At 57.2% G+C, this 115,343-nt stretch carries 101 protein-coding genes, 1 pseudogene and 1 other annotated feature (1 of these 103 running past the window's edge); of the genes and pseudogenes, 66 read left to right on the top strand and 36 right to left on the bottom strand.

What is annotated here, in order from left to right:
- Window positions 1–588: the end of an ATPase RavA gene (ravA, locus tag USG84_RS21335; RefSeq protein WP_253540104.1), read on the top strand. Its footprint begins 909 nt before the window's first position; only the last 588 of its 1,497 coding nucleotides appear in the window; its start codon lies beyond the left edge, outside the window; it ends in the stop codon at window positions 586–588.
- Window positions 582–2,033 carry an ATPase RavA stimulator ViaA gene (viaA, locus tag USG84_RS21330; RefSeq protein WP_253540107.1) on the top strand — a complete coding sequence of 484 codons (1,452 nt, stop codon included), beginning with the start codon at window positions 582–584 and terminating at the stop codon, window positions 2,031–2,033. Before ravA ends, viaA begins: the two co-directional genes overlap by 7 nt.
- Here the strand turns inward: viaA and asnA are convergent, their stop codons facing one another.
- Complete coding sequence (gene asnA / locus USG84_RS21325) at window positions 2,034–3,026, bottom strand: aspartate--ammonia ligase (RefSeq protein ID WP_320738451.1); 993 nt, start codon at window positions 3,024–3,026, stop codon at window positions 2,034–2,036.
- 151 nt (window positions 3,027–3,177) lie between these two features.
- Between asnA and asnC the strand changes: the two genes are divergently transcribed.
- The 20 genes from asnC (at window position 3,178) to phoU (ending at window position 23,072) form a co-directional block, all read left to right on the top strand.
- Window positions 3,178–3,636, top strand: coding sequence for a transcriptional regulator AsnC (gene asnC, locus USG84_RS21320; protein ID WP_008500198.1), 459 nt, complete (start codon window positions 3,178–3,180; stop codon window positions 3,634–3,636).
- Between the two features lie 90 nt (window positions 3,637–3,726).
- Window positions 3,727–4,176 (top strand): FMN-binding protein MioC, encoded by a 450-nt coding sequence (gene mioC, locus USG84_RS21315; protein ID WP_061096730.1) that lies wholly within the window; start codon window positions 3,727–3,729, stop codon window positions 4,174–4,176.
- A 374-nt stretch (window positions 4,177–4,550) separates the two neighbouring features.
- Complete coding sequence (gene mnmG / locus USG84_RS21310) at window positions 4,551–6,440, top strand: tRNA uridine-5-carboxymethylaminomethyl(34) synthesis enzyme MnmG (protein WP_032644275.1); 1,890 nt, start codon at window positions 4,551–4,553, stop codon at window positions 6,438–6,440.
- Window positions 6,441–6,547: 107 nt separating this feature from the next.
- Window positions 6,548–7,171: a 16S rRNA (guanine(527)-N(7))-methyltransferase RsmG gene (gene rsmG, locus USG84_RS21305; protein WP_061096729.1), complete on the top strand. Its 624-nt coding sequence runs from the start codon at window positions 6,548–6,550 to the stop codon at window positions 7,169–7,171.
- A gap of 616 nt (window positions 7,172–7,787) precedes the next feature.
- Window positions 7,788–8,168, top strand: coding sequence for a F0F1 ATP synthase subunit I (gene atpI, locus USG84_RS21300; RefSeq protein ID WP_151412341.1), 381 nt, complete (start codon window positions 7,788–7,790; stop codon window positions 8,166–8,168).
- Window positions 8,169–8,176: 8 nt separating this feature from the next.
- On the top strand, window positions 8,177–8,992 hold the full coding sequence (atpB, locus tag USG84_RS21295) for a F0F1 ATP synthase subunit A (RefSeq protein WP_028014916.1): 816 nt from the start codon (window positions 8,177–8,179) through the stop codon (window positions 8,990–8,992).
- A gap of 49 nt (window positions 8,993–9,041) precedes the next feature.
- A complete protein-coding gene (gene atpE / locus USG84_RS21290) occupies window positions 9,042–9,281 on the top strand; it encodes a F0F1 ATP synthase subunit C (RefSeq protein WP_000429386.1) in 240 nt (79 codons plus the stop codon).
- Window positions 9,282–9,329: 48 nt separating this feature from the next.
- Window positions 9,330–9,800, top strand: a complete 471-nt coding sequence (gene atpF, locus USG84_RS21285) for a F0F1 ATP synthase subunit B (protein ID WP_003862370.1) — start codon at window positions 9,330–9,332, stop codon at window positions 9,798–9,800.
- A 14-nt stretch (window positions 9,801–9,814) separates the two neighbouring features.
- Entirely contained in the window at window positions 9,815–10,348 is a 534-nt protein-coding gene (gene atpH / locus USG84_RS21280; RefSeq protein WP_003862369.1) for a F0F1 ATP synthase subunit delta, read from the top strand.
- A gap of 12 nt (window positions 10,349–10,360) precedes the next feature.
- A complete protein-coding gene (gene atpA / locus USG84_RS21275) occupies window positions 10,361–11,902 on the top strand; it encodes a F0F1 ATP synthase subunit alpha (RefSeq protein WP_006808751.1) in 1,542 nt (513 codons plus the stop codon).
- 51 nt (window positions 11,903–11,953) lie between these two features.
- Window positions 11,954–12,817 carry a F0F1 ATP synthase subunit gamma gene (gene atpG / locus USG84_RS21270; RefSeq protein ID WP_320738450.1) on the top strand — a complete coding sequence of 288 codons (864 nt, stop codon included), beginning with the start codon at window positions 11,954–11,956 and terminating at the stop codon, window positions 12,815–12,817.
- A 31-nt stretch (window positions 12,818–12,848) separates the two neighbouring features.
- Complete coding sequence (atpD, locus tag USG84_RS21265) at window positions 12,849–14,231, top strand: F0F1 ATP synthase subunit beta (RefSeq protein ID WP_003862362.1); 1,383 nt, start codon at window positions 12,849–12,851, stop codon at window positions 14,229–14,231.
- A gap of 20 nt (window positions 14,232–14,251) precedes the next feature.
- Window positions 14,252–14,671 carry a F0F1 ATP synthase subunit epsilon gene (locus tag USG84_RS21260; RefSeq protein ID WP_006177560.1) on the top strand — a complete coding sequence of 140 codons (420 nt, stop codon included), beginning with the start codon at window positions 14,252–14,254 and terminating at the stop codon, window positions 14,669–14,671.
- A 138-nt stretch (window positions 14,672–14,809) separates the two neighbouring features.
- The gene (gene glmU / locus USG84_RS21255; protein ID WP_151412282.1) at window positions 14,810–16,180 is read left to right on the top strand and encodes a bifunctional UDP-N-acetylglucosamine diphosphorylase/glucosamine-1-phosphate N-acetyltransferase GlmU; all 1,371 of its coding nucleotides are present in this window, start codon (window positions 14,810–14,812) and stop codon (window positions 16,178–16,180) included.
- 240 nt (window positions 16,181–16,420) lie between these two features.
- Window positions 16,421–18,250, top strand: coding sequence for a glutamine--fructose-6-phosphate transaminase (isomerizing) (glmS, locus tag USG84_RS21250; RefSeq protein WP_028014918.1), 1,830 nt, complete (start codon window positions 16,421–16,423; stop codon window positions 18,248–18,250).
- A 277-nt stretch (window positions 18,251–18,527) separates the two neighbouring features.
- Entirely contained in the window at window positions 18,528–19,568 is a 1,041-nt protein-coding gene (gene pstS, locus USG84_RS21245; protein ID WP_061096726.1) for a phosphate ABC transporter substrate-binding protein PstS, read from the top strand.
- Between the two features lie 81 nt (window positions 19,569–19,649).
- Window positions 19,650–20,609, top strand: coding sequence for a phosphate ABC transporter permease PstC (pstC, locus tag USG84_RS21240; protein ID WP_028014924.1), 960 nt, complete (start codon window positions 19,650–19,652; stop codon window positions 20,607–20,609).
- Window positions 20,609–21,499, top strand: a complete 891-nt coding sequence (pstA, locus tag USG84_RS21235; protein ID WP_061096725.1) for a phosphate ABC transporter permease PstA — start codon at window positions 20,609–20,611, stop codon at window positions 21,497–21,499. Before pstC ends, pstA begins: the two co-directional genes overlap by 1 nt.
- Window positions 21,500–21,546: 47 nt before the next feature.
- Entirely contained in the window at window positions 21,547–22,320 is a 774-nt protein-coding gene (gene pstB, locus USG84_RS21230; RefSeq protein ID WP_010426574.1) for a phosphate ABC transporter ATP-binding protein PstB, read from the top strand.
- Window positions 22,321–22,346: 26 nt separating this feature from the next.
- A complete protein-coding gene (gene phoU / locus USG84_RS21225; RefSeq protein ID WP_003861153.1) occupies window positions 22,347–23,072 on the top strand; it encodes a phosphate signaling complex protein PhoU in 726 nt (241 codons plus the stop codon).
- A 58-nt stretch (window positions 23,073–23,130) separates the two neighbouring features.
- On the opposite strand, the gene yieH is transcribed toward phoU, so the two are convergent.
- On the bottom strand, window positions 23,131–23,796 hold the full coding sequence (yieH, locus tag USG84_RS21220) for a 6-phosphogluconate phosphatase (RefSeq protein WP_151412284.1): 666 nt from the start codon (window positions 23,794–23,796) through the stop codon (window positions 23,131–23,133).
- A 165-nt stretch (window positions 23,797–23,961) separates the two neighbouring features.
- On the opposite strand from yieH, the gene adeP reads away from it, so the two are divergent.
- Entirely contained in the window at window positions 23,962–25,299 is a 1,338-nt protein-coding gene (gene adeP / locus USG84_RS21215) for an adenine permease AdeP (RefSeq protein ID WP_154643335.1), read from the top strand.
- Window positions 25,300–25,391: 92 nt separating this feature from the next.
- Here the strand turns inward: adeP and USG84_RS21210 are convergent, their stop codons facing one another.
- The 9 genes from USG84_RS21210 to rpmH all read right to left on the bottom strand — a co-directional run bounded on the left by USG84_RS21210 (window position 25,392) and on the right by rpmH (window position 32,911).
- Window positions 25,392–25,958, bottom strand: coding sequence for an NADPH-dependent FMN reductase (locus tag USG84_RS21210; RefSeq protein ID WP_253540115.1), 567 nt, complete (start codon window positions 25,956–25,958; stop codon window positions 25,392–25,394).
- Window positions 25,959–25,994: 36 nt separating this feature from the next.
- Window positions 25,995–26,741, bottom strand: coding sequence for a 4'-phosphopantetheinyl transferase family protein (locus USG84_RS21205; protein ID WP_151412285.1), 747 nt, complete (start codon window positions 26,739–26,741; stop codon window positions 25,995–25,997).
- Between the two features lie 122 nt (window positions 26,742–26,863).
- Window positions 26,864–27,835, bottom strand: a complete 972-nt coding sequence (gene yidZ / locus USG84_RS21200) for an HTH-type transcriptional regulator YidZ (protein WP_061096720.1) — start codon at window positions 27,833–27,835, stop codon at window positions 26,864–26,866.
- Entirely contained in the window at window positions 27,804–28,979 is a 1,176-nt protein-coding gene (locus USG84_RS21195) for an MFS transporter (RefSeq protein WP_253540117.1), read from the bottom strand. Before USG84_RS21195 ends, yidZ begins: the two co-directional genes overlap by 32 nt.
- Window positions 28,980–29,090: 111 nt before the next feature.
- Window positions 29,091–30,455 carry a tRNA uridine-5-carboxymethylaminomethyl(34) synthesis GTPase MnmE gene (gene mnmE / locus USG84_RS21190; RefSeq protein ID WP_048961460.1) on the bottom strand — a complete coding sequence of 455 codons (1,365 nt, stop codon included), beginning with the start codon at window positions 30,453–30,455 and terminating at the stop codon, window positions 29,091–29,093.
- A gap of 72 nt (window positions 30,456–30,527) precedes the next feature.
- Window positions 30,528–32,171: a membrane protein insertase YidC gene (yidC, locus tag USG84_RS21185; protein WP_061096718.1), complete on the bottom strand. Its 1,644-nt coding sequence runs from the start codon at window positions 32,169–32,171 to the stop codon at window positions 30,528–30,530.
- Window positions 32,172–32,173: 2 nt separating this feature from the next.
- A complete protein-coding gene (yidD, locus tag USG84_RS21180) occupies window positions 32,174–32,431 on the bottom strand; it encodes a membrane protein insertion efficiency factor YidD (RefSeq protein ID WP_001307474.1) in 258 nt (85 codons plus the stop codon).
- Window positions 32,395–32,754, bottom strand: coding sequence for a ribonuclease P protein component (gene rnpA, locus USG84_RS21175; protein WP_014072458.1), 360 nt, complete (start codon window positions 32,752–32,754; stop codon window positions 32,395–32,397). Before rnpA ends, yidD begins: the two co-directional genes overlap by 37 nt.
- 16 nt (window positions 32,755–32,770) lie before the next feature.
- Complete coding sequence (gene rpmH / locus USG84_RS21170) at window positions 32,771–32,911, bottom strand: 50S ribosomal protein L34 (protein WP_000831330.1); 141 nt, start codon at window positions 32,909–32,911, stop codon at window positions 32,771–32,773.
- A gap of 599 nt (window positions 32,912–33,510) precedes the next feature.
- Here rpmH and dnaA point away from each other — a divergent pair.
- The 4 genes from dnaA to gyrB are packed head-to-tail and all read left to right on the top strand — an operon-like array spanning window position 33,511 to window position 39,523.
- Window positions 33,511–34,905 (top strand): chromosomal replication initiator protein DnaA, encoded by a 1,395-nt coding sequence (gene dnaA / locus USG84_RS21165; RefSeq protein WP_032644944.1) that lies wholly within the window; start codon window positions 33,511–33,513, stop codon window positions 34,903–34,905.
- 4 nt (window positions 34,906–34,909) lie between these two features.
- Complete coding sequence (gene dnaN, locus USG84_RS21160; protein WP_008500170.1) at window positions 34,910–36,010, top strand: DNA polymerase III subunit beta; 1,101 nt, start codon at window positions 34,910–34,912, stop codon at window positions 36,008–36,010.
- On the top strand, window positions 36,010–37,083 hold the full coding sequence (recF, locus tag USG84_RS21155) for a DNA replication/repair protein RecF (protein ID WP_045260850.1): 1,074 nt from the start codon (window positions 36,010–36,012) through the stop codon (window positions 37,081–37,083). The genes dnaN and recF overlap by 1 nt, the downstream gene beginning before the upstream one ends.
- 28 nt (window positions 37,084–37,111) lie before the next feature.
- Window positions 37,112–39,523 carry a DNA topoisomerase (ATP-hydrolyzing) subunit B gene (gene gyrB, locus USG84_RS21150; RefSeq protein ID WP_061096717.1) on the top strand — a complete coding sequence of 804 codons (2,412 nt, stop codon included), beginning with the start codon at window positions 37,112–37,114 and terminating at the stop codon, window positions 39,521–39,523.
- Between the two features lie 29 nt (window positions 39,524–39,552).
- On the opposite strand, the gene USG84_RS21145 is transcribed toward gyrB, so the two are convergent.
- On the bottom strand, window positions 39,553–40,488 hold the full coding sequence (locus tag USG84_RS21145) for a LysR substrate-binding domain-containing protein (RefSeq protein ID WP_151412286.1): 936 nt from the start codon (window positions 40,486–40,488) through the stop codon (window positions 39,553–39,555).
- Between the two features lie 110 nt (window positions 40,489–40,598).
- Between USG84_RS21145 and USG84_RS21140 the strand changes: the two genes are divergently transcribed.
- The 8 genes from USG84_RS21140 (at window position 40,599) to USG84_RS21105 (ending at window position 48,787) form a co-directional block, all read left to right on the top strand.
- On the top strand, window positions 40,599–41,624 hold the full coding sequence (locus USG84_RS21140; RefSeq protein WP_320738449.1) for an NAD(P)-dependent alcohol dehydrogenase: 1,026 nt from the start codon (window positions 40,599–40,601) through the stop codon (window positions 41,622–41,624).
- Window positions 41,625–41,739: 115 nt separating this feature from the next.
- Complete coding sequence (gene yidA / locus USG84_RS21135) at window positions 41,740–42,552, top strand: sugar-phosphatase (RefSeq protein WP_028014937.1); 813 nt, start codon at window positions 41,740–41,742, stop codon at window positions 42,550–42,552.
- Between the two features lie 227 nt (window positions 42,553–42,779).
- A complete protein-coding gene (gene dgoR, locus USG84_RS21130; RefSeq protein ID WP_003861109.1) occupies window positions 42,780–43,469 on the top strand; it encodes a D-galactonate utilization transcriptional regulator DgoR in 690 nt (229 codons plus the stop codon).
- Window positions 43,466–44,344, top strand: a complete 879-nt coding sequence (locus tag USG84_RS21125; RefSeq protein ID WP_253540132.1) for a 2-dehydro-3-deoxygalactonokinase — start codon at window positions 43,466–43,468, stop codon at window positions 44,342–44,344. Before dgoR ends, USG84_RS21125 begins: the two co-directional genes overlap by 4 nt.
- Window positions 44,328–44,945, top strand: coding sequence for a 2-dehydro-3-deoxy-6-phosphogalactonate aldolase (locus USG84_RS21120; protein WP_151412287.1), 618 nt, complete (start codon window positions 44,328–44,330; stop codon window positions 44,943–44,945). Before USG84_RS21125 ends, USG84_RS21120 begins: the two co-directional genes overlap by 17 nt.
- Window positions 44,942–46,090 (top strand): galactonate dehydratase, encoded by a 1,149-nt coding sequence (gene dgoD / locus USG84_RS21115; protein WP_151412288.1) that lies wholly within the window; start codon window positions 44,942–44,944, stop codon window positions 46,088–46,090. Before USG84_RS21120 ends, dgoD begins: the two co-directional genes overlap by 4 nt.
- Window positions 46,091–46,168: 78 nt before the next feature.
- Window positions 46,169–47,506, top strand: a complete 1,338-nt coding sequence (locus tag USG84_RS21110; RefSeq protein ID WP_080441979.1) for an MFS transporter — start codon at window positions 46,169–46,171, stop codon at window positions 47,504–47,506.
- Between the two features lie 51 nt (window positions 47,507–47,557).
- Window positions 47,558–48,787 (top strand): DUF3748 domain-containing protein, encoded by a 1,230-nt coding sequence (locus tag USG84_RS21105; protein WP_320738448.1) that lies wholly within the window; start codon window positions 47,558–47,560, stop codon window positions 48,785–48,787.
- Here the strand turns inward: USG84_RS21105 and USG84_RS21100 are convergent.
- The gene (locus USG84_RS21100) at window positions 48,784–49,116 is read right to left on the bottom strand and encodes a YceK/YidQ family lipoprotein (RefSeq protein WP_014881914.1); all 333 of its coding nucleotides are present in this window, start codon (window positions 49,114–49,116) and stop codon (window positions 48,784–48,786) included. The two genes, USG84_RS21105 and USG84_RS21100, sit on opposite strands and share 4 nt — an antisense overlap.
- A gap of 249 nt (window positions 49,117–49,365) precedes the next feature.
- Window positions 49,366–49,437: a sequence feature (ROSE (Repression Of Heat Shock gene Expression) occurs in the 5'-region of heat shock genes and acts as an RNA thermometer to modulate expression.), on the top strand.
- Between USG84_RS21100 and ibpA the strand changes: the two genes are divergently transcribed.
- The 3 genes from ibpA (at window position 49,431) to USG84_RS21085 (ending at window position 52,233) form a co-directional block, all read left to right on the top strand.
- A complete protein-coding gene (gene ibpA, locus USG84_RS21095; protein WP_008500162.1) occupies window positions 49,431–49,841 on the top strand; it encodes a small heat shock chaperone IbpA in 411 nt (136 codons plus the stop codon). It overlaps the preceding feature by 7 nt.
- Window positions 49,842–49,977: 136 nt before the next feature.
- Window positions 49,978–50,406, top strand: a complete 429-nt coding sequence (ibpB, locus tag USG84_RS21090; protein ID WP_061096708.1) for a small heat shock chaperone IbpB — start codon at window positions 49,978–49,980, stop codon at window positions 50,404–50,406.
- Window positions 50,407–50,571: 165 nt separating this feature from the next.
- Entirely contained in the window at window positions 50,572–52,233 is a 1,662-nt protein-coding gene (locus tag USG84_RS21085; RefSeq protein ID WP_253540143.1) for a putative transporter, read from the top strand.
- On the opposite strand, the gene USG84_RS21080 is transcribed toward USG84_RS21085, so the two are convergent.
- Window positions 52,201–52,947, bottom strand: a complete 747-nt coding sequence (locus USG84_RS21080; protein ID WP_151412289.1) for a GntR family transcriptional regulator — start codon at window positions 52,945–52,947, stop codon at window positions 52,201–52,203. The genes USG84_RS21085 and USG84_RS21080 overlap by 33 nt on opposite strands.
- 221 nt (window positions 52,948–53,168) lie before the next feature.
- Here USG84_RS21080 and USG84_RS21075 point away from each other — a divergent pair, with 221 nt between their 5' ends.
- From USG84_RS21075 to USG84_RS21060, 4 genes are all read left to right on the top strand, one after another.
- A complete protein-coding gene (locus USG84_RS21075; RefSeq protein ID WP_253540147.1) occupies window positions 53,169–54,791 on the top strand; it encodes an alpha-glucoside-specific PTS transporter subunit IIBC in 1,623 nt (540 codons plus the stop codon).
- A complete protein-coding gene (locus tag USG84_RS21070) occupies window positions 54,788–56,110 on the top strand; it encodes a 6-phospho-alpha-glucosidase (RefSeq protein WP_045260840.1) in 1,323 nt (440 codons plus the stop codon). Before USG84_RS21075 ends, USG84_RS21070 begins: the two co-directional genes overlap by 4 nt.
- Window positions 56,111–56,202: 92 nt before the next feature.
- Complete coding sequence (locus USG84_RS21065) at window positions 56,203–56,550, top strand: YidH family protein (RefSeq protein ID WP_014068263.1); 348 nt, start codon at window positions 56,203–56,205, stop codon at window positions 56,548–56,550.
- Window positions 56,540–56,887, top strand: a complete 348-nt coding sequence (locus USG84_RS21060; RefSeq protein ID WP_151412290.1) for a DUF202 domain-containing protein — start codon at window positions 56,540–56,542, stop codon at window positions 56,885–56,887. The genes USG84_RS21065 and USG84_RS21060 overlap by 11 nt, the downstream gene beginning before the upstream one ends.
- Window positions 56,888–56,904: 17 nt before the next feature.
- Here USG84_RS21060 and dsdA read toward each other — a convergent pair whose 3' ends face one another.
- Together dsdA and dsdX are read right to left on the bottom strand one after the other, a co-directional pair.
- A complete protein-coding gene (gene dsdA / locus USG84_RS21055; protein WP_151412291.1) occupies window positions 56,905–58,191 on the bottom strand; it encodes a D-serine ammonia-lyase in 1,287 nt (428 codons plus the stop codon).
- 17 nt (window positions 58,192–58,208) lie between these two features.
- Window positions 58,209–59,546, bottom strand: coding sequence for a D-serine transporter DsdX (dsdX, locus tag USG84_RS21050; RefSeq protein ID WP_151412292.1), 1,338 nt, complete (start codon window positions 59,544–59,546; stop codon window positions 58,209–58,211).
- A gap of 204 nt (window positions 59,547–59,750) precedes the next feature.
- Here dsdX and dsdC point away from each other — a divergent pair, with 204 nt between their 5' ends.
- Entirely contained in the window at window positions 59,751–60,677 is a 927-nt protein-coding gene (dsdC, locus tag USG84_RS21045) for a DNA-binding transcriptional regulator DsdC (RefSeq protein ID WP_151412343.1), read from the top strand.
- 84 nt (window positions 60,678–60,761) lie between these two features.
- Window positions 60,762–61,850, top strand: a complete 1,089-nt coding sequence (locus tag USG84_RS21040; RefSeq protein ID WP_151412293.1) for a cellulase family glycosylhydrolase — start codon at window positions 60,762–60,764, stop codon at window positions 61,848–61,850.
- Here the strand turns inward: USG84_RS21040 and emrD are convergent.
- The 8 genes and pseudogenes from emrD to USG84_RS20995 all read right to left on the bottom strand — a co-directional run bounded on the left by emrD (window position 61,753) and on the right by USG84_RS20995 (window position 69,200).
- On the bottom strand, window positions 61,753–62,937 hold the full coding sequence (gene emrD, locus USG84_RS21035) for a multidrug efflux MFS transporter EmrD (RefSeq protein WP_061099605.1): 1,185 nt from the start codon (window positions 62,935–62,937) through the stop codon (window positions 61,753–61,755). The genes USG84_RS21040 and emrD overlap by 98 nt on opposite strands.
- Window positions 62,938–63,112: 175 nt before the next feature.
- The gene (locus USG84_RS21030) at window positions 63,113–63,946 is read right to left on the bottom strand and encodes an EamA family transporter (RefSeq protein ID WP_151412294.1); all 834 of its coding nucleotides are present in this window, start codon (window positions 63,944–63,946) and stop codon (window positions 63,113–63,115) included.
- A gap of 62 nt (window positions 63,947–64,008) precedes the next feature.
- Entirely contained in the window at window positions 64,009–64,455 is a 447-nt protein-coding gene (locus USG84_RS21025) for a GNAT family N-acetyltransferase (protein WP_064673032.1), read from the bottom strand.
- A 64-nt stretch (window positions 64,456–64,519) separates the two neighbouring features.
- The gene (gene tisB, locus USG84_RS21020; protein WP_045260836.1) at window positions 64,520–64,609 is read right to left on the bottom strand and encodes a type I toxin-antitoxin system toxin TisB; all 90 of its coding nucleotides are present in this window, start codon (window positions 64,607–64,609) and stop codon (window positions 64,520–64,522) included.
- A 400-nt stretch (window positions 64,610–65,009) separates the two neighbouring features.
- Window positions 65,010–66,848, bottom strand: a pseudogene (locus USG84_RS24105) (T6SS phospholipase effector Tle1-like catalytic domain-containing protein).
- A 557-nt stretch (window positions 66,849–67,405) separates the two neighbouring features.
- Window positions 67,406–68,017, bottom strand: coding sequence for a DUF3304 domain-containing protein (locus USG84_RS21005; RefSeq protein WP_151412295.1), 612 nt, complete (start codon window positions 68,015–68,017; stop codon window positions 67,406–67,408).
- The gene (locus USG84_RS21000; protein WP_151412296.1) at window positions 68,005–68,616 is read right to left on the bottom strand and encodes a DUF3304 domain-containing protein; all 612 of its coding nucleotides are present in this window, start codon (window positions 68,614–68,616) and stop codon (window positions 68,005–68,007) included. The genes USG84_RS21005 and USG84_RS21000 overlap by 13 nt, the downstream gene beginning before the upstream one ends.
- Window positions 68,604–69,200: a DUF3304 domain-containing protein gene (locus USG84_RS20995; protein ID WP_151412297.1), complete on the bottom strand. Its 597-nt coding sequence runs from the start codon at window positions 69,198–69,200 to the stop codon at window positions 68,604–68,606. Before USG84_RS20995 ends, USG84_RS21000 begins: the two co-directional genes overlap by 13 nt.
- A gap of 320 nt (window positions 69,201–69,520) precedes the next feature.
- On the opposite strand from USG84_RS20995, the gene ivbL reads away from it, so the two are divergent.
- From ivbL to USG84_RS20955, 8 genes are all read left to right on the top strand, one after another.
- Complete coding sequence (gene ivbL / locus USG84_RS20990; RefSeq protein WP_057979964.1) at window positions 69,521–69,619, top strand: ilvB operon leader peptide IvbL; 99 nt, start codon at window positions 69,521–69,523, stop codon at window positions 69,617–69,619.
- 106 nt (window positions 69,620–69,725) lie between these two features.
- The gene (ilvB, locus tag USG84_RS20985; RefSeq protein WP_151412298.1) at window positions 69,726–71,414 is read left to right on the top strand and encodes an acetolactate synthase large subunit; all 1,689 of its coding nucleotides are present in this window, start codon (window positions 69,726–69,728) and stop codon (window positions 71,412–71,414) included.
- Between the two features lie 3 nt (window positions 71,415–71,417).
- Window positions 71,418–71,705 (top strand): acetolactate synthase small subunit, encoded by a 288-nt coding sequence (gene ilvN / locus USG84_RS20980; protein WP_010426528.1) that lies wholly within the window; start codon window positions 71,418–71,420, stop codon window positions 71,703–71,705.
- A gap of 82 nt (window positions 71,706–71,787) precedes the next feature.
- A complete protein-coding gene (uhpA, locus tag USG84_RS20975) occupies window positions 71,788–72,381 on the top strand; it encodes a transcriptional regulator UhpA (protein ID WP_032626676.1) in 594 nt (197 codons plus the stop codon).
- Complete coding sequence (uhpB, locus tag USG84_RS20970) at window positions 72,378–73,883, top strand: signal transduction histidine-protein kinase/phosphatase UhpB (RefSeq protein ID WP_253540151.1); 1,506 nt, start codon at window positions 72,378–72,380, stop codon at window positions 73,881–73,883. The genes uhpA and uhpB overlap by 4 nt, the downstream gene beginning before the upstream one ends.
- Window positions 73,876–75,195, top strand: a complete 1,320-nt coding sequence (locus USG84_RS20965; RefSeq protein WP_253540153.1) for an MFS transporter — start codon at window positions 73,876–73,878, stop codon at window positions 75,193–75,195. The genes uhpB and USG84_RS20965 overlap by 8 nt, the downstream gene beginning before the upstream one ends.
- A gap of 132 nt (window positions 75,196–75,327) precedes the next feature.
- Window positions 75,328–76,725 carry a hexose-6-phosphate:phosphate antiporter gene (uhpT, locus tag USG84_RS20960; protein ID WP_061096685.1) on the top strand — a complete coding sequence of 466 codons (1,398 nt, stop codon included), beginning with the start codon at window positions 75,328–75,330 and terminating at the stop codon, window positions 76,723–76,725.
- A 149-nt stretch (window positions 76,726–76,874) separates the two neighbouring features.
- A complete protein-coding gene (locus USG84_RS20955; RefSeq protein ID WP_151412299.1) occupies window positions 76,875–77,879 on the top strand; it encodes an alpha/beta fold hydrolase in 1,005 nt (334 codons plus the stop codon).
- Here the strand turns inward: USG84_RS20955 and USG84_RS20950 are convergent.
- Window positions 77,867–78,769, bottom strand: a complete 903-nt coding sequence (locus USG84_RS20950; RefSeq protein WP_221552135.1) for a LysR family transcriptional regulator — start codon at window positions 78,767–78,769, stop codon at window positions 77,867–77,869. The genes USG84_RS20955 and USG84_RS20950 overlap by 13 nt on opposite strands.
- Before the next feature lie 99 nt (window positions 78,770–78,868).
- On the opposite strand from USG84_RS20950, the gene USG84_RS20945 reads away from it, so the two are divergent.
- The 3 genes from USG84_RS20945 to nepI all read left to right on the top strand — a co-directional run bounded on the left by USG84_RS20945 (window position 78,869) and on the right by nepI (window position 81,202).
- Window positions 78,869–79,321, top strand: coding sequence for a DUF1198 domain-containing protein (locus USG84_RS20945; RefSeq protein WP_014830062.1), 453 nt, complete (start codon window positions 78,869–78,871; stop codon window positions 79,319–79,321).
- 97 nt (window positions 79,322–79,418) lie between these two features.
- Window positions 79,419–79,946: an SRPBCC domain-containing protein gene (locus USG84_RS20940; protein ID WP_061096682.1), complete on the top strand. Its 528-nt coding sequence runs from the start codon at window positions 79,419–79,421 to the stop codon at window positions 79,944–79,946.
- A gap of 65 nt (window positions 79,947–80,011) precedes the next feature.
- Window positions 80,012–81,202 (top strand): purine ribonucleoside efflux pump NepI, encoded by a 1,191-nt coding sequence (gene nepI, locus USG84_RS20935; RefSeq protein WP_320738445.1) that lies wholly within the window; start codon window positions 80,012–80,014, stop codon window positions 81,200–81,202.
- A gap of 117 nt (window positions 81,203–81,319) precedes the next feature.
- Here nepI and USG84_RS20930 read toward each other — a convergent pair whose 3' ends face one another.
- From USG84_RS20930 to USG84_RS20905, 6 genes are all read right to left on the bottom strand, one after another.
- Window positions 81,320–82,225: an EamA family transporter gene (locus tag USG84_RS20930; protein WP_151412300.1), complete on the bottom strand. Its 906-nt coding sequence runs from the start codon at window positions 82,223–82,225 to the stop codon at window positions 81,320–81,322.
- Window positions 82,226–82,370: 145 nt separating this feature from the next.
- Window positions 82,371–83,750: a carbohydrate porin gene (locus tag USG84_RS20925; RefSeq protein WP_151412301.1), complete on the bottom strand. Its 1,380-nt coding sequence runs from the start codon at window positions 83,748–83,750 to the stop codon at window positions 82,371–82,373.
- Between the two features lie 138 nt (window positions 83,751–83,888).
- The gene (locus tag USG84_RS20920) at window positions 83,889–84,191 is read right to left on the bottom strand and encodes a PTS lactose/cellobiose transporter subunit IIA (RefSeq protein WP_192845932.1); all 303 of its coding nucleotides are present in this window, start codon (window positions 84,189–84,191) and stop codon (window positions 83,889–83,891) included.
- Between the two features lie 5 nt (window positions 84,192–84,196).
- Entirely contained in the window at window positions 84,197–85,573 is a 1,377-nt protein-coding gene (locus USG84_RS20915; RefSeq protein WP_320738444.1) for a glycoside hydrolase family 1 protein, read from the bottom strand.
- A gap of 17 nt (window positions 85,574–85,590) precedes the next feature.
- Entirely contained in the window at window positions 85,591–86,916 is a 1,326-nt protein-coding gene (locus USG84_RS20910; protein ID WP_151412302.1) for a PTS sugar transporter subunit IIC, read from the bottom strand.
- Window positions 86,917–86,927: 11 nt separating this feature from the next.
- Window positions 86,928–87,242, bottom strand: a complete 315-nt coding sequence (locus USG84_RS20905) for a PTS sugar transporter subunit IIB (protein WP_151412303.1) — start codon at window positions 87,240–87,242, stop codon at window positions 86,928–86,930.
- A gap of 293 nt (window positions 87,243–87,535) precedes the next feature.
- Here USG84_RS20905 and USG84_RS20900 point away from each other — a divergent pair, with 293 nt between their 5' ends.
- Window positions 87,536–88,486, top strand: a complete 951-nt coding sequence (locus tag USG84_RS20900; protein ID WP_061096675.1) for a LacI family DNA-binding transcriptional regulator — start codon at window positions 87,536–87,538, stop codon at window positions 88,484–88,486.
- A gap of 45 nt (window positions 88,487–88,531) precedes the next feature.
- Here USG84_RS20900 and USG84_RS20895 read toward each other — a convergent pair whose 3' ends face one another.
- The 5 genes from USG84_RS20895 to USG84_RS20875 all read right to left on the bottom strand — a co-directional run bounded on the left by USG84_RS20895 (window position 88,532) and on the right by USG84_RS20875 (window position 95,260).
- Complete coding sequence (locus USG84_RS20895; RefSeq protein ID WP_151412304.1) at window positions 88,532–88,828, bottom strand: YicS family protein; 297 nt, start codon at window positions 88,826–88,828, stop codon at window positions 88,532–88,534.
- 118 nt (window positions 88,829–88,946) lie between these two features.
- Entirely contained in the window at window positions 88,947–90,311 is a 1,365-nt protein-coding gene (locus USG84_RS20890; RefSeq protein WP_320738443.1) for an efflux transporter outer membrane subunit, read from the bottom strand.
- Window positions 90,311–93,421: an efflux RND transporter permease subunit gene (locus USG84_RS20885; RefSeq protein ID WP_320738442.1), complete on the bottom strand. Its 3,111-nt coding sequence runs from the start codon at window positions 93,419–93,421 to the stop codon at window positions 90,311–90,313. The genes USG84_RS20890 and USG84_RS20885 overlap by 1 nt, the downstream gene beginning before the upstream one ends.
- Window positions 93,421–94,542, bottom strand: a complete 1,122-nt coding sequence (locus USG84_RS20880) for an efflux RND transporter periplasmic adaptor subunit (protein ID WP_151412305.1) — start codon at window positions 94,540–94,542, stop codon at window positions 93,421–93,423. Before USG84_RS20880 ends, USG84_RS20885 begins: the two co-directional genes overlap by 1 nt.
- 148 nt (window positions 94,543–94,690) lie before the next feature.
- On the bottom strand, window positions 94,691–95,260 hold the full coding sequence (locus USG84_RS20875) for a TetR/AcrR family transcriptional regulator (protein WP_151412306.1): 570 nt from the start codon (window positions 95,258–95,260) through the stop codon (window positions 94,691–94,693).
- 186 nt (window positions 95,261–95,446) lie between these two features.
- On the opposite strand from USG84_RS20875, the gene USG84_RS20870 reads away from it, so the two are divergent.
- The 10 genes from USG84_RS20870 to USG84_RS20825 all read left to right on the top strand — a co-directional run bounded on the left by USG84_RS20870 (window position 95,447) and on the right by USG84_RS20825 (window position 114,999).
- A complete protein-coding gene (locus USG84_RS20870; RefSeq protein ID WP_151412307.1) occupies window positions 95,447–95,866 on the top strand; it encodes a GNAT family N-acetyltransferase in 420 nt (139 codons plus the stop codon).
- Window positions 95,867–95,995: 129 nt separating this feature from the next.
- Window positions 95,996–96,256: an antitoxin gene (locus USG84_RS20865; protein ID WP_061096672.1), complete on the top strand. Its 261-nt coding sequence runs from the start codon at window positions 95,996–95,998 to the stop codon at window positions 96,254–96,256.
- A 3-nt stretch (window positions 96,257–96,259) separates the two neighbouring features.
- A complete protein-coding gene (locus USG84_RS20860; RefSeq protein ID WP_253540185.1) occupies window positions 96,260–96,658 on the top strand; it encodes a type II toxin-antitoxin system VapC family toxin in 399 nt (132 codons plus the stop codon).
- Window positions 96,659–96,797: 139 nt separating this feature from the next.
- Entirely contained in the window at window positions 96,798–97,598 is an 801-nt protein-coding gene (gene nlpA / locus USG84_RS20855) for a lipoprotein NlpA (protein ID WP_151412308.1), read from the top strand.
- 122 nt (window positions 97,599–97,720) lie between these two features.
- Complete coding sequence (locus USG84_RS20850; RefSeq protein WP_151412309.1) at window positions 97,721–98,500, top strand: MBL fold metallo-hydrolase; 780 nt, start codon at window positions 97,721–97,723, stop codon at window positions 98,498–98,500.
- A gap of 26 nt (window positions 98,501–98,526) precedes the next feature.
- Window positions 98,527–99,480, top strand: coding sequence for a GlxA family transcriptional regulator (locus tag USG84_RS20845; protein ID WP_151412310.1), 954 nt, complete (start codon window positions 98,527–98,529; stop codon window positions 99,478–99,480).
- Window positions 99,481–99,662: 182 nt separating this feature from the next.
- The gene (locus USG84_RS20840; protein WP_320738441.1) at window positions 99,663–101,360 is read left to right on the top strand and encodes a ShlB/FhaC/HecB family hemolysin secretion/activation protein; all 1,698 of its coding nucleotides are present in this window, start codon (window positions 99,663–99,665) and stop codon (window positions 101,358–101,360) included.
- A 14-nt stretch (window positions 101,361–101,374) separates the two neighbouring features.
- Window positions 101,375–114,316 carry a hemagglutinin repeat-containing protein gene (locus USG84_RS20835; RefSeq protein ID WP_320738440.1) on the top strand — a complete coding sequence of 4,314 codons (12,942 nt, stop codon included), beginning with the start codon at window positions 101,375–101,377 and terminating at the stop codon, window positions 114,314–114,316.
- Complete coding sequence (locus tag USG84_RS20830; RefSeq protein WP_151412314.1) at window positions 114,313–114,615, top strand: hypothetical protein; 303 nt, start codon at window positions 114,313–114,315, stop codon at window positions 114,613–114,615. The genes USG84_RS20835 and USG84_RS20830 overlap by 4 nt, the downstream gene beginning before the upstream one ends.
- Before the next feature lie 180 nt (window positions 114,616–114,795).
- Entirely contained in the window at window positions 114,796–114,999 is a 204-nt protein-coding gene (locus USG84_RS20825) for a DNA/RNA non-specific endonuclease (protein ID WP_320738452.1), read from the top strand.
- Window positions 115,000–115,343 lie beyond the last annotated feature (344 nt).

Below are 115,343 nucleotides of genomic sequence, written 5' to 3'. Positions count from 1 at the left end.
GGGCACGCCTGGGGGCAGCAGGCGATGCTCAACCATCTGGGGGCGATTGCCCAACGGCGCATACAGCTCCAGCAGCAGCAAAGCGATAAAACCGCGCTAAAAGTGAATCGACTGGGCGGCATGTTCGCCCGCAAACCGCATTACGAGCTACCCGCCGATCTGACCGGCACGACGCTGACGCTGCTGCTCCAGCAGCCGCTCAAGCTGCATGATATGCAGGTGGTGCACATTACGATTGAGCGCGAGCCGCTGGCGCAGTGGCTGGATAAGGGCGGGGAGATCCGCGGCAAGCTCAACGGCATCGGTTTCGCGCAGCCGCTGAATATGGAAGTGGACAGCAGTCAGCATCTGGTGATCCGCGACGTCAGCCTTCAGGGATCGCGTCTTGCGCTACCCGGCACCGCCTCGGACAGCGTGCCGGAAGAGATTAAACAGCAGCTGGAAGCGCTGGATACCGAATGGCATCAGCAGCATACCCGCTTCAGCGAGCAGCAAAAATGCCTCTTTATTCATAGCGACTGGCTAGGCCGTATTGAAGCCAGCCTGCAGGACGTCAGCGCGCAGATCAAACAGGCGCGTCAATGCTAACGCTGGACACGCTCAATGTCATGCTGGCGGTTAGCGAGGAAGGGCTGATCGAAGAGGTCGTTATTACCCTGCTTGCCACGCCGCAGCTGGCGGCTTTTTTTGAAAAATTCCCAAAGCTCAAAAAGGCGATGACGGACGATCTCCCGCGCTGGCGCGACAACCTGCGGCAGCGGTTTAAGGAGACGGAAGTCCCGCCCGAACTGACGGAGGAAGTCGCAGCCTATCAGCAGTGTCAGCGGCTATCGACGCCGCAGTTTATCGTCCAGATCCCGCAAACCCTGACGCTGCTCGATAAAGTCCATTCTCCGTTTGCCAGCCAGGCCAGAACGCTGGTCACGGAAAATGCCACCTTTACCCCGGCGCTGCATACCCTCTTCCTGCAGCGCTGGCGCCTGAGTCTGGTCGTCCAGGCCACCACGCTGAACCAGCAGCTGCTGGATGAAGAGCGCGAGCAGCTGCTCAGCGAAGTCCAGGAACGCATGACGCTGAGCGGCCAGCTCGAAGAGGTGCTGGTAGAAAATGAAAACGCCGCCGGCCGCCTCTGGGACATGAGCGCCGGGCAGCTGCGGCGCGGGGATTATCAGCTGATCGTGAAGTACGGCGACTTTCTGACCCAGCAGCCGGAGCTGATGAAGCTTGCGGAACAGCTGGGTCGGTCCAGGGAGGCCAAATCGGTCCCAAAGAAGGATGCACCGATGGAAACCTTCCGCACCCTGGTACGCGAACCGGCCACCGTGCCGGAACAGGTCGACGGACTCCAGCAAAGCGACGACATCCTGCGCCTGCTGCCCACGGAGCTAAGCACGCTGGGAATGACCGAACTGGAGTATGAGTTTTACCGTCGGCTGGTGGAAAAGCAGTTACTCACCTACCGGCTGCACGGCGAAGCCTGGCGCGAGAAGCTCAGCCAGCGCCCGGTCGTTCATCAGGATTTTGATGAACAGCCGCGCGGGCCGTTTATTGTTTGCGTGGATACGTCCGGCTCAATGGGCGGCTTTAACGAGCAGTGTGCAAAGGCGTTCTGTCTGGCGCTGATGCGCGTGGCGCTCGCCGATCGCCGTCGCTGCTTTATCATGCTCTTCTCCAGCGAAGTCGTGGGCTATGAGCTGACGAACCAGCAGGGCATCGAGCAGGCCATCCGCTTTTTAAGCCAGCGTTTTCGCGGCGGCACCGATCTGGCCAGCTGTTTTCGCAGCATTGTAGAGCGTATGCAGGGCGGCGACTGGTACGACGCTGACGCGGTGGTGATTTCAGATTTCATTGCCCAGCGGCTGCCGGATGATGTGGTAAATAAAGTGAAAGAGCTGCAGCGGGTGCATCAGCACCGTTTCCATGCCGTTGCGATGTCCGCACATGGAAAACCCGGCATCATGCGCATCTTCGATCATATCTGGCGCTTTGATACCGGGTTGCGTAGCCGCCTGCTCAGACGCTGGCGGCGTTAATTAAAGAAGAGAATCGACGCTTTCACGAACCTGCTGCGGCCAGACCCCACACTGCACCTGACCGATATGGGACAGCTGCAGCAGCAGCATGGTCAGACGGGACTGCCCGATACCGCCGCCGATGGTCTGCGGCATTTCACCGCGCAGCAGCGCCTGATGCCACTCCAGCTTCAGACGATCTTCATCACCGGTCAACGCCAGCTGGCGCTTCAGCGCGTCTGCATCCACGCGGATCCCCATAGAAGAGAGTTCAAACGCATCTTCCAGAACCGGGTTCCAGACCAGAATATCGCCGTTCAGACCGGCATATTCGCTTTCGCCCGCGGTGCTCCAGTCATCATAATCCGGCGCACGAACGTCGTGACGTTTGCCATCAGACAGTTTGCCGCCGATGCCGATCAGGAAAACGGCACCTAACTCTTTGGCAATTGCTCGCTCACGGCCTTTGGCATCAAGATCCGGGAAGCGGCTCAGCAGTTCCTGGCTGTGGACAAAGTGGATCGTATCCGGCAGGAACGGTACCAGACCAAACTCTTTGCTCACGGCCGCTTCGGTCGCTTTGATCCCGGCGTAGATCGCCTCAACGGTGGATTTCAGCGTGCCGACGTGGCGCTCGCCATCTCCCATTACGCGCTCCCAGTCCCACTGGTCAACGTAGACAGAGTGAATTGGAGTGAGACGGTCTTCATCGGGGCGAAGGGCTTTCATGTGCGTGTAGAGCCCTTCGCCCGCGCTGAAGTCGTGTTGTCCCAGGGTTTGACGCTTCCACTTCGCCAGGGAATGAACCACTTCGAACTGTGCGTCTGGCAGTGTTTTCACTTTCACCTGTACCGCTTTTTCGCATCCAGACAGGTTATCCTGCGTCCCGTCACCCACGCGGCTAAGGATCGGCGCCTGAACTTCAATAAGACCAAGCTTCTCTTCCAGCTGGCGGGAAAAATGGGATTTTACGAAACTGATCTGGCGTTGTTTTGCGATGTAAGCGGTTTTCATTATTTATACTCCTGCGTCCTGTTGGTAATGATTAAGCAACATAACCGGCACTTAATTCAATAACCCATCAACAAAAAGCCGACTTCACTTTTGATTCGTTAAAATAAGACGCTAGAATAGACATATTCATTAATCTTCATAAGAAAAAGCTATGGAAAATTATCAGATCGACAATCTGGACCGCGGCATTCTGGAGGCCTTAATGGCCAATGCCCGTACAGCCTACGCCGAACTGGCGAAACAGTTTGGCGTCAGCCCGGGAACCATTCACGTTCGCGTAGAGAAGATGAAGCAGGCAGGGATCATTACCGGCGCGCGCATTGACGTCAGCCCGAAGCAACTGGGTTACGACGTCTGCTGCTTCATCGGCATTATTCTTAAAAGCGCAAAAGACTACCCCTCCGCCCTGGCAAAGCTGAACGCGCTCGATGAAGTCACCGAGGCGTACTACACCACCGGGCACTACAGCATCTTTATAAAGGTGATGTGCCGATCCATTGATGCCCTCCAGCAGGTACTTATCAACAAGATCCAAACAATCGATGAAATTCAGTCCACCGAGACGCTGATCTCCCTGCAAAACCCGATCATGCGTACCATCCGCCCGTGATCGGGCAATTTCATTCCCACATTTTCCACAGGTAGATCCCAGCTCGTTCACAGCGTACAATGATCCCCTCTTTATCTGAGCGAGCGATCAATGGCGGACATTACCCTTATCAGCGGCAGCACCCTTGGCGGTGCGGAATACGTAGCGGAACATCTGGCTGAGAAGCTGGAAGATGCAGGCTTTTCGACAGAAACCTTGCACGGGCCGCTGCTTGAAGATCTCCCGGCTGACGGGGTCTGGCTGCTGATCACCTCCACGCACGGCGCGGGCGATCTGCCGGATAACCTGCAACCTTTATATGACGAACTGCTGGAACAACAGCCCGACCTGTCAAACGTCCGTTTTGGCGCGGTGGGGATCGGCAGTCGTGAATATGACACCTTTTGCGGGGCGATAGAGAAAGTCGAAGCCGCTGTTACCGCTTGCGGAGCAAAACAGCTGGGTGAAACGCTCAAGATCAACATCCTCGATCATGACATTCCGGAAGATCCGGCCGAGATCTGGTTGGGTGAATGGAAAAATTTACTCAAAAACGATTAAAGATCGCGCGAACAGATGTGGATAACTCTGGTTAAAAGCTCGTATTAACCCGTAGTTATCCAAAGAACAACCGTAGCGTCGTTTTTGCCCTGTGTATAAAGTCGCGATCTGATCCCAGCTTATACGGTCCAGGATCACCGATCATTCACAGCAAACGATCCTTCCTAACTGCATGATCTTATTCGCGGGTTCGGACTTATCCACACGGGTTTGCGATCCTAATAAGAGATCACAATAGAACAGATCTCTAAATAAAAAGATCTTCTTTTTAATAGCCCAGGATCCCAATGCTTTCTCGAAAGACTAAAGTTGAGTAGAATCCACGGCCCGGGCTTCAATCCATTTTCATACCGCTTTACGCGAGGCAGACCACCATGTTTTATCAGGATCCTTTTGACGTCATCATCATTGGCGGGGGTCACGCAGGCACTGAGGCCGCAATGGCCGCAGCGCGAATGGGTCAGCAGACCCTGCTTTTGACACACAATATCGACACGCTGGGACAAATGTCCTGTAATCCGGCGATTGGCGGCATTGGGAAAGGACACCTGGTAAAAGAAGTGGATGCACTTGGCGGCCTGATGGCGAAAGCGATCGATCGGGCTGGCATCCAGTTTAGGATACTAAACGCAAGTAAAGGCCCCGCTGTTCGTGCCACCCGTGCACAGGCAGACCGCGTGCTTTACCGTCAGGCCGTGCGCACCGCGCTGGAGAACCAGCCGAACCTGATGATCTTCCAGCAGGCGGTAGAAGATCTTATCGTTGAAAACGATCGCGTCGTGGGCGCCGTGACCCAGATGGGCCTCAAGTTCCGCGCCAAAGCCGTGGTGCTGACCGTTGGGACATTCCTGGACGGCAAAATTCATATTGGTCTGGACAACTACAGCGGTGGCCGCGCTGGCGATCCGCCATCCATTCCGCTGTCTCGTCGTCTGCGTGAACTGCCGCTGCGCGTCAGCCGTCTGAAAACCGGCACGCCGCCGCGTATCGATGCGCGCACCATTGATTTCAGCGTACTGGCTCAACAGCACGGTGATAACCCAATGCCGGTCTTCTCGTTTATGGGCAACGCGGCGCAGCATCCGCAGCAGGTGCCGTGCTACATCACGCATACCAACGAAAAAACCCATGACGTGATCCGCAATAACCTCGATCGCAGCCCCATGTACGCTGGCGTGATCGAAGGGATCGGCCCACGTTACTGCCCGTCGATCGAAGACAAAGTGATGCGCTTTGCCGATCGTAACCAGCACCAGATCTTCCTGGAGCCGGAAGGGCTGACCTCGAACGAAATTTACCCGAACGGCATTTCCACCAGCCTGCCGTTCGACGTGCAGATGCAGATTGTTCGCTCAATGCAGGGGATGGAGAATGCGAAAATCGTTCGCCCTGGCTACGCTATTGAGTACGATTTCTTCGACCCGCGTGACCTGAAGCCGACCCTGGAGAGCAAATTCATCCACGGTCTGTTCTTCGCGGGCCAGATTAACGGCACCACCGGCTACGAAGAAGCCGCAGCGCAGGGTCTGCTGGCCGGCCTGAACGCTGCCCGCTTCTCTGCCGAGAAAGAGGGCTGGGCGCCGGCACGTTCTCAGGCCTATCTGGGCGTGCTGGTCGACGATCTCTGCACCCTGGGCACCAAAGAACCGTACCGTATGTTTACCTCTCGCGCGGAATATCGCCTGATGCTGCGCGAGGACAACGCCGACCTGCGTCTGACCGAGATGGGCCGCGAGCTGGGTCTGGTGGATGACGAACGCTGGGCGCGCTTCAACGAGAAGCTGGAGCGCATTGAACAGGAACGTCAGCGCCTGAAAACCACGTGGGTAAACCCACAGGCGGAAACCGCTGCCGAAGTGAACGCTCACTTAACAGCGCCGCTGTCGCGTGAAGCCAGCGGCGAAGATCTGCTTCGTCGCCCTGAGGTGACCTATGAGAATCTGGTGAAACTCACCGCGTTCGCGCCGGGTCTTGAAGACGCGGAAGCCGCTGAACAGGTCGAAATTCAGGTGAAGTACGAAGGCTACATTGCGCGTCAGCAGGATGAGATCGAAAAACAGCAGCGCAACGAAAACACGCTGCTGCCGGAAATGCTGGACTACCGTCAGGTGACGGGCCTGTCCAACGAAGTGATCGCCAAGCTGAACGATCACAAACCGGTGTCGATTGGCCAGGCCTCCCGTATCTCCGGCGTCACGCCTGCCGCGATTTCGATTCTGCTGGTGTGGCTGAAAAAGCAAGGTATGCTGCGCCGCAGCGCCTAATTGCAGTCGTCTTGGCGGGTGGCGCTTTGCTTACCCGCCCTACATCGTTCGTAGGCCCGGTAAGCGTTAGCGCCACCGGGCAAATTGTTTCTAAACAGGTATTCACCGTGCTTAATAAACTCTCTCGTCTGCTGGATCAGGCAGGTATTTCGCTCACCGATCACCAGAAAAACCAGCTGGTGGGGTATGTCGATATGCTGAACAAATGGAATAAAGCGTACAACCTGACGTCTGTGCGCGACCCCAACGAGATGCTGGTACGCCATATTCTCGACAGCATCGTGGTCGCGCCATATCTGAACGGTGAGCGTTTTATCGACGTGGGGACGGGTCCTGGTTTGCCTGGCGTTCCGCTGTCGATTGTCCGACCTGAGAGCCATTTCACGCTGCTGGACAGCCTGGGCAAGCGCGTGCGCTTTTTACGTCAGGTTCAGCATGAACTGAAGCTGGATAACATCACGCCCGTACAGAGCAGGGTAGAGGAGTTTCCGGCAGAGCCGCCGTTTGACGGCGTTATCAGCCGCGCGTTTGCTTCGCTCAATGACATGGTGAGCTGGTGTAAGCATCTGCCGGCAGAGGATGGCCGTTTTTATGCGCTGAAAGGACAGCTGCCCGGTGATGAAATTGAACAGCTTCCGGACGGTTTTAGCGTTGAAACCATCGAGAAATTAAACGTTCCTCAGCTCGACGGTGAACGTCATCTGGTGATAATTAAGCCAAACAATTTTTAAAAAATTAATAAAAAATGTGGAATTTGTGCTGTTCTGAGCATGTTAAAAAACAGCACAACTCACAGGGATTTACCAGAGAGCGTTTAACCGCTTTTTTACCAGGGATTTTCTTGCGGTTAACCTCAAGCCGATTATTCACCGCGAAGATAGTCAACTATGAAAATATCAGCCTGCTAAAAGTGGAAGTCTGTAACCAGAACGCAATGTTAATTATTTATTAAGAATGTCAATAAAAGGTTTTTATTGTGTACGGGGCTGTTTTGAAAATAGTTGCGATATTTTGTGTTTAATTTCAGAAAGATAATCCTGGGTGATTTACGGCTTTGATAAATACAACCTTATCGCAAATGTGTGTTTTGTGATCTCGTGCACGCTTTGTAGTCAACGTTTTCGCGCTGTTTGCAGTTTTGCTCGAAGGTCGATGCTTTCTACGAAAGTTAAAAAATAGCGGTGGGGAAAAATATTTAAACATTTATTCACCTTTTCGCTACTTAATGTTTGAAATCACGGGTACGCACCGTATAATTTGTCCGCTTTTTGATGCTTGACTCTGAGCCTTAAAGGACGTTTTATACGACACGCGGCATACCTCGAAGGGAGCAGGAGTAAAAACGTGATGTCTGTGTCGCTCTTGAGTAGAAACGTTGCTCGTAAGCTTCTGTTCATTCAGTTTCTGGCTGTGATAGCAAGTGGACTGCTGTTTAGCCTCAAAGACCCCTTCTGGGGCATCTCCGCCGTGTGCGGGGGTTTGGCGGTCGTGCTGCCAAACGTGTTGTTTATGATTTTTGCCTGGCGTCATCAGGCGCATACACCCGCCAAAGGCCGCGTGGCCTGGTCCTTCGCCCTTGGCGAAGTGTGTAAGGTGTTGCTGACCTTTGCTCTACTGGTGATGGCGCTGGCGGTTTTGAAAGTGGTATTCATACCGCTGATAGCAACGTGGGTTTTGGTGCTGGTGGTACAAGTTCTGGCTCCAGCTGTAATCAATAACAAAGGGTAAAAGGCATCATGGCTTCAGAAAATATGACGCCGCAGGATTACATAGGTCACCATCTGAATAACCTTCAGCTGGACCTGCGTACATTCTCGCTGGTGGATCCACATAACCCCCCGGCCACCTTCTGGACGATCAACATCGACTCCATGTTCTTCTCGGTGGTTTTGGGTCTTCTGTTCCTGGCCATGTTCCGCAGCGTTGCTAAAAAAGCGACCAGCGGTGTTCCAGGGAAATTCCAGACGTTCGTTGAGATGATCATCGGCTTCGTCCATGGCAGCGTGAAAGACATGTACCATGGTAAGAGCAAGCTGATTGCTCCGCTGGCCCTGACCGTGTTCGTTTGGGTCTTCCTGATGAACCTGATGGACCTGCTGCCAATTGACCTGCTGCCGTTCATCGGCGAGCACATCTTCGGCCTGCCTGCGCTGCGTGTTGTACCGTCTGCGGATGTGAACATCACCCTGTCGATGGCGCTGGGCGTGTTTATCCTGATTCTTTTCTACAGCATCAAAATGAAAGGCGTAAGCGGCTTTGTGAAAGAGCTTACCTTGCAGCCGTTCAACCACTGGGCGTTTATTCCGGTCAACCTGATCCTGGAAGGCGTTAGCCTGCTGTCCAAACCTGTTTCACTGGGTCTGCGACTGTTCGGCAACATGTATGCGGGTGAGCTGATTTTCATTCTGATCGCGGGTCTTCTGCCGTGGTGGTCACAGTGGGTTCTGAATGTGCCGTGGGCCATTTTCCACATCCTGATCATTACGCTGCAAGCCTTTATCTTCATGGTTCTGACGATCGTCTATCTGTCGATGGCGTCTGAAGAGCACTGATTTTTTACCAACACTACTACGTTTTAATTGAAACAAACTGGAGACTGTCATGGAAAACCTGAATATGGATCTGCTGTACATGGCTGCCGCTGTGATGATGGGTCTGGCGGCTATCGGTGCTGCGATCGGTATCGGCATCCTCGGAGGTAAATTCCTGGAAGGCGCAGCGCGTCAACCTGATCTGATTCCTCTGCTGCGTACTCAGTTCTTTATCGTTATGGGTCTGGTGGATGCAATCCCAATGATCGCTGTAGGTCTGGGTCTGTACGTGATGTTTGCTGTCGCGTAGTAGTTGTTTTAAAACCCCAAGCCACAGAAATTTAAGAGGTATTGTGCTGTGAACATGAACGCAACAATCCTCGGCCAGGCCATCGCGTTTATTCTCTTTGTCTGGTTCTGCATGAAGTATGTATGGCCGCCTTTAATGGCTGCCATCGAAAAACGTCAGAAAGAAATTGCTGACGGTCTGGCTTCCGCAGAACGCGCTAAGAAAGATTTGGACCTTGCACAGGCCAACGCGACAGACCAGCTGAAAAAAGCGAAAGCTGAAGCTCAGGTAATCATTGAACAGGCTAACAAGCGCCGTTCTCAGATCCTGGACGAAGCTAAAGCTGAAGCAGAACAGGAACGTACTAAGATCGTGACACAGGCTCAGGCTGAAATTGAAGCTGAGCGTAAACGTGCTCGTGAAGAACTGCGTAAGCAGGTTGCGATTCTGGCTGTTGCTGGCGCCGAGAAGATCATCGAACGTTCCGTGGATGAAGCTGCTAACAGCGACATCGTGGACAAACTTGTCGCTGAACTGTAAGGAGGGAGGGGCTGATGTCTGAATTTGTTACGGTAGCTCGCCCCTACGCCAAAGCAGCTTTTGACTTTGCTGTCGAACACCAAAATGTCGATCGCTGGCAGAACATGCTGGCGTTTGCCGCTGAGGTGACGAAAAACGAACAAATGGCCGAGTTGCTTTCCGGTGCGTTAGCACCTGAAACCCTCGCCGCGTCGTTTATCGCCGTGTGCGGAGAGCAACTGGATGCCAACGGCCAGAACCTGATTAAGGTGATGGCGGAAAATGGTCGTCTCCGTGTGCTCCCGGATGTTCTCGAGCAGTTTGAGCACTTACGTGCCCTTAGTGAAGCAACTGCAGAAGTCGAAGTGACTTCCGCGACTGAACTGAGTGACGAACAGCTTGCGAAAATCACCGCCGCGATGGAAAAACGTCTGTCACGCAAAGTTAAGCTGAATTGCAAAATCGATAAGTCTGTAATGGCAGGCGTAATCATCCGCTCGGGTGATATGGTCATTGATGGCAGCGTACGCGGCCGTCTTGAGCGCCTTGCAGACGTCTTGCAGTCTTAAGGGGACTGGAGCATGCAACTGAATTCCACCGAAATCAGCGAACTGATCAAGCAGCGCATTGCTCAGTTCAGTGTTGTGAGTGAAGCTCACAACGAAGGTACTATTGTTTCTGTAAGTGACGGTGTTATCCGCATCCACGGCCTGGCCGATTGTATGCAGGGTGAGATGATTTCTCTGCCGGGTAACCGTTACGCTATCGCACTGAACCTGGAGCGCGACTCCGTAGGTGCAGTTGTGATGGGTCCATACGCTGACCTCGCCGAAGGCATGAAGGTTAAGTGTACTGGCCGTATTCTGGAAGTGCCGGTTGGCCGTGGCCTGCTGGGTCGCGTTGTTAACACCCTGGGTGCGCCAATCGACGGTAAAGGTCCGGTTGAGCACGATGGCTTCTCCCCAATCGAAGTTATCGCACCAGGCGTTATCGACCGTCAGTCCGTTGATCAGCCAGTGCAGACTGGTTATAAGTCCGTTGATGCCATGATCCCAATCGGTCGTGGTCAGCGTGAACTGATCATCGGTGACCGTCAGACCGGTAAAACCGCGATGGCAATCGACGCCATCATCAACCAGCGTGACTCCGGCATCAAATGTGTGTACGTGGCTATCGGCCAGAAAGCGTCCACCATTTCTAACGTGGTTCGTAAACTGGAAGAGCACGGCGCGCTGTCTAACACCATCGTTGTTGTGGCTACCGCTTCTGAATCTGCTGCACTGCAATACCTGGCGCCATACGCCGGTTGCGCAATGGGCGAATACTTCCGTGACCGCGGTGAAGATGCGCTGATCGTATACGATGACCTGTCTAAACAGGCTGTTGCTTATCGTCAGGTTTCCCTGCTGCTCCGTCGTCCACCTGGACGTGAAGCATTCCCTGGCGACGTATTCTACCTCCACTCTCGTCTGCTGGAGCGTGCTTCCCGCGTTAACGCGGAATACGTCGAGAACTTCACCAAAGGTGAAGTGAAGGGTAAAACAGGTTCTCTGACCGCTCTGCCGATCATTGAAACCCAGGCGGGTGACGTTTCTGCGTTCGTTCCGACCAACGTAATCTCCATTACCGATGGTCAGATCTTCCTGGAAACCAACCTGTTTAACTCCGGTATTCGTCCGGCGGTTAACCCGGGTATCTCCGTATCCCGTGTGGGTGGTGCTGCTCAGACCAAGATCATCAAGAAACTGTCCGGTGGTATCCGTACCGCGCTGGCACAGTATCGTGAACTGGCTGCGTTCTCTCAGTTCGCATCAGATCTGGACGAAGCAACCCGTAAACAGCTGAGCCACGGTCAGAAAGTGACCGAGCTGCTGAAGCAGAAACAGTACGCTCCAATGTCTGTTGCTCAGCAGGGCCTGGTGCTGTTCGCGGCTGAACGCGGTTACCTCGAAGATGTGGAACTGGCGAAAATCGGTAGCTTCGAAGCCGCTCTGCTGGCTTACGTCGACCGTGATCACGCTCCGCTGATGCAAGAGATCAACCAGACCGGTGGCTATAACGACGAAATCGAAGGCAAGCTGAAAGCTATCCTCGATTCCTTCAAAGCAACCCAATCCTGGTAATCGTCCGGCGGCTTGTCTCAGGGCAAGCCGCCTGGCATTGAGGAGAAGCTCATGGCCGGCGCAAAAGAGATACGTAGTAAGATCGCAAGCGTCCAGAACACGCAAAAGATCACTAAAGCGATGGAGATGGTCGCCGCTTCCAAAATGCGTAAATCGCAGGATCGCATGGCGGCCAGCCGTCCTTATGCAGAGACCATGCGCAAAGTGATTGGTCACCTTGCAAACGGTAATCTGGAATATAAGCACCCTTACCTGGAAGAACGCGACGTTAAGCGCGTGGGCTACCTGGTGGTGTCGACTGACCGTGGTCTGTGTGGCGGCTTGAACATTAACCTGTTCAAAAAACTGCTGGCGGATATGAAAGGCTGGTCTGATAAAGGCGTTCAGTGCGATCTGGCACTGATTGGCTCTAAAGGCGTCTCTTTCTTTAACTCCGTTGGTGGCAACATTGTCGCTCAGGTGACTGGTATGGGTGATAACCCGTCCCTGTCCGAACTGATCGGCCCGGTTAAAGTGATGTTGCAGGCCTACGATGAAGGCCGCCTGGACAGACTGTACGTTGTCAGCAACAAATTCATTAACACCATGTCTCAGGTTCCAACGCTCACTCAGATGCTGCCGTTACCGGCATCAGAAGATGACGAGCTGAAGCAGAAAGCCTGGGATTACCTGTATGAACCCGATCCGAAACCGCTGCTGGATACCCTGCTGCGTCGTTACCTTGAATCTCAGGTTTATCAGGGCGTTGTAGAAAACCTGGCCAGCGAGCAGGCCGCACGAATGGTGGCGATGAAAGCCGCGACCGATAATGGCGGCAGCCTGATTAAAGAGCTGCAGTTGGTTTACAACAAAGCTCGTCAGGCCAGCATTACTCAGGAACTCACCGAGATCGTCTCGGGGGCCGCCGCGGTTTAACCAGGTTTACGAATTACGTAGAGGATTCAAGATGGCTACTGGAAAGATTGTCCAGGTAATCGGCGCCGTGGTGGACGTCGAGTTCCCTCAGGACGCCGTACCACGCGTGTACGACGCGCTTGAGGTACAGAATGGTAACGAGAGCCTGGTGCTGGAAGTTCAGCAGCAGCTCGGCGGCGGTATCGTGCGTACCATCGCGATGGGTTCTTCCGACGGTCTGCGTCGTGGTCTGGAAGTTAAAGACCTTGAGCACCCGATCGAAGTCCCGGTAGGTAAAGCAACACTGGGTCGTATCATGAACGTATTGGGTCAGCCAATCGACATGAAAGGCGACATCGGTGAAGAAGAGCGTTGGGCTATCCACCGCGCGGCACCTTCCTACGAAGAGCTGTCCAGCTCTCAGGAACTGCTGGAAACCGGTATCAAAGTTATCGACCTGATGTGTCCGTTTGCGAAGGGCGGTAAAGTTGGTCTGTTCGGTGGTGCGGGTGTAGGTAAAACCGTAAACATGATGGAGCTGATCCGTAACATCGCGATCGAACACTCCGGTTACTCCGTGTTTGCGGGCGTAGGTGAACGTACTCGTGAGGGTAACGACTTCTACCACGAAATGACCGACTCCAACGTTCTGGACAAAGTATCCCTGGTTTACGGCCAGATGAACGAGCCACCAGGAAACCGTCTGCGCGTTGCGCTGACTGGCCTGACTATGGCTGAGAAATTCCGTGACGAAGGCCGTGACGTTCTGCTGTTCGTTGATAACATCTATCGTTACACCCTGGCCGGTACGGAAGTATCTGCACTGCTGGGTCGTATGCCTTCAGCGGTAGGCTACCAGCCGACCCTGGCGGAAGAGATGGGTGTTCTTCAGGAACGTATCACCTCTACCAAAACCGGTTCTATCACCTCCGTTCAGGCGGTATACGTACCTGCGGATGACTTGACTGACCCATCTCCAGCAACCACCTTTGCGCACTTAGACGCAACCGTGGTACTGAGCCGTCAGATCGCGTCTCTGGGTATCTACCCGGCCGTTGACCCGCTGGACTCCACCAGCCGTCAGCTGGATCCACTGGTTGTTGGTCAGGAACACTACGACACCGCGCGTGGCGTACAGTCCCTGCTGCAGCGTTACCAGGAACTGAAAGACATCATCGCCATCCTGGGTATGGATGAACTGTCTGAAGAAGACAAACTGGTGGTAGCACGTGCGCGTAAGATCCAGCGCTTCCTGTCCCAGCCGTTCTTCGTTGCGGAAGTATTCACCGGTTCTCCGGGTAAATACGTTTCCCTGAAAGACACCATCCGTGGCTTTAAAGGCATCATGGAAGGCGAATACGATCACCTGCCAGAGCAGGCGTTCTACATGGTTGGTTCCATCGAAGAAGCCGTGGAAAAAGCCAAAAAACTTTAACGCCTTAATCGGAGGGTGATATGGCAATGACTTACCACCTGGACGTCGTCAGCGCAGAGCAACAAATGTTCTCTGGTCTGGTCGAGAAAATCCAGGTAACGGGCAGTGAAGGTGAACTGGGTATTTTCCCGGGTCACGCACCGCTGCTCACCGCCATTAAGCCTGGTATGATCCGCATCGTTAAACAGTTCGGTCACGAAGAGTTTATCTATCTGTCCGGCGGCATTCTTGAAGTGCAGCCTGGCAGTGTGACCGTTCTGGCCGATACCGCTATTCGTGGCCAGGATCTCGACGAAGCGCGAGCCCTGGAATCGAAGCGTAAGGCTGAAGAGCACATTAGCAGCTCTCATGGTGACGTGGATTACGCTCAGGCGTCTGCGGAGCTGGCCAAAGCGATCGCGAAACTGCGCGTTATCGAGTTGACCAAAAAAGCGATGTAACACCGGCTTGAAAAGCACAAAAGCCAGTCTGGACACCAGGCTGGCTTTTTTTTTCATCCTTAATTCATGATGAAAAAGATGTAGAATTTTAGGCATCAAACGTTTTTACTTCTCACTCAAACTACCGTCAGGATGCGTATGTCAAACAGTGCGATGAGCGTGGTGATCCTTGCCGCAGGCAAAGGTACCCGCATGTATTCCGATCTGCCTAAAGTGCTTCACACGCTGGCAGGAAAGCCAATGGTGCAGCATGTCATTGATGCAGCGAATGAACTGGGTGCCCGTCAGGTTCACCTGGTCTACGGCCACGGTGGCGATCTGCTTAAAAAGACGCTGAGCGATGACGCGCTCAACTGGGTGCTTCAGGCTGAACAGTTGGGTACCGGTCATGCGATGCAGCAGGCGGCGCCGTTCTTTGCCGATGACGAAGACATTCTGATGCTTTACGGCGACGTTCCGCTGATTTCCGTTGAAACGCTGACTCGCCTGCGTGCAGCCAAGCCGCAGGGCGGCATCGGTTTATTAACCGTTGTGCTGGACGATCCAACGGGCTATGGCCGTATCACGCGTGAAAACGGCAACGTAACGGGTATTGTTGAACATAAAGATGCCAGCGATGAGCAGCGCAAGATTCAGGAGATCAACACCGGCATCCTGATTGCCAATGGCGCGGACATGAAGCGCTGGCTCTCTCAGCTCAACAATAACAACGCGCAGGGTGAGTACTACATCACCGACATCATTGCGATGGCGTACCACGAAGGCCGTGAGATCGCCGCCGTTCATCCGGCGCGCATCAGCGAAACGGACGGCGTGAACAACCGCCTGCAGCTTTCCCGTCTTGAGCGTATTTATCAGTCCGAGCAGGCCGAAAAGCTGCTGCTGGCAGGCGTGATGCTGCGCGATCCGGCGCGTTTCGATTTGCGCGGCACCGTGTCTCACGGGCGCGACGTTGAGATCGATACTAACGTTATTCTTGAAGGCAACGTTACGCTGGGCAACCGCGTCAAAATTGGCGCCGGCTGCGTGATTAAAAACAGCGTCATCGGTGACGGCTGCGAAATCAGCCCTTACAGCGTGGTGGAAGATGCTCACCTTGAAGCTGCGTGTACCATCGGCCCGTTTGCGCGTCTGCGCCCGGGCGCTGAGCTGCTGGAAGGCGCGCACGTGGGCAACTTCGTGGAAATGAAAAAAGCGCGTCTGGGTAAAGGCTCGAAAGCCGGTCATTTGACCTATCTGGGCGACGCGGAAATTGGCGACAACGTGAACATTGGTGCAGGGACCATTACCTGTAACTATGACGGCGCCAATAAGTTTAAAACCATCATCGGTGATGACGTGTTTGTTGGTTCGGACACGCAGCTGGTGGCGCCTGTTACCGTGGGTAACGGTGTGACCATCGCCGCCGGCACGACCGTCACGCGCGACGTAGCGGATAACGAGCTGGTGTTAAGCCGCGTTCCGCAGGTACACAAGCAGGGCTGGAAACGCCCGGTGAAGAAGAAGTAACAACAATATACACCCCTCACCCTGACCCTCTCCCCATAGGGGAGAGGGGGACTGAACGGTGCGGTTTTCACCCTCGCCCCTTTGGGAAGAGGGTCGGGATGAGAGGATAATATAATCCTCCCCCCACAGGCAGTACCCATAAAAATAACCCCACTCTCTACAAGGCTCGGGGTGCCCGTAAAGGGCAAATACAGGTCAGCGACAACGCATGGCATAACGCCATAATCAGGAAATCTTACTATGTGTGGAATTGTTGGCGCAGTTGCGCAGCGTGATATTGCTGAAATCCTTCTCGAAGGTTTACGTCGTCTGGAATACCGTGGTTACGACTCTGCCGGTCTGGCTGTCGTGGATGCAGAAGGGCATATGACCCGCCTGCGTCGCCTCGGTAAAGTGCAGATGCTGGCTCAGGCCGCGGAAGAACATCCGCTGCACGGTGGTACCGGTATCGCGCACACCCGCTGGGCGACGCACGGTGAACCGTCTGAAGGTAACGCGCACCCGCATGTGTCTGAACACATCGTGGTGGTGCATAACGGCATTATCGAAAACCACGAACCGCTGCGCGAAGAGCTGAAAGCGCGCGGCTATACCTTCGTCTCTGAAACTGACACCGAAGTGATTGCTCACCTGGTGCACTGGGAGCTGGCACAGGGCGGTACGCTGCGTGATGCGGTGCTGCGCGCTATCCCTCAGCTGCGCGGTGCGTACGGCACGGTGATCATGGACTCCCGCGATCCGTCGACCCTGCTGGCCGCGCGTTCCGGTAGCCCGATGGTTATCGGTCTGGGCATGGGTGAAAACTTTATCGCCTCCGATCAGCTGGCACTCCTGCCGGTCACCCGTCGCTTTATCTTCCTGGAAGAAGGGGATATAGCGGAAGTGACGCGCCGCAGCGTGACCGTCTTCGATACCAAAGGCGAGCAGGTGAAGCGTCAGGAGATCGAATCTAACCTGCAGTACGACGCGGGCGATAAAGGCGCTTACCGTCACTACATGCAGAAAGAGATCTACGAGCAGCCTAACGCCATCAAAAACACCCTGACCGGGCGCATCAGCCACGGCGAGGTGGACCTGAGCGAGCTGGGGGCAAACGCCAACGAGCTGCTCGGCAAGGTTGAGCATATTCAGATCGTGGCCTGCGGCACCTCTTATAACTCCGGTATGGTCTCTCGTTACTGGTTTGAATCCCTGGCGGGCGTGCCATGCGACGTGGAAATCGCGTCTGAATTCCGCTATCGCAAATCTGCGGTGCGTCGTAACAGCCTGATGATTACCCTTTCCCAGTCCGGCGAAACGGCGGATACGCTGGCAGCGCTGCGTCTGTCTAAAGAACTGGGTTACCTGGGCTCGCTGGCCATCTGTAACGTCCCGGGCTCATCCCTGGTGCGTGAATCCGATCTGGCGCTGATGACCAAAGCGGGTACCGAAATCGGCGTGGCCTCCACCAAAGCGTTTACCACTCAGCTGACCGTTCTGCTGATGCTGGTGGCGAAGCTGGCGCGTCTGAAAGGCGAAGATGCTTCCGTTGAGCACGACATCGTTCATGGCCTGCAGGCCCTGCCAAGCCGTATTGAGCAGATGCTCTCCCAGGACAAACGCATTGAAGCGCTGGCGGAAGATTTCTCTGACAAACATCACGCCCTGTTCCTGGGTCGTGGCGATCAGTATCCAATTGCGCTGGAAGGCGCGCTGAAGCTGAAAGAGATCTCCTACATCCACGCGGAAGCCTACGCGGCGGGCGAGCTGAAACATGGCCCGCTGGCGCTGATTGATGCAGATATGCCGGTTATCGTTGTGGCACCTAACAACGAACTGCTGGAAAAACTGAAATCCAACATCGAAGAAGTGCGCGCCCGCGGCGGCGTACTGTACGTCTTCGCCGACAAAGATGCCGGTTTCGCCAGCAGCGACAATATGCACATCATCGAGATGCCGCACGTTGAAGAGGTGATTGCACCGATCTTCTACACCGTTCCGCTGCAGCTTCTGGCGTATCACGTGGCGCTGATCAAAGGCACAGACGTTGACCAGCCGCGTAACCTGGCGAAATCCGTTACCGTAGAATAATCCTTCCAGGCTCCACCATCAGGTGGAGCCTTTTTAATGACAATCTGTCATTTTCAGCTATTTTTTCAGTGTCACATAAAGAAAATATTTCTGAAATCCTGCCGTCATGTTCTGGATTAACTTATTGATAAATATATACAGTTTTGTTTTTCTTTAAGTGAAATTTTCATTGTCATAAAACTGTCATAATTCGTACATTTATCTGTCACCTGTTTGTCCTATTTTGCTCATCGTAGCCACTTAAACAATGATTTACGAAATCCTTGCAGGAGACATTATGAAAGTTATGCGTACCACTGTCGCAACTGTTGTCGCCGCGACCTTATCTCTGAGCGCTTTCTCTGCTTTTGCAGCAGCAAGCCTGACTGGCGCTGGTGCAACCTTCCCTGCGCCGGTGTATGCCAAATGGGCGGATACCTACCAGAAAGAAACCGGCAACAAGGTTAACTATCAGGGTATCGGCTCCTCCGGTGGCGTAAAACAAATTACCGCGAATACCGTTGATTTCGGCGCATCAGACGCTCCGCTGTCTGACGAGAAACTGAATCAGGAAGGCCTGTTCCAGTTCCCGACCGTGATCGGCGGTGTGGTTCTGGCCATCAACCTGCCGGGCGTGAAGTCTGGTGAGCTGGTGCTGGACGGCAAAACCCTGGGCGATATCTACCTGGGTAAAATCAAAAAATGGGATGATGAAGCGATCGCTAAACTCAACCCAGGCCTGAAGCTGCCTTCGCAGAACATCGCCGTGGTTCGCCGCGCGGATGGTTCCGGCACCTCCTTCGTCTTCACCAGCTATCTGGCGAAAGTGAACGAAGAGTGGAAATCTAAAGTCGGCTCCGGCTCTACCGTTAACTGGCCAACCGGTCTGGGCGGTAAAGGTAACGACGGTATCGCCGCGTTCGTACAGCGTCTGCCTGGCTCCATCGGTTACGTAGAATACGCTTACGCTAAGCAGAACAACCTGGCTTACACCAAGCTGGTTTCTGCTGACGGCAAACCGGTTAGCCCAACCGAAGAGAACTTCGCTAATGCCGCGAAAGGCGCTGACTGGAGCAAATCCTTCGCACAGGATCTGACTAACCAGAAAGGCGACAACGCGTGGCCAATCACTTCTACAACGTTCATTCTGATTCACAAAGATCAGAAGAAACCAGAACAAGGTACTGAAGTGCTGAAGTTCTTTGACTGGGCATACAAAAACGGCGGCAAACAGGCTAATGACCTGGATTACGCCAGCCTGCCGGACAGCGTGGTTGAGCAGATTCGTGCTGCATGGAAAACCAACGTGAAAGACAGCAGCGGTAAAGCATTGTATTAATTTAGCATTCTGACGAAAATGGCGGGTGGCGCTTGCGCTTACCCGCCGATTTCGTAAACGCGTTTAACAGAAGAGTGATTTATGGCTGCAACCAAGCCTGCATTTAACCCTCCGGGTAAAAAAGGTGACATGATTTTCGGCGCGCTGGTCAAACTGGCTGCGCTGATTGTGCTATTGCTGCTGGGCGGCATTATCGTGTCTCTGATTTTCTCCTCCTGGCCGAGCATTCAGAAATTCGGTTTCTCCTTCCTGTGGACCAAAGAGTGGGACGCGCCGAACGACATCTACGGTGCGCTGGTGCCAATTTACGGTACGCTGGTGACCTCGTTCATCGCCCTGCTGATTGCGGTTCCGGTAAGCTTCGGTATTGCGCTGTTCCTGACTGAACTGGCACCGGGCTGGCTGCGTCGCCCGCTGGGTATTGCCATCGAACTGCTGGCGGCCATCCCAAGTATCGTATACGGCATGTGGGGCCTGTTTATCTTTGCGCCGCTATTTGCTACGTACTTCCAGGAGCCGGTGGGTAATGTTCTCTCTGCCGTTCCGTTTGTGGGGGCCCTGTTCTCTGGCCCGGCATTCGGTATCGGTATTCTGGCGGCAGGTGTGATCCTCGCCATCATGATTATTCCGTACATTGCGGCGGTGATGCGCGATGTCTTCGAACAAACTCCGGTGATGATGAAAGAGTCGGCCTACGGCATCGGCTGCACCACCTGGGAAGTTATCTGGCGCATTGTCCTTCCGTTCACCAAAAATGGGGTGATCGGCGGCGTGATGCTGGGCTTAGGTCGCGCTCTGGGTGAAACCATGGCGGTTACCTTTATCATCGGTAACACCTACCAGCTCGACAGCGCCTCACTCTATATGCCGGGTAACAGTATTACCTCCGCGCTGGCAAACGAATTTGCCGAAGCGGAATCCGGGCTTCACGTCGCAGCGCTGATGGAACTGGGTCTGATTCTGTTCGTTATCACCTTCATTGTTCTGGCGATTTCCAAGCTGATGATCCTGCGTCTCGCGAAAAATGAGGGGGCACGCTGATGGCAACGCTCGAAATGCAAAGCACCGCTCGGCTTGCGGAATCCCGCCGTAAAATGCAGGCGAAGCGTCGTTTCAAAAACCGCATTGCACTGACGCTTTCCATGGCAACGATGGCGTTCGGCCTGTTCTGGCTGATCTGGATCCTGATGTCCACCATCACCCGCGGTATTGATGGAATGTCTCTGGCACTGTTCACCGAGATGACGCCGCCGCCAAATACGGCGGGTGGTGGTCTGGCGAACGCCCTGGCGGGCAGCGGCCTGCTGATCCTGTGGGCGACCGTTTTCGGTACGCCGCTGGGCATCATGGCGGGCATCTACCTGGCGGAGTACGGGCGTAAGTCCTGGCTGGCAGAGGTGATTCGCTTCATTAACGACATCCTGCTTTCTGCTCCGTCTATTGTCGTGGGCCTGTTTGTTTACACCATCGTGGTCGCGCAAATGGAACACTTCTCCGGCTGGGCGGGCGTGATTGCGCTGGCGCTGCTGCAGGTGCCTATCGTCATTCGTACCACCGAAAACATGCTGAAACTGGTGCCGGACAGCCTGCGTGAAGCGGCTTACGCGCTGGGTACGCCGAAATGGAAAATGATTTCTGCAATCACCCTGAAAGCGTCGGTCTCCGGGATCATGACCGGTATTCTGCTGGCTATCGCCCGTATCGCCGGTGAAACGGCACCGCTGCTGTTTACTGCCCTCTCCAACCAGTTCTGGAGCACGGACATGATGCAGCCGATCGCCAACCTGCCGGTGACGATCTTTAAATTTGCGATGAGCCCATTCGCGGAATGGCAGCAGCTGGCCTGGGCCGGGGTGCTGATCATCACCCTTTGCGTACTGTTGCTGAACATTCTGGCGCGCGTCATTTTCGCGAAGAAGAAACACGGTTAATTTTTTACGGCGCGGCAGCTCGCGGCGCCGAATGAGGAAATGAGTCAATGAGTATGGTTGATACTGCCCCGGGTAAGATTCAGGTTCGTGATTTGAACTTCTACTACGGCAAATTCCATGCCCTGAAGAATATCAACCTGGATATCGCCAAGAACCAGGTCACGGCATTCATCGGTCCGTCCGGCTGTGGTAAATCCACGCTGCTGCGTACCTTTAACAAAATGTATTCGCTCTATCCGGAGCAGCGCGCTGAAGGTGAAATTATCCTGGATGGCGAAAACATTCTGACCCAGGCCCAGGATATCGCCCTGCTGCGTGCCAAAGTGGGCATGGTGTTCCAGAAACCGACGCCGTTCCCGATGTCCATCTATGACAACATTGCGTTTGGCGTTCGCCTGTTTGAGAAGCTCTCCCGTGCCGATATGGACGAGCGCGTGCAGTGGGCATTGACCAAGGCCGCATTATGGAACGAAACCAAAGATAAGTTGCACCAGAGCGGGTACTCTCTCTCCGGTGGTCAGCAGCAGCGTCTGTGCATTGCGCGTGGTATCGCCATTCGTCCGGAAGTATTGCTGCTGGATGAGCCGTGCTCGGCGCTGGACCCGATCTCAACCGGTCGTATTGAAGAGCTGATCACCGAGCTGAAGCAGGATTACACCGTGGTTATCGTGACCCACAACATGCAGCAGGCTGCGCGTTGTTCCGATCATACGGCGTTTATGTACCTGGGCGAGTTGATTGAGTTCAGCGATACGGATGCGCTGTTCACCCGGCCCGCGAAGAAACAAACCGAAGATTATATTACTGGCCGCTACGGTTGATTTGCCTTAGTGCATGTGGAGAAACCATGGACAACCTCAATCTTAATAAACACATTTCAGGCCAGTTCAACGCAGAGCTGGAAAGCATCCGCACCCAGGTGATGACCATGGGCGGCATGGTTGAGCAGCAGCTTTCTGATGCGATTACGGCGATGCACAACCAGGACAGCGAGCTGGCGAAGCGCGTCATTGAAGGCGACCACAACGTCAACATGATGGAAGTCGCCATCGACGAAGCCTGCGTGCGTATCATCGCCAAGCGTCAGCCGACGGCGAGCGACCTGCGTCTGGTCATGGCGATCATTAAAACCATCGCCGAGCTGGAACGTATTGGTGACGTTGCGGATAAAATCTGCCGCACCGCGCTGGAGAAGTTTTCTCAGCAGCACCAGCCGCTGCTGGTGAGCCTGGAGTCGCTGGGCCGCCACACCGTGCAGATGCTGCACGACGTGCTGGACGCCTTCGCGCGCATGGATCTGGACGAAGCGGTCCGTATCTACCGTGAAGACAAGAAAGTGGACCAGGAGTATGAAGGTATCGTGCGCCAGCTGATGACCTACATGATGGAAGATTCCCGTACCATCCCAAGCGTGCTGACGGCCCTGTTCTGCGCGCGCTCTATCGAGCGTATCGGCGACCGCTGCCAGAACATTTGCGAATATATTTTCTACTTCGTGAAGGGTCAGGACTTCCGTCACGTGGGCGGCGACGAGCTGGACAAGCTGCTGGCGGGTAAAGATCCGAAAGAGTAATTTTTACCCTCACCCTAACCCTCTCCCACAGGGAGAGGGGACAATTCGGTTTTCTCCCTCAGCGAGTAATGTCCCACCCGCGCGTCTTCCACAACTCTGGCAACTGCGCCAGATCGGTAAAGGTCGTCACTTTTGGATGATCGATCGGCTTGTTGTGCGGATCGGCGCAGAAGTAAAACACCTCCATCCCCGCATCAATCCCCGACTGCGCGCCCGCAGACGAGTCATCCACCAGAATGCAGTTCTCCACGTTGACGTTCATCGCTTTCGCCGCATGGAACATCAGTGCCGGGTCTGGCTTCCAGCGCTGGATATCGTAGCCGCTGAACAGTTTTTCCGGGAAGTGGTGCAGCATCTCAAGCTTGCCCAGTGAATGCTGCATTTTGCTGACCGGACCGTTGGAGACCACGCAGATTGGCACCGTCATCGCATCCAGCAGCGCGTTAGCCCCGGAGATCACCTCTAGTTCGGAGTCGAACAGGCGTGCGACCTCGGCGCGGTACACCGGTTCCAGATCCGCTTTTGCCAGAGCCACCCCGTGTTCCTGGTTAATGATGTCGATGATCTCGTAGAGCTTCACGCCTTTAAAGCGTTTGAACACCTCTTCGAGCTCCAGCGTAATGCCAAATTCCTGGAACATGGTGACATACGCGCGGGAACAAATGACCTCACTGTCGACCAGCGTACCGTCGCAGTCGAAAAATACCGCTTCAATTCCGGACATGCCTTTCCCTTTTAACAAGTTTAACGTTTTCGTACGGCAGTTCGCCGGGACGCAATCGTTGCCGTATAAGCAAAATCAATGAAAAAAGTATCACGTAACCGCCACTATTGTCGCATTTTGGTATAGGATAGCGACGAATTTTCCCTCCTTGTTCGGAAATTGATGATGAGTCAACAACACACTACCCAGACATCTGGTCAGGGTCTGCTTGAGCGCGTGTTTAAACTGCGCGAGCACGGCACAACGGCACGCACCGAAGTGATCGCCGGTTTCACCACCTTCCTGACGATGGTCTATATCGTTTTTGTGAACCCGCAAATTCTGGGCGTCGCTGGCATGGACACCAGCGCCGTCTTTGTAACCACCTGTCTGATTGCGGCGCTTGGCAGCATCCTGATGGGTGTGTTCGCTAACCTGCCTGTGGCGCTGGCACCCGCTATGGGCCTGAATGCGTTCTTCGCGTTCGTGGTGGTTCAGGCGATGGGTCTGCCGTGGCAGGTCGGTATGGGCGCTATTTTCTGGGGTGCGGTTGGCCTGCTGCTGCTGACCATCTTCCGCGTGCGTTACTGGATGATTGCGAACATTCCGGTGAGCCTGCGAGTGGGCATCACCAGCGGTATCGGTCTGTTTATCGGCATGATGGGGCTGAAAAACGCCGGTGTGATCGTGGCGAACCCGGAAACGCTGGTGAGCATCGGCAATCTGACCTCTCATAACGTGCTGCTAGGCGTGCTGGGCTTCTTTATTATCGCGATCCTGGCCTCCCGCAACATTCATGCCGCGGTGCTGGTGTCCATCGTGGTGACCACCCTGCTGGGCTGGATGCTGGGCGACGTGCACTATAACGGTATCGTCTCCGCGCCTCCGAGCGTCTCTACTGTGATTGGTCACGTTGACCTGGCGGGTTCCCTGAACCTGGGCCTCGCGGGCGTGATCTTCTCCTTCATGCTGGTCAACCTGTTTGACTCCTCCGGTACGCTGATTGGCGTGACCGACAAAGCGGGTCTGGCGGACGAGAAAGGCAAATTCCCGCGCATGAAGCAGGCGCTGTATGTGGATAGCATCTCTTCCGTGGCGGGTTCTTTCATTGGCACCTCGTCTGTTACCGCTTACATTGAATCCTCTTCCGGCGTGTCCGTGGGCGGCCGTACCGGCCTGACGGCGGTGGTGGTGGGTATCCTGTTCCTGCTGGTGATCTTCCTCTCTCCGCTGGCGGGTATGGTTCCACCATATGCGGCTGCCGGCGCGCTGATTTACGTGGGCGTGCTGATGACGTCGAGCCTGGCGCGCGTGAAGTGGGATGATTTAACCGAAGCGGTACCGGCGTTTATTACCGCCGTGATGATGCCGTTCAGCTTCTCGATCACCGAAGGTATCGCGCTGGGCTTTATCTCTTACTGCGTAATGAAGATCGGTACCGGCCGCTTCCGCGAACTCAGCCCGTGCGTGATTATTGTGGCGCTGCTGTTTGTGCTGAAGATTGTGTTTATTGACGCCAAATAAACAGCAAGCCCTTTTCTTCGAAAAGGGCTTTAGTGTTTGTTCCCTCTCCCCGTGGGAGAGGGCCAGGGTGAGGGCATCAGGCCGCAGCGATCTTACGCCTTCACCCGCTTAATATAATCCCCAAACGCCGTCAGCTGGCCAGAGAGATGGTCACGCGTGCTCTGATCCACCACCTCACCCGTCTGCGGGTCGACCTTGTTCTGAATCACACCGCCCATAAATTCCGGCTTGTTCATCACCATCGCATCCAGGAACACCAGGATCTGGCGCAGGTGATACTGGCAGCGCGCGCCGCCAATCGCGCCCATAGAGCTGGTCTGGATCAGCACCGGTTTGCCGGACAGGGGCTGCTCAGGTAAACGGGACAGCCAGTCGATGGCGTTCTTCAGGCCACCCGGAACCGAGTAGTTATACTCCGGCGTGACAATGACCACACCGTCGGCCTGGCGGATCTGCTCGGCTATCGCCTCCACGCTCTGCGGGAACCCCTCTTCCTGCTGGACATCTGCGTCATACAGCGGGATATCGCCAATTGATGGCAGGGCGCTAATTTCCATACCTGCCGGGGCCAGCTGCGGCAGCGTGCGGGCAACCATTCCGTTAAATGAACCTTTGTGCAGGCTTCCCAGTAACGTAACTACTTTCAACGTATCAGACATGATTACTCCTGTTTCATCATGATGACCCTGATTGGATCAGCTATGGGTAAATGCTTTTTCTGCCGGTAAACTGGTTAAACGCATCAGGCGTGCGGCGGGCGCGTTGGCGCGCTCGGGCACATCCGGAAGGCTACTCCATCCCTCTTTACTGTCAAATTCCCAAATCTTTAGCCGTTCGATGGCAGGGCTGACTGCAACAGACCATATCAACACATCTTCTGCATCGCTGAGCGCCTCTACAAGCGTGGCTTTAGCGGCACGCAGGCGTCCGGAGCCTGGCAGCAATTGCAACTGGCTGGCGTCGTCTGAAGCGCATCCGCAGAGCTTGCGAATGCTCTGGCGCAGGGTGATGAGCTGGGCTCTGGCCTCGACGGCGTCGTTCTGGTTGCGTACCCACAGCTTTTCATTGCTGGAGAGCGGGTAGTCATCGTGCGGGCTTGCGCCGTGGAAGCCCCGCGTCGCACGCTGAAGCTCCATATCCAGCCCGCAATCCCCTTCGGTGGTCAGCGCCACGCCAATGATATTGCCCGTATAGGCAATGGAAAAACGGGGGAGTTCCGGGTCAGCAAAGACCGGGCGGCCTTCTGGTTGCGTGACGATCTCCGGCAGTTCGCTGGTGCCGTACAGCATAAACAGCAGTTCTGCGAGAAGTGCTCTGGAGGCTAAAAACCGCGTCCTGCGATGTTCGGGGAGTTTGAGCGCCTCACTGTGACAGGCTGAAGAGAGTCTGGCCGATACGAGACGTCCTTCTGTAAGTATCCCTCTTGCAAAGTGCGTTGCCATTTTTCGCTCCTTGATAATGGTCGTAATCGGTTAAACGGTTACATGATTATCGCTTAACTTGACTCCTGTTTTAATCAGTAAATGAGAGTAAGAGAAGCCTGAGCGCCGAACTTTACATTTTCTTAGGCAAAAATTGGATCGCTGCCACCGTACAACGCCTTGATGGTCTCCCGCAGCCAGAGAATTTTCGGATTATGGCTGTTCCGCTTATGCCAGATCAGCGTGAAGGGAACGGTCAGCTTTTCAGCCTGCGCTTCGTCAATGGGTATAGGAAGCGCGATCAGCTTCCGCTGGTGGAGTTCATTGTAGTGGCGACAGTAGTGGGGAGCCGTGGCGATATAGTTATGGCCGGGCTGCGCCGCCATAAACATCGACTGCTCAAAGCCCGGCAAACACATGGCAATGTTTCTCTCCCGCCCCATCTCTTTTAGCACCTCATCCAGCGCCCAGGTGTCGCTCCGTTCCCAGAAGATACTGATATGGGGATAGCGCAGGAAGGTCTCCAGATTCCACTCCTCCTGCAGAGCGGGGTGATCCTCACGTAAATAGACGTATGGACGGTCGCTAAACAAGATTTCGTAGTCGATAAACCACGGCATCAGCTTCAGCAGTTCACGCGAGCGCGGATGGGTTTCGCGACCGGTGAAACCAACGTCCACTTCCCCGCGCGTAATGGCGTCCAGCGAGTCGTAATCCCAGTGACGCACCTTCACCGTCGCCTGCGGATAGCGCTGATTCACCTGCTCCAGCAGGGCGTTAAAGCGGATGAGCATCAGCGGCGTTTCGGCGGCCAGCACGAACGTTAGCCCGCCAGGCGAATCATGGTGAGATTTATCGAGGATCTGATTACCAATCTGCATCCAGTCGGCCAAATCCTGCTCCAGGCTGACCGTCAGCGGCGTGGGCAGCAGCCCTAACGGCGTTTTGACAAACAGCGGGTCGTCAAACCAGTCGCGCAGCCTGGCCAGCGATTTACTCACCGCCGACGGCGTCACGTTCATCCGCTTCGCGGCTTTGGTGACGCTGCGCTCCTGCAGCAAAAGCTGCAGGCAAAGCAACAGGTTAAGATCGAGACTGCTGATGGGCTTCTTCATACTGTGCCGCGGGCTGGATGACCATAAGTAAGGTGATGCAGACTATGCTACAGCCAATCAGAATCCCGATCAGCATATTGAGCGCGTTAAGTCCGATGACCGCCGCCAGCCATATCCACAGAGACGAGCCGCAGACCTGCGCGATCCCCAGCACCGAGCTTGCCACGCCTGCCCGCAGCGAGAACGGGCCGAGCGCCTGGCTCATCGCCACGCCAAAGCCAACCGAGAACCCGGCACAGATGAGGGTAATACCTGCCAGCATCAGCGCATGCGAGCTGGTGGTTGCCAGAACCACGCCTGCGGCGAGAAACAGCACCTGAGAGGTCAGCATCAGCGTGCGCTGGCGGAAAAGATTCAGCGCAAAGGGAGTGGAAAATGAGACGGCCATACTGACCATGGCGGTTAATGCCATCACCGTTGAATACTCACCGCGATCGAAACCCATGGTCTCCATCAGCAAAACCGGGGAAACGTTTACATACGTCAGGATCACCACCACGCTTAGGGTCGTCACGGCCAGACGGCTGAGGAAAAAGCGGTTGAGAAGCTTCTCGGCCGGGTGAATGGTCGCGGTATGGCTGGGATTCTGCGAGCCCGGGTGAGTCTCTTTCAGCACGGCGATTGACAGGATAAACACCAGCGCGCCCATGGCGGCCATGGTCCAGAACAGGCTCTGCCACGGGAATTTCAGCATAATCAGATAGCCCACGACCGGGGCCAGCACCGGGATGATGCAGGTTATCCCGTTCAGCATGGAGAGCACTTTGGCACGGCGCTGGGCGCTTAAGGTGTCGCGCAAAATGGCAAACGCCACCACGTAACAGCCGCCGGCTCCAATGCCCTGGATGAACCGTCCCGCCAGGAATACGGTGCTGTTCTGCGCCTGTGAGCAGAGAAGAGAGGCCAGGGCAAAGATGATGGCGCCGGTTATTGCGACGGGCTGACGGCCAGCCTTATCCGCGATCTTCCCGGCAAAGACCATCGATGACGCCATCCCCGCGAGGTAGGCCGAAAACGCGATGTGCAGCTGCGCTTCGCTGGCACACAGATCGCGTGCGATGTGCGGTAATCCCACCAGATACATATCAATACCCGACGGATAAAGCAGAACTAATGCGAAACTACAAAACAGAAAACGCGCCATAAACCCCCCATAAATGCAGGCATGCAGAATAGGGGGTGAAAAGGGTTTAGGCGAGTTGCCATTTGGACAATGGTGATTTCCTGAGGGGAAATCACCATGAATTAGCGGAAACTATTTACCAATACAGAAGCTCGAAAAGATCCTTCCCAGCAGATCGTCCGACGTAAACTCTCCGGTGATCTCGCTCAGATTCTGCTGCGCCAGACGCAGCTCTTCCGCCAGCAGTTCACCCGCCCACGCGCCAATCAGCTGTGCTTTGCCCTGGTCAAGATGGCGTGCCGCCTCTTCCAGCGCCTGCAGGTGACGACGACGCGCCAGGAAGCCGCCTTCCATGCTGGTATCAAAGCCCATGCTCTGCTTGAGATGGTTGCGCAGGTCGTCCACGCCTTCACCGGTACGCGCCGACAGGCGAATCAGTGAGTGACCATTCACATCGCTGATACCCAGCGTTTCGCCGGTAACATCTGCTTTGTTACGCACCACGGTGATCGGCAGCTTAGCCGGCAGACGGGCGATAAAGTCCGGCCAGATCTCCGCCGGGTCAACGGCGTCGGTCGTAGTGCCGTCCACCATAAACAGCACGCGGTCGGCTTGTTCGATCTCCTGCCAGGCGCGCTCAATACCGATGCGTTCCACTTCGTCGCTGGCATCGCGCAGACCGGCGGTGTCTATGATGTGCAGCGGCATCCCGTCGATGTGGATATGCTCGCGCAGCACGTCGCGGGTGGTACCGGCAATGTCGGTCACGATCGCCGCTTCACGGCCCGCCAGGGCGTTCAGCAGGCTCGATTTCCCGGCGTTAGGGCGACCAGCAATGACGACCTTCATCCCTTCACGCAGCAGGCTACCCTGGCGCGCTTCGGCGCGTACCGCGTCGAGATCGTTCATCACCTGGTTGAGCTGGGCTTCGATTTTACCGTCTGAGAGGAAGTCTATCTCCTCGTCCGGGAAGTCGATAGCCGCCTCCACGTAGATCCTCAGGTGAGTAAGTGCTTCCACAAGATGATTGACGCGCGCGGAGAATGCCCCCTGCAGCGAGTTAAGCGCGGAGCGGGCCGCCTGTTCGGAGCTGGCGTCGATCAGGTCTGCAATCGCCTCGGCCTGCGCCAGGTCGAGCTTGTCGTTCAGGAAGGCACGCTCGGAGAACTCGCCCGGCTTCGCAATGCGCAGGCCTGGCAGGGTGAGAATACGTTTTAACAGCAGGTCGAGGATAACCGGGCCGCCGTGGCCCTGCAGTTCCAGCACGTCTTCGCCGGTAAAGGAGTTCGGGCCGGGGAACCACAGCGCAATGCCCTGGTCCAGCGGCGTGCCGTCGGCATCTTTAAACGGCAGGTAATCAGCGTAGCGCGGCTTTGGCAATTTACCCAGTACCGCTTCAGCCACCTCGCGCGCCTTCAGGCCGGAGATACGCAGAATGCCTACACCACCGCGTCCCGGTGGGGTTGCCTGGGCGACGATAGTGTCGTTATGGCTCATGGTTGGTCTCGTTCAATACAAATAAAAAAGGCGGTCAATCGACCGCCCTTATTTTAGCGTTAACTTACCGAATCAGGACTTTTTCTTTTCGCGGCTATGCAGGCCACGTTTTTCCAGACCACGGTAAATCAGCTGCTGCTGGATGATGGTCACCAGGTTGCTGACGATATAGTACAGCACCAGACCTGACGGGAACCACAGGAAGAACACGGTGAAGATGACCGGCATAAAGGTCATGATCTTCTGCTGCATCGGGTCGGTCACGGTGGTTGGCGACATCTTCTGGATGAAGAACATCGTCACGCCCATCAGGATCGGCAGGATGTAGTACGGGTCCTGTGCGGAAAGGTCATGGATCCACAGGGCGAACGGCGCGTGGCGCAGCTCAACGGAACCCATCAGCATGTAGTACAGCGCAAGGAAGATTGGCATCTGAATCAGCAGCGGGAAGCAACCACCCAGCGGGTTCACTTTCTCTGCTTTATATAGGGCCATCATCTCCTGGCTCTGACGCTGCTTGTCATCGCCCAGACGCTCACGCATCGCCTGAATCTTCGGCTGCAGCATGCGCATCTTCGCCATGGAGGTGTACTGCGCTTTGGTCAGCGGGTACATGATGCCACGCACGATGAAGGTGATAACGATGATGGAGAAGCCCCAGTTACCCAGGAAGCTGTGGATGAACTTCAGCAGCTTAAACAGCGGCTGAGAGATGAACCACAACCAGCCGTAATCAACAGTCAGATCCAGGTGCGGCGCGACGGCAGCCATTTTGTCCTGGATTTCCGGGCCGACCCACAGGGTGCTTGCCAGCTTACCGGTTTGACCCGGCTGAACCAGAACCGGCTGTGATTTGTAGCCGATGGCTGCAATACCGTTGCCCAGGTTCGCGGTGTAGAAGTTATTCGTACCGTCGTTATTCGGGATCCACGCGGTCGCGAAATACTGCTGCAGCATTGCTACCCAACCGCCTTTGGAGCTGACGTTCAGGTTTTCGTTATCGGCAATGGTGTCGAATTTGTATTTCTCGTACTTCGCGTCAGGCGTGGAGTACGCCGCGCCACGGAAGGTATGCAGCGCAAAGTTGCTGCTTCCGGTGTCACGGTGTGACGGCAGATTGATGGACTGCTTCAGCTGACCGAAGGTAGACAGTTCCAGCGGTTTCGCACCGGCGTTCTGTACGCTGTAGCCCACGTTCACCGCATACTCACCGCGTTTCAGAGTGAAGGTTTTGGTGAAGGTGTTGCCTGCCGCGTCGGTGTAGGTCATCGGGATAACGAGTTCGTTCTGGCCGTCAGCCAGCACAAAGGTGTCGTTCTCGACGTTATACAGTGGACGCGCACCGTTAGCCGGGTTATCCGGGCCATCACGACCGGTCAGGCCGCTCTGCGCCTGATACAGGAACTCCGGTGTGGTTTCCAGTAACTGGAACGGTTCGGTAGACTTCAGCTCTTTCGGGTAGGTCAACAGCAGCGCCTGCTCAACATCACCACCACGGGTGTTGATAGTCAGCTCAAGCACATCGGTCTTAACCGTAATCTGTTTCCCCTGGCCACTGGCCGGTACGCCCTGGTCGGCGGCGCTACCCGCTGCGGTGGTCGTGGTCTGCGTGGTCTGCTGCTGGGGTTGAGGATTTTTATCCTGCTCCCATGCCTGCCAGATCATGAAAGACACGAACAACAAAGCGATGATAAGAAGATTGCGTTGCGAATCCATCGTTAGTGTTCTCTGGTATCAAAAGGTCCTGGGGGGACGGGGTCGTCTCCACCTGGGTGTAAAGGGTGGCATTTTAATACGCGTTTCACCGTCAACCAACTGCCTTTTATCACTCCAAACCTGCGCAATGCCTCAATTCCGTAGCTTGAGCATGTTGGTGTGAAACGGCAGTGTGGCCCGAGTAGCGGACTAATCAGGCGTTGATAGACCCGAATGAGGGCTATCAGGACCCGTGAGCCAGGCGACAGTGGCGGCGCCATAATTTTTCCAACGCTTCCGAGAGAGCACGGTTATCGAGGTCGGCAACCCCCTTTTTAGCCACCACCACGAAGTCCATAGAAGGCAGTTCGTGCTGACGTAAACGGAAGCTTTCACGCGTCAGACGTTTAATCCGGTTGCGTTCATGCGCACGCTTAACGTTTTTCTTAGCGACTGTGAGACCGATGCGGGGATGCCCCAGCGAATTTTGGCGGCCGAGGATGGTGATTTGCGGCGTGCCAGCCCGTTGTGGCTGCTGGAAGACGAAAGTGAAATGAGTGGGAGTTAACAAACGTAACTCCCTGGGAAATGCTAGCTTAACCACTCAGGGGTTAGCTTTATTACTTGGAAACGGTCAGACGAGCGCGGCCTTTAGCACGACGACGTGCCAGAACCTGACGACCATTTTTAGTAGCCATACGAGCACGGAAGCCGTGAGAACGGTTGCGCTTCAGTACAGACGGTTGAAAAGTGCGTTTCATGGCGATTTCTACCTAAACTTGAAAAAATTCATGACTTTTGCGGATGCCCGACCGAGTTTCGAATGACGGACGCCGAAGCCGTGGGTGATTAAAGAGGCCGGATTGTAATAATTGTACACTCCGGAGTCAATTCTCTTTCCTTATTTCCCGCGTATTTCCGCACGATTTCGCGTGGAAAATGAGCAACGGACGACGCAGGAAGATGAGCATCACGCGCCGGGTCGAGGATTATACGGCCTCGCCAACAAAGCGCAAGGATCGTCCCGGATCTTCGTTAGATCATTTAAGCAATAAATTGTCGCTGCTCATTAAATTTTCCAATATGCGGGCTAAATCGCGGGGCACTCGCGCCAGGATCGTTTACACTTACCCGGTTTCGGATCTTCCTGTGGATAAATCGGGAAGAATCTGTGAGAAACAGAAGATCTCTGGCTCAGTTTACGCTATGATCCGCGGTCCCGATCGGGATCCCAGGATCCTGGTCAGGATAAATTGCAGATAGCAATTCGCACGTCCCCCTTTACACAGGGTCATGTCGATGTGCGCCAACAATCATGAATATTCAATAGTTTTCTTTTATTGTTCGAGTGGAGTCCGCCGTGTCACTTTCGCTTTGGCAGCAGTGTCTTGCCCGATTGCAGGATGAGTTACCAGCCACAGAATTCAGTATGTGGATCCGCCCGTTGCAGGCGGAGCTGAGCGATAACACGCTGGCTTTGTATGCGCCAAACCGTTTTGTGCTCGATTGGGTAAGAGACAAGTACCTTAATAACATCAATGGCCTGCTGAACGATTTCTGCGGGTCAGATGTTCCACAGCTGCGTTTTGAAGTGGGCACAAAGCCGGTCACCCAAACCGTTCGTGAAACCGTCAATGTAGCCGCGCCCGCTCAGGCTGTTCCGGCTCCGGCGCCTCGCGTTGCACCCGCTCGTCAGGGCTGGGATAACGTTCCTGCACCCGCAGAGCCAACCTACCGCTCTAACGTTAACGTGAAACACACGTTCGATAACTTCGTTGAAGGTAAGTCGAACCAGCTGGCGCGCGCGGCGGCCCGTCAGGTTGCCGATAACCCCGGTGGTGCTTACAACCCGCTGTTCCTCTATGGCGGCACGGGTCTCGGTAAAACCCACCTGCTGCATGCGGTAGGTAACGGCATCATGGCGCGCAAGCCCAACGCGAAGGTGGTGTATATGCACTCCGAGCGCTTCGTTCAGGACATGGTAAAAGCCCTGCAAAACAATGCGATCGAAGAGTTTAAACGCTACTACCGTTCCGTTGACGCGCTGCTGATCGATGACATCCAGTTCTTTGCCAATAAAGAACGATCGCAGGAAGAATTTTTCCACACCTTCAACGCCCTGCTGGAAGGTAATCAGCAGATCATTTTGACCTCGGATCGTTATCCAAAAGAGATCAACGGCGTTGAAGATCGTCTGAAATCCCGCTTCGGCTGGGGCCTGACCGTGGCGATCGAGCCACCGGAGTTGGAAACCCGCGTCGCGATCCTGATGAAGAAAGCCGATGAGAACGACATTCGCCTGCCGGGTGAAGTGGCGTTCTTCATCGCCAAGCGTCTGCGCTCCAACGTGCGTGAGCTGGAAGGGGCGCTGAACCGCGTTATCGCCAATGCCAACTTTACCGGTCGTGCGATCACCATCGATTTTGTGCGTGAAGCGCTGCGTGATTTGCTGGCATTGCAGGAAAAACTGGTCACTATCGACAATATTCAAAAGACGGTGGCCGAGTACTACAAGATCAAAGTGGCAGATTTACTGTCTAAACGTCGTTCCCGCTCGGTGGCGCGTCCGCGTCAGATGGCGATGGCGCTGGCAAAGGAGTTAACCAACCACAGCCTGCCGGAAATCGGCGATGCGTTTGGTGGCCGTGACCATACGACCGTGCTGCACGCTTGTCGCAAGATTGAGCAGTTACGCGAAGAAAGCCACGACATAAAAGAAGATTTTTCCAATCTAATCAGAACATTATCATCGTGACGCTATGAAATTTACCGTTGAACGTGAACATTTATTAAAACCGCTGCAACAGGTGAGTGGCCCATTAGGCGGCCGCCCAACGCTGCCTATTCTCGGAAACCTGCTGCTTCAGGTCGCGGACGGTACGCTGTCGCTGACCGGTACAGATCTGGAAATGGAAATGATCGCGCGCGTTACGCTGACGCAGCCGCACGACGCGGGCGCGACCACGGTTCCGGCACGTAAATTCTTTGATATCTGCCGCGGGCTGCCGGAAGGCGCTGAAATCGCCGTGCAGCTGGAGGGCGACCGTATGCTGGTGCGCTCTGGCCGCAGCCGTTTCTCGCTCTCCACGCTGCCAGCTGCGGACTTCCCGAACCTGGACGACTGGCAGAGTGAAGTTGAATTTACCCTGCCGCAGGCGACGATGAAGCGTCTGATTGAAGCCACGCAGTTCTCTATGGCGCATCAGGACGTGCGTTATTACTTAAACGGCATGCTGTTCGAAACCGAAGGGGAAGAGCTGCGTACCGTGGCGACCGACGGCCACCGTCTGGCGGTCTGTTCTATGCCGATTGGCGACTCGCTGCCAAACCATTCGGTGATCGTGCCGCGTAAAGGGGTGATTGAGTTGATGCGTATGCTCGACGGCGGCGACACGCCGCTGCGCGTGCAGATCGGCAGCAACAACATCCGCGCGCATGTGGGCGATTTTGTCTTCACATCGAAGCTGGTTGACGGTCGTTTCCCGGATTATCGCCGCGTGTTGCCGAAGAACCCGGACAAAACGCTGGAAGCGGGCTGCGATAGCCTCAAGCAGGCCTTTGCCCGTGCCGCGATCCTCTCCAACGAGAAATTCCGCGGCGTGCGCCTGTACGTGAGTGAAAACCAGATCAAAATTACCGCTAACAACCCGGAACAGGAAGAGGCAGAAGAGATTCTGGACGTCACCTACGCCGGGGCTGAGATGGAAATCGGCTTCAACGTCAGCTACGTGCTGGACGTGCTCAATGCACTGAAATGCGAGAATGTGCGCATTCTGCTGACCGACTCCGTTTCGAGCGTACAGATTGAAGATGCCGCATCACAGTCGGCTGCATATGTTGTCATGCCAATGAGACTGTAATGTCGCTCACCCGTCTGTTGATCCGCGACTTTCGCAATATCGAAAGCGCGGATCTCGCTTTATCCCCCGGCTTTAACTTCCTGGTTGGCGCGAACGGCAGCGGCAAAACCAGCGTGCTGGAAGCCATCTATACGCTCGGCCACGGTCGGGCGTTTCGCAGTTTGCAGATTGGTCGCGTCATTCGCCACGAGCAGGAATCCTTTGTTCTGCACGGGCGTTTGCAGGGGGCGGAGCGGGAAACCGCCATCGGCCTGACCAAAGACAAGCAGGGCGACAGCAAGGTACGCATCGACGGCACCGACGGCCACAAGGTGGCGGAGCTGGCGCTGCTGATGCCGATGCAGCTGATTACGCCGGAGGGGTTTACTTTACTCAACGGCGGCCCCAAATACAGAAGAGCGTTCCTCGACTGGGGATGCTTTCACAACGAAGCCGGATTCTTTAACGCCTGGAGCAACCTGAAGCGCCTGCTCAAGCAGCGTAACGCCGCGTTGCGCCAGGTCACGCGCTACGCCCAGCTGCGTCCGTGGGACATGGAGTTAATCCCCCTCGCGGAACAAATCAGCCGCTGGCGTGCCGAATACAGCGCAGGTATTGCCGAAGATATGGCCGACACCTGCAAACAGTTTTTACCCGAGTTCTCTCTCACCTTCTCCTTCCAGCGCGGCTGGGAGAAAGAGACGGATTATGCCGAGGTGTTAGAGAGAAGCTTCGAGCGCGATCGCATGTTGACCTACACCGCGCACGGCCCGCACAAGGCGGATTTCCGCATTCGTGCCGACGGTGCGCCGGTGGAGGACACGCTGTCGCGCGGGCAGCTCAAGCTCCTGATGTGCGCGCTGCGCCTGGCGCAGGGGGAGTTCCTCACCCGCGAGAGCGGACGGCGCTGCCTGTACCTGATAGATGATTTTGCCTCGGAACTTGACGACGCGCGGCGCGGGCTGCTTGCCAGCCGCTTAAAAGCCACTCAGTCGCAGGTTTTCGTCAGCGCCATTAGCGCTGAACACGTTATGGACATGTCGGACGAAAATTCGAAGATGTTTACCGTGGAAAAGGGTAAAATAACGGATTAACCCAAGTTGAAATGAGCGAGAAACGTTGATGTCGAATTCTTATGACTCCTCCAGTATCAAAGTCCTGAAAGGGCTGGATGCGGTGCGTAAGCGCCCGGGTATGTATATCGGCGACACGGATGACGGCACCGGTCTGCACCACATGGTATTCGAGGTGGTAGATAACGCTATCGACGAAGCGCTCGCGGGTCACTGTAAAGACATCGTGGTTACCATCCATGCGGACAACTCCGTCTCCGTCACCGATGATGGCCGTGGCATTCCGACCGGTATTCACCCGGAAGAGGGCGTTTCCGCTGCGGAAGTGATCATGACCGTTCTGCACGCAGGCGGTAAGTTCGACGATAACTCCTATAAAGTTTCCGGCGGCCTGCACGGCGTAGGCGTTTCCGTAGTAAACGCCCTGTCGCAGAAGCTGGAGCTGGTTATCCAGCGCGAAGGCAAAATTCACCGTCAGATCTACCAGCACGGCGTGCCTGAAGCCCCGCTGGCCGTTACCGGCGATACCGAGAAAACCGGTACCATGGTGCGTTTCTGGCCGAGCCTCGAAACCTTCACTAACGTCACTGAATTCGAGTACGACATCCTGGCGAAGCGCCTGCGTGAACTGTCGTTCCTGAACTCCGGTGTCTCTATTCGCCTGCGCGACAAACGCGACAACAAAGAAGACCACTTCCACTACGAAGGCGGTATCAAGGCGTTCGTTGAGTATCTGAACAAGAACAAAACGCCAATTCACCCGAATATCTTCTACTTCTCCACCGAAAAAGACGGTATCGGCGTGGAAGTGGCGCTGCAGTGGAACGACGGTTTCCAGGAAAACATCTACTGCTTCACCAACAACATTCCACAGCGCGACGGCGGTACTCACCTTGCGGGCTTCCGCGCGGCGATGACCCGTACCCTGAACGCCTACATGGACAAAGAAGGCTACAGCAAAAAAGCGAAAGTCAGCGCCACCGGTGACGATGCCCGTGAAGGCCTGATTGCCGTGGTTTCCGTGAAGGTGCCGGATCCGAAGTTCTCCTCACAGACTAAAGACAAGCTGGTCTCTTCTGAGGTGAAATCGGCGGTTGAGCAGCAGATGAACGAACTGCTGAGCGAGTACCTGCTGGAAAACCCGAACGACGCGAAAATCGTTGTGGGCAAAATTATCGATGCGGCGCGTGCCCGTGAAGCGGCGCGTAAAGCCCGTGAAATGACCCGTCGTAAAGGCGCGTTGGACCTGGCTGGCCTGCCAGGCAAGCTGGCTGACTGTCAGGAACGCGACCCGGCGCTGTCCGAACTCTACCTTGTGGAAGGGGACTCCGCGGGCGGTTCTGCGAAGCAGGGCCGTAACCGTAAGAACCAGGCGATTCTGCCGCTGAAGGGTAAAATCCTCAACGTTGAGAAAGCGCGCTTCGACAAGATGCTCTCCTCTCAGGAAGTGGCGACGCTCATTACCGCGCTGGGCTGCGGCATTGGCCGCGATGAGTACAACCCGGACAAGCTGCGCTATCACAGCATCATCATCATGACCGATGCGGACGTCGACGGCTCGCACATTCGTACGCTGCTGTTGACCTTCTTCTATCGTCAGATGCCTGAAATCGTTGAGCGTGGCCACGTCTACATTGCACAGCCGCCGCTGTACAAGGTGAAGAAAGGCAAGCAGGAACAGTACATCAAAGATGACGACGCGATGGATCAGTATCAAATCGCGATCGCGCTTGACGGTGCAACCCTGCATGCGAACTCCAGCGCTCCGGCACTGGCAGGCGAGCCGCTGGAGCGTCTGGTTTCCGAGTTCAACGCCGCGCAGAAAATGATTGGCCGTATGGAGCGTCGCTATCCAAAAGCGCTGCTGAAGGAGCTGGTCTATCAGCCAACCCTGACCGAAGCCGATCTGAGCAACGAGCAGACCGTGACCCGCTGGGTAAACGCTCTGGTGAGCGAGCTGAACGAGAAAGAGCAGCACGGCAGCCAGTGGAAGTTCGACGTTCAGCAGAATGCGGCACAGCAGTTTGAGCCGATTGTTCGCGTGCGTACTCACGGCGTCGACACCGACTACCCGCTGGAGCACGAATTCGTAACCGGCCCGGAATACCGCCGTATCTGCACCCTCGGCGAGAAGCTGCGCGGCCTGATCGAAGACGATGCTTTCATCGAACGTGGCGAGCGTCGTCAGCCGGTAGCCAGCTTCGAGCAGGCGCTGGACTGGCTGGTGAAAGAGTCCCGTCGCGGTCTCTCTATCCAGCGTTATAAAGGTCTGGGCGAAATGAACCCGGATCAGCTGTGGGAAACCACCATGGATCCGGAAAGCCGTCGCATGCTGCGCGTCACCGTGAAAGACGCGATTGCTGCCGACCAGCTGTTCACGACCCTGATGGGCGATGCGGTAGAACCACGTCGTGCCTTCATTGAAGAGAACGCGCTGAAAGCGGCGAATATCGATATTTAATGCCGTTACACTGCGATAAAAGCCGCGCTTCAGCGCGGCTTTTTTATGGGCGCAGGAAGGTCCAGCGACATCACCTCCGGTAAACGGCTCGCCAGCGTGTCTATAGCCATTCGCACCCTCAACGGCAGATGAGGCGTTTGCTGCCAGACGGCATGAACGTTGAAGTGTACATCCGGCGCCTGCTTCATGAGCGGGACGAGTTTTCCCTGATGAATTTCTTTGATGACCATCCAGCAGGGCAGCCAGGCAATGCCGTGTCCGGCCAGCGCAGCGTCGCAAATAGCCTGTAAGTCATCCATATTGAGTGAGGAACGGGGAGTAAAGGTATGCGACGTCCTTTCGTCATCCATCAGCTGCCAGGGCAACACTCGGCCCGCGCGCAGATAGTTAATCGCCGTATGCTGGGGTAAATCATCAACGCGATGTGGCTGGCCTTTCTTCTGCAGGTAAGCCGGCGCGGCGCACAGCACCATGCGGTGCTCTCCCAGCTTTCTTGCCACCAGCACGCTGCTGTCCTGCAGCGTGCCGTTACGTACCGCCATATCGAAGCCTTCCTCCACCAGATCCACCACGCGGTCGCTGAATGACATTTCCAGTTCAAGTCCGGGGTGTTCCTGCGCCAGCGCGATCAGCAGCGGGGCGACGCACTGGCGGCCAAACAGCACCGGCATGGCAACGCGCAGGCGGCCACTGACCTGCTGTTTCCCGGTTTCAAGCTGCGATTCCGCGCCACGAATCTCCTCCAGAGCGCGCAGGCAACGTTCATAAAAAAGGGCGCCGTTATCGGTCAGCCTCTGGCTGCGGGTGGTGCGTTGAAAAAGACGAACTCCCAACCGCTGTTCGAGGCGAGCGATGCTTTTTCCTACCGCCGAGCGTGACAAATGCAGGCGAATGGCGGCCTGCGCAAAACTTCCCGCCTCCACGGCGGCCACAAAAACAGGAATATCCTTCAGCGTATCGGACATAGATTGTCTCTGTTATGGCGTCAATAAGGGGAAAACTTATCGCCACTGGAGAATGTGAGTCAACGGTAGACTGTCATTACTGAAGCTTATCTGATGGCAGGAGAAAAAAAATGACAGAGACAATGCAGCGCTGGTCAATGAACGCCCTCGGGCGCGAGAATCTTAAGCTCGTTGAGGAACCGGTTCGCCAGCCCGGCCCGGGTGAAGTGCGCGTTCGGGTGAATGCCGTTGCGCTCAACTACCGCGATAAAATGGTCATCGAAGGCACGATGCCGATTCCGCTTTCCTTCCCCTTCACCCCGGCGTCTGACATGGCGGGCGTGGTGGACAGCGTGGGTGAAGGTGTTACGCGCTTCAAGCCCGGCGCTCGCGTTATTTCAACCTTCTTCCCGGGGTGGATAGAAGGTAAACCGCAGGCGGACGCGCGCAATTTGCCCTATAAGACGTCCGGCGGCTATTTCCAGGGAATGCTCGCCGAGTATGTGATTGTGAATGAAAACGCGCTGGTGGCCTCCCCGGAAACCCTGAACGACGAAGAGGCCAGCACGCTACCCTGCGCGGGGCTTACCGCCTGGTTCGCGCTGGTGGAGCGCGGTCAGCTACGCGCCGGGCAATCGGTGCTGGTGCAGGGGACGGGCGGCGTGGCGATATTCGCCCTGCAAATTGCAAAAGCGCACGGAGCGGAGGTGTTTGTCACTTCGGGGAGCGAAGAGAAACTGGCGCTCGCCAAAACGCTGGGGGCCAGCCACGGCATCAACCGGCTGAAAGGCGACTGGGCTGAAGATGCGCTGATGCTCACGCAGGATCGCGGCATCGACCATATTATCGAAACCGTGGGTGGCGAGAACCTGAAGCACTCCCTGCGCGCCGTTGCCGTTCACGGGCGTATCTCAGTGATTGGCGTGCTGGCCGGGACTGACATTTCGCTGCCTGCTGGCGAGCTGCTGCTGAAATCCCCCGTCATTCAGGGGATTGGCGTGGGGCACCGTCGGGCGCTGGAGGATTTCGTCCGCGCCGTGGATGTGACGGGGCTGAAACCCGTGATTGAGCATCGCTACCGCTTTGACGAGCTGGAACAGGCGCTTGAACACCTCGATCGCGGTGCGTTTGGTAAAATCGTCCTCACCCGCGAGTAGGTCTTTTTTCCCCGGGATAAGCGTAAAAGGGGTGTTTCTGTTGCGCAATGTAGCTCTATTTTTGTGTGCTTAATCGCGTTAGCATGAGGCAGCACTCATTTATCCTGGGGAACTCATGGCTATCAAACTCATTGCAATCGATATGGACGGCACGCTGCTGCTGCCAGACCACACTATCTCTCCTGCCGTTAAAAACGCGATCGCCGCCGCACGCGCGAAGGGCGTGAATGTGGTTCTGACCACGGGGCGTCCGTATGCGGGCGTTCACAGCTACCTGAAAGAGCTGCATATGAATCAGCCGGGCGATTACTGCATCACCTATAACGGCGCGCTGGTGCAGAAAGCCGCAGACGGCAGCACGGTTGCGCAAACTGCGCTGAGCTATGATGACTACCTGTTCCTGGAAAAACTCTCCCGTGAAGTGGGCTCCCACTTCCACGCGCTCGATCGCAATACGCTCTACACCGCCAACCGCGATATCAGCTACTACACGGTGCATGAATCCTACGTTGCGACCATTCCGCTGGTGTTCTGTGAAGCCGAGAAAATGGATCCGGCGACGCAGTTCCTGAAGGTGATGATGATTGACGAGCCGGAGATCCTGGATAAAGCCATCGCGCGCATTCCGGCAGAGGTTAAAGAGAAGTATACCGTGCTGAAAAGTGCGCCGTACTTCCTCGAAATTCTCGATAAACGCGTCAATAAGGGCACCGGCGTGAAATCGCTCGCTGATGCGCTGGGGATTAAGCAGGAGGAAATCATGGCGCTGGGCGACCAGGAAAACGACATCGCGATGATTGAATTCGCGGGCGTGGGCGTGGCAATGGATAACGCCATTCCGTCGGTGAAAGAGGTGGCTAACTTCGTGACCAAATCCAACCTGGAAGACGGCGTTGCCTACGCGATCGAGAAATTTGTGCTGCAGTAACGATTATTTTCAATCATCAGCCTCGGTTATCGACCGGGGCTTTTTTTTTGCGCTGAATTTATTGAATTGTTCTTTTTGTGATCTGTATTGTAGTACAACATTAATTGATTGTACTACATTATCGCCAGAGCAAAGACGAACCATCTCACGTTTGTACTGCAAAAGTGAGGTGAAATTCAGCGGTCGCGGTAAAGTAGTGATGGACATACAGAGCACAAGGACTCTCCATGACTCTCAATAAAACCGATCGCATCGTCATCACGCTGGGCACCCAGATTGTGGGTGGGAAATACGTTCCCGGTTCGCCGCTCCCGGCAGAGGCAGAACTGTGTGAGGAGTTTGAAACCTCGCGCAACATCATCCGGGAAGTGTTCCGCTCGCTGATGGCGAAGCGGCTGATTGAAATGAAACGCTATCGCGGCGCGTTTGTTGCTCCGCGCAACCAGTGGAACTACCTCGATACCGACGTGCTGCAGTGGGTGCTGGAAAACGACTACGACCCGCGGCTTATCGGCGCGATGAGTGAAGTTCGAAACCTGGTGGAACCGGCAATTGCGCGCTGGGCGGCGGAACGCGCAACCTCCGGCGATTTGGCGCAGATTGAGTCGGCTTTAAACGACATGATCGCCAATAACCAGAACCGGGAGGCGTTCAACGAGGCGGACATTCGCTACCACGAAGCGGTGCTGCAGTCGGTGCATAACCCGGTTTTACAGCAGCTTAGCGTAGCGATCAGCTCGCTACAGCGCGCGGTATTTGAACGTACCTGGATGGGCGATGAGGCCAACATGCCGAAGACGCTCCAGGAACATAAAGCGCTGTTCGATGCGATACGGCATCAGGACGGCGATGCGGCAGAGCAGGCGGCACTAACCATGATTGCCAGCTCGACACGAAGGCTGAAGGAAATCACATGACATCTCGCTACATCGCAATTGACTGGGGATCGACCAACCTGCGCGCCTGGCTGTACCAGGGCGAGCAGTGCCTGGAGAGCAGGCAATCAGAAGCAGGCGTCACGCGCCTGAACGGTAAATCCCCCGAGGCGGTGTTAGCAGAGGTCACACAAAACTGGCGCGACAGCGCAACGCCGGTGGTTATGGCGGGTATGGTGGGCAGTAACGTAGGCTGGAAAGTCGCGCCTTATTTGCCGGTTCCCGCTCGTTTCTCCGCTATTGGCGAGCAGTTAACGTCCGTTGGCGACAATATCTGGATTGTTCCCGGTTTGAGCGTCTCTCGCGACGATAACCACAACGTGATGCGCGGCGAAGAGACGCAGCTGCTTGGCGCGCGCGCGCTTTCTCCTTCTTCTGTCTACGTCATGCCCGGCACGCACTGCAAGTGGGTCCAGGCTGACGCTGAGCAAATCCACGAATTTCGCACCGTGATGACCGGCGAACTGCACCATTTGCTGCTCAACCATTCGCTGGTGGGAGCCGGTTTACCTGAGCAGGAATCCTCGCCAGAGGCGTTTGCCGCCGGGCTTGAACGTGGGATCGCTTCTCCTGATGTTTTGCCGCAGCTTTTTGAGGTTCGCGCCTCGCACGTGCTGGGAAGTCTCCCGCGCGAGCAGGTCAGCGAGTTTCTCTCCGGCCTGCTGATTGGCGCAGAGGTCGCCAGCATGCGTGAGTTCATCGCGCACGAGCAGGCCATCACGATTGTCGCAGGCGCATCGCTGACGTCGCGCTACGAGCAGGCGTTCCGCGCCGTTGGGCGTGAAGTTGCAACGGTATCCGGCGACACGGCATTTCAGGCAGGAATAAGGAGCATCGCTCATGCAGTGGCAAACTGATCTTCCCCTTATCGCAATTTTGCGCGGCATCACGCCCGATGAGGCGTTAGCCCACGTCGGCGCGGTTATCGACGCCGGATTCGACGCGGTGGAAATCCCGCTCAACTCGCCCGAGTGGGAAAAAAGCATTCCGGCCGTGGTGGAGGCCTTCGGCGATAGGGCGCTGATTGGCGCAGGCACCGTGTTACAGCCTGAGCAGGTCGATCGGCTGGCAAAGATGGGCTGCAGGCTTATCGTCACGCCCAATATTCAGCCTGAGGTGATCCGCCGCGCGGTGGGTTACGGCATGACCGTCTGCCCGGGCTGCGCCACCGCCACGGAAGCCTTTGCTGCCCTCGATGCGGGCGCGCAGTCGCTCAAAATTTTCCCGTCATCGGCTTTTGGACCGGACTACATCAAAGCGTTGAAAGCGGTATTGCCCGCCAGCGTGCCGGTCTTTGCCGTGGGCGGCGTAACGCCAGAAAACCTGGGCCAGTGGATGAGCGCTGGCTGTACGGGCGCGGGGCTTGGCAGCGATCTTTATCGCGCCGGACAGTCCGTGGAACGTACCGCACAGCAGGCGGCAGCATTTGTGAAAGCGTATCGAGAGGCAGTGAAATGAAAATAACCAAACTCACCACGTACCGTTTACCCCCGCGCTGGATGTTCCTGAAAATCGAAACCGATGAAGGGGTTGTAGGCTGGGGCGAACCGGTGATTGAAGGGCGCGCGCGCACCGTTGAAGCGGCGGTGCACGAGCTGGGTGAATACCTGATTGGTCAGGATCCGGCGCGCATCAACGACCTGTGGCAGGTGATGTACCGCGCGGGCTTCTACCGCGGTGGTCCGATCCTGATGAGCGCCATCGCCGGCATCGACCAGGCGCTGTGGGATATCAAAGGTAAAGTGCTGAACGCGCCGGTCTGGCAGCTTATGGGCGGCCTGGTGCGCGATAAAATCAAAGCCTACAGCTGGGTGGGCGGCGACCGTCCTGCGGAAGTGATCGACGGCATCACGCAGCTGCGCAACATCGGCTTTGATACCTTCAAGCTCAATGGCTGCGAAGAGATGGGCGTTATCGACAACTCGCGTGCGGTAGACCGGGCGGTCAACACCGTGGCGCAAATCCGTGAAGCCTTCGGCAACGAGATTGAGTTTGGCCTGGATTTCCACGGCCGCGTCAGCGCGCCGATGGCCAAAGTGCTGATTAAAGAGTTGGAGCCGTATCGCCCGCTGTTTATCGAGGAGCCGGTGCTGGCCGAGCAGGCGGAGTACTATCCAAAACTGTCTGAACAGACCCACATTCCCATCGCGGCGGGTGAACGTATGTTCTCGCGATTCGAGTTTAAACGCGTGCTTGAAGCGGGCGGGATTGCGATCCTGCAGCCTGACCTCTCTCATGCGGGCGGCATCACCGAGTGCTACAAAATTGCCGGGATGGCAGAAGCTTACGATGTGGCGCTGGCGCCGCACTGCCCGCTCGGGCCGATTGCGCTGGCGGCCTGTCTGCACGTCGACTTCGTCTCCCGCAACGCGGTGTTCCAGGAACAAAGCATGGGAATTCACTATAACAAGGGCGCGGAACTGCTCGATTTTGTGAAAAACAAAGAAGACTTCTGCATGGAAGGCGGTTTCTTTAAACCATTAACGAAGCCGGGCCTTGGCGTGGAAATTGACGAAGCCAAAGTCATTGAGCTGAGTAAAAATGCGCCGGACTGGCGTAATCCACTGTGGCGTCATGAAGATGGCAGCGTAGCGGAATGGTAATCGCCATCCCGTAGACCCGGTAAGCTCCCGGGCAAAAATCATACATACAAAAATATAACCCTCTGTAAATTACAGGGCATGGTGAGCGGCTTCGCTATGCCCAAAATCTGGAGACAGATTGCGATGGATATTCCAGTTACCGCTACAAAAACCGGGCGTCGCCGCTACCTGACGCTGATTATGATCTTTATTACCGTGGTCATTTGCTATGTTGACCGCGCCAACCTTGCCGTGGCATCGGCCCATATTCAGGAAGAGTTTGGCATTACCAAAGCGGAAATGGGCTACGTCTTTTCGGCGTTTGCCTGGCTTTATACGCTCTGCCAAATCCCCGGCGGCTGGTTCCTTGACCGCGTAGGTTCACGTTTGACCTATTTTATCGCCATTTTAGGCTGGTCCGTGGCGACCCTGTTCCAGGGGTTCGCGACCGGGCTGATGTCGCTGATTGGCCTGCGCGCTATCACCGGGGTTTTCGAAGCGCCCGCGTTTCCCACCAACAACCGCATGGTGACCAGCTGGTTCCCTGAACACGAACGCGCGTCCGCCGTTGGCTTTTATACCTCCGGGCAGTTTGTCGGTCTGGCGTTCCTGACGCCGCTGCTGATCTGGATCCAGGAGCTGCTGAGCTGGCACTGGGTGTTCATCGTGACCGGCGGGATTGGTATTATCTGGTCGCTGATCTGGTTTAAGGTTTATCAGCCGCCGCGTCTGACCAAAAGCATCACCAAAGCTGAACTGGACTACATCCGCGACGGCGGTGGCCTGGTGGACGGCGATGCGCCGGTGAAAAAAGAGGCGCGCCAGCCGCTGACCAAAGCGGACTGGAAGCTGGTCTTCCACCGTAAGCTTGTGGGCGTTTATCTGGGCCAGTTCGCGGTGACTTCTACGCTGTGGTTCTTCCTCACCTGGTTCCCGAACTACCTGACCCAGGAAAAGGGGATCACGGCGCTGAAGGCGGGCTTTATGACCACCGTGCCGTTTCTCGCGGCGTTCTTCGGCGTGCTGCTCTCCGGCTGGCTGGCGGATAAGCTGGTCAAAAGAGGATGCTCGCTGGGCGTGGCGCGTAAAACGCCGATTATCTGCGGGCTGCTGATCTCAACCTGCATCATGGGCGCCAACTACACTAACGATCCGGTGTGGATTATGACCCTGATGGCGGTGGCGTTCTTTGGTAACGGCTTCGCCTCAATCACCTGGTCGCTGGTGTCGTCCCTTGCGCCGATGCGGCTAATTGGCCTGACCGGCGGAGTGTTCAACTTCGTTGGCGGACTGGGTGGCATCACCGTACCGCTGGTCATCGGCTACCTGGCGCAGGACTACGGCTTCGGCCCGGCGCTGGTCTACATCTCTGCCGTGGCGCTAATCGGGGCACTCTCCTACATCCTGCTGGTGGGCGATGTGAAACGAGTAGGCTAATCCCTGCGGATGTTTTACCCTGATGCACTCACCGTGCATCAGGGTATCCTCATGAAACAAATCACCTTCGCTTCCCGCAACCATCAGCTGACCAATATCAATACCTGGACGCCGGACAGCCAGTGGCTGGTCTACGACGTGCGCCCGTCCGGGGCGTCGTTCACCGGTGAAACCATTGAGCGGGTCAACGTCGCTACGGGTGAGGTGGAGATGATTTATCGCGCCGCTGACGGTGCGCATGTCGGCGTGGTGACCGTTCATCCGGCACAGGACAAATACGTTTTTATCCACGGCCCGAAAAACCCGGACGCTGACTGGCACTACGATTTTCATCATCGTCAGGGTGTGATTGCGCATCTCGATCTGGTGAGCAACCTGGACGCGATGGATATCACCGCGCCTTATACCGCGGGCGCGCTGCGCGGCGGAAGCCACGTGCACGTCTTCAGCCCGAACGGGCAGCTCGTTAGCTTTACCTATAACGACCATGTTTTACATGAGCGCGATCCGAAGCTCGATTTACGCAACGTCGGCGTGGCGGCGCCTTACGGCCCGGTGAACCCGCAGGGGAACCATCCGCGTGAATATTCAGGCTCGTTCTGGAGCGTGCTGGTCAGCCGCACGACGCCCAACCCGCAGCCGGGCAGCGATGAAATCAACCGCGCCTACGAAGAGGGCTGGGTGGGCAACAACAGGCTGGCGTTTATCGGCGATACCCTCTCCGCCCAGGGCGAAAAAGTGCCTGAACTGTTTATTGTTAACCTTCCGGAAGACGAGCAGGGCTGGAAACGGGCGGGCGATGCGCCGCTGCAGGGCACCCCTGACACCCTGCCAGCGCCACCTGCCGGGGTGAAGCAGCGACGTCTGACATTTACCCACCAGAGGGCGTACCCGGGTCTGGTGAACGTGCCGCGCCACTGGGTGCGCAGTAATCCCCAGGGGACGCAAATCGCGTTTCTGATGCGGGATGATAACGGCATTGTGCAGCTGTGGTTGATCTCGCCCGAGGGCGGCGAACCGCGCCAGCTGACGCGGACCGGGAGCGGTATTCAGTCTGCGTTTAACTGGCATCCTGCGGGAGACCGACTGGGTTTCGTGCTCGAAAATCGGATCGCCTGCTGTGACGCACAGACTGGAGAAGTGACGTTTTTGACGTCCGATCATGGCAACCCACCGTCTGCTGATGCGGTCGTGTTTTCCCCTGACGGGCGCTTTATTGCGTGGATGGAAGAGACGGGCGGTTTCCGTCAGCTTTGGGTAACGGAAACCGCGCAGAACTAGCGCGGCGGCATCTCTGCGGGCGGGATGACGGCGTTTGTCGCCAGATTTTCCTGCTCGCTTTTCTCTACCCGTGAGCGCACGGAGTCGTCCTTACGGAATACATCCCACGGCAGCAGAAGCGTATCCGCCACTGCTGTAAAGGGCATATCCAGGATAACCAGGGATTTTGTGCCCCAGTTCGTATCGTCATCGGAGATCATCGCCGCGCTGGCGCGCGTCCCCGGATATGTTCCTTCTTTACCGCCGGTGTGAGACATCACGCTCGAACACCCGCAAAGTAAAACCACCCCGCTGAACGTCGTCAGCTTTATCAGAACATTTTTCATCATCACTCAGTCATCGTTAATGGCACTGCATAGACCTGCAACTCCGGTTATAGCGAGCCTTATCCGAAATGAATAGCCCAATAACCCCGCACTGTGGCAGCCATCGCAATTTAACCCTTTGTGCTGTTGTCCCAGAGTCTATGCGACAACCAGCAAAGTGCAAAAAAATCTCGACTAAATAGTCTTGAAAAGCCCGGTTCCAGACCCATTTTAAGAATGTGACCCGATAACGAACACGCCTGATGGGTGTTCGGGGGCGTAAAGGCCTGTCCATGGTGGAAGGCTATAATTTCTCGCTGATTTCAGGAGTTTTATTTATGCGTAACTTCGATCTTTCTCCGCTATACCGTTCTGCAATTGGTTTTGACCGCCTGTTTAACCATTTAGAAAATAACCAAAGCCAGAGCAACGGCTACCCTCCATACAATGTTGAGCTGGTTGACGAAAACCACTACCGCATCGCCATTGCCGTCGCCGGTTTTGCAGAAAACGAGCTGGAAATCACCGCGCAGGACAACCTGCTGGTGGTGAAAGGTTCCCATACGGCCGAGCAGAAAGAACGTACCTACCTTTACCAGGGCATCGCCGAGCGCAACTTTGAACGCAAGTTCCAGTTAGCCGAGAACATTCACGTTAAAGGCGCGAACCTGGTTAACGGCCTGCTGTTTATCGAACTGGAACGCGTGATTCCGGAAGAGAAAAAACCGCGCCGTATCGAAATTAACTAATTATGCGGGTCGCGCGAGCGGCCCACCCAGACTTGCTTGCCGTAACGGGAGCATATGCGAATCCATAAGGATTTGCAGGAACAACTGCGCACAAAATTAAACTGTGCCGAACTCGCTTCTCAGAAGGAGATTTAGTATGCGTAACTATGATTTATCCCCCCTGCTGCGTCAGTGGATTGGTTTTGACAAGCTGGCTAACGCCCTGCAAAGCACCACCGAGCAACAGACGTTTCCGCCGTACAACATCGAAAAAAGCGACGATAACCACTATCGCATCACCCTCGCGCTGGCCGGGTTCCGCCAGGAAGATCTGGACATCCAGCTTGAAGGCACGCGCCTGACCGTGAAGGGTACGCCGGAAAAACAAGAGACCGAAACCCGGTGGCTGCATCAGGGGCTGGTGAATCAGCCGTTTAGCCTGAGCTTTACCCTGGCAGACCATATGGAAGTGTCCGGTGCGACGTTTACCAACGGGTTGTTGAATATCGACCTGATCCGTAACGTGCCGGAAGCCATCGCGCCGCAGCGTATCGCTATTAGCGAGCGGCCGGCGTTGAATAGCTGATAGTGTTCGGGCTGGTGCCCTCACCATGGCCCTCTCCCACAGGGAGAAGATGAAAAGATAAAGCCCTGCTCCGGCAGGGCTTTTTTGTGCGCCATCGCCCATACATCCGCATCCGGCTCTGAGAAAATCCTTGTTATAACTAAGGTTATGCCAAGGATGTGGATCATGAGTGATATCGCGTTAACCGTAAGCGTGTTGGCCCTGGCCGCGGTTGTGGGGCTATGGATAGGCAACATCAAAATCCGCGGCGTCGGGTTTGGTATTGGCGGGGTGCTGTTTGGCGGCATCTTTGTCGGGCATTTTGCTGACAAGCTCGGGCTGGTTCTCAGCGCCGATATGCTCCACTTCATTCAGGAGTTCGGCCTGATCCTCTTCGTCTATACCATCGGGATTCAGGTAGGGCCGGGCTTTTTCGCTTCCCTGCGCGTCTCCGGGCTACGGCTCAATCTGTTTGCCCTCGGCATTGTGGTGATGGGCGGGCTGGTTACCGCGGTTCTGCACAAAATCTTTTCTATCCCGCTGCCCGTGGTGCTGGGCATTTTCTCCGGAGCGGTTACCAACACGCCGGCGCTCGGTGCCGGGCAGCAAATCCTTCGCGATTTGGGCATTGAACCCGGCATCGTCGACCAGATGGGGATGAGCTACGCCATGGCCTATCCGTTTGGGATCTGCGGCATTCTGCTCTCCATGTGGCTGGTACGCGTGCTGTTTCGCGTTAACGTCGAGACAGAGGCAAAAGATCACGAAACCACGCTCACCAACGGCCACATGCCGATCAAAACCATCAACATTCGCGTCGATAACCCCAACCTGAACAATATGGCGATTCAGGACGTGCCGATCCTGAACAGCGCCAATATTATCTGCTCCCGCCTTAAGCGCGACGACGTGCTGATGGTGCCCGCGCCCGGCACGATGATCCAGCAGGGTGACCTGCTGCACCTGGTCGGCCAGCCGGGAGATTTAAACAACGCGCGGCTGGTGATTGGTCAGGAAGTGGATACCTCGCTCTCAACCCGCGGCACCGACATGCGCGTGGAGCGCGTTGTGGTGACTAACGAGCACGTTCTGGGTAAGAAAATACGCGATCTGCAGGTAAAAGAGCGCTACGACGTGGTAATTTCCCGCCTCAACCGTGCGGGCGTCGAACTGGTCGCCAGCCCGGAAGCCAGCCTGCAGTTCGGGGATATCCTCAACCTGGTCGGACGCCCGTCGTCCATCGACGCCGTGGCGGATATGGTGGGTAACGCCCAGCAAAAACTGCAGCAGGTGCAGATGCTGCCGGTGTTTATCGGCATCGGGCTTGGCGTGCTGCTCGGCTCAATTCCACTCTACATACCGGGCTTCCCGGTGGCGCTCAAGCTCGGCCTGGCGGGCGGGCCGCTGATTATGGCGCTGATCCTCGGGCGTATCGGCTGTATCGGGAAGCTCTACTGGTTTATGCCGCCGAGCGCTAACCTGGCGCTGCGCGAGCTGGGCATCGTGCTGTTCCTGGCGGTTGTCGGGCTAAAATCCGGTGGGGATTTTGTCGATACCCTGGTCAAGGGTGAAGGGATGAGCTGGGTCGGCTACGGCATCTTTATCACGGCGATCCCGCTGCTGACGGTGGCCATCCTGGCGCGGATGTTCGCCAAAATGAACTACCTGACGCTGTGCGGCATGCTGGCGGGCTCCATGACCGACCCGCCAGCGCTCGCTTTTGCCAACAACCTGCACGCCACCAGCGGCGCGGCCGCGCTCTCCTATGCCACCGTCTACCCGCTGGTGATGTTCCTGCGCATCATCACCCCGCAGCTACTGGCGGTGCTGTTCTGGGGGATAGGCTAGCAGGTCTTCCGGGTGGATGCGCCGCAGATGGTAGTCCACCTGGTAATCGCTGGTATTTCGGAACATCACGGAATAATTGAGGAACTCGCCGCTGTCGCTGTAGGAGAGAGAGGTAATGCGCAGCAGCGGCGTCTGTTCCGACAGGTTCATATAACCGGCCAGCTGTTTATCTGCCAGCACTGGCGTCAGGCTCTCGTAGTTGCCGCTGATGGTGATCCCGCACTCCTTCTCGATGTAATCAAACTTAGACCCTTCAAGATGCGCCAGCGACAGGTTGCGGAACAGCTTCACCGGCATAAAGCTGTCCTCCAGCATCAGCGGCTTTCCGTCCACGTAGCGCACCCGCCGTGAAAAGTAGATCCGCTCATCCACCTGGATCCGCAGCTGGCTGGCGATGGCGGGCGGGGCGGGCATCACTTCGAACTGCAGCACCTTACTCTGCACCTCTTTTCCCTGCTGACGCAGCACCTCCACCAGCCCGGTCAGGTTAGTGGTCTCGTGGTGAACGTCTTTGCGCGAGACAAACGTTCCGCTGCCGTGTCGGCGCTCAACCAGCCCCCAGCTCACCAGCAGATCCAGCGCCTTGCGGATGGTCATGCGCGCCACGCCAAACTCCTGCGCCAGCGCTTTTTCGCCGGGTAGCGGGCTGCCGATGTTGTAGTCCGACGAATTCAGCCGCAGCCGCAACCTGTCGGCAATCGATTTGTAGATCACCAGTAGACCTCTCTGCCCTTATCAGGGCGTGGATTGTGTCCTGACATGTCCATATTTACCGCAAGAAGTAGACCTGACTGGTCAAAATAAAACCATGAATGCGATCACGAATCGCAGCGGCACGCCATGTTCGCGCATCAGTAAGTTCTTATGCTCACCTCAGGCCAGCACAAAACCATAAAGGCCTCTACCCCTACATGTTGTTACGTGAGGATTTAAAAATGCTCAGTCAAATACAACGTTTTGGCGGCGCCATGTTTACCCCGGTATTGCTGTTTCCGTTTGCCGGGATCGTGGTGGGAATCGCCATCATGCTTCGCAACCCGCTGTTTGTCGGCGAAGCCTTAACCGCCCCCGATCATCTTTTCGCGCAAATCGTTCACATCATTGAGGAGGGCGGTTGGGCGGTGTTTCGTAATATGCCGCTGATTTTTGCCGTCGGCTTACCGATTGGCCTGGCGAAGCAGGCGCAGGGCCGCGCCTGTCTGGCCGTGCTGATTAGCTTCCTGACCTGGAACTACTTCATTAACGCGATGGGGATGACCTGGGGCCACTTCTTTGGCGTCGACTTCTCCGCCGAACCGACAGCGGGAAGCGGGCTGGCGATGATTGCCGGGATCAAAACGCTCGATACCAGCATCATCGGGGCCATTGTGATTTCAGGTATCGTCACCGCCATCCACAACCGCTATTTCGACAAGCCGCTGCCGGTCTTTCTGGGGATTTTCCAGGGCAGCTCGTTTGTCGTTATCCTCGCGTTCTTCGTCATGATCCCCTGCGCCTGGCTGACGCTGCTGGGCTGGCCGAAAGTGCAGATGGGCATTGAGTCCCTGCAGGCTTTCCTGCGCTCTGCCGGCGCGCTGGGCGTGTGGGTGTATACCTTCCTGGAACGCATTCTGATCCCAACCGGATTGCACCACTTTGTCTACGGTCCGTTCATCTTCGGCCCGGCGGCGGTGGAGGGCGGTATTCAGGTGTACTGGGCGCAGCATCTGCAGGAATTCAGCCAGAGCACCCTGCCGCTGAAAACCCTCTTCCCGGAAGGCGGGTTCGCGCTGCACGGCAACTCAAAAGTGTTTGGCTCGGTCGGGATTGCCTTGGCTATCTGGTACACCGCGTCGCCAGAAAACCGCGTCAAGGTGGCGGGCCTGCTAGTTCCGGCCACGCTCACCGCCGTGCTGGTGGGTATTACCGAACCGCTTGAGTTCACCTTCCTGTTTATCTCGCCGCTGCTGTTTGCCGTGCACGCCGTGCTGGCGGCCACCATGGCGACGGTGATGTACACCTTCGGCGTGGTCGGGAATATGGGCGGCGGCCTGCTGGACCAGTTCCTGCCGCAAAACTGGATCCCGATGTTCCATAACCACGCCTCGACGGTACTCACCCAGATCGGCATTGGCGTCTGCTTCACCGGCATCTACTTCGTGGTCTTCAGGACGCTGATTGAGCGGCTGAACCTGAAAACGCCGGGCCGGGAAGAGAGCGAAATCAAACTCTACAGCAAGGCCGACTATAAGGCGGCGCGCGGGCAAACCACCGCCCCGGCGGCGGCCAGCCAGCAGGTTGGGCAAGCCGCCGGATTCCTGCAGGCGCTCGGCGGTGCAGCAAATATCGAAAGCATCAACAACTGCGCCACCCGCCTGCGTATCGCGCTGGTGGATATGGCGAAAACCCAAAGCGACGACGTCTTCAAAGCCCTGGGCGCACACGGCGTGGTGCGACGCGGCAACGGCATTCAGGTAATTGTCGGCCTGCACGTTCCTCAGGTGCGCGACCAGCTGGAATCGCTGATGAAAACTCCTTTAACGAATGAACAAACCACCCTGACAGAGGCTATATCATGAAAAAATTCTCAGTTGTCATTGCAGGCGGCGGCAGCACCTTTACGCCTGGTATCGTCCTGATGCTGTTAGCCAACCGTGACCGCTTCCCGCTGCGCGCGCTGAAGTTCTATGACAACGACGGCGCACGTCAGGAGACCATCGCCGAAGCGTGCAGAATCATCCTTAAGGAGCAGGCCCCGGAGATTGAGTTCAGCTACACCACCGATCCTAAAGCGGCATTTACCGATGTGGATTTCGTAATGGCGCATATCCGCGTGGGCAAATACCCGATGCGCGAGAAAGATGAAAAAATCCCGCTGCGCCACGGCGTGCTGGGCCAGGAAACCTGCGGACCGGGCGGCATCTCTTACGGCATGCGCTCTATCGGCGGCGTGCTGGAGCTGGTGGATTATATGGAGCAGTACTCCCCGAACGCGTGGATGCTGAACTACTCCAACCCGGCGGCGATTGTTGCGGAAGCTACGCGCCGCCTGCGTCCGAACGCTAAAATCCTCAACATCTGCGATATGCCGATCGGCATTGAAGGGCGCATGGCGCAGATTGTCGGCCTGAAGGACCGCAAAGAGATGCGCGTGCGATACTACGGCCTGAACCACTTCGGCTGGTGGACGTCGATTGAAGATCTGAACGGCAACGATCTGATGCCAAAACTGCGTGAATACGTGGCGAAAAACGGCTATGTCCCGCCTTCCGAAGACGCGCACACTGAAGCGAGCTGGAACGATACCTTTGCCAAAGCAAAAGACGTGCAGGCGCTGGATCCGGACACCATGCCGAACACCTACCTGAAGTATTACCTGTTCCCGGACTACGTTGTCGCGCATTCCAACCCGGAACGCACCCGCGCCAATGAAGTGATGGATCACCGTGAGAAGCATGTGTTCAGTTCCTGCCGGGCGATTATCGAAGCCGGCAACTCTGCCGCCGGTGAGCTGGAAATCGACGAACATGCGTCGTACATCGTCGATCTGGCGACCGCGATTGCCTTCAACACCCAGGAACGGATGCTGCTGATTGTGCCAAACAACGGTGCCATCCATAACTTTGATGCCGATGCGATGGTGGAGATCCCGTGCCTGGTGGGCCATAACGGGCCGGAGCCGCTTACGGTAGGCGATATTCCGCACTTCCAGAAAGGGCTGATGAGCCAGCAGGTGGCGGTGGAAAAACTGGTGGTGGACGCCTGGGAGCAGCGCTCGTACCAGAAGCTCTGGCAGGCCATTACCCTGTCGAAAACCGTGCCGAGCGCGTCCGTCGCGAAGGCGATTCTGGATGACCTGATCGAGGCCAACAAGGAGTACTGGCCGGAACTGCACTAATCGTCCTGACCGGCATCGCCCGATGCCGGTCTCCTTGTCCCTGTCGTTTTACGCTATGCTGAAGCCTGCCCGTAGCACGACAAGGAACCTTCATGAAAATTTCCCGCCTCGGCGAAGCGCCGGACTACCGCTTCTCTCTGGCTAATGAACGCACTTTTTTAGCGTGGATCCGCACCGCGCTGGGCTTTCTTGCCGCAGGGGTCGGTCTCGATCAGCTCGCGCCTGATTTCGCCACGCCGCTGATCCGCGAAGTGCTGGCGCTGCTGCTGTGCCTGTTCGCGGGCGTGCTGGCGATTTACGGTTACCTGCGCTGGCTGCGCAATGAAAAGGCGATGCGCCTGAAGCAGGATCTCCCCTATACGCGCGGGTTACTTATCATCAGCGCGATTCTGCTGACAGTAGCGGGCGTAGTGATGGTGCTTGTGTTCTATGGCGGATAGCCGCAAAGCGCGACGCGAAGCGGACCCCGGCCTGCAGCCGGAGCGGACGTCGCTGGCCTGGCTGCGTACGCTGCTGGGGTATGGCGCGCTGATTGCCCTGGCGATTAAGCACAACTGGCACCGAACCGGGGTGCCATTCTGGATCTCTATTATTGTGCTGGCGCTGGTGGCCATCATTTTATGGCGGTATACCCGCAGCCGTAACCTGATGGACGTGGCGCAGGACGACTTTGTGCAGCCGAAAGCGGTGCGGGATAAGTTCCTGATCGCACTCGCTGTTCTCTCGCTGTCGCTGCTGTTTGCGGTAACCCATATTCAGCAAATTTTGAGCCTGTAAGCCGGGTGGCGGCTTAATTACTTCCCTTTAGCCAGATACTTCGCCATCTCGTCTTCCGGCACCATGCCGCCGCCGGTTGCCCACACCAGGTGGGTAACGTTCGCACCGGCACTGATGCGCACCGGCCCGGCCATCCCCGCCAGCGCCGACGGCTCCAGGCGGATCCCTTCCTCCTGCGCCAGCCAGCCGAGCATGTCATACATGCTCCGATCGGAAAGCGTATAGAACCCGTCGAGCAGGCGCTCCATCGCGCGGCCCACGAAGCCGGACGCGCGTCCTACCGCCAGACCGTCCGCCGCCGTCACGTTATCAATGCCCAGATCCTGCACCGCAATCTCATCGTGCAGGCCGGTGTAAACGCCCAGCAGCATGCACGGCGAGTGCGTTGGCTCCGCGAAGAAGCAGTGAACGTTGTCGCCAAAGGCCAGCTTCAGGCCAAACGCCACCCCGCCGGGTCCGCCGCCGACGCCGCACGGCAGGTAGACGTACAGCGGATGATCGGCATCCACCACGCGGCCCTGTTCCGCGAACTGCGCCTTCAGCCGCTCGCCCGCCACCGCATAGCCCAGGAACAGGGTGCGGGAGTTCTCATCGTCAATGAAGAAGCAGTTCGGATCGCTTTCCGCCGCTTTGCGCCCCTGCTCCACCGCCACGCCGTAATCCTGCTCGTATTCCACAATGATGACGCCGTGGCTGCGCAGTTTGGCCTTCTTCCACTCGCGGGCGTCGGCGGACATATGGACCGTCACCTTAAAGCCGATGCGTGCGCTCATAATGCCGATGGACAACCCCAGGTTGCCGGTAGAGCCCACCGCAATGCTGTACTGGCTGAAGAAGGCCTTAAAGCGCGGCTCCAGCAGAATGCTGTAGTCGTCTTCGGTGGTCAGCAACCCGGCTTCCAGCGCCAGCTTCTCCGCGTGGGTCAGCACTTCATAGATGCCGCCGCGCGCTTTAATCGAGCCGGAAATCGGCAGATGGCTGTCTTTTTTCAGTAAAAGCGTGCCGGGAATGGATTTGCCAGATTCTTTCTCCAGCCGCGCCTGCATTGCCGGAATGGCGACCAGTTCAGATTCAATAATCCCGCCCGTTGCCGCCGTTTCCGGGAAGGCTTTCGCCAGATACGGCGCGAAGCGGTTGAGTCGCGCGTGGGCGTCGTCAACGTCGGCTTTGGTCAGCCCGACATAGGGCAACCCCTCTGCCAGCGTGGTGGTACGCGGGTTAAGCCAGGTGGTTTCTTTCAGGGCAATCAGATCCTCAACCAGAGGAAACTGTGCGGTTAAAGTGGTGATAGTTGCGTTTTCCATAATACGTCTCTTCGCGCTCAGATAATGAAGGAAAGCAGGAATGTGCCGCCAAGTGCAAGCACCGAGGCGATAAACGTCGCCGTCGTATAGTATTTGAAGGTCTCATTCAGGGTCGCGCCGCAGTATTGCTTCACCAGCCAGAACAGGGAATCGGTCACGATCGTGCAGCCAATAGCGCTGGAACCGACGGCAATGGTAATGATCTCCGGGCTCACGTTCGGATAGAGCGGCAGCATCGGCGCGACTATCGCCGTGGCGCCCATCATCGCCACCGTTGCGGAGCCGACGGCGGCATGCAGCACCAGCGCCACCAGCCAGGCGAGCAGGATAGGGTGCATGTGCAGGTTCGAGAGAATATGCGCCAGCGAGTCCGCCAGCCCGCTTGTTTTCAGGATGGCGTTAAACGCGCCGCCCGCGCCGATAATCAGCAAAATGTTGGCGATAGAGCCGAAGCCGTGCTCGGTGTGCGTCAGCATCGTGCCCATGCCCATATGCTGGCGGATCCCCAGCAGGTAGTAGGCGACAAACACGGCGATAAACATGGCGGTGATCGGGTTGCCGATAAACTCCAGCAGCGTATACAGCATGCCTTCTTTCGACATATTCAGCTCGGCGATGGTTTTCACCAGCATCAGGGCAATCGGCAGGAGCACCGTGAACAGCGTGGCGCCCAGCGACGGCAGGGTGTGTTCTTCTCGCACCTTTAGGTCTGAAAATTCCGCCGGAACCGGTTTAAACGGCAGGCGATTGCCGAGCAGCTTCAGGAACAGCGGGCCACCGACCAGAGACGCCATCAGGCCCACCATCAAACCATAGACAATGACCGTACCGACGTCCGCGCCTAATTTATTGGTCACAAACAGCGCGGCCGGATGCGGCGGCACCACACAGTGCACCGCCATCAGCGCGGTACAGAGCGGAATGGCCAGCTTGAGCAGCGACGTGTTGGTCTTTTTGGCGATGGAAAACGCCAGCGGGATCAGCAGTACCACGCCCACTTCCACGAACAGCGTAATGCCGCAGATAAGGCCTACCAGAACCATAATCACGTCCGCCGACAGCCAGCGGCAGCGCTGCAACGTAATCCCGATGCGCTCGGCCGCGCCGGAGACTTCCATCATTTTGCCGAGAATGGTGCCAAGACCAATCACCGCCGCCAGGAAGCCCAGCGTGCCGCCAATTCCGCTCTCGATGGCGTTCACCATATCCAGCGGGCTCATACCCATCATTGCACCAACGAAAAAGCTCGCCAGCAGCAGCGCGAGGAACGGGTGAAACTTCAGCTTAACGATGGTTAAAACAATCAACACAATGCTGACCAGCAGCGTTATCACAACCCAAACCGGCGATCCCATATTTCACCTCACCCTTATGTCATCTGGGGGTATTGGACGAAAAAACGGCGTGAGCTGACAAACGATAAAAATTGGCGTTCAGATGAGCCAGATTGGATCAACGAAGTGACTGCGCTCTAAAAAGTGCACTTAATCCGTATTAGGTTCACATAAATTCACTCTTGAGCGGTATGCTGAGCGCAGAAACCACGCGTGAGAATTGTGATGACCGATGCGAATGAAGCCAGAAACCGGCTTTTAAATGGCTGGCAGCTGTCGAAAATGTACACCTTTGAAGTGGCCGCCCGGCATGAGTCCTTCGCACTGGCGGCGGAGGAGCTGTCGCTCAGCCCCAGCGCGGTGAGCCACCGCATCAACCTGCTCGAAGAGGAACTAGGTATTCAGCTGTTTGTTCGCTCGCACCGTAAAGTCGAGCTGACGCAGGAAGGAAAGCGCGTTTACTGGACGCTAAAATCGTCCCTCGATACCCTGAATCAGGAGATCCTGGACATCAAAAACCAGGCGCTCTCCGGCACGCTGACGGTTTACTCCCGCCCGTCGATCGCCCAGTGCTGGCTGGTGCCTATGCTGGGGGACTTTACCCGCCGCTATCCGTCGATTTCACTTACCATTCTGACCGGTAATGATTACGTCAATATGCAGCGAACGGGGGTCGATCTGGCGCTCTATTTCGACGATACGCCGCCAAAGCACCTCTCTCATCACTTCCTGATGGACGAGGAAATTTTGCCCGTCTGCTCATCGCAATATGCCCGCGAGCATGAACTGCTGAAAAACTCCCATAACCTCAGCCACTGCACGTTACTGCACGACCGTCAGGCCTGGAGCAACGATTCCGGTACGGATGAGTGGCTGAGCTGGGCGCAGCATTTTGCGGTGAATATGACGCCATCGTCGGGTATCGGTTTCGATCGTTCCGATTTAGCGATTATTGCAGCCATCAACCACGTGGGCGTTGCGATGGGCAGAAAGCGGCTGGTGCAGAAACGGCTCGAACGGGGCGAGCTGATCGCCCCGTTTGGGGAAAAGACCCTGAGGTGCCATCAGCACTATTACATTTCAACGCTTCCTGGCCGCCAGTGGCCGAAAATAGACGCCTTTATCGGCTGGCTGAGAGAGCTAGCGGGTTGAAGAATTATTACGCTTTGACGCTACACCAAATGCGAAAAAGCGTGCTAAATACAGGTAATGCTTTTGATTTATCCAGGGTAAACCGTGTTAAAGCCTCTTATTGCTACCGCGTTACTGATCTCTTCCGGCTGGGCGATTGCCGCCGAGCCGCCGCTGACGGCTGCCCATTATGCGCAGCAGCTGGGCGTCGGGATGGATGTGGACTGGGCGCGCACCGAGCGCGGCATTCGCGAGTTCGACCCGCTGGTGGTACGCGATTTTCGCGCAAAAGGCATTACCCACGTGCGCATCCGCGTGGCCGATGAGCCGACGGAAGCGCGGCTGATCCACCTGCGCAAGCTGGTGGAGGCCTGCGAGCAGTATGGCGTCATCCCCATTATTTCTTATCAGGCTGATGAATATAAAAACGACCCGAAGGCCGATAACGAGAAAGAGACAATCAACTGGTGGATTGCCGTGGCGCACTATTTCGGCCAGAGCTACCCGCTGCTGGGTTTTGATCTCATTTATGAGCCCGCCGACAAGCTTAACCACAACCTCGCGTCGCTAAACCGCGTATATGAAAAAACCACTAAAGCGATCCACGATATCGATCCGCAGCGCATGATTTTCATCGCGCCGCGCCTGCGCGCCGCGCCGGAGGATTTATCCAGCCTGAAGCTGCCCGCGCACAGTCAAAACTACCTGCTGGCGGAGTGGCATATTTTCCCGTGGGGGCCGCTGAAAAATAGCGGTAAATACCCTTGGACGTCCGGCACGGCGGCGGAGAAGGCGGCTATCCGTAACCGAATCAATACCGCGCTGCGCTGGCAGCAAAAAACCGGGCACGTCAGCTGGGTCGGGGGCTGGGGCGTAGGGGAATCAAGCCGTCTTACGCCCACCGCCTCGCAAATGGCCTTCGCCACCTTTATGGCCTGCGAGCTGCAAAAGGCGAAAATTCCGTACGCGCTGAACGCGGATTTCCAGTTTTACGACGGGGAAGAGGGAGCCTGGCGGCCAGCGCCGGAGCCGCTATTGCAGGCGATGATTGCGCCCGTCTGTGAAAAGCCCGGCCAGAAGCCGGGCCATCATGCTGTTAAACAGGCTGCTCGTGATGCGGAACGCGCGACGCCAGCGGCAGCCAGCACAGTAAAATCAGCAGCCCCATCAGCGTCATCAGCAGGCCCAAACTAGCCTGCCCGGTCTGCGGCATCATGGCCGAGAGCCAGGCCAGCGCGCCGGAACCGATGTTCTGCAAACCGCCCACCAGCGCGCCCGCCGTGCCTGCGAGGAACGGGAACGGCTCCATCGCGCCGCTGGTGGCGAGCGGGAACAGCATTCCCGCGCCGAAGAAGAACAGCGCCGCCGGGATGAGCAACGTCCAGACGGTCATCACGCCAAACAGCCCCGGGATCCACATCATCAGACCCGCCAGCAGACAGCTAATCACGGCCTGCCACATCAGGGTTGAAAAGCGCTTGTTCTGACGCCCGGCAAACCACGCGCCGAAAAACGCCGCCGGGATCGGCAGAATAAACAGAATGCTCACCACCATGCTGCTCAGGCCAAGACCCGCGCCCAGCAGCACGCCGGAACAGGCTTCGAACACCGCAATGCCCGCCAGGCCGCCGATCAGCATCAGCAGGTAGCAGGTAAACGCCCCGTTGCCGAACAGCGTTTTGTAGCTGGCGATAAGCTTCGTACGCGGCGCGTCTTTTGGGCGGGTTTCCGGCATCCAGCGCGCCATGCTGAAGGTGACAATCACGCAGAGCACCAGCAGGAAGGCGTAGCAGGCGCGCCAGGACCACATCGTATCCAGCAGGCCGCCAATCAGCGGAGCGAGAAGCGGGCTGACCAGAATGCCCATATTTAACAGGCTGTTGGCGTGGCGGAGCTGGGTGCCCTGATACATATCGCGCGGTAAAGTTCGCGCCATTACCCCGCCGACACCCGTCCCAACGCCCTGCAGGGCGCTGGCGGCAATCAGTACGGTCAGGCTGTGGGTGGTAATGGCAATCACCGTCGCCACCATGAAAATGCTCATGCCCACCAGGATCACCGGACGACGCCCGACGCGGTCGGACAGCGGGCCGTAAAAGAGCTGCGAAACGCCGTAGGTCAGCAGGTAGGCTGCCATCACGCTTTGCACCGCGCCCTCGCGGACGTTCAGTTCCTTTGCCATGTCGGCGATCGCCGGAATGTAGATGGTCTGCGCCATCTGACCGACGGCCACCAGTAACACCAGCATCAACAATAAGTTAACGTTCCTTTGTTTTTTCATGTCGCTGAATACTTTTGCCAAAAGAGAAAAATGAAGAATAAGTGACTACGCATTCCCATAAATGCGCGAGGAATCTACCACAGACAGATGACAATTTAAGCATTGCCGTGGTGAATGAAAAAATCGGGAAAGGCAGGATTTGTAAACAAGAACGGCAACTAATGTTGCCAGTAATTTACGCCAGGCGCAGCAGAATAGCGCCGGCAGCAATACCCAGCGCCGCCGCGATGCGCAGGCCCGCAACCTTCTCTTTTAAAAGGACAAACGCGATCAGCGCGCCAAAGAGAATCGAGGTTTCACGCAGCGCCGCGACCACCGCCAGCGGTGCCTGCGTCATTGCCCACAGCGCCAGACCGTAAGATCCCATGGTCCCCACGCCGCCGAGCAGCCCCTTTTTCCAGTGCAGACGCAGGTAGCTGGACGCCTCGCGCCGACGCGCCACCATCGCCCAGCTTAGCAGGCAGAAGCCGTTCATAAAGAAGGTCCAGAGCGTGTAGCCCAGCGCGGTGTCCGACAGCCGCACGCCGGTGCCGTCCACCAGCGTATATCCGGCGATAAAACAGGCGTTCAGCAGCGCCAGCCAAATCCCCCTGCGTGACTGCATGCGGCCGTTCACCGCCATCGCCAGAATCGACAGGCAAATTACCCCGATGCCGGACCAGGCGAGCCAGGAGAGATGGTCGCCGAGCGCCAGCACGCTGATCGTCGCCACCAGCAGCGGAGCGGTGCCGCGCATCAGCGGATAGGTCTGGCTCATGTCCGAGACCTGATAGGTCTTTGCCACCAGCACGGTGTAGACCACCTGTAAGGCGCAGGAGACGATCAAAAACGGCCAGCTTGCCGCAGAAGGCTGTGGTGAGAAGGGCAATAAAATCAGGGCCATAATCGCGGCTGAGCCGCTAACGCCGATCGCAGAGTAGAGCTTATCCGTTCCGGCTTTAACGATGGCGTTCCAGCTGGCATGCAGCAGTGCGGCGAAAAGCAAAATGCAGAAAACGGTGATGGTCATGGCGTATCGGGTGATGAATTGTCACTCAACTGTAACATTCACATACTGATGCCGCCAGCCGGTTACACCGCACAAAAAAGGCGGTGCGTCACCCGCGGTTCGTCTGAAACCAGCGTAAAACCGGCTCGATTGTAAAATCCGTACGCGCTGTCCGGCGCGTGGGTATTGAGAAAATCAAACCAGATGCTGGCATCGGCCATCACCACGGTTAAAAGCTGTTTGCCAATGCCCAGCCCGCGACACTTCTCGCTGACGTAGAGATGGCGAATGCGCCCGGCACGCGGCTGCTGGCTGAACGGATCGCGGTTGAGGCCGCACACGCCCACCAGCCTGCCGTTAAGAAATGCGCCCAGCAGCTTTTCACCCGGCGCGTTAAAGCGGTTCTCGCCACGCTGCCAGTTTTCTTCCAGCCTGCGCAGCATGTTGAAATTCAGCGCGATACTTTCGGCCTTCAGGGCGATATACCCCGGCTCATCCGGTGTGACAGGCTCAATTAACAGACGCGACATAGCATTCCCTCGTTATTAAAGAGGGGCGGTTGCCCGCCCCTCTCAGGTGCGACTTGAACCTGAATTACCGAACGTATTTCAGGACAGCATCAAGCAGTTGCAGTACTGCAACAATGAGTTTGAGGATAAGTATCACCATATCCACTACGCTCATACGCGTCTCCTTTTGGTTAAAAGGAGCACGATGCTGGCGTACCTTTCCGCCGCCTGTTGCCAGCACCTGGATTGACGTAACACAGTGTGCTCACTTCAGGGGTTAAGGCACTGACGGCACCACCCGTTTCAGCCAGGACTTCGTTGCGCCGGTAGAACTGCGGCCCCCTCGCTCACTGCGAACACCCTCAGTATAGATAAATACTGTATGTATGAACAGTATTTTTTGGACAAAAATCGGAAGGTGATCCATACTCAAAAACGTCAAAATCCGTGCCGGAATTGCGCGTTCGTGTTCGATCGCGTATACTTTTTGCGTTGACGTAACACAGTGTGTTCTGCGGCAACCAACCGCAAAACCCTGATAAAAACCTCGCTTAGGCGGGGTTTTTTGTTTTCTGTCAGTCTGAATAATTCATATTTTCAATGTAAGACCGTATTGCGGCTCTCTTTTGTTCAAAAGCCATTTCCTCCGCTTTTTGACACTCTGCCAGGGCTGCGGCAGGGTAGTGAACGCAGGGAATTTGCCGGGTTTTATCCTGCAATATCCCCAGCGGATATCCCGTGCTGGCATCAAGGACAGAAATGCGTTGTTCGACGGATGCTGATGGACCCTGCCCGGTATTTTGCAATTCAATAAGAAACTGGACCTCGTGCGTTGAGATGGGGTAACCCAGACCTGCAACATAGCCCAGCATGGAGAGTGGCTTAACCTGTTTACTCGTCGCTTCGCCGAAATAGATCATACGATAAATAAAATAACTGCCCCAGGGTTCGCGCGAGCCCAACGCGCTGTGCATAAACCAGGCGCGGGAATCATGGATTTGGTCATCAAAAAGCGCTCTTGTCAGCCCTGAGGGGTCATTGGCATTGCTCTGTTCGCCTTGTGGTGGAAACAGTGTTTCCAGATGTTGTTTCCCTGCCTATTTGATCTTTTTAAACTCAACGGGAATATCATCCTGGTTAAAGGCGAAAACAAAGCCTTTGAAGTAATCCAGTACGGCGTAGGTTGTGCTTTTTGCCTGAGTACGAGAAACGCCCTGATAGTCTTCTTTAAACTCTAATGCTGCCTGTAAAAGCTGCGTCTGCCCGAGCAACGCATCAAAGTCTTTTGGGCCTGTCTTAAACATGACAAACTGACCCTGCGGGTGGCTACCGAGCTGTTTAATTCGCTCTCTTTCTGCATCTTTTTGTAGTTTTTCGCGTTCTCTTTCCCGTTCCGCCCTTTTACCTGGATCGTTATCCTGATTTTGATTATTGGCTGCGGCGTCGTGATAAAAGCGCTGGCTCCGGAATGTTTCCTGGGCGTAGCGATTGATGCGCCAGGCGGTTATCCAGCCGATCTGGTTTTCAAGCGCTTCGATGATATTGACTCGAGCGCGAACGGGGGAGTAGTGGGTTGCCTGGTCATCGGGAATGCCAGTTTCGGAAAGAGGTAAATTAAGAGTGAGCTGGCGCCAGGCGTTGAAGCGTTGGATTAGTAAGGGGTCAGTACTAAATTCATCAACCAGGGTTTCTGGCATAATTCTCCATGAATCTTTTTGTAATTCTTCTGGGAGCGATTCTTTTTGAACTTTTAATGGGGCACCTGCAGTAAAGGCTGCTGCGTATATGTCGTTTAAACAAAGCTGTGATAATAAGAAATCATCGACATTAGCATTTGCTTTCCCCTGGTCGCCTGGTGGATACCCGCCCCCAATATCAGAATGCATCCCAGGATAAACCATCTCTACGGCGTATTCAGGATACCGCCCGTCAGCACGACAGATTGAATCGAGTGGGAAGCACAACCGCTGATCGTGAGCCGAAACCAGATGCACGCAGCGTTTAATCAGCGCATTGTCCGGCAATTCCATCGTTCCGTCGGCCCAGCCCATATGACCTTCCGCAACCGGGGCAATATGGGCAATCCCAACGGAAGCGACCGTATCCAGCAGACCCAGAAATTCAATGCTAATCGGAATTTCACCCTGCTTTGTCGCCAGGCAAAAAGGTTGTAAGGCCCCTTCCCGGGAAGGAGAAAGCAGGGCGTTCAGCCAGTTAACAAAGGACCGGGCGGAGGCCGCTCCGCGAGAGAAACCATAAACATAGAGTTTGATTCCCAGCAGCTTAGAGGTGCCCGGAGTTGGCTGCGTTAACGCGGTCTCCAGTGTTTTACCCAACCCGTTCAGCAGCCGGAAAAGCTCTGTGCAACGGAGGTATTCTCCATGAGCGTTGGATTGAGAATAGCTGGAGTTCATCGCCTGAATGGAGTGCCAGTTTTCATCATCGCTTAGTTTACCAAGCCCAAGCGTACGTCGCAGGGCATCAACCAGCCGAAGCAGACCCCAGTTGATGCGCTCCTCGCCATAAGCAGCATATTTAAGCCCTGCATCGCTGAAGTCGAGATCCAGTACCTCCGGAAAAGGCGTCCCGACGCCGGGAATATAGTATTTGTAATACTGGTTGTGCGCGACGCCGTCCTGATCGACCAGCTCTGCGTTATGCGCGCCGGTTCCCCCTGCATAGCCTTGTCCTATGGTGGCACGGAACAGGCGAGCGATATTGGTCGGATGAGGCGGGGTCGATTCATAGAGATCATGATTCAGGTTGTTGCCCGTACCGTCAAAGAAAAGGCTGATATGGAGCGTTTTACAGCAGGGAGGCAAGACGCGTCGGTTGGCGGCCGTGCAAAGCTGATTGTGATATTTCGTTTCCAGACTGCTTTGTTCCCTGCAGTTTTGCCAAAAAATAGATTTTTCGGTTGGAAGCCTCCCTAAACGTGGAAATTTGGGGGGAAACCAGACTTTATCAGGATTCAATTTGGACATACTTTCGGCTTCTCCATATGCACGGGGTCTTTGATGGGATAATCCGGGCTGCCGTATTCGGCGCAACTAGTAGTGACCTTAACCTGGTCACAGGGCAGGAAATGAACGGTAATGCCACAGGTTTTCTGGCCGGTGTAATCGGGGATAAAGACAATTTGTGTATGTTTTTTGTTCATGTCTTTAATAATTCTGCGCCATTCTCTCCTTTGCTCTGTATATTTTTGAGCTACCTTATATCCTTCTTCATCGCTTAAACCAGCTAGATTAGGTCTTTCGGGCTGAGGGATTTCCGGCACATCGCTGGCAAACGCGACGCCCGTTTCCCAGTCAACCTGCACCGTCATTCCGGGCGTCCACGGCCCGCTCACGCCAAAGCAGCAGCCTCCACCGCCACCCGAATAAGGGCCGATAATGTCGAGGCCGGACTGCCCGTTCACGCTGAAGCGGTTGATGGCCCAGCTTGTGTGGTTAATGGCTTCAATGGTTCCGCCACCGCCGGGCGGGGCTGGTTCCGTTTTTACGGGCTGGTCACACCCGGCCAGCAGCAGGGCTGCGGCCAGCAAAATGCGGGTACGCCATGCTGCAATCACTGGGGACATACTGTCGGCTTCTCCATATGCACGGGGTCTTTGATGGGATAATCAGGGCTGCCGTAGTCGGCACAGCTGGTAGTGACCTTCACCTGGTCACAGGGCAGGAAGTGAACGGTAATACCGCAGGTTTTCTGGCCGGTGTAATCGGGGACAGGCACCGTTAGGGAATGTGTTTTACTGATGGCTTTAATTTTGCTGAACCATTCGTGGTACATCTCGTCATACCGCTCAGCTCTTAAATTCGCATCTTCTTCACTTAAATTACTTAAATTTGGCCTTTTGGGTTCAGGGATCTCCGGCACATCGCTGGCAAACGCGACGCCTGTTTCCCAGTCAACCTTCACCGTCATTCCGGGCGTCCACGGCCCGCTCACGCCAAAGCAGCAGCCTCCACCGCCACCCGAATACGGGCCGATAATGTCGAGGCCGGACTGCCCGTTAACGCTGAAGCGATTGATGGCCCAGTTGGTATGGTTAATGGCTTCAATGGTTCCGCCCCCGCCGGGCGGGGCTGGTTCCGTTTTTACGGGCTGGTCACACCCGGCCAGCAGCAGGGCTGCGGCCAGCAAAATGCGGGTACGCCATGCTGCAATCACTGGGGACATACTGTCGGCTTCTCCATATGCACGGGGTCTTTGACGGGATAATCAGGGTTGCCATAGTCGGCACAGCTGGTAGTGACCTTCACCTGGTCACAGGGCAGGAAGTGAACGGTGATACCGCAGGTTTTCTGGCCGGTGTAATCGGGGATAGAGACAATTTGTGTATGTTTTTTATTTAGAGCCTTGATTTTTTGGTACCACTCCTCCTTTTTATCCGAATAAGCCTGCCATGCCTTGTAACGGTCATGCCGGTTCATTCCGGTGGTATCTGGTTCATCAGGCTGTGGGATCTCCGGCACATCGCTGGCAAACGCGACGCCCGTTTCCCAGTCAACCTGCACCGTCATTCCGGGCGTCCACGGCCCGCTCACGCCAAAGCAGCAGCCTCCACCGCCACCCGAATAAGGGCCGATAATGTCGAGGCCGGACTGCCCGTTCACGCTGAAGCGGTTGATGGCCCATCTGGTGTGGTTAATAGCTTCAATGGTTCCTCCCCCGCCGGGCGGGGCTGGTTCCGTTTTTACGGGCCGGTCGCACCCTGTCAGTAAAAGCAAAGCCGCGAAAAGCATTGTGTAGAACTTATTCATGCTGTTTTCCTTAACACCTGCCTGTATCCCTCGGCACGCTATAGTATTTTGTAGTTGTACTTAGGCTCGAAGAAATAATAACCACATAAAGCATGTCACAACATCATTGAACCGCTATTTTCAGATTTTCATAAGGAATTAGTATGTAACTGAACCTAATAGCATTTATGGCAAATCTGGGACGTGAAAATGAAGAGTAAACTCAACAAACGAAACGTGATCCCTGACGCATTTTTACTCAGATGAAAATATTTCCATTGTCACGCCCTAAAACCTGTGTTTGTATAAATTCAATCAATGATTCCAAACACAGGTCCCCAATGACTTCATCCATCTTCACTTCGACCCTACTAAAAACTGCGCAACCTGCCGCAGTGGTCGTCGTGCGTGTGGTGGTGGTCGTCGGCAATGCGCCGTAGGGACTGGATCAACACACGAATCCAAAACCCCGCCGGCGCAAACCGGGCGGGGTTTTTCGTTTAGGACCCTCCCCGGAACGTCGGCTCAGAAGAAAAGGACTGGAGCATGGCAAGTTCGGGCACAACATCCACCAAGACGCGTTTTACCGGCGCGCAGCTGATCGTTCATTTGCTGGAACGGCAGGGCATCACCACGGTTGCGGGCATCCCGGGCGGCACGGTGCTGCCGCTGTACGATGCGTTAAGCCAAAGCACGCAGATCCGCCACGTGCTGGCGCGCCACGAGCAGGGGGCAGGCTTTATCGCTCAGGGCATGGCGCGTACGCAGGGCAAACCGGCGGTCTGCATGGCCTGCAGCGGCCCGGGGGCCACCAACCTGGTGACCGCCATCGCCGACGCGCGCCTCGACTCCATTCCGCTGATCTGCATTACCGGCCAGGTACCGTCCTCGATGATCGGCACCGACGCGTTCCAGGAAGTGGACACCTACGGCATCTCTATCCCCATCACCAAACATAACTATTTAGTTCGCGATATCAGCGAGCTGCCTCAGGTTATCAGCGATGCGTTCCGTATTGCGCAGTCTGGCCGCCCGGGCCCGGTGTGGATAGACATTCCTAAGGATGTCCAGACCGCAGAGATCGAGATCGACGTCCTGCCGGAGCCGGGCGAGCGCGCCCCCGCGCCGGAATTCAGCGCTGAGAGCGTGCGCGACGCCGCCGCCATGATTAACGCAGCCAAACGCCCGGTGCTCTATCTGGGCGGCGGGGCGATTAACGCCGCGGATGAAATCCGCCAGTTTGCGGAAAAAGCCAACCTGCCGACCACCATGACCCTGATGGCGCTGGGGATGCTGCCTAAAGCGCATCCGCTGTCATTGGGTATGCTGGGCATGCACGGCGCGCGCAGCACCAACTACATCCTGCAAGAGGCTGATTTGCTGATTGTTATGGGCGCGCGTTTTGATGACCGGGCGATTGGCAAAACCGAGCAGTTCTGCCCGAACGCCAAAATCATTCACGTGGATATCGACCGCGCCGAGCTGGGTAAAATCAAGCAGCCGCACGTGGCGATTCAGGGCGACGTGGCCGAGGTGCTGGCGCAGCTGATCCCGCAGACGGACGCAGCCGACCGCGCCGACTGGCGCCAGCTGGTAGCGGATCTGCAGCGCGAGTTCCCGGGTGCCATCCCAACCGAAGGCGACCCGCTGAGCCACTATGGCCTGATCAACGCCGTGGCCGCCTGCGTGGACGACAGCGCAATTATCACCACCGACGTGGGCCAGCATCAGATGTGGACCGCGCAGGCGTATCCGCTGAACCGGCCGCGCCAGTGGCTGACCTCCGGTGGCCTCGGCACCATGGGCTTCGGCCTGCCAGCGGCAGTAGGCGCTGCGCTCGCCAACCCGGACCGCAAGGTTATCTGCTTCTCCGGCGACGGCAGCCTGATGATGAACATTCAGGAAATGGCGACGGCGGCCGAAAACCAGTTAGACGTGAAAATCATCCTGATGAACAACGAGGCGCTGGGCCTGGTGCACCAGCAGCAGAGCCTGTTTTACAAGCAGGGGGTGTTTGCGGCGACCTATCCGGGGATGATTAACTTTATGCAGATTGCCGCCGGCTTTGGCCTGCACACCTGCGATCTGAACGCGGAAGAAGACGCCCACGCGGCGCTGCAGGCGGCGATTTCTCGCCCCGGCCCGGCGTTGATCCACGTGCGTATCGACCCTGAACAAAAAGTGTATCCGATGGTGCCGCCGGGTGCGGCAAATACTGAGATGGTGGGGGAATAAGCCATGCAGAAACAACATGATAACGTCATTCTGGAACTCACCGTCCGCAACCACCCTGGCGTCATGACCCACGTCTGCGGGCTCTTTGCTCGCCGCGCGTTTAACGTGGAAGGCATTCTCTGCCTGCCGATTCAGGGCAGCGAGCACAGCCGCATCTGGCTGCTGGTCAACGACGATCAGCGTCTGGAGCAGATGATGGCGCAGATCGATAAGCTGGAAGACGTCACCAAAGTGGCGCGCAACCAGTCCGATCCCACCATGTTTAACAAAATTGCGGTGTTTTTCGAGTAAATCGCTTAAGGTAAGCGTCTTTCGCTCTTGTAGGCCGGATAAGCGTAGCGCCATCCGGCTTTTTCAGACCGCAGGAACACACATGACCACCATCGCTCTCATCGACGACCATCTTATCGTCCGCTCCGGCTTTGCCCAGCTTCTTAACCTCGAACCGGATTTTCAGGTCGTGGCCGAGTTTGGCTCCGGTCGCGAGGCGCTGGCGGGCCTGCCGGGGCGCGGGGTGCAGGTCTGTATCTGCGATATTTCGATGCCGGATCTCTCCGGGCTGGAGCTGTTGAGCCAGCTGCCGAAGGGCATGGCGACGATTATGCTGTCGGTTCACGACAGCCCAGCGCTGGTCGAGCAGGCGCTCAACGCGGGCGCGCGCGGCTTCCTCTCTAAACGCTGTAGCCCGGACGAACTGATCGCCGCCGTGCGCACCGTCTCCACCGGCGGCTGCTACCTGACGCCGGATATCGCCATCAAGCTGGCGGCCGGAAGGCAGGATCCGCTCACCAGGCGCGAGCGTCAGGTGGCCGAGAAGCTTGCGCAGGGCATGTCGGTGAAAGAGATTGCCGCCGAGCTGGAACTTTCCCCGAAAACTGTGCACGTCCACCGCGCCAACCTGATGGAAAAACTCAACGTCAGCAACGACGTCGAGCTGGCGCGCCGCATGTTCGACAGCTGGCAATGAGTTCCGCCTTTTCACGGCTGATCGCCGTTGTCGCCAGCTTTTTTATCTTCTCCGCCGCGTGGTTCTGCCTGTGGAGCATCAGCCTGCATCTTGTCGAGCGCCCTGAACTGGCGGTGCTGCTGTTTCCCTTCGGCCTGCGTCTGGGGCTAATGCTCCAGTGCCCGCGCGGCTACTGGCTGGTTTTGCTCGGCGCAGAATGGCTCATGCTGGTCTGGCTGGCGCAGGAAGTGGCCCTCGCGCACCTGCCATTATTGATGACCGGAAGCCTGCTCACGCTTCTCCCGGTTGCGCTCATTTCCCGCTACCGCCACCAGCGCGACTGGCGCACGCTGCTGCGTCAGGGGGCGGCGCTGATTGCCGCAGCGTTGTTACAATCCCTGCCGTGGATCGGCGAGAAGGAGATGCTTAACGCCCTGCTTCTGACCCTTACCGGTGGTCTGACGCTGGCGCCGACCTGCCTCGTGATCTGGCACTACCTCACCAGCACCGTCTGGCAGCCCCTCGGCCCCGCGCTGGTTTCCCAACCGGTGAACTGGCGCGCCCGGCACCTCATCTGGTATCTGCTGCTGTTTGTGGTGAGCCTGTGGCTGCAGCTTGGCCTGCCCGCCGAGCTTTCACGCTTCACGCCGTTTTGCCTGGCGCTGCCGATTATCGCCCTGGCCTGGCACTACGGCTGGCAGGGGGCGCTGATCGCCACGCTGATGAACGCCATCGCGCTGATTGCCAGCCAGACCTGGCACGATCATCCTGTGGATTTACTGCTCTCCCTGCTGGCCCAGAGCCTGACCGGGCTTCTGCTCGGCGCGGGCATTCAGCGCCTGCGCGAGCTGAACCAGTCCCTGCAAACCGAGCTGGCCCGCAACCGCCGTCTGGCGGAGCGTCTGCTGGAGACGGAAGAGAGCGTGCGGCAGGAGGTGGCCCGCGAGCTGCACGACGATATCGGCCAGACCATCACCGCTATCCGCACTCAGGCGGGCATTGTCCAGCGCCTGGCGGCGGAAAACGCGGTGGTGAAGCAGGGCGGGGCGCATATCGAACAGCTTTCGCTGGGCGTCTATGATTCCGTTCGTCGCCTGTTAGGACGGCTCCGCCCTCGCCAGCTCGACGATCTCTCGCTGGAGCAGGCGGTGCGTTCCCTGATGCGCGAGATGGAGCTGGAAAGCCGCGGCATTGTCAGCCATCTCGACTGGCGCATTAACGAATCTTCGCTCAGCGAAGGCCAGCGCGTGACGCTGTTCCGCGTCTGCCAGGAGGGGCTGAACAATATCGTCAAGCACGCCAGCGCCAGCGCGGTCACGATCCAGGGCTGGCAGCAGGACGAGCGCCTGATGCTGGTGATTGAAGACGACGGCTGCGGCCTGCCGCTGGGCTCCGGCCAGCAGGGCTTTGGCCTGGCGGGCATGCGCGAGCGCGTGAAGGCGCTGGGCGGCACGCTGACCCTCTCCTGCACTCACGGGACGCGCGTCAGCGTTAGTTTGCCGTTAAGGACGTCTCATGTTTAAAACCCCAACCTGCGCGGCTCCGTTGCGCGACAAAGCTGAAATCGATGCCCGCTACCGCTACTGGCGTCGCCATATCCTGATCACCATCTGGCTCGGTTACGCGCTGTTCTACTTCACCCGCAAAAGCTTCAACGCCGCCGCGCCGGAAATCCTCGCCAGCGGCGTGATGACGCGCACCGATATCGGCCTGCTGGCAACGCTGTTTTACATCACCTACGGCCTGTCGAAGTTCTTCTCCGGCATCGCCAGCGACCGCTCCAACGCTCGCTACTTTATGGGCGTTGGGCTGATTGCCACCGGCGTGGTGAACATTCTGTTCGGCTTCTCCACGTCGCTATGGGCCTTCGCCCTGCTGTGGGCGCTGAACGCCTTTTTCCAGGGCTGGGGCGCGCCGGTCTGCGCCCGCCTGCTCACCGCCTGGTACTCGCGCAACGAGCGCGGCGGCTGGTGGGCAATCTGGAACACCGCGCATAACGTTGGCGGGGCGCTGATCCCGATGGTGGTGGGGGCCGCAGCGCTGCACTACGGCTGGCGCGCGGGGATGATGATTGCCGGTGGCCTGGCGATTGTCGCCGGGCTGTTCCTCTGCTGGCGCCTGCGGGACAGGCCGCAAACCGTCGGCCTGCCTGCGGTGGGCGACTGGCGGCACGACGAGATGGAGATTGCCCAGCAGCAGGAGGGCGCGGGGCTGACCCGCAGGGAGATCCTCACCCGATACGTGCTGAAAAACCCATACATCTGGCTGCTGTCGCTCTGCTACGTGCTGGTCTACGTGGTGCGCGCGGCGATCAACGACTGGGGCAACCTGTACATGTCCGAGACGCTCGGCGTGGACCTGGTGACCGCTAACTCGGCGGTGACCATGTTCGAGCTGGGCGGGTTTATCGGCGCGCTGGTGGCGGGGTGGGGCTCGGATAAGCTGTTTAACGGCAACCGTGGCCCGATGAACCTGATTTTCGCCGCCGGGATTTTGCTCTCCGTGGGCTCGCTGTGGCTGATGCCGTTCGCCAGCTACGTGATGCAGGCAGCGTGCTTCTTCACCATCGGCTTTTTCGTGTTTGGCCCGCAGATGCTGATCGGCATGGCGGCGGCGGAGTGTTCCCATAAAGAGGCGGCAGGCGCGGCGACGGGCTTTGTCGGGCTATTTGCCTATCTCGGCGCATCGCTCTCCGGCTGGCCGCTGGCGCGGGTGATCGACGTCTGGCACTGGAGCGGTTTCTTCGCGGTGATCGCCATCGCGGCGGGGATTTCCGCCCTGCTGCTGCTGCCCTTCCTGCACGCGCAGGCTCCGCGCGAAGCCAGCATGATGTGATGCGCCTCACCTTTTCGCCCCGAGTGGCGCAAAACTAAGAAATTTTCCCGGTTTTACCTGGACGCTGTCTCAGGCATCTCTCCCGGCTGATTTTTACAATGCTGCAAAAATCAGCTCAGGAGTAAACCAACCATGCTGGCCTTCCTAAACCAGGTGCGCAAGCCGACTCTGGATCTGCCGCTCGACGTGCGGCGCAAGATGTGGTTCAAACCGTTCATGCAGTCCTATCTGGTGGTCTTCATCGGCTACCTGACCATGTACCTGATCCGCAAAAACTTTAACATCGCGCAGAACGACATGATCTCGACCTACGGGCTGAGCATGACGCAGCTGGGGATGATTGGCCTGGGCTTTTCCATCACCTACGGCGTGGGTAAAACCGTCGTGTCCTACTACGCGGACGGCAAAAACACCAAGCAGTTCCTGCCGTTTATGCTGATCCTCTCCGCCATCTGTATGCTCGGCTTCAGCGCCAGCATGGGCGCGGGCTCCGTCAGCCTGTTCCTGATGATTGCCTTCTACGCCCTGAGCGGTTTCTTCCAGAGTACCGGCGGGTCGTGCAGCTACTCCACCATCACCAAATGGACCCCGCGCCGCAAGCGTGGTTCGTACCTCGGCATGTGGAACATTTCTCACAACCTCGGCGGGGCGGGTGCGGCAGGCGTGGCGCTGTTTGGCGCGAACTACCTGTTCGACGGCCACGTGATCGGCATGTTTATCTTTCCGTCGATTATCGCCCTGATCGTCGGCTTTATCGGCCTGCGCTTCGGCAGCGACTCCCCGGAGTCCTACGGCCTCGGTAAAGCCGAAGAGCTGTTCGGCGAGGAGATCAGCGAAGAGGACAAAGAGACCGAAGAAAACGAGATGTCCAAATGGCAGATCTTTGTTGAGTACGTGCTGAAAAACAAAGTGATCTGGCTGCTGTGCTTCTCAAACATCTTCCTGTACGTGGTGCGCATCGGCATTGACCAGTGGTCGACCGTGTATGCCTTCCAGGAGCTGAAGCTCTCTAAAGAAGTGGCGATTCAGGGCTTCACCCTGTTTGAAGTGGGCGCGCTGGTCGGCACGCTGCTGTGGGGCTGGCTCTCCGACCTCGCCAACGGCCGTCGCGCGCTGGTGGCCTGCGTCGCGCTGGCGCTGATTATCGCCACGCTCGGCATTTACCAGCACGCCAGCAACCAGTACGTTTACCTGGCATCCCTGTTCGCGCTCGGCTTCCTGGTGTTTGGTCCGCAGCTGCTGATCGGCGTGGCGGCGGTTGGCTTCGTGCCGAAAAAAGCGATCGGCGCTGCCGATGGGATTAAAGGTACCTTCGCCTACCTGATCGGCGACAGCTTCGCCAAGCTGGGCCTGGGGATGATCGCCGACGGCACGCCGATTTTCGGCCTCACCGGTTGGGCGGGCACCTTCGCAGCGCTGGATGCCGCGGCGATCGGCTGTATCGTCCTGATGGCGATGGTGGCGGTGCTGGAAGAACGTAAGATCCGCCGTGAGAATCGTGCGCAGAAGCAGAAATTAAAAGCGGCCTGAGTGTGCAGGTAACTTCTTTGCCCGGTGTGATGCCGGGCTTTTTTGTTTTGTACGTTACGCCTTTACCCCGCTTTACACACCCGCCCCTCTCCATGCTCTACAGTTTTTTTGCTGCCGCCTTTCGTGCAGCCTTAGAACGGAGAACCTGCATGTTGACCCGACGATTGTCCTGCCTGGCGCTGCTGATGGCGCTGGCCTCCCCCGCAATGGCTGCGGATGCCCCCACCTACGGCGAGAAGCTGGAAGGTTTTGACTACGGCTGGCCGGTAAAACACTTTACCTTTACCTCGCAAAACCAGCCTCTGGATATGGCATACCTGGACGTTAAGCCGGAAAACCCCAACGGCCGCTCCGTGGTGCTGATGCACGGCAAAAACTTCTGCGCCGGTACATGGGACGGTACGATCCGCGCGCTTTCAGCCAGCGGGTATCGGGTGATTGCCCCCGACCAGATCGGCTTCTGTAAATCCACCAAGCCGGAACGTTATCAGTACACCTTCCAGCAGCTGGCGGATAACACCCACGCGCTGCTCACATCGCTCGGCGTCGATCGCGTGACGGTCATTGGCCACTCGACCGGCGGCATGCTGGCGACCCGCTACGCGCTGATGTGGCCGCAGCAGGTGGAACAGCTGGTGATGGTCAATCCGATAGGCCTGGAAGACTGGAAAGCGCGCGGCGTGCCGCATATTACGGTCGATCAGTGGTACCAGCGCGAGTTGAAGGTCAGCGCCGACAGCATTCGCCAGTACGAGAAAAACACCTACTACGCCGGGGAGTGGAAGCCGGAATACGAGCGCTGGGTGACCATGCTTGCCGGGCTGAACAACGGGCCGGGTAAAGAACGCGTGGCCTGGAACTCGGCGCTGCTCTACGACATGATCTACACCCAGCCGGTGATCTACGAATTTAGCGATCTGAAGATGCCGGTATTATTGATGATCGGCACGAAGGACAACACCGCCATCGGGAAAGATCTCGCCCCGCCGGAGATCCGCAAGACGCTCGGCAACTATGCGGTGCTGGGTAAAGAGACGGCGAAACGCATTCCGCACGCGACGCTGGTGGAATTTAACGACATGGGCCACGCGCCGCAGATGCAGGACCCCGCACGCTTCCACGAGGCGCTGCTGAAGGGGCTTCAGGCTCGCTGACTGGTCTCCAGCAACAGCCCGCGCAGCCACGCCTGCGCGGGATTGCGGTGCGTTCTGCCGTGCCAGGCCATGCTTTTAGTAAAGCCGGGCACGGGAACGGGCGTCTCGCAAACGAACATTCCCGTCTGGTTTTCCGCTATGCGTGACGGCACGACGGCAATCATATCGCTGAGGGCCAGCACGTCCGGCAGCACCAAAAAGTTGCTTACTGAAAGCCCCACGTGCCGCATGCGGCCAATTTTTTCCAGCGCGCCATCGGTAACGCCACGAAAACCGTCGCCTTCGTAAGAGACCAGCACATGCTCCAGCGCGCAAAATCGGTCTAAGGTCATGGTCTTTCCTGCATCCGGGTGGTCGGCGCGCATCATGCAAACGTACCGTTCATCATAAAGCGCCCGGCTGTGAAGCTCATCTGGCGTGGTATGCGGGGTGATCAGCGCCACGTCAACGCTGCCCTGTTCAAGCTGGCTGACCAGGCGACCCGATTCCACGGGCACCACGCGCACGCGAATGCCAGGCGCCTGCACCTTAAGAGCGGCGATAAACGGCACCACCACCGCGCGCAGGGCGTAGTCGGTCGCGGCGAGGGTGAAGGTGAGCGTTGCGGTGATCGGGTCAAAAGCCACGGGCTGCAGCAGCACGTCGATATCAGCGAGAATGCGCTTCACCGGAGCGGCTAATGCTTCGGCGCGCGTGGTTGGCACCATCCCATGCGGGGCGCGGATGAAGAGCGGATCGTCGAAGTAATCCCGCAGGCGGTTGAGCATGCCGCTTACGGCGGGCTGAGTCAGGGCAAGACGCGCCGCCGCGCGGGTGACGCTGCGTTCATCCAGCAGGGCGTCGAGCGTTTTCAGCAAGTTAAGATCCAGCGTGCGCAGATCCGCTTTCATGACGTTTTTCCACCTCTTTTCCGTTCACTATTATGGCGCTGCCCGCTGTCGACGCGCTGCGTTTCCCGCTATGATGAGCGGCTAGTCTAAGGAGAACGCATGGTCTGGATAATGCTGGCAACGCTTGCCGTGGTGTTTGTGGTTGGGTTTCGTGTCCTGACCTCAGATTCCCGCCGCGCCATCAAACGTTTAAGCGAGCGTCTGGGGATCACCCCGATGCCGGTAGAGTCGATGATTGACCAGTTCGGTAAAACGCCGGGCAATGAGTTTATCCGCTACCTTGAGCGACCTGACGAGGCGCATCTGCAAAACGCGGCGCAGGTGCTGCTCATCTGGCAGGTCTGCATTGTCGACGGTAGCGAAGAGAATTTGCATACCTGGCACCGTATGCTGCGTAAAGCCCGCCTGGCCGCGCCGATCACCGATGCACAAATCCGACTCGCCCTCGGCTTTATGCGCGAGATGGAGCCTGACCCGCAGGAGCTGAACGCCTTTCAACTGCGTTATAACCAGCTCTTCCTGCCGGAAGAGGGCGTGTTTTACCTGCACTGATATCACGAACCGTGATGAAGAGTATAAAGCATCGTCATTAGATTTATACCACTCACGGGCGCACCATCACCTCATCCACTAAACGATGAGGTGAAACATGAAACAATCCGCCATTATCTGGCCGAACGACTACCTGCCAGGCACCACCGATAACTTTGCATCTAACGAAATCATCGTCGCCGGGCTGAGCGCGAAAGAGATCTGGGCGCAGCTCAACGACACTACCCTGTGGCCGTCTTATTACAGTAACGCCGAGGATATCCGTTTCCATGACGGCAGCGGCCCGGCGCTGAGTGCTAACGCTCGCTTTCGCTTCACCACCTTTGGCTTTCCGGTTGAGGCGCAGGTAACGGAGTATGTTCCACCTGTGGACGGTGAGGCTGCACGTATCGCGTGGCACGGCTGGGTGGAAGGGGATGCGAATTCTCGTCTGGATGTGATCCACGCCTGGCTGTTTGAAGACCTGCCCGGAAACCGAGTGCGCATTCTGACTCAGGAGTCGCAGAAAGGCGTACCGGCGCAGGAACTTGCTCGCACCGTGCCGAACCCGATGATTAACGGGCATCAGGAGTGGATCGTCGGGCTGGCGAATGCGGCGATGCAAGAAAAGTTGTCCAAACGTTAAATTCGTCACACTTTTGATGATAAACTGCGCGACTTTTCCGCACGTTTTTATCTTCAGGTGACGCCATGACAGAACATATCCAGCCCACGACCAGACCGCAGACCAAAGAGGTTTCGCGCCCCAACTGGTCGGCGGTTTTTTCCGTGGCGTTCTGCGTCGCCTGCCTGATTACCGTTGAGTTTCTGCCGGTGAGCCTGCTGACGCCGATGGCGCAGGATCTGGGCATTTCCGAAGGCGTGGCGGGGCAATCCGTTACCGTCACCGCCTTTGTGGCGATGTTTGCCAGCCTGTTCATCACTCAGGTGATTGGCTCGATTGACCGCCGTAAAGTAGTCATTCTGTTCAGCGTGCTGCTGACGCTCTCCTGCCTGCTGGTCTCCTTCGCGGAAAGCTTCACCCTGCTGCTGCTGGGGCGCGCCTGTCTGGGTCTTGGGCTCGGCGGATTTTGGGCGATGTCGGCCTCGCTGACCATGCGCCTGGTGCCCGCGCGCACGGTGCCAAAAGCGCTGTCCGTTATCTTCGGTGCGGTCTCTATCGCGCTGGTGATTGCCGCGCCGCTCGGCAGCTTCCTCGGCGGGATTATCGGCTGGCGTAACGTCTTCAACGCCGCGGCGGTGATGGGCCTGCTCTGCATCATTTGGGTGTGGAAAGCGCTGCCGTCGTTGCCGGGCGAAGCGGCGCACCATAAACAGAACATGTTCGCGCTGCTGAAGCGCCCGGGCGTGCTGGCGGGAATGACCGCGATCTTTATGGCTTTCGCCGGGCAGTTTGCCTTCTTCACCTACATCCGTCCGGTGTATATGACCATGGCGGGCTTTGACGTCGACGGCCTGACGCTGGTGCTGCTGAGCTTCGGTATCGCCAGCTTTGTCGGCACGTCGCTGTCGTCCCAGTTCCTGAAGCGCTCCCTGAAGGTGGCGCTGGCGGGCGCGCCGCTGGTGCTGGCGGTGAGTGCCGCGGTGCTGGTGCTGTGGGGCAGCGACAAGTGGGTTGCCTCGGCGATTGCGATTATCTGGGGCTTTGCCTTTGCGCTGGTGCCGGTGGGCTGGTCGACGTGGATCACCCGAACGCTTGCCGATCAGGCGGAAAAAGCCGGGTCGATTCAGGTGGCGGTGATCCAGCTGGCGAACACCTGCGGCGCGGCCATTGGCGGCGTGGCGCTTGACCACCTGGGGCTGACGTCACCGCTGGTGATTTCCGGTACACTGATGCTGCTGACCGCGCTGCTGGTGGCGGGGACGGTGAAGGCGAAGTAGTAAATTTTCCCACCCCTCACCCCGGCCCTCTCCCCAAAGGGGCGAGGGTGAAAAGACCGCACCGAGCCGTCCCCTCTCCCCTGTGGGTAGAGGGTTAGGGTGAGGGGGGCAATCAAACTACGCCGATGCCTTAACCCTTCTGCGCGAATCCATCGAAATCAGCACCACCGACGAAACAATCAGCAGCGTCCCCAGCCAGTCCGGCAGGGTGAACGCCACGCCCAGCAACACCACCGACAGCAGCGCGCTGCTGAGCGGCTCGGCGCAGCTCAGAATGCTCGCCTTCGGCCCGCCAATCATCTGCGCGCCTTTCAGGTACAGGCTGAACGTCAGCGCCGTGCCAATCACCACCAGGTAGAAAAACGCCAGCAGCAGGCCGCCGTCAATCACAAAGGTGGTGCCGCGCCCGGCATAGAACGGCGTCAGCATTAACCCGGCAATCAACATGCTCCAGCCGACAATCGGCAGCGTGCCGTAGCGGGCGATCAGCGTCGACGGATAGGTCGTATAAAACGCGGCGGCAAACGCCGAGGCGATGCCGAAGAACAGCGCCGCAGGGGAGATGGAGAGCGAGGTCGGGTCGCCGTGGGTCACCAGCAGGAAGGTGCCGATCAACGACGTAAAAATCGCTGACAGGACAAACATGCCGGGACGCTTTTTCCGCGCCAGGGCGAACCACGCCACGATAATGGTCGGCGACAGGAACTGCAGCACGGTAGCGGTGGCGGCGTTGGATTTTTCAATCGTCAGCAGGAAGGTGAGCTGCACGGTGAGCGCGCCGACCAGCGAGAAAAACAGCAGGCTGAGGGCGTCTTTGCGATGCTTGATGACCGAGAAAATCTTGTCGCCATGAACGAAGGAGAGCGTCAGGAGGATCACGCCGGTAAACAGCAGGCGAACCATGGTCAGGTAAGGCGAAGAAATGTGGCTTTTCTCCATGATGTACTGCGCGCAAACCCCCGAGCTGCCCCATAAAACGGCGGCGATCAGGACGTTCAGCATCCCTTTGCGTGTGGAACCCATGTTCTCCCCTGTTATGTTGTCGTTAATTCGGTCAACAGCATAACATGGTTGTGTGCGGCCTGATGCCCTCACCCCGGCCCTCTCCCACGGGGAGAGGGAGCAAACACTAAAAACGGCAACGTTGCGTTGCCGTTTTGCTTTTACCTTAGAACCACGCCTCCCACATCGCGCCGACGTTGAAGTCGTCGAGCGTTTCGTCTTTGGTGTTGTTCACGCGCGCGGTGCGTTCGTTGTCTACCTTGCCGCCTGTCACGTAGAAGCGCAGCATCGGACGGAACTCCGGCCCCATGGCGATAGACATGTTCTGCGACAGGGTCAGCTTCCAGCCCTTGTTGTCGCCGCCGTTGTCGTAATCAACGTGCTGCCAGCCCGCTTCCAGCCAGGTGGAGTGAACGTCGTTCCACCAGTGCATCGGACGCACGATGGCGTTGTAGTTCTTGCGGTTGTCGGTCTTATCGCGGCTGTTGTCGTAGTCGTGGAAGGCGAGGATGTACTCCACCTGCGTGGCCTGGGTGAATTTATACAGCCCTTCGAAGCTGGCGTAGACCGTGGTCAGGTCCTCGGTTTTGTTGAACACGCTGTTGTCCGCGTTATCGGAGTAGCGGGCAATCACCTTGTTCACGCCGCTGTCGTTGGTGTGGCTCAGCACTACGCCGCCCTGCCACGCGTTCAGGCGCTCGTCGCTCTCCACCGCTTTCGAGTCAAAGCCGTAGTTGGCGTACAGCTCCATGTCGATCGGGCCGAGCTTCATGCCGTGGATTTTTGATGTCGCGGCGTAGTTACCCTTGTCGCCCGTGCCGGAACCGCCGGTACAGGTGATGCGCGACGGGTTGGCTTCGTCTTCCATCACTTCCGGGCTACAGGATTCCACCGCCGCCACGGCAGCGACGTCAAACTGCACGCCGCCGATGTCGAAGTTCTTCACCCCGGCGCCCTGGCCGTCGTGGTTCATCCAGAAGTAATCGTTGATGCCCTGCTGCGGACGCTGGTGGAAGTCACGACCGGCCCAGAAGTAGGCGTTCGGGTTGGAGGCCATAATATTGGTTACCCCGGCGTAGGCTTTTTTCAGGTTAACCTCGTCGCCCCAGTGGTCGATCATCACGTTGATGTCCCAGATGGCGCCGTTGTCACCCTTGAAGGCCTTGGAGAGCTGGAATTCCCCGCCGTTGCCTTCGTTACCCAGACGACCAATCGCAGACGCGCCGTTGTAGGAACCGTCTACCGCCACGTATTTCTGATCGGCGGCCTGGAAGTGCGCGCCGTAGCGGGCGTAGCCGGTAAATTTCACCCCGAACGGGATCGCCATGTCCGGGGATTGCGCCGCGCTTTGCGGCTCGGTCACCACGTCTGCTTTTTTCGCAACCGCCGCATCCATTTTGGCCTGACGCTCGGCCAGAGCTTTATCCACCGCTTTCGCCACAATGGCGTCGATTTGCTCCTGGGTAAATTCTTGTGCGAGTACGGAAATTGGGCAAAGCGCGGCGATAACCGCCATGGTTAATGGAAGTTTTTTAATCTTATTCATGGTTATCTCAATATAGTTTAATTTTATTCAGACAATAACCATCCCGCTCCGATCTGACAGAGTATGTCGCTATCATCAGAACAAGTGGATCTCTATTTAGGGTAAAGAGGTATTACATTAACTTTATTTCGCCATAGACTATCTCTGATATAAATGAATAATTTCTTCAGACAATTCACGCGCTAATAAAGAATTCATTAAATGATCCTGCGCGTGCACCATGATTAACGTCATCGGCTGGCGGCCTTCGCCTGCATCCTGCTCGATCAGTTTGGTCTGCATCTTGTGCGCCTGGCGCGAGTAGCCGTCGGCTTCGCGCAGCAGGCTTTTGGCCTCGTCAAAGTTGCCCTGACGCGCCGCGTGCAGCGCTTCAAAGCACAGGCTGCGGGACTGCCCGGCATTGACGATAATTTCCATTACGGCTTCTTCTAATGCGATCATCATTATTACTCTTTTTCAAAACTATTATTTAAGGCGGTGGCGGCAAACCACTCTCCGCTTTTCTTAATGGTGCGCTGCTGCGTCTCTAAATCGAGCTGAATAAATCCGTAGCGATTTTTATAGGCATTGCACCACGACCAGTTATCAATAAACGTCCACATATGGTAGCCAAGACAATTGCACCCTTCGCTAATCCCTTTATGCAGCCACGTTAAATGCTCCGAAATAAATTCAATGCGGTATTGATCGTTAATCTGACCATTTTCAATAAAGCGCTGCTCATTTTCGACGCCCATGCCGTTTTCCGAAATAAAGCAGCGTGGGTTGCCGTAATTGTCGCGCAGGTTAACCAGAATATCGTAAATACCCGGCTCGTAGATTTCCCAGCCGCGGTACGGGTTCATCTTGCGGCCCGGCATCTCGTAGCTATCAAAGAACCACTCCGGCATAAACGGCGCCTGCGGGTTCACCGCGCTGTCGCGGCACTTCACGCGACGCGGCTGATAGTAGTTCACGCCGAGCAGGTCGATTTTCCCTTCCGCAATCAGGGCGCTGTCTTCCGGCCTGCAGGCCGGCAGCTGATCGTACGCCTTCAGCAGCGCCACCAGGTCCGCCGGGTATTCGCCGCGCAGGACCGGATCGAGGAAGCTGCGGTTGAACATCAGGTCCGCGATGTGCGCCGCCTTCACGTCCACCGGGTTCTGCGAACGCGGATAGGACGGCGTCAGGTTTAGCACGATGCCAATTTCCCCCGCGTAATGCCCGGCGCGGTAGGCCTGAACCGCCTTCGCGTGGGCCAGCACGGTGTGATACGCCACGGTGGCTGCCCGACGAAAATCCACCACGTTCGGATAGTGGAAGTCGTACAGATAACCGCCTTCCACCGGCACGATTGGCTCGTTAAAGGTAAACCAGTGCAGCACGCGATCGCCGAACAGCTCGAAGCATATCTGCGCATAGCGGGCGTAAGCTTCCACCACGTCGCGGTTTTCCCAGCCGCCTATCTCCTGCATCGCCATCGGCATGTCGAAGTGGAACAGGGTCATAAACGGCGTGATGCCCTGTTCATTCAGCTCATCAATGACCTGATTGTAAAAATCGACCGCTTCCGGGTTCACTTCACCGATACCGTCGGGGATCAGGCGCGCCCAGCTAATCGAGGTACGAAAGCTGTTGTGGTTCAGCTGCTTTAACAGTTGAATGTCCGTTTTCCAGTGCTGATAAAACGTGGAGGTGTGCTGCGGCCCCACGCCGTTGTGAAAACGGTTCGGCTCGCGGGCAAACCAGTAATCCCACGTGGTTTCCCCTTCTCTTGCCCCTTCGGTCTGGAGAGCGGAGCTTGCGCTGCCCCACCAGAAGTTATCGGGAAATGCGTATTTCATGACCATTCCTCTTTGACTTAATTGCTTGCAGCTTCGGCGGTACCGACGGTTGCCTGGGCTTTCTGCTCTTCGTTTTTCATCAGCGTACGCTCATAGGCGCGCAGGAACGGCAGGTACATCAGCGCGGACATCACCATACAGACCAGGCACATGATCACCGGACTGAGCGCCCAGTTTGCCGCCCACGAGGCACCAATCGGCGCGGGGGTGGTCCACGGCGTTAATGACACCACCTGAGCCAGCCAGCCGAGCTTCGTTGCGCCGTACGCCAGACAGGCGTTGACCAGCGGAACGAACACGAACGGGATAAACAGCATCGGGTTCATGATGATCGGCGCGCCGAACAGAATCGGCTCATTGATGTTAAAGAAGCTCGGCACAATGCCCATTTTGCCGATGGTGCGCAGGTGCGTGGCGCGGCTGCGCAGCAGCAGGAACGCCAGCGGCAGCGTGGAGCCTACGCCACCAATCAGCAGGTAGTGATCCCAGAAGCCCTGCAGGTAAACGTGCGGCAGCGCCGCGCCTTCGGCGAGCGCCGCCTGGTTTGCCGAGAGGTTCGCCATCCAGAACGGGTTCATGATGCCGGTGACAATCAGCGAGCCGTGAATACCGGCAAACCAGAAGATCTGGCACAGCAGCACGGAGAGCAGAATCGCGGGCAGGGAGTCAGACGCGGACACCAGCGGCTCCAGCAGGTGCATGATCGCCTGCGGGATAATCATCCCGGTCTGCGCTTCAATGAACAGGTTCAGCGGGTGCAGCGTACCGATCACCACCATCACCGGGATCAGGATCTCGAACGAGCGCGCCACGCCGGTTGGCACTTCCTTCGGCAGGCGGATGGTCACGTTGTTCTGCTTCAGCCACGCATAGACGCGAGTGGAGTAGATTGCGGTGATCAGCGCGGTGAAGATGCCCTGGCCGGAGAGATACTGGGTCGAGATTTTGCCGTCGGCATACGGCGCGGCGACCAGCAGGAAGGCCATAAAGGCCAGCAGGCCGGACATCACCGGGTCGAGGTTAAACTGACGCCCCAGGCTTGCTCCAATCCCCACCGAGATGAAGAAAGTCATCACGCCCATGCTGAGGTTAAACGGCAGCATCAGCTGTTCGCGGTAGGTCTCAGAGAAATCCAGCCAGCCGCGGGCGAAGCTGTTGGTGGTATCCGCCGAGAACGGCGGGAAGATGAACACCAGCATAAACGAGCCGATGATCATGAACGGCAGCGCGGCGGTAAAGCCGTCGCGGATGGCAATCACATACTTTTGCTGACCCAGCTTTGCGGCCAGCGGGGTAATTGACTGCTCAATTACCGCGACCATGGATTGATATAACGAACTCATGTGAACACCTTTTAGTGTGCCGCTTCGATGAGCGACAGAGCATAGTCCAGTACTTTATCGCCACGCTGCATGCCGTAGTCCATCATGTCGATGGGCTGCACCGGAATGCCATGCGTCGCCGCCTTGTCTGAGAGAGTCTTTAACATGTATTTCACTTGCGGTCCGAGAAGTACCACCTGGTATTGCGGAAACTGCGTATCAAATTCGGAAACACCGTACGCATCAATCTTCACCGGCACACCACGTTCTTTCGCGACATCGACCATTTTGCTGACCAACAGGCTGGTGGACATCCCGGCAGAGCAGCACAGCATAATCTTGAACATCGACAACCATCCTCTAAATGTAAAAAGTTATTGCGAGGATGATTGGACATGATACGGAAACCGGTTTCCATTCATAAAAGACAGAAGTGTGACAACCATCAAGATCCCTTACTTATGAGGCTAATTAACCGGATGTGGGTCACATAATTTGGCTGTATTTACGTCATTTTGAGTGGAAACGGAAAATCGGTTTCCATGAAAAACGGAAACGGATATACTCCGTTCTGGCTATAATGTGAGCCGTAGCGGTTATGGAATTTGCAGGCGCGAGGTTAGCCTGCCAGGGGAAAGAGATGTCGACAATCAATGATGTATCACGTCTGGCCGGGGTGTCTAAAGCCACGGTATCGCGAGTGTTGAGTGGGTCACGTGGCGTTAAGGAAGCCAGCCGTCAGGCCGTGCTGAAGGCGGTGGATGAGCTGAACTACCGTCCCAACGTGATTGCCCAGTCGCTGCTGAGCCAGTCGACGGGCTGCATTGGGGTGATTTGCGCGCAGGAAAACATTAACCAGACCACCGGGTATCTGTACGCGCTGGAAAAACAGCTTAGCCAGCATCAAAAACATCTGCTGCTGCGCTTCGCCCATAGCAAAGCGGAAGTGATGAACGCGCTCGAAGAACTCTCCTGCGGCCTGTGTGACGACATCCTGGTGATTGGCGCCCGTTTCCCGCTGGACGTGGATATGGAAAACGTCATCCTGGTGGACTGCATGGAGGCGGATAATTCCAACAGCATCCAGTTTGACCACGCCTTTGCCGCCGAAACCGCCTGTAACTACCTCACCAGCCAGGGGCGACGCCAGATTGCCCTGATCCACCCGCACGGCAGCGGTTTTGCCGACCAGGTGCTGCTCGGCTACAAGCACGCGCTGGAGAAAAACTTCCTGCCCTTTAATCGTAACCTCGTCTTTATGGACGCGACCTCCTCGTCCGTTGCGCTGCAGGAGCTGCTCAACAACGCCAGCACTCTGAATTTCAACGCGCTGCTGGTGGCGGACGAGCAGGAAGCCCAGCGGGTGATCCCGCAGCTGCAGGCGTTTAATAAATCCGTGCCGGAAGACATCATGGTCTTCAGCCTTGCCGGATCGCTGCACCTGCCGGGGATTCCGGTGATCCCGGCAATCGAATATTCCATGGATGCCATGGCTGCACGCATCGTGAGCTGGCTGACGGAGAAAACGCAGATGCTCGGGTCCTACGTTCTGCGCGGGGATTTGATTATTCCGGATGTGCGGAAGCGTTAAAAATGTTTTCCAGGCCGGGTGAGCGCAGCGCCGCCCGGCAAGAACTCAATAATCCTCCATACAATCCACCTGACTTACTGCATCCCAGTAGGCGTCCAGGTTATCGCGCTTCACGGCGGTAACGGCATTTTTTATCAGCAACTGGTTGGCCTCGGACGACAAAATCATCTCCTGCCATGCCTTGTCGCTCTGCTTTTTCTGCGGCGTACAGGCTTTCTTAATATCTTTCAGAACCTGCTGTTTTATTTGCGCCTCTTTCGCTGGGGCGTCCTTTTCCTGTGCATGGACAAACGCGGCGAAGAGCAGACAAACCAGCAGGCAGACCAGGTGCGCAGCTTTCATCAAAACCCCCTTGAGAAGTCACAGGCTTCCCATGAAATATATCGTTACACTGAGTGTCGCGACGCCAGTCGAAAGTATGAATTTTCTCTTCACCGTCTGTCATGATTCCCTGCAAGCGCTACTGAATACCGCCGCCCAGCGACTGCCACAGCGTAATGCGGTTTTCCAGGTCGGTTTGCTGGAGCGCAATCAGCGATTCCTGCGCCGACCACAGCGACCGCTGCGCGGTCAGTACCGTCAGATAATCCCCCGCGCCCGCCCTGTAGCTGCGCGTCGCCACATCCAGCGTTTTTTGCTCCGCCGCCACGTATTCACGCTGGGCATCAAGCTGCTCGCTCAGGGTTTGGCGTCGCGCCAGCGCGTCGGCCACGTCCTTAAACGCGCTCTGGATGGTTTTCTCATAGGTGGCGATCAGCCCCTTTTTCTCCGCTTCCGCGTAGCGAAGCTGCGCCAGATTGTTCCCGCCGCTGAACAGCGGCAGGGTGATAGATGGCGCGAACGACCAGACCTTCATGCCGTGGCTGAAGAGAGATGAGAGCGAATCGCTGCCGACGCCCGCGCTGGCGGTCAGCGAAATGGTCGGGAAGAAGTTGGCGCGCGCCGCGCCGATATTGGCGTTAGCGCTCAGCAGGTTATGTTCCGCCTCCTGAATATCCGGGCGGCGCAGCAGCGCGCTGGAGCTGACGCCCGCCGGGACCAGCGTGATGGCGTTGTCGCTCAGGCTCTCCAGCGTGCCGGGCAGCAGGTTCTCCTGCACCGTATCGCCCGCCAGCAGATTGAGGGCATTTTTGTCCTGCATTACCAGCGTCCGGTAGCTCGCCACGCTGGCGCGCGCCTGCTGGTAAACCGCCATCGCTTCGCTGACGTCTGTCGCCGCCGCCACGCCCGCTTCCTGCTGGCGCTTCACAATCTTCAGCGAGTTTGCCGCGCTCTCCATCGTGGATTTCGCCAGCGCCAGGTTGCTGTTATCCGCCGCCAGCGTCACCCAAGCCGTGGTTAGCTCGCTGACCATCGTCAGGCGCGTATTCTGCGCGGTGAACTCGCTGGCAAGCCAGGTTTCGCGCGCGGAGCGGGAGAGGCTCTGGTTGCGGCCAAACAGATCCAGCTCGAAGCTGGAGACCGTGCCGTTGGCCTCATCGCTGGTCGCGACACCGCTTGCCAGCGTGCGGCTGCGGGTGTGGCTCAGCTCGGCGTCCACCGTCGGGAACAGGGACGAGCGCGTTTCACCGTACTGGGCGCGGGCGGCGTCGATATCCGCAATCGCTTTTTGCACGTCGCGGTTGCTGTTGAGCGCCATCGTCACCACGCTTTTCAGCCGCGCATCGTTCATCACCTGCTGCCACTGGCTCACCACGGCGGTGGCTTCACCGTGCGCGCCGGGCAAGGTTGCCGGGACGGGGGCGTCCGGGCGTTGATACGTGGGATCTAACGACACACAGCCTGCGCTCAGCAGGGCTAACGCTAAAATAGATACACGAAACATTATGACCTCCGGTTTGCGTGCTTACCGGAGAACAGACGTTTCACCAGTACAAAGAATAAGGGAACGAAGAAGATCGCCAGCAGCGTCGCGGCCAGCGTCCCGCCGATAATGCCGGTACCAATTGCCACGCGGCTGTTGGCCCCGGCACCCGTGGCAATCGCCAGCGGCGTCACCCCTGCGATAAACGCCAGCGAGGTCATGATGATCGGACGAAGGCGCGTCTGGGCGGCACGCAGTGCGGCGCGCGTCAGGGAGTACCCTTCAGCCACTTTGGCTTCGGCAAATTCGACAATCAGGATGGCGTTCTTCGACGACAGACCAATGGTGGTCAGCAGCGCCACCTGGAAGTAGACGTCGTTGTTCAGGCCGCGCAGGGAGGCCGCCAAGGCCGCGCCCAGCACGCCAAGCGGGATCACCAGGATGACCGAAATCGGCACCGACCAGCTCTCATACAGCGCCGCCAGGCACAGGAACACGACCAGAATCGAGAGGGCATAGAGGCTCATCGCCTGACCGCTCGCCAGTTTTTCCTGCAACGACAAACCGCTCCACGCCCAGGTGCTGCCGGACGGCAGGTTGTTTGCCAACTGCTCCATTTTGCTCATCGCCGTGCCGGAGCTTGCGCCGCTGGCGTTTTCGCCCTGAATTTCATACGCCGCCGAGCCGTTATAGCGCACCAGGCTTTCCGGGCCGTACTCCCAGCGGGTGGTGGAGAAGGCGGAGAACGGGGTCATGGTGCTGTCGCTGCCGCGCACAAACCATTTGTTGAGGTCCGACGGTACGGCGCGGGTATCGCTGTCGCCCTGAATGTAGACCTTCTTCACGCGACCGCGGTCGATAAAATCGTTCACGTAGGTTCCGCCCCAGGCGCTGGAGAGGGTGTCGGTGACGTCGCTCAGGGAGAGCCCCAGCGACACGGCCTTGTTGTTGTCGATATCCACCTGAAGCTGCGGCATCTGCGGCAGGTCGTTGGCGCGCACGGCGTGTAGCGAGCCGTCCTGATTGGCTTCGCCAATCAGCTGGTTACGCAGCTTCAGCAGCGCGTCGCGGTCGGTGCCGCCGCTGGCCATCAGCTCAAAGGTAAAGCCGTTGCTCTGGCCCAGGCCGTCCACCGCAGGCGGCGTCATGGCAAAGATGGTCGCATCGCGAATGGTGCTCAGCTCCTGCGTGGCGCGCAGGGCAATGGCCTGAGCGGTATTCTCATCGCCTTTACGTTCGGACCAGTTTTTCAGGGAGACAAACGCCATCCCGGCGTTCTGGCCGCTGCCGCTGAAGCTGAAGCCTTCAATGGTGAAGATAACGTTGGTGTTGGCTTTCTCTTTCGTGAGGAACCATTCGCGTACCTGGCGGCTGACTTCGGCGGTACGTACCGTCGTCGCGCCGGCTGGCAGGGTGTACTGCACCATGATTTCGCCCTGGTCTTCCGTCGGCAGGAAGCTGCCGGGCAGCTTAAGCATGGCGAAGCCCATCGCGCCGCAGAGCAGGGCGTAGATGACCAGCATGCCGCCGGAACGGCGCAGGGCGCGCAGCACCTTGTTCTGATAGCCATGCTCGGTCTTGCTGTAGAAACGGTTAAACGCGCCGAAGAAGCCCTTTTTGTGCGGCGTCGTGTGGCTCAAAATCGAGCCGCAGAGCGCGGGCGTCAGGGTCAACGCCACCACTACGGAGAGGAACATCGCCGAAATGATGGTGACCGAGAACTGACGGTAGATCACCCCGGTGGAGCCGCCGAAGAAGGCCATCGGCAGGAATACCGCAGAGAGCACCAGCGCAATGGCGACCAGCGCGCCGGAAATTTCGCCCATCGATTTTTCGGTCGCTTCCCGGGCGGGCAATCCTTCGTCGCGCATAATACGCTCGACGTTTTCCACCACCACGATGGCGTCATCCACCAGAAGGCCAATCGCCAGCACCATCGCAAACAGCGTCAGGGTGTTGATGGAGTAGCCGAACAGCGCCAGCACGCCGAAGGTGCCCAGCAGCACCACCGGCACCGCCAGCGCCGGGATCAGCGTCGCGCGGATGTTTTGCAGGAACAGGTACATCACCACCACCACGAGGATAATGGCTTCGAACAGGGTCTGAATCACGTCCTCAACGGAGATCTTGATGAACTCGGTGCTGTCTTTCGGGTAGGCCACGTCGTAGCCTTCCGGCATCGACTTTTTAAACTCGGCGATCTTGTCTTTCACTGCCGTGGCGGTGTTGAGCGCGTTTGCACCCGGCGAGAGCATGACTGCCATCCCCGCCGCCGGGTGCCCGTTGAGCTTCGCGGTGGAGGTGTAATCTTCGCTCCCCATCTCCACGCGGGCGACGTCGCTGATGCGCACCACCGCGCCGTTGGACTGGCTTTTCACGATGATGTTTTTGAACTGATCCACCGTCTGCAGGCGCGACTGGGCGCGCACGGTGGCCGTCAGCTGCTGGGCGTTCGACGAGGGCAGCGCGCCGATTTTACCGGCAGAGACCTGCACGTTCTGCGCTTCAATCGCGCTCTGCACGTCGGACGGCATCAGCGAGTAGGAGGCCAGCTTCGCCGGGTCGAGCCAGATGCGCATCGCGTATTCCGCCCCGAACACCTGCATGCTGCCGACGCCCTCCACGCGCGCCAGCGGGTCCTGCATATTGCTTACCAGCCAGTCGGCGATATCCGAGCTGCTGGCGGTGTCGGTTTTATCGTACACGCCCATGATCAGCAGGAAGTTGCTCTGCGATTTCTCGACGGTAATGCCAGACTGCTGCACCTCGGTTGGCAGGCGCGATTCCGCCTGCTGGACCTTGTTCTGCACCTGCACCTGGGCGGTATCCGGATCGGTTCCCTGTTCGAAGGTAACGTTGATGCTCACCGACCCGTCCGAGCTGCTGGTGGAGGTGAAGTAGAGCAGGTTATCCAGCCCTGTGAGCTGCTGCTCGATCACCTGCGTCACGCTGTTTTCCAGCGTCTGCGCGGAGGCACCGGTGTAGGTGGCGGAGATCTTGATCGACGGCGGGGCGACGTCCGGGTACTGCGCCACCGGCAGCGAGCGGATCGCCAGCATCCCGGCGAGCATGATAAGAATGGCGATAACCCAGGCAAAGACCGGACGACGCACGAAGAAGCGGGAAAACATCAGGCGTTCCCCCCGCTGGCTTTCATCTCTTCGGCCTTCACTTCCTGCCCGGCGGTCACTTTGTCAGTGCCTTCCACAATCAGCTTATCGCCCGCCTTCAGGCCGCTCAGCACCAGCCATTTGTCGCCGTAGGTATCGCCTGTCTCCAGCTTGCGCAGCTCAACCTTGTTGCTGGCATTCACCACCAGCGCGGTGGCGGCGCCTTTGGCGTCACGGGTGATGCCCTGCTGAGGTGCCAGGATCGCGTCATCCATGATGCCCTCGTCCACTCTGGCGCGGACGAACATTCCCGGTAAAAGCTGATGCTGCGGGTTCGGGAAGACGGCGCGCAGCGTGACGGAGCCGGTAGATTCATCCACCGCCACTTCGGTTAACGCCAGGCGGCCTTTCTCGCTGTAGGTGCTGCCATCTTCAAGGAGTAACGACACGCTTAGCGTATCGCTATTGGTGGCAAGGGTTTGCTTGCGTAAACGAAGAAGATCGGCGCTGGAACGCGTGAGATCGACGTACATGCTGTCCAGCCCGCGAACGGTGGCGAGCGCGGTATCCTGCTGGGCTGTCACCAGCGCGCCGGGCGTGACGGAGGAGATGCCGATGCGCCCGGCAATCGGCGCGGTCACGGTGGTCCAGTTGAGGTTAATGCGCGCGCTCTCCTGCGCGGCCTTCTTTGACTCGACGCTGGCCTTGTCCTGCGCGCAGGTGGACTGTGCGTCCTCCGCGTCCTGACGCGACACGCCGTCGTCTTTCACCAGCTGCGCATAGCGCCGGGCCTTCTGGCAGTCGGCCGCTACCAGCGCCTGGGCCTGCTTCAGCGCCGCGGCGGCCTCATCAAACGCCGCGCGGTAGCTGGAAGGGTCAATTTGATACAGTGCCTGTCCGGCTTTCACGGTATCGCCTTCGGTGAACAGCCGCTTCTGGATAATGCCGCTCACCTGCGGGCGCACTTCGGCGCTCATGGCCGCGGTAGTGCGACCCGTCAGTTCGCTGACGACGGACACCGGCTGGCTCATGAGGGTGACAATCCCTACTTCCGGAAGAGGACGCTGGGGAGCAGATGTTTGCGCATTATCGCACCCTGTCAGGAGGAGTAATGCCGCGATGGAGGTTGTTATGGTTTTCATAATCTTTTTCCAGGATGAACAATGCCTGCCCTGTTAATCGCTTAACAGGGAGGAGGGCTATCTAAAGGCACAGCGATACCGCATCTCTGGCTGAGCCAGAAATGTAAAAATGGGGAATTACTTATTCCCGCTAATTATTCACATGCGATTACTTCGCAGAGAAAAGCATATTTAAAATATTCTGATAAATGGGCTCTAATTGTTCTGACGATACTTTTAACGGCGTGAGTCGACGGTAAATCGTGCCTTCGATCATCACCGCAGTTATCTCCACGCAGCAGCGAATATGTTCATCGCTCAGGTGCGGAAACTGTTTTTTCAGGTGCGCACAGGCGTTGGTAAACATTCGAGCCTCGGCTGCGGTTAACATGGCGGCCACCTGCGGATTACGCGTCGCCTCGGCGGACATCTCGAGCATCAGCGCATCGTCATCTGCGCTGATCGTCTTACGCCAGGCGAGTGCCTGCGGCATTCCTTCCACCACCGTTTTGTCCTGCATCCCTTCGATACGTGAGTCGATAATGCGGCGGATCATCTCTTCAATAATCGCATCTTTATTACTGAAATAACGGTAGATTTGCCCGACGCTGAGCTTCGCCTCGCTGGCGATCTGCGACATGCTGGCGGCGTGAAATCCGCTGGCGCGAAAGCAGCGACGCGCGGCGGTGATGATCTCGTCCTGACGTTGTTTTTGACGTTCTTCCTGTTTGGTACTCATCGTCGGCTACCGTATAAAAGTGAGAATGATCGTTCTCAGTATACGTTTTGGGTGCGTATTGGAAAGGCCTTTTTTATTTAGATATTGAGGGAATGTTTCTGTATTTAAAAAATGGAGGGAATTAGGAGTTTTTGTGAAGGTTGAGCTGTGAGATATTCAGATTGCAAAGAAAATAAGGAGAGAAATATGCACCTGAGCATAACAGATAATGTAACGCCCGCTGAAAAAGAAGAGTTATTTGTGGGGTTAAGAGCCTATAACGGGCAATTTTTGGATATGGCGACCTTTAGCGGCGATATTGGCGTTTACGTGCGTGACGATAATGGCGCAATGCTGGGCGGGTTAATCGGCGTGCGTAAAGGCGACTGGCTGAATATCGACTATCTCTGGGTGAGCGACACCGTGCGGGGAACCGGCGTGGGCAGCAAGCTTATCAAAACGGCAGAAGAGGAAGCCCGACGCAAAGGCTGCAAGCACGCGCTGGTCGATACCGCCAGCTTCCAGGCGCGCCCGTTCTATGAAAAACAGGGGTACCAGCTGCAGATGTCTTTGCAGGATTATCCTTATCCGGGTATGCAGAGACATTATCTGGCGAAAGCGCTTTAAGTCCGCTGCGGTGATTATGGATTCTGCTATTTATTGCGAGTCGCTTTCCTAATTTGAAGCATGCTGCTTGTCTTCTTTTCAGGCCCTGGCGCATGCTTTGGCCTGGTCAAATAAAGCATGGAGATGTCAATGGAACGGACAGCAAAACTCTTCAAAAAGGGGCGGAATCAGGCCGTGATGCTGCCTGATGATTTCGCGTTTGATACGGAGAGCGTCTACATCCGGCGGGATGAGGAGGGGAATGTCGTTTTAACTGCGAGATCGGAGAAAGAGCGTCATAGAGATAACTTTTTACGTTTACTGAAGCAGACCCATGTTCCAGATTCATTCCTGAGCAAAGAGGAACGTAATCAGAGCTATACAACAAGAGATCCATTTGAAGGGCTCTAGAATATGCTGCATATGCTGGATACAAACATGGTAAGCCATCTCGTTAGGCAGCATCCTGGGGTGTTGGAACAATATTCTCGCACCCCGACCGAAAAAATGTGTATTTCAAGCGTGACGGAGGCTGAATTGCTCTATGGGATAGCCAAAAAGCAAAACGACACTTTACAAAAAACCATACTGGAATTTCTTAAAACCATCACGATTTGCGACTGGGACAGTGACGCCGCTGCAACGTACGGTGAACTCCGTGCCGCAATGGAGAAAAAAGGCAAAGTGATGGGCGATCTCGACCAGCTGATCGCCGCGCATGCTATCAGCCGGGGGACAACGATTGTGACTAACGACCGTGCATTTAGAATGGTGCAGGAACTTGCCGTTGAGGACTGGACGACAACGTCGTGATCCCTGATGCCGGGTAAGCGCAGCGCCACCCGGCAATACCCGCATATAACTTATCCTTCTTATTGATTCTTTTTCGTTTTTTATTCGCCTCCTCGTTGTCGATATAGTCACTACAACATTCAGCAAAAGGAACTGTCTCGTGAAACGTCGATTGGGTGCTCTGGTACTCGCTGGCCTGCTGCTGGCAGGGTGCGATCAAAGTGGCAGCGATGCCAAACACATAAAAGTGGGCGTCATCAACGGCGCTGAACAGGACGTGGCGGAAGTCGCCAAAAAGGTGGCAAAAGAAAAATATGGCCTGGACGTGGAGCTGGTGGGGTTCAGCGGCTCTCTGTTGCCTAACGATGCTACCAATCAGGGTGAGCTGGATGCCAACGTCTTCCAGCACCGCCCGTTCCTTGCAGAAGATAACAAGGCGCATGGCTACAAGCTGGTCGCCGTGGCGAACACCTTTGTTTTCCCGATGGTCGGCTATTCCCGCAAAATCAAATCCGTGTCTGACCTGAAGGACGGGGCGACTATCGCCATTCCAAACGATCCGACCAACCTTGGCCGCGCGCTGCTGCTGCTGCAAAAAGAGAAGCTCATCACCCTGAAGCCGGACACCGGGCTGCTGCCGACGGCGCTGGATATTACCGCCAACCCTAAGCAGCTGAAAATCATGGAGCTGGAAGGGGCGCAGCTGCCGCGCGTGCTGGACGACCCGAAAGTGGATGTCGCCATCATCAGCACCACCTATATTCAGCAAACCGGGCTATCGCCAGTGCATGACAGCGTCTTTATTGAAGATAAAAACTCGCCGTACGTGAACATCGTGGTGACGCGCGAAGACAACAAAGACGCGGAGAACGTGAAGGCGTTTATCCAGTCCTATCAGTCACCGGAAGTGGCAAAAGCGGCGGAGACGATCTTTAACGGCGGGGCGGTACCGGGCTGGTAAAGGCATCGGCAGAAAACGCGGTGATGAAATTGGCCCGATTTCATCGGTAATCGCCCTTTAACCCACAGCGTTGCCCGCGGCGGCTGGCTATCCTCCTTATCACACCAACCGGAGGATAGCCCATGAACATTACCCACATTCGCAACGCCACCCAGCTGATTACCTACGCCGGAAAACGTCTTTTAATCGACCCGATGCTGGCCCCGAAAGGCGCTTATCCGGGCTTTCCCGGCACGGCGCATGCCGATATCCGCAACCCGACGGTCGAACTCCCCGTTGACGTCAACACGCTGCTGGACGCTGACGCGGTGATCGTCACCCATACCCATGACGATCACTGGGATCGCACCGCGGCGGAGCTGATCGCCAAAGACAAACCGATCTACGTGCAAAACGATCGTGACGCCGCGCTGCTGCGCGGCCAGGGATTTACCAACCTGACGATCGTGACCGAAGAGACCACCTTCGGCGAGATTCAGATTGCGAAAACCCACGGCGGCCAGCACGGTACCGACCGCGCTTACGCCGTGCCGGAGCTGGCGGAGCGGCTGGGCGAGGCCTGTGGCGTGGTGCTGCGTCATCCTGATGAGAAGACGCTCTATCTTGCCGGGGATACCATCTGGCGCGAAGAGGTGGCAGCCGATCTGCAAAAGCACCAGCCGGATGTGGTGGTGCTGAACGCCGGGTATGCCCACGTCATCGGCTTTGGGCCCATTATTATGGGGCAGGAGGATGTGCTCAACGTCCACTTCCTGCTGCCGCAGGCTAAAATCGTCGCGAGCCACATGGAGGCGATTAACCACTGCCTGTTGACCCGCAGCGCGCTGCGCGAGTACGTTGAGGCCAACCAGGTGAGCGATGCGGTGAGCATTCCCCAGGATGGTGAAACCGTTATATTCTGAGTGCGTTAACGGGAAAGGAGAGACAGATGTCGCTAATCAACGTCGCGATCGTCGCGGTAGACGGGTTCAGCCCGTTCCACTACTCCGTTCCCTGCATTCTGTTTGGTGATTCGGTCTCCGGCGAAAAGCGCTTTAACGTAACGATCTGCGCCGAAACGCCGGGGTTCCTCACCTCAAAAGACGGGTTCGCCCTCAACGCCACGCAGGACTACACCGCCATTGGTCAGGCCGATATAGTCGTCGTTCCCTACTGGCAGCACGTCCTTGAACGGCCGCCTCAGTCGCTGCTCGACAGCCTGATGCAGGCGAGAGACAACGGCGCGGAAATCGTCGGGCTGTGTCTGGGGTCGTTTGTGCTGGCCTATGCGGGGATCCTCGACGGTAAACGGGCCGCCACCCACTGGGAGTTTGAACATCAGTTCCAGTCGCTCTTTCCGAACGTCCGGCTGGATATCAATGCCCTCTACGTGGATGACGGCAATATCATCACCTCTGCCGGTACCGCGGCTGCGCTGGACTGCTGTCTGTACATCATTCGCCAGCGCTTTGGCAGCGTGGTCGCCAACCAGATTGCCCGTCGGATGATTGTGCCGCCGCACCGTGAGGGTGGGCAGGCGCAGTTCATCGCCCAGCCGGTTCCGAAAGATACCCGTGACGCACGTATTAACAGCCTGATCGACTACCTGCAGCAGCACATCACCGAACCCCATAGTCTGGACTCGCTGGCGGAGGTGGTTTCGATGAGCCGCCGCACGCTGACCCGCCATTTTATTAAAGCCACGGGGATGAGCGTCGCCGACTGGCTTACCGCCGAACGCCTGCGGCGCAGCCAGATATTACTTGAAGCCGGAAATATGCCCGTTGAGAGCGTGGCGGAGCTGGTAGGATTTAATTCCGCCGTCACCTGGCGACAGCAGTTTAAGGCGCGCTTTGGGGTGAGCCCTGCTGAATGGCGTAAAACGTTTCGCCTGCATATGTAATTTATTACGGCTAACTCTTGATTGAAGGGTAAGTTAAACATCTCTCATATTTTCTTAATCAAGCCCTCAAATTTCTGAAATAATATTCTTTTTAATGTGCCATAACGTAAATTACATATACTCGCATTAAGAATGCTCTTATATTGCGGCAATAATAATTGCGAAATAACCTTGTGGCATGGATGAATAGCTCAGAAATAAAAATTAGAATAATTTCGTTTGTAAATTATGCCGTTGCTATCTTATTGGTTGCGCTTTTTTCAGCGAGCGCTCACGCAGCGCCGCTATCGCCAGCCGATCGCGATGCTATTCAACAGCAACAGCAGCAGCTTTTACTTCAAAACCAGCAGCAGCGTGAAGAGCTTGAGCGGAGTATTCCCCTGCCCGAACCCGCCAGACCGCGGCCTGTTACCGGCTCCGGGCCTTGTTTCACCATTAACAACATTACGCTTTCCGGCGCGACCTTAATCTCCCCGAAAACCCAGCATAGCCTTGTTGCGCCGTGGCAAGGGCAGTGTCTGGATATGGCGAAAATAACGGAGCTTCTGGCCCATATTTCTGACTGGTATATCAGCCGGGGATATATCACCAGCCGCGCCTTTCTTACCGAGCAGGATCTCTCCGGCGGCCAGCTGAATATAGTTGTGCTGGAAGGCCGGCTGGAAGCGATTCGCCTGGAAGGTGAAACGCCGCGGATGCTGAAAATGGCGTTTCCGGGACGGGTGGGGCGCATCCTTAATTTACGCGACATCGAACAGGGCATGGAGCAAATAAACCGTTTGCGCGGCGAGCCGGTCCAGATTGAAATTCTGCCGGGAACCCAGGCCGGATATTCGATTGTTAATCTCACGGCAAAACCGGAATTTCCCTTAAGTGCATCCGTAAGCCTGGATAATAGCGGGCAGAAGAGCACCGGTGAAAACCAGCTTAATGGCGCTCTCACCGCCAATAATATGCTGGGGCTGGCGGATAAATGGTTTATCAGCGGCGGGCGCAGCAGCGATTTTGCCAGCGCGTACGATGCGCAGAATTTCCAGGCGGGCGTCAGCGTGCCGTTCGGCTATGGCCTGCTGGACTACAGCTACGCCTGGAGTAACTACCGAACCACCATCAATAACCAGGGGTTCAACTGGCTCTCCACGGGCGATACCAAAACCCACCGCGTCAACGCGTCGTGGGTGGTTTTCCGCAACGGGGATGTGAAAACCGGCATCGCGGCAGGCGTGGTTCAGCGTTCAAGCCGCAACTGGCTTAACGATGCGCCGCTTCAGAGCAGCACGCGCAATCTCTCCAGCCTGATCTTCGGGATTACCCACACGCAAAAAATGCTGGGCGGCGTAGCGACCTTCAACCCGACCTGGAGCCACGGCATGCCGTGGTTCAATGCCGAAACCGACGAAGATAAATCCGGCGATATGCCGCGGGCAGAGTTCCGCAAATGGAGCCTGAACGCCAGCTTCCAGCGTCCTGTCGCCCGTAACGCCTGGTGGCTGACCAGCGCCTACGGCCAGTGGTCGCCAGACCGGCTGTACGGCTCTGAGCGCCTGACGCTCGGCGGGGAAAGCTCCGTGCGCGGTTTTAAAGAGCAGTATCTGTCCGGGGATAACGGCGGCTACTGGCGTAACGAGCTGGGATATTCCCTCTTCACCCTCCCGGTGATTGGTGCGGTGAGCGCCACGGTCGCCGTTGACGGCGGCTGGCTGGAAAAAGACAGCCAGGACCGCTTTGCCTCCGGCACGTTATGGGGGGCCTCTGTGGGGCTGAGCAGCGCAGGGCGCTGGTACAGCAGCCAGGTTTCAGTCGGCACGCCGCTGCACTATCCCGACTGGCTCGGCCCGGATCATGTAAGCGTTAACTGGCGCATTGCCTTCATGCTTTAAGAGACTCTACGACTATGGATACCCGTCACCCACCCGTTCGTTTCTCGCAGCGTCTGATCAGCTGGATTGTCTGCGGCTTAATGGTCTGGCAGCCGATGGCACCTGCCGTCGCGGCGGCGCTCACGCCGACCGGGCAGACCACGGTGGACCAGGCGGGGAACGGGGTTCCGGTCATCAATATTGCCACGCCGAACGGGGCGGGCATTTCGCATAACCAGTTCCAGGATTACAACGTCGGCAAAGAGGGGCTTATCCTCAACAACGGCACCGACCGTTTAACCCAGACCCAGCTGGGCGGGCTTATCCAGAACAACCCCAACCTGCAGGCCGGGCGGGAAGCGAAAGGCATCATCAACGAAGTCACGGGAGCCAGCCGCTCCCAGCTTCAGGGCTATACGGAAGTCGCCGGCAAGGCGGCAAACGTCATGGTGGCCAACCCGTACGGTATCACCTGTAACGGATGCGGGTTTATCAACACCCCCAACGCCACGCTGACCACGGGTAAACCGCAGTTTGACGCTAACGGTAACCTGCTGGCGCTGGACGTGACGAAAGGGGCCATCACGGTTGAAGGCCAGGGGCTGGACGCCAGCAAGAGCGACGCGCTGTCGATTATTGCGCGCGCAACGGAAGTGAACGCCGCGATTCACGCGAACGACCTGAAGGTAACGGCAGGAGCGAACCGCGTTGGCGCAGATGGAAGCGTTAAGCCGATTGCCGGTGAGGGCGCTGCGCCCGTGGTGGCCGTGGATACCGGCGCGCTCGGCGGGATGTATGCCAACCGTATCCGCCTGGTCTCCAGCGAGAAGGGTGTTGGGGTAAACCTCGGCAACCTCACCGCGCGCCAGGGGGACATTCAGCTTGATGCGGGCGGGAAACTGACGGTCACGAACAGCGTGGCCAGCGGATCGATCGCCGCGAATGGCGCGGGGGTGACCCTCAACGGCAGCCATCAGGCCGGTGGCGCGCTGAACGTGACCAGCTCGCAGGATGTGGAACTCAATAACAGCACGCTCGCCAGCAGCGGCGACATGCGCCTTTCCGGTGAGGGGAAAGTGCAGATCGCGGGCGGCAGTGTGACCAGTAAAGGTGCGCTCAGCGTGGCGGCCGGAAAGGATATCGCGCTGACCAATACCCGCAGCGGAAGCGATACCCGCACCACGCTGACCGGCGGCGGCACGCTGTCAGCCACGGGCAGTGCGATCTCGGCAGGGGAGAACCTGACGCTGAGCGGCGGACAGCTGGTGCTTGACGGCCAGAGCCGGGCCGACGCCTCGGGCGATATCCGCCTGACGGGCAGCACCGTCAGTAACCAGGGTCAGGTGAATGCGGGGCGCGACGCTGCGCTCTCCGGCGACACGGTGTCAAGCGGCGGTCAGCTGGCGGCGAAAGGCCATCTGGATGTGAACGCCGGAGACCTGACGAACGGCGGCACGGTTCAGGGTAACGACGTTACTTTACGGGGGCAGACGGTCACCAATAGCGGTACTTTGCAGAGCGCGGGAACGCTGGCGTTAAACGCCGATACCCTGGAGCAGCAGGGCACGCTGAGCGCGAAAGGCGATGCGAAAGTCACGGCGCGGCAAACCCTGCGTAACGGCGGCAGCCTGCTGGCTGACGGCGCGATGAACGTGACCGCAGGCACCCTTGAACAGAATGGCACCCTGTCCGGCGCGACGGCGCTGACGGCGCAGGCCGATACCTTGACCAGCGGCCAGGCATCCCGCACCACCAGCCAGGGCAACGTCCAGCTTACCGCCAACCGTAGCGCCAGCCTGAACGGGCAGACGGACGCTGCGGGGGCATTAACCGTTTCCACCCGCGATCTGATCACCGATCGGGATGCCCGCCTGCAGAGCGGGCAGGCGCTCACCCTCCAGGCGCAGAATGCGACGCTGAACGGCACCCAGGCGGCGAAAGGGGCGCTGTCGGTGACGGCGGGCACGCTGGCGCATGCCGGGAAATCCACTGCTAACACCCTGAGTTTTAACGCGACCAACGACCTGACCAGCAGCGGGGAACTTTCCGCCGGTACGATCGGCCTCAGCGGAGAGAACATCTTCCAGTCCGGCGTCGCAAAAGCGGACCGCATGACCCTGACGGCTGCCGACCGCATCACCACCCGCGGTTCGCTGGTAGCCGATAGCCTGTCGCTGGACGGTGCGTCGGTAGAGAACGGCGGTTTGCTGCAGGGAACCACCCTGCTCAATCTGAAGACCGGATCGCTCGCGAACCTGACCGGAGGCTCGGTCTACAGCGCGCAGGATTTAACGCTGAACATACCCGTGCTGGCTAACAGCGGGCTTATCACCACCGACGGCACGCTGCGCGTCAAAGGCGATGCGCTGACAAACCAGGGTGAAATCAACGGCGTCAGTCTGAGCAGCGATTATCTCAACCTGAGCAACAGCGGACGCCTGCTGGCGGACGAGCGGATCGCGCTGAACGGCACCACGCTGGTTAACGCGGGCAATATTGCGGCCAGCGACCTGCACGTGACGGCGAACAGCCTGCAAAACCAGGGCACCGTTCAGGGGGAAGATACCCTGACGCTCGGCGTGGCAGACATCACTAACCGTGGCGCGCTGCGCAGCAGCGGAACGCTGACGCTTAACGGCGACACGCTTGCCAACAGCGGCGAGCTCAGCGCCACCGCGCTGCTGCTGAACCTGACCCGCCAGGCCAGGAACGATGCCGACGGGCGGGTGATTGCCCGGGACGGCCTGACCCTGACCGCTGCCAGCCTGACGAACGGCGGGCTGATGGCCGGTACCGACGCGCAGATCAACAGCGCGGCGGTCACCAACGGCGGCACGCTGCAGGGAACCCATTCCCTGACGGCGACGGGGGCGCAGCTCAGCAATCAGCAGGCGGGCATGCTGCTCTCCGGTGGCGCGCTCGAACTGCACCACACCACGTTAAACAACGCCGGGCTGTTGCAGGGCAAAACGCTAAACCTGGCCACCGGCGAGTGGACCAACACCGGTAACGCGCTAGGGGAAGCGGGCGTGACGGCGGCGGTAACCGGCGCGCTGACCAACAGCGGCAAGGTGCTCAGCCAGCAGGCGCTGGACGTGCAGGCCGGCAGCACCGATAACCGGGGCCAGCTGCTGGCGAAAGTGCTGACCCTGCGGGGCGATCTGCAGAACAGCGGCCTGCTTCAGGGCAGCAGCACGCTGGCCTGGTCCGGCGATACCTTCGCGAACCAGACTCAGGGGCAGGTGACGGGCGGCGAGACCCTGACCCTGAGCGGAAAAAACCTCAGCAATGCCGGCAGCCTGCAAGGGCGCAGCGCGACGCTTGGCGCAGAAAACCTGAGCAACCAGAGCAGCGTTCAGACGCTGGATGCCCTGACGCTTTCCACGACCGGCAGGCTGGACAACAAAGGGGCTCTGCTCAGCCAGAACCTGTTTACGCTGACGGCGGCGCAGCTGTTTAACGACGGCCAGCTGGCCGGGAAAGCGCTGGCGGTGAACGCCGCGCAGCTGACCAACACCGGCATTCTGCAGGGTAACGACGCGCTGGCGCTGACCACCCGCACGCTGAGCAACGGCGCCACCGGACAGCTGGTGAGCGGAAGCGACCTGGATTTAAACCTCGATACGCTTGATAACGCCGGTCTGCTGCTGGTGAACGGCGGGTTCACCCTTCGGGGAACTGACCTGACTAACCAGGGTGACATTCAGGCGCAGAGCCTGGATCTTGGCCTGAGCAACACCCTGACAAATACGGGGAACCTTGTTGCCACTGACGATGCCGCGCTTAACGCAACGACGCTGAACAACAGCGGCACGGCGGCGGGCAAAACGCTGACCGCAGGCGCAGCGGAGTTACGCAACAGCGGCCTGATGCAGGGCAGCAACGCCGTTAATGCCACCGCCGATCGCTTTATTAACGACCTGAACGGCAAATGGCTCTCCGGCGGCGGCTTCACGCTGAAGGGCGGGCAGGTGACGAACGCTGGTACGCTGCAGGGCGCGACGCTGGGCATGACGGGGAGCTTCCTCACCAACAGCGGCACGGTGAACGGGCTGACGGGACTCAGCGGCACCCTTAGCGGGGCGTTAACGAATACCGGGCTACTGCAGAGCGGCGGCGCAACGACTTTCACCGCGGACACCCTGGCGAACCCGGGGCGCATCATGGGCGGCACGCTGTCCCTCAATGCTCGCGACCTCAACAGCGGCGGGCTGATGCAGGGAACGAACGGCCTGGCGCTCACCGGCACCACGCTGACCACGGGCACGAATTCGCGCACGCTTTCCGGCGGCATGCTGACGCTGGATGCAGGTCAGCTGACCACCCAGGGCACGCTGCAGGGGAACGGCGCAGAGATCGGCGCTACCGACTGGTCGCACGGCGGGTCACTGCTCAGCCAGGGAACGCTGACGGCAAATGCAGGCGGCACGCTGACCTCAACCGGCTCGCTGATGAGCCAGGGCGGAGCGGATATCACCGCCCGGACGCTGGATAACCGCGGGCAGCTTCTCAGCGAGGATAACGTCACGCTCGGCGGCAGCACGCTCAAAAACAGCGGCACCGTGCAGGGGAACAGCCTCACACTGGGTCAGAGCAGCATCAACAACCAGGGCACCTTAACCGGTCTGCAGAGCCTGACCCTGCAGGGGCAACAGCGGCTGATGGCACGCATGGCGATGGCCGCACCGCAGCAGGAACTCATTAACGGCGCAGGCGGCAAGCTGCTCACCCAGGGCACCCTGACGATAGCGTCCGGTGCGGTAACCAACGCCGGTAGCTGGCAGGCACAAAACATTCTGCTTAACGCCCAGTCGCTTACCAACAGCGGCGCGGTGCAGAGCGCCGACGCGCTGCAGATGACGCTGGCCGACGCGCTCACCGGGACCGCAGGAAGCAAGATCACCGCGCTGGGCAGCGCGACGCTGCAGGCCGCCACGCTGGCGAACCAGGGGCAATGGGCGGCGAAAAACCTGACGCTGAAAAGCGGCACGCTCAGTAACAGCGGCGCCATCAGCGGCGTGAACGGTCTGACCCTCAGCCAGACCGGCGCGGTGAGCCAGCAGTCATCCGGCACTATGCTCTCCGGTGGGGCGCTGAACGTCACGGCGGCGTCCGTTACCAGCGACGGGAAGATTCAGGGGAGCACGCTCGATATCACCACCGGGGCGCTCACCAACGGCGGACGTCTGCAGGGCGATAACGGCGCGACGCTGGCCCTCAGCGGTACGCTGACCAACAACGGCGGGGGCGAAATCGTCAGCCGCGATGGCCTGACGCTGACCACGCCCACATTATTTAACTACGGCCTGATTCAGGGCGGCGGCGAGACGCGGGTGACCGCCTCCTCGCAGGCGCGTAATGACGGCAGGCTGCTTTCCGGCTCCCGCCTGACGCTCGGCACGCCGCAGTTCACCGGCACCGGCTGGCTGCAGGCCACCGACCTTATTCTCAATGCGGCGAACGCCACTAACGGCGGCACGTGGGTGGCCGATCGCGCCACTCTGACCGGCGCCACGTTTGCCAGCCAGGGCACCACCCAGGCGGGAGAGCTAACGGTCAACTACGGCCAGCTGAACAACAGCGGCACGCTGCTCGGCAACGCGCAGCTGAATATTAATGCCGACCAGGTGACCCAGAGCGCGGGCGGCAAGCTCCTGAGCGGCGGCAACCTGTGGCTGCAGAGCAAGGGGCTGGACGTTGTTGGTCAACTGGTGTCTCTCGGTGATTTAACGCTGCAGCTGACGAACGCGTTTACCAGCAAAACCGCCGTGGCGGCGGGCAGAACCCTGACCATTAATAGCGGTGGCGACATCGATAACCGCAGCGTGCTGCAGGGGCAGGCGGTCAACCTCAATGCGGGTGGGCAGCTCAGCAATAACGGACAAATCACCACCGGCGGTGGTGCCAGCACGCTCTCTGGCAGCAATGTGGCGCTAAACGCCGCGGGCTCGGTGCAGGGCGGGGGCGACATTACCGTAGCCAGCCGGGGCAATATTACCGTCGACGGCTTCACCGGCACGCGCGGCTCGCTGACCCTCAGCGCGCCGGGCTCCATCGTCAACACCGCGCTGCTGTACGCGGCGAATAACCTGGCGCTGTTTGCCGACAGCATCACCAACCAGCGCGGCGACATCATGGCGGGAAACAACCTGTGGATGCAGCGGGATGCGGCGGGGAATGCGAACAGCCAGGTGGTGAACACGTCGGGGAATATTGAGACGCAGAATGGTGATATTGGGATTAAGACCGCCAGTTTTTTAAATAGCAGAGATGGTTTAACTGCCTCGACGACGACAAAAAATGTGACTTCTACGGCGGAACCAACGATTGTCGTTAATATTGATGACATGCCTGAAGGTAGTGTGGGTGTGTATTACGAAACCTATGTTTTCCATGGCGGAGGCGGATGCGCTGATGGGGTCTGCATTAAATATTACAAATTCCATTATGCCCCATTTGAAGATTATATATCCCGAAAAGTTATTCTCTCCGAGTCTTTAACAAATGTGACAAGCCAGGGTGGAGCAGGACGAATTACCGCTGGGCGAGATATCAGTATAAATGCCGCTTCGCTAAACAATGAAGCCAGCGATATTCTTGCTAACCGGGATATCAATCTATGGGGAGGACTTTTAAATAATCAATCCTGGCAGACAGGAACAGCGACAGAATATTTAACATATACCTATGGTGGAGAGGTAGCGAAAGCACCAGTTAGTTATATGGTTAATCCCACTGACAGTTCCGGTTTTGAAATTAGAACAACGAGACCTGGCAGTAAGAATATTATCTTTACTTTGACGGGCCATAATACTGAATCTCAGGCAGGTGCGATCTACCGCGCCGTCATCCAGGCAGGCGGCAACGTCACCGCAAACTTCACCAGCAATATCAGCAACACCAATACCACCGCCAACGCGGGCGGCGTTAGCACCGTTATCTCCACGCCGTCCCTGAACAGCCTCAGCAACCAGACCATCGGCAGCGGGGTGCAAAAACAGGGGCTGAGCAATACCGGCACCGTGGCGGTGAACTCGCCGCAGTGGAACGATCGGCTACAGGGTGCGCTGCAGCAGCTTAACGGCGGCGGGGCGCTGGAAAACAGCGGCGCGTCTGGCACCTCTCTCAGCAACATTGCCACTACGCAGAAAGGCAACGCCAGCCTCGGCCAACTGGGCGCACTGGCTAACGCCGGGGCCACCACCGCCGATCTCAATACCGCTCAGGGCGGTGCCGTTGGGCATTATCAGGGCCAGCGCGTCGATACCAGCGCTTACCCGCTGCCGTCGGGCAACAGCGGCTATTTTGTCTTCAACGACAATCCGAAAAGCCCGTACCTGATCAACATCAACCCGAAACTGAACGATCTCGGGCAGCTCGATCCCGCCCTGTTTGCCGACCTGAACGCCATGCTCGGGGTCAAGCCGTCGTCCACTGCGCCGCAGGAGACGCGGCTGGCGTTTACCGACGAGAAGCAGTTCCTCGGCTCGTCTTATATGCTGGGCCGCCTCAACCTGAACCCGGACTACGATTACCGCTTCCTCGGCGATGCGGCGTTCGATACCCGCTATGTATCCAACGTGGTGCTCAACCAGACCGGCAACCGCTACCTGAACGGCATCGGCTCCGATCTGGATCAGATGCGCTATCTGATGGATAACGCCGCGGCGGCGGCGCAGTCGCTGGGCCTGCAGTTTGGCGTTTCGCTGACTGCGGATCAGATTGCCGCGCTCGACCACAGCCTTCTGTGGTGGGAGAAAGCCACCGTCAACGGCGAAACGGTGATGGTGCCGAAACTCTACCTGTCGCCGAAGGACGTCACCGTTAATAACGGCAGCGTGATCGCGGGCAATAACGTCACCCTGAAGGGCGGCAGCATCACCAACAGCGGCAGCTCGCTGCTGGCGAAAAACAGCCTGACGCTCGACAGCCAGAACAGCATCAGCAACCTCAACAGCGGCCTGATGAAAGCGGGCGGCGACCTGAACCTGAGCGCCATCGGCGATATCAATAACATCAGCTCCACCATCAGCGGTAAAACGGTCGCGCTGGAGAGCCTGGACGGCAGCATCAACAACCTGACCCAGGTTGAGCAGATTGATATTAACGCCGGAGGGAAATACGGCAACATCAGCCTGAAAGACACGCTTCTGGGCAACACGGCGTCCATTACCGCGCAGGATGGCCTGTCGCTTGAGGCGGGGAAAAACATCACCGTGACCGGGGCGAACCTGGCCTCCGGCGGCGACATGCTGCTGAACGCGTGGGGCGATATTGCCGTCAACGCGAACCAGATCAACGACGCGTACAGCTCCAGCCGGGAGAAAACCGGCCGCTCGTCCGTCACGTATCAGGGCAGCAACGTCACCGCGGGCGGCAACATGCTATTGAATGCCGGGCACAACCTTGACGTGACCGCCAGCGACCTGAAGGCGGGCGGCAGCGCGGGACTGAGCGCGGGCAACGACCTCAACCTGAACGCGGCACAGACCAGCGAAAGCAGCCGGAAAGGGAAAAGCGAATCCCACAGTACCGGGATCGACCGCACTACGATTTCCGCAGGCGATAACCTGGTGCTGAAGGCCGGGCAGGATATCAACGCGCAGGCCGCCGCGCTGGCGGCGGAGAAAAACGTCGGGCTGCAGGCGGGGCGCGACGTGAATCTGGCTGCGGAAGAGACCACGCAGGGCGACAGCTACAGGTCAGGCAAGAAAACCGTTATTAACGAGTCGGTGCGTCAGCAGGGAACTGACATCACGGCGGGTGGGAATGCGACGGTTGTCGCCGGACGGGATGTGACCGCGCAGGCAGCGGATGTCTATGCCGCAGGCAATACGGCTGTGGCCGCCGGGCGGGATATCACCCTTACCACGGCGACCGAAAGTGACTATGCATACCGGGAAGAGAAAAAGACGTCCGGCGGGTTCCTGCGTAAAAAAACGACTCACACCATCCATGAAGAAACGCACACACGTGAGAAAGGTACGCAGCTTTCCGGCGATAACGTTGCTCTCCAGGCAGGTAACAACCTGACGGTGCAGGGCTCGTCGGTTGCTGCGGAGCGCGATGTGGCACTGAAGGCTGGAAATGATCTGACCGTGGAGGCAGCAACCAACACCGACACGTTCTACGACATGAAGAAGACGAAGAAATCCGGCGTGTTCTCTAGCGGATCGGGATTGGGTATCACCATCGGGTCGCAGTCTTCGAAATCCACCCGACAGGGTGCAGAGACGACGCAGAGCGATGCCCGCAGTATGGTGGGGACCTCTGGCGGTAATGTCATCATCAGCGCCGGAAATAACGTCCAACTGAGTGCAACAGATGTGGTTGCCGGAAGAGCGAAGGATGATGCCTCCCGCAAAACCGGGCATATCGATATTACCGGAGACAGCATTGCCATCGTTCCTGGCCGGGATACGACCACTCAGTCTATGAAGCAGGAGACCAAATCGTCTGGCGTAACGGTCAGTGTGAAAGCGCCATTCGAAGACACGGTGCGTAACGTGCGTGATATCGTGCGCGGTAAGGGTAACAGCGGCAACAGCACCGTCGATAAGGTGAAGGCACTGGGAGCTGAAGGCGGTGCGCTCGGGCTTGACGGACCAGGACAGATGATGGCCGTTGCCGCCGGCACCACCCGGTCTTCCTCTGAGTCGTACTACGAGGGCGAGTTTAACAGCGGCAGCCATCTTGCCGCCGCAGGCAATATCCAGATGACTGCCACCGGTAAACGGGGAGGCAGCAACAGCGGCAACATCGTGATTGCCGGAAGCCAGGCTAAGGCTGGTGAAACGGTGATCCTTGATGCGAAACGCGACGTTGATATCACCACCTCCACAGACAGCGAGAAATACAGCAGCAGCGCTAAAAATAGCGGCTGGAATCTTTCGAGCGACCTGAGTGCCGGAAGTGCTGTTCGCGCCATCTCGGGTGGGGGTTCCCACGGCAATCAACTCCTGCCGGGCGGGATGAACAAGGCGGAGAGCAACAGTAGCGGTACCCGAACCACACAAAACGCGTCGGTCATTCAGGGCTCAGATATTTACGTTAACAGTCGTGACGGCAGCGTGAATATCAGCGGCAGCCTGATGACCGCCACGGACGATCTTCTGCTGTCAGCCACAAATGGAGATATCTCCGTTTCTGCCGGACGCGACACATCACGTAATGAGAGCAGCGGCAGCAGCAAATCGCTGGGAACGCTGGGGGGCGATGGTTACAGCGCCACGGCAGGCTATCGCCATGAAAAAAACAGCAGTCGGGAAGAGAGCAGCCTCGAAAACGGATTGCGCAGCCAGCTAAGCAGCAAAAACGGTAACGTTGTCGCGCAGGCTGGTAACGATCTTTCCCTGTCAGGTACGGATATCCGTGCTGGTAAATCGGTCTCACTCAGTGGCGAAAATGTACTCATGGGGGTGAGCCGGGATACCCGTGACGGTGAAAACCACAGCAGCAGCGCCCAGTATGGTGTGACGGCATCGGCGGGCGGTTGGGCGGTTGATGCCGCAAAAGCCGCGGAGACGGCTGCCCGCAGCGCAGAGAACGGCGATGACCCACGACTGACCGCCATCAGAACAGGCCAGTCGGCGGCAACCGCGGCACAGGGCGCGATGTCGGACTCGTCGCTCATCAAGGCTAAAGTGTCTTTAACGGCGGGAACGTCATCTCAGGACAGTCGTTACCACAGTACGGACACGCAGGGCACCACCATTACTGCCGGTGAGAATGTTTCTGTCCGCGCCAGCAATGACATTGCCGGCGTGGGGGTACAAATCGCGGGTAAACACGTGGCGCTGGATGCGGGGCGGGATATTCTGCTGGCCGCCTCCCAGAACACTACCACCTCTGAGAGCAAAAACAGCGGTAGCCAGTTCAGCGTGGGGGCTGGTGTGAGCCTGATTGGTGCGCAAAACGGTATCTCGGTGGAGCTGGGAGCGTCGCAGCATAAGGGTAAGGAAAACAGCCAGTCGCAGCGCAATACCAACAGCGTTGTCCATGCTGATGAACAGCTCACGGTGAACAGCGGACGCGACACAACCCTGAAAGGCGCGGAGCTGGAAGGTAACCGCGTGGTGGTGAACACTGGACGCGATCTCACCATCAGCAGCGTGCAGGATACGGCCAGTTATGACAGCAAGCAGTCTTCGTCAGGCGCGTCCCTCAGTCTGTGCATACCGCCACTGTGTTATGGTGCCTCTTCCGGTAGCGTCAGTGCATCGGGTGAGAATATCACCCAGAATGGTAAGAGCGTTGCTGAACAGAGCGGGATATTCGCAGGCAAGGGCGGCTTTGCTGTCACTACCGGAAATCATACCCAGCTTGACGGCGCGGTGATTGCATCCACAGCGTCTGCAGATAAAAATAGCCTCGACACGGGTACGCTGGGTTTCAGTAATCTCCACAACGAGAGCCAGACCCGCGGAAACGGCTACACGGTGGCGCTTTCCGGCAGCGCGGGTGGCAGCGGAAACGGTGAAAACCGCAACCTGGCACCGGCAATCGGTACGGGCCAGGCAGAAGAGAGCCATACCGGGACGACCTCATCAGCGGTGAGTGGCGGTAGCATTGTCATTCGCAACCCGGCGGAACAAAAACAGGATATTGCTGACCTGAGCCGTGATACGGCTGATGCCCACCACGGCGTGGACGTTAACGGTGATGTGCAAAAGGTCAGGGATAACCTGGCGGTCCAGAGCGAAGGCGCGGCGCTGGCCACCTCTGCGCTGGATGCTTACGGCAAGTATGCGGAGCAGAAAGCGCGGGAGTCCAATGCGGCGCTGGGCGCGAAGCTGGCGTCAGAAGGAAAACTACAGGGCGATACCCCGCAGGAGCAGGAAGCATTCCTGAAAACGCAGCCCGGATATCAGAATACCGAATACGGTCCGGGTAGTGCCTTCTGGACGAAGGGCAGCGCAGCGGCAGGATTACTGGCAGGTGCGCTTGGCGGTAACCTGAAGGCAGGCGCGGCAGCGGGTGTTGCCCCTCTTCTGGCGTCCCTGGTCAAAGAGCAGAAAGACCCGACAGCCCGTGCCGCGCTGCACGGTATTGTGGCTGCGGCGCTGACGCAGCTGAGTGGCGGGAGCAGTGCGGATGGCCTGAAGGCCGGTGCCATAGGGGCCATTACGGCCTCGGCGATGACCGACCATCTGGTCAGTGCGCTGTATGGAGATAAAAAATCCAGTGACCTGACAGCGGATGAGAAACGGCTGGTCAGTAGCCTCGTGAGTATCGCGGGAGGTCTGGCGGGCGCTGCGGTGACGGATGGCAGTGTCTCCATGGCGGCGATGGCGTCGGAAACGGCGAAGGTGGAGGTTGAGAATAATTCGCTTAGTCTGCCGAAAGGGATGACGGAAACCGGACAAGCTACCACATCCTGGGTGAAGTATGCGCAGGAAAACAATCTCTCGCCAGCACAGGTACAGGCTGGACTGACAGATATTGTGCGTGGCGATTTGCCGGAAAGTGCAGATATTATCAAAGCAATTCTTAGCAATAATCCTAGCTCAGATACTGTTATGGCGTTGCTGACGGCAGAAGAGGCGAAGGACTATGCGCTGGCTCTGTTGACGTCGATCCCGGCGGAAAAGGCATTATTACTGGCAGGTAAAGCCGCGAAGATTATTGATAACAAAATCCTGATTAGTGCGGCGGAGAAAATATCGACGGCGAAACCGGGTCAGCAATTTACAGCACCGAGGGATCTGAATGAACAACTTCTTTGGAACCAGACTATGGAAAATCCAGCGGCTGGTCAGCCTCTTAGAGGTATGAATAATGACCCTAGGTTCCCTGCTTCTGCTGGATTCCAGAAAATGCAAGTGACGCAAAAAAATTCAAATGGACAAAGCATCACTATTCATTACCAATATAATAGAAATACAGGTAAGGCTTATGATGTGAAAATTACGACACCGCAAAGAACTAACTTAAATCCAGCAGAAGTGGTCAATTCAATAAAGGATAAGATGAAATGAAAGTAATAGATCGCTATGAAGTTATTGATGTTTTTGCAATCTATTGGATGAATGATAAGACATACTTCTACGGACTGTCTAAAAGTTATGATGGTCTTTTAGCTTATGATTCTTCAGAAGTGAAAATTGTTGACCCAATATTATCAGGTGAATTTATTTACTTGAACGACGGTGTGTTTTATAAGCCATTAATAGATGAGAATTTGCTAGATGATTTGGTTGAAGGATTACCAGATGCATATGGGCGCTTTCTTGAGATCCTGAAAGCAGAAGGTTTAGTAGGAACAGATTTTTATTAACTGTCATAAATCCCAACCACCGAGTCGGGATCATACTTTATCGATCAGGAAAAATGACCCATTCCGACTCAGGAACCGGTACATCACCACAGTCGGAAAATGATCTAAGTAGCAAAATGAAAAACCTAGATAAACTTAATCAAAAGCAGGAAAATGTGATTAAGAGGAAGATTATACTATATAAATGCTCTGAAAGGTCATTATATTGATGCTGAAGGTCGAACAGGTTCTGCTGAAGCTACATTTGCTTGGACGAAAAATGACAGAAACATTTATCAGCAATGCAAAGCAGGTAAATGCTGTAGTTCTGGTGATGAAAATAGTCATTTAATTTCCAGTGTTTTTAATGGTCCTGGCGAGAAACTGAATCCCGTTCCAGAATAAAGGGGCATGGAAACAGATGAAAAATACTTGGGCCAGTGCACTAAAAAATGATAAGCAGGTTAATGTGAGAAATTAACCCTCTTATACTGGTAGTAATAAAAGACCAGATAGCTTTTTACAGTTGATCTTGAAAAAATGAAGATTAATTTTGACTATCGTTATGACTAAAAATAATCCCCAGCCAGAACAATCTGGCCGGGATCGCTTTATCAGGCCTTACCTATAATATCTCTTCCCGTGCTCTATCACCGGCAGATAGTCTGTGTCGTTGATTCCCCGGAACACCTTGAGCCATTGGTTCTTTTCTTGTTATTGAGCCGAGTGATGTTTAAGCCCCCCGACGC

Origin of the sequence: Enterobacter sp. 168J2 (assembly GCF_034107265.1) — a bacterium.
Classification (GTDB): Bacteria; Pseudomonadota; Gammaproteobacteria; order Enterobacterales; family Enterobacteriaceae; genus Enterobacter; species Enterobacter nematophilus.
The sequence above is the reverse complement of the archived record's forward strand: the minus strand, read 5'-3'. Positions and strand labels throughout refer to the sequence as shown.

Excerpts from the sequence above, each read along its gene's own strand:
- USG84_RS20940 (WP_061096682.1), top strand. The coding sequence starts at position 79,419 with ATGAAACAATCCGCCATTATCTGGCCGAACGACTACCTGCCAGGCACC.
- pstS (WP_061096726.1), top strand. The coding sequence starts at position 18,528 with ATGAAAGTTATGCGTACCACTGTCGCAACTGTTGTCGCCGCGACCTTA.
- mioC (WP_061096730.1), top strand. The coding sequence starts at position 3,727 with ATGGCGGACATTACCCTTATCAGCGGCAGCACCCTTGGCGGTGCGGAA.
- USG84_RS21085 (WP_253540143.1), top strand. The coding sequence starts at position 50,572 with ATGAGTGATATCGCGTTAACCGTAAGCGTGTTGGCCCTGGCCGCGGTT.
- atpI (WP_151412341.1), top strand. The coding sequence starts at position 7,788 with ATGTCTGTGTCGCTCTTGAGTAGAAACGTTGCTCGTAAGCTTCTGTTC.
- USG84_RS21060 (WP_151412290.1), top strand. The coding sequence starts at position 56,540 with ATGGCGGATAGCCGCAAAGCGCGACGCGAAGCGGACCCCGGCCTGCAG.
- uhpB (WP_253540151.1), top strand. The coding sequence starts at position 72,378 with ATGAGTTCCGCCTTTTCACGGCTGATCGCCGTTGTCGCCAGCTTTTTT.
- glmU (WP_151412282.1), top strand. The coding sequence starts at position 14,810 with ATGTCAAACAGTGCGATGAGCGTGGTGATCCTTGCCGCAGGCAAAGGT.
- pstB (WP_010426574.1), top strand. The coding sequence starts at position 21,547 with ATGAGTATGGTTGATACTGCCCCGGGTAAGATTCAGGTTCGTGATTTG.
- USG84_RS20865 (WP_061096672.1), top strand. The coding sequence starts at position 95,996 with ATGGAACGGACAGCAAAACTCTTCAAAAAGGGGCGGAATCAGGCCGTG.
- viaA (WP_253540107.1), top strand. The coding sequence starts at position 582 with ATGCTAACGCTGGACACGCTCAATGTCATGCTGGCGGTTAGCGAGGAA.
- USG84_RS20830 (WP_151412314.1), top strand. The coding sequence starts at position 114,313 with ATGAAAGTAATAGATCGCTATGAAGTTATTGATGTTTTTGCAATCTAT.
- pstA (WP_061096725.1), top strand. The coding sequence starts at position 20,609 with ATGGCAACGCTCGAAATGCAAAGCACCGCTCGGCTTGCGGAATCCCGC.
- USG84_RS21070 (WP_045260840.1), top strand. The coding sequence starts at position 54,788 with ATGAAAAAATTCTCAGTTGTCATTGCAGGCGGCGGCAGCACCTTTACG.
- asnC (WP_008500198.1), top strand. The coding sequence starts at position 3,178 with ATGGAAAATTATCAGATCGACAATCTGGACCGCGGCATTCTGGAGGCC.
- USG84_RS20900 (WP_061096675.1), top strand. The coding sequence starts at position 87,536 with ATGTCGACAATCAATGATGTATCACGTCTGGCCGGGGTGTCTAAAGCC.
- USG84_RS21000 (WP_151412296.1), bottom strand. The coding sequence starts at position 68,616 with ATGTCCCCAGTGATTGCAGCATGGCGTACCCGCATTTTGCTGGCCGCA.
- USG84_RS20885 (WP_320738442.1), bottom strand. The coding sequence starts at position 93,421 with ATGTTTTCCCGCTTCTTCGTGCGTCGTCCGGTCTTTGCCTGGGTTATC.
- USG84_RS20860 (WP_253540185.1), top strand. The coding sequence starts at position 96,260 with ATGCTGCATATGCTGGATACAAACATGGTAAGCCATCTCGTTAGGCAG.
- USG84_RS20905 (WP_151412303.1), bottom strand. The coding sequence starts at position 87,242 with ATGTTCAAGATTATGCTGTGCTGCTCTGCCGGGATGTCCACCAGCCTG.
- USG84_RS20925 (WP_151412301.1), bottom strand. The coding sequence starts at position 83,750 with ATGAATAAGATTAAAAAACTTCCATTAACCATGGCGGTTATCGCCGCG.
- USG84_RS20955 (WP_151412299.1), top strand. The coding sequence starts at position 76,875 with ATGTTGACCCGACGATTGTCCTGCCTGGCGCTGCTGATGGCGCTGGCC.
- USG84_RS20890 (WP_320738443.1), bottom strand. The coding sequence starts at position 90,311 with ATGTTTCGTGTATCTATTTTAGCGTTAGCCCTGCTGAGCGCAGGCTGT.
- rpmH (WP_000831330.1), bottom strand. The coding sequence starts at position 32,911 with ATGAAACGCACTTTTCAACCGTCTGTACTGAAGCGCAACCGTTCTCAC.
- adeP (WP_154643335.1), top strand. The coding sequence starts at position 23,962 with ATGAGTCAACAACACACTACCCAGACATCTGGTCAGGGTCTGCTTGAG.
- USG84_RS21205 (WP_151412285.1), bottom strand. The coding sequence starts at position 26,741 with ATGGCAACGCACTTTGCAAGAGGGATACTTACAGAAGGACGTCTCGTA.
- asnA (WP_320738451.1), bottom strand. The coding sequence starts at position 3,026 with ATGAAAACCGCTTACATCGCAAAACAACGCCAGATCAGTTTCGTAAAA.
- USG84_RS20930 (WP_151412300.1), bottom strand. The coding sequence starts at position 82,225 with ATGGGTTCCACACGCAAAGGGATGCTGAACGTCCTGATCGCCGCCGTT.
- dsdA (WP_151412291.1), bottom strand. The coding sequence starts at position 58,191 with ATGGAAAACGCAACTATCACCACTTTAACCGCACAGTTTCCTCTGGTT.
- dgoR (WP_003861109.1), top strand. The coding sequence starts at position 42,780 with ATGACTCTCAATAAAACCGATCGCATCGTCATCACGCTGGGCACCCAG.
- ibpB (WP_061096708.1), top strand. The coding sequence starts at position 49,978 with ATGCGTAACTATGATTTATCCCCCCTGCTGCGTCAGTGGATTGGTTTT.
- ivbL (WP_057979964.1), top strand. The coding sequence starts at position 69,521 with ATGACTTCATCCATCTTCACTTCGACCCTACTAAAAACTGCGCAACCT.
- tisB (WP_045260836.1), bottom strand. The coding sequence starts at position 64,609 with ATGAGCGTAGTGGATATGGTGATACTTATCCTCAAACTCATTGTTGCA.
- USG84_RS20910 (WP_151412302.1), bottom strand. The coding sequence starts at position 86,916 with ATGAGTTCGTTATATCAATCCATGGTCGCGGTAATTGAGCAGTCAATT.
- USG84_RS20835 (WP_320738440.1), top strand. The coding sequence starts at position 101,375 with ATGGATACCCGTCACCCACCCGTTCGTTTCTCGCAGCGTCTGATCAGC.
- USG84_RS20915 (WP_320738444.1), bottom strand. The coding sequence starts at position 85,573 with ATGAAATACGCATTTCCCGATAACTTCTGGTGGGGCAGCGCAAGCTCC.
- pstC (WP_028014924.1), top strand. The coding sequence starts at position 19,650 with ATGGCTGCAACCAAGCCTGCATTTAACCCTCCGGGTAAAAAAGGTGAC.
- USG84_RS20950 (WP_221552135.1), bottom strand. The coding sequence starts at position 78,769 with ATGAAAGCGGATCTGCGCACGCTGGATCTTAACTTGCTGAAAACGCTC.
- USG84_RS20840 (WP_320738441.1), top strand. The coding sequence starts at position 99,663 with ATGAATAGCTCAGAAATAAAAATTAGAATAATTTCGTTTGTAAATTAT.
- USG84_RS20965 (WP_253540153.1), top strand. The coding sequence starts at position 73,876 with ATGTTTAAAACCCCAACCTGCGCGGCTCCGTTGCGCGACAAAGCTGAA.
- USG84_RS21120 (WP_151412287.1), top strand. The coding sequence starts at position 44,328 with ATGCAGTGGCAAACTGATCTTCCCCTTATCGCAATTTTGCGCGGCATC.
- USG84_RS21030 (WP_151412294.1), bottom strand. The coding sequence starts at position 63,946 with ATGACCATCACCGTTTTCTGCATTTTGCTTTTCGCCGCACTGCTGCAT.
- atpH (WP_003862369.1), top strand. The coding sequence starts at position 9,815 with ATGTCTGAATTTGTTACGGTAGCTCGCCCCTACGCCAAAGCAGCTTTT.
- uhpT (WP_061096685.1), top strand. The coding sequence starts at position 75,328 with ATGCTGGCCTTCCTAAACCAGGTGCGCAAGCCGACTCTGGATCTGCCG.
- ibpA (WP_008500162.1), top strand. The coding sequence starts at position 49,431 with ATGCGTAACTTCGATCTTTCTCCGCTATACCGTTCTGCAATTGGTTTT.
- glmS (WP_028014918.1), top strand. The coding sequence starts at position 16,421 with ATGTGTGGAATTGTTGGCGCAGTTGCGCAGCGTGATATTGCTGAAATC.
- USG84_RS21140 (WP_320738449.1), top strand. The coding sequence starts at position 40,599 with ATGACAGAGACAATGCAGCGCTGGTCAATGAACGCCCTCGGGCGCGAG.
- emrD (WP_061099605.1), bottom strand. The coding sequence starts at position 62,937 with ATGAAAAAACAAAGGAACGTTAACTTATTGTTGATGCTGGTGTTACTG.
- ilvN (WP_010426528.1), top strand. The coding sequence starts at position 71,418 with ATGCAGAAACAACATGATAACGTCATTCTGGAACTCACCGTCCGCAAC.
- USG84_RS20945 (WP_014830062.1), top strand. The coding sequence starts at position 78,869 with ATGGTCTGGATAATGCTGGCAACGCTTGCCGTGGTGTTTGTGGTTGGG.
- uhpA (WP_032626676.1), top strand. The coding sequence starts at position 71,788 with ATGACCACCATCGCTCTCATCGACGACCATCTTATCGTCCGCTCCGGC.
- dsdX (WP_151412292.1), bottom strand. The coding sequence starts at position 59,546 with ATGGGATCGCCGGTTTGGGTTGTGATAACGCTGCTGGTCAGCATTGTG.
- USG84_RS21145 (WP_151412286.1), bottom strand. The coding sequence starts at position 40,488 with ATGTCCGATACGCTGAAGGATATTCCTGTTTTTGTGGCCGCCGTGGAG.
- USG84_RS20995 (WP_151412297.1), bottom strand. The coding sequence starts at position 69,200 with ATGAATAAGTTCTACACAATGCTTTTCGCGGCTTTGCTTTTACTGACA.
- atpD (WP_003862362.1), top strand. The coding sequence starts at position 12,849 with ATGGCTACTGGAAAGATTGTCCAGGTAATCGGCGCCGTGGTGGACGTC.
- USG84_RS21075 (WP_253540147.1), top strand. The coding sequence starts at position 53,169 with ATGCTCAGTCAAATACAACGTTTTGGCGGCGCCATGTTTACCCCGGTA.
- USG84_RS21005 (WP_151412295.1), bottom strand. The coding sequence starts at position 68,017 with ATGTCCCCAGTGATTGCAGCATGGCGTACCCGCATTTTGCTGGCCGCA.
- yidD (WP_001307474.1), bottom strand. The coding sequence starts at position 32,431 with ATGGCGCCGCCACTGTCGCCTGGCTCACGGGTCCTGATAGCCCTCATT.
- gyrB (WP_061096717.1), top strand. The coding sequence starts at position 37,112 with ATGTCGAATTCTTATGACTCCTCCAGTATCAAAGTCCTGAAAGGGCTG.
- yieH (WP_151412284.1), bottom strand. The coding sequence starts at position 23,796 with ATGTCCGGAATTGAAGCGGTATTTTTCGACTGCGACGGTACGCTGGTC.
- USG84_RS20845 (WP_151412310.1), top strand. The coding sequence starts at position 98,527 with ATGTCGCTAATCAACGTCGCGATCGTCGCGGTAGACGGGTTCAGCCCG.
- USG84_RS20920 (WP_192845932.1), bottom strand. The coding sequence starts at position 84,191 with ATGATCGCATTAGAAGAAGCCGTAATGGAAATTATCGTCAATGCCGGG.
- USG84_RS21105 (WP_320738448.1), top strand. The coding sequence starts at position 47,558 with ATGAAACAAATCACCTTCGCTTCCCGCAACCATCAGCTGACCAATATC.
- ilvB (WP_151412298.1), top strand. The coding sequence starts at position 69,726 with ATGGCAAGTTCGGGCACAACATCCACCAAGACGCGTTTTACCGGCGCG.
- USG84_RS20870 (WP_151412307.1), top strand. The coding sequence starts at position 95,447 with ATGCACCTGAGCATAACAGATAATGTAACGCCCGCTGAAAAAGAAGAG.
- USG84_RS20850 (WP_151412309.1), top strand. The coding sequence starts at position 97,721 with ATGAACATTACCCACATTCGCAACGCCACCCAGCTGATTACCTACGCC.
- USG84_RS21125 (WP_253540132.1), top strand. The coding sequence starts at position 43,466 with ATGACATCTCGCTACATCGCAATTGACTGGGGATCGACCAACCTGCGC.
- USG84_RS21100 (WP_014881914.1), bottom strand. The coding sequence starts at position 49,116 with ATGATGAAAAATGTTCTGATAAAGCTGACGACGTTCAGCGGGGTGGTT.
- USG84_RS21210 (WP_253540115.1), bottom strand. The coding sequence starts at position 25,958 with ATGTCTGATACGTTGAAAGTAGTTACGTTACTGGGAAGCCTGCACAAA.
- dsdC (WP_151412343.1), top strand. The coding sequence starts at position 59,751 with ATGACCGATGCGAATGAAGCCAGAAACCGGCTTTTAAATGGCTGGCAG.
- atpG (WP_320738450.1), top strand. The coding sequence starts at position 11,954 with ATGGCCGGCGCAAAAGAGATACGTAGTAAGATCGCAAGCGTCCAGAAC.
- USG84_RS20880 (WP_151412305.1), bottom strand. The coding sequence starts at position 94,542 with ATGAAAACCATAACAACCTCCATCGCGGCATTACTCCTCCTGACAGGG.
- phoU (WP_003861153.1), top strand. The coding sequence starts at position 22,347 with ATGGACAACCTCAATCTTAATAAACACATTTCAGGCCAGTTCAACGCA.
- yidZ (WP_061096720.1), bottom strand. The coding sequence starts at position 27,835 with ATGAAGAAGCCCATCAGCAGTCTCGATCTTAACCTGTTGCTTTGCCTG.
- USG84_RS21195 (WP_253540117.1), bottom strand. The coding sequence starts at position 28,979 with ATGGCGCGTTTTCTGTTTTGTAGTTTCGCATTAGTTCTGCTTTATCCG.
- atpA (WP_006808751.1), top strand. The coding sequence starts at position 10,361 with ATGCAACTGAATTCCACCGAAATCAGCGAACTGATCAAGCAGCGCATT.
- dgoD (WP_151412288.1), top strand. The coding sequence starts at position 44,942 with ATGAAAATAACCAAACTCACCACGTACCGTTTACCCCCGCGCTGGATG.
- USG84_RS21065 (WP_014068263.1), top strand. The coding sequence starts at position 56,203 with ATGAAAATTTCCCGCCTCGGCGAAGCGCCGGACTACCGCTTCTCTCTG.
- atpB (WP_028014916.1), top strand. The coding sequence starts at position 8,177 with ATGGCTTCAGAAAATATGACGCCGCAGGATTACATAGGTCACCATCTG.
- atpE (WP_000429386.1), top strand. The coding sequence starts at position 9,042 with ATGGAAAACCTGAATATGGATCTGCTGTACATGGCTGCCGCTGTGATG.
- recF (WP_045260850.1), top strand. The coding sequence starts at position 36,010 with ATGTCGCTCACCCGTCTGTTGATCCGCGACTTTCGCAATATCGAAAGC.
- USG84_RS21110 (WP_080441979.1), top strand. The coding sequence starts at position 46,169 with ATGGTGAGCGGCTTCGCTATGCCCAAAATCTGGAGACAGATTGCGATG.
- dnaN (WP_008500170.1), top strand. The coding sequence starts at position 34,910 with ATGAAATTTACCGTTGAACGTGAACATTTATTAAAACCGCTGCAACAG.
- USG84_RS21260 (WP_006177560.1), top strand. The coding sequence starts at position 14,252 with ATGGCAATGACTTACCACCTGGACGTCGTCAGCGCAGAGCAACAAATG.
- USG84_RS20875 (WP_151412306.1), bottom strand. The coding sequence starts at position 95,260 with ATGAGTACCAAACAGGAAGAACGTCAAAAACAACGTCAGGACGAGATC.
- USG84_RS20895 (WP_151412304.1), bottom strand. The coding sequence starts at position 88,828 with ATGAAAGCTGCGCACCTGGTCTGCCTGCTGGTTTGTCTGCTCTTCGCC.
- yidC (WP_061096718.1), bottom strand. The coding sequence starts at position 32,171 with ATGGATTCGCAACGCAATCTTCTTATCATCGCTTTGTTGTTCGTGTCT.
- mnmE (WP_048961460.1), bottom strand. The coding sequence starts at position 30,455 with ATGAGCCATAACGACACTATCGTCGCCCAGGCAACCCCACCGGGACGC.
- yidA (WP_028014937.1), top strand. The coding sequence starts at position 41,740 with ATGGCTATCAAACTCATTGCAATCGATATGGACGGCACGCTGCTGCTG.
- nepI (WP_320738445.1), top strand. The coding sequence starts at position 80,012 with ATGACAGAACATATCCAGCCCACGACCAGACCGCAGACCAAAGAGGTT.
- mnmG (WP_032644275.1), top strand. The coding sequence starts at position 4,551 with ATGTTTTATCAGGATCCTTTTGACGTCATCATCATTGGCGGGGGTCAC.
- USG84_RS21025 (WP_064673032.1), bottom strand. The coding sequence starts at position 64,455 with ATGTCGCGTCTGTTAATTGAGCCTGTCACACCGGATGAGCCGGGGTAT.